Genomic DNA, 115,343 nt, shown 5'->3' on the forward strand with positions numbered 1-115,343 from the left:
AACTGCAGATTTACTGCGTTTTTACTGCAAATTACTGCACAAAACTGCATCTAACTGCTTAATAGCTAATCGTTTTACTGTGTAAAACTTGCGCTCCGTGTAGTACTTGCCAATACAATCGCTTGGGTATTCCGCAGAGATGTACGCTCTGATGATTAGCAAACGATACTCTGCATCTAACTGATCAATCACCTCAATAATCTCTTGCTTACGCTTTAAGAGCTTATCAATTTGCTCTCGGTTGTAATCAGAGGTATCAATAATGCTGATATTTTTATCCTCTTGCGACTTCCTCAGTCCACTTGACACACGCATATCGGACCATTGAGGGCTAGAAAGTAAAGAACTCTCTGTGCGCTCGATATCCAATTTTAATTCCGTGATGATTTTCGGGATTGTCTGCAATTCTTTCAGTAACTTTTCTGCTTCTGTAATTTCCTTTCTAGCCACACGCTTCTCCTTTATGGTAAAATATATATGTTATCATTTTTACCAAGGAGCTAGCGTGAGCTAGCTTTTTTACATACCCATCACCCTTTCGTTCCCTTTTACCGTCATCAGGGTTATTTTTTGTCATTTTTAAGAGAGTTTTTCCTTTTTATATTTGACGGAACGACTCAGTTAGGATTCGAACCCAACTAAGCCCGCAATCTTACCGCTATCAGACTGCTGTGTGATACTACGCTTTGGAAAGTTCTTTCTTTTTTTATTTTTAGCGGTTATACCTATCAGACCTTTGACAGTCTGGTAGGTTGGTTTATTTGCGCTCTATTTTATAAAAAGCATTATGCTTCCCATAGTCGATAGTCCAAGTATCATTAACACACCACATACGATAATAAGGACTAGCATGTGTGTCTCTTGATTTTATGTGTTTGCTTATTGCTTCTTGAGCCGCTTTTAAGGTGTCAAAACTACCAATTTCGTTTACTATTTTGCTGTTTTTGTCATAAATTTCCCAAGTCACTTTAAATTTTGTCATTCTTAACCTCTAAAATCTGGGTGTTCTAACAGTTCTGGGTTTTCAAAGATATTCCCAACTTTTTCAAAAACTTCGCTGACGTAAAGACAGACTGGCACAAACATACCATGATCAAGTACAACAAGTAAAAGCTCACCAGAATACATCTTGACAATATCACCTACAAAAATTTCTTGGTTATGTTTGTCCCTGATGCCTGTTGACATCTGGATATGTACATAGCTAAGTGGGAGGTCTTTTATTAGATAATCTGTGTCATTCGTGTATAGTCCAAGTTCTCTGTTCAAAACAATCTCGTTAGATTTTCTTATGAGCAAAGCACCACCGTGTCCACCAGAAGATACAAAGATGTTGTCAAATAAATTCCCTATCCAAACTTTTTTTCGTGAGTCCCACGCTCTAAACTTCGGAATCATTGTTTACCTCCTTTGGTAACTCTGGCAATGGCATCCAGTAAAGACCTAGAGCATCACTATCCATGAGATTGGCTCCATCTGTATCGCTATACCATTCATCTAACCAAATCGTGACGCCATCGCTTACCAATACCATTTCTTCGCTATCTGGTACTGGTTCAGACCAAATTTCATCTGTACCAAAATATTGTTTTTCTTCTTCGTCTGTTTTCCGCAGTGCAAATTTATTCCATTTCATCATTCCTCCTCCACAGGTTTAGCCCACTGCCAAGCCCAGTTGAACTTTTCTCTTATTTTTTCTTCTGTCAGTTTAGCGGGAAAACATTTATATCCGTGGTCAAGTTTTAGCCTTCCGTTAATTGACGTAAGCGCCAATGTTCCGCCATTGTTAGGTATCTCAACCGTGTACAACTTATCCTTCTCAATTTCGTAGCCGTCAAGCCAAGCTCGGGCGAACAAATCAAAGTTCGAAAAGTCCATAAACCATTTTCTCACCCTTTTGTCTTCGAACGGGTGCTGGTAAGCATCAAATAAATTTAATGCTTTATCTCGTAGTCCTTCAATCCACTCCGCCACAAATTTCGGTATCACAACTTTCTGCGGTTCGTCAATTTGGTTGATGATATTAAGTACAGATTTTTTTGAGATAGGTTCATCTACAAAAGGTTCGTACTCTCCCATTTTTTCAATAGTTTCAATCGCTTCTTGTTTGTTCATCTTAAACCTCCAAAACTGTCACTTTGAATTTCTTCCCGTCAACCCGTATAAAATTACTAGCCTTGTCCTGTGTGTCACTGTTTATCACAAACCTGCAAAGCTTCAGTATACCAGTACCAAGATCCATAGCTTGAGAAAATTCTTTGATTTCATCATTTGAAAAATTACTACTCATTTTCCCCTCCTTATTTATACTTGTTCAAAACCTCTACAACTTTCTACTATATACAAGAACTCCTTCGACTGTTAGCTCTGCATAGTCTGGCATATACTCTTCAAATTCATACGGTCCAACAACCATAGATTTGATACAAACGCTATTACCGTCTCTAAAAAGAAACACGTTTACATGTTCTGCTCTGTTGTACTTAAAACTCTCATCATATGCCTTGGAAAAAGCCTCAGTAAAAGCTTTGCTAAGCATCTTCTTACGTTGTCGTTTGTTCATTTTTTACTCCATGTAGTCATCTTTTATCCAAATATCATCATTGTCTCTTCTAGGAAAAACTAGGTCATATCCTACCGACTTAGCAACATTTTTGAGTTGTTCAATAGTCTTAACCTCAATCTCTAAAACTGGGTTACAATTCCGTTCAAGGTCTGTATAGAAACTGGTATGAACAACCCTTTTTAATTTCTCGCCGTAAATCTGCCATGTTCTCACATCATCTAAAAAATAACGAGCACTTACAATTCGAAACTTCATATCAGTTCCCCCTCTTTTTAAGATAATCAGGTATTGGGTCACCAACCTTGATAGCCTCGTACTGTTCTTTTGTGACCAAAAACTTACCGTACGCATGGGCTGTGACTATGTAGCGTCCCTCTATGATTTCCTTGTCTGTGATTTGCCCTACCATCACACCGCCTGCATTATCAACGGTGTAAATAATGATGGGGTGTTTTTTAGGCTGTTGGTTAAGTGGTGCCACGTTTCCTAGCACAGCACCAACGATAAAGCAAACAACACATAGAGAGATAAAAAATAACCTTTCTTTTATCTGTTCCATTCCATAACCTCAGTTTCTACCTCAATACGTGGATTGAGACTATAAAACTTACCGACATCATGCAGAGCTATTTGGCCGTCATCTTGGAAGACTAAGCCAGACATGCTATCATATAGCGCCTTTTCGTAGTTATCCACATCAGGCTTTTTACCTACTGGTATAATCTCATCAATGAGTGCCTGCTGGTTCTTTTTGACTTTGGCGATATATTGAGGGGGCTTGATGTAAAACCTCACCTTAGCCCTCAGAGCGCCCTCAAGGATAGGCTGCCCCATGTACTGATTAGCAATAAGTAGCCTGCATTGATTGCGCCAAGCTTTCATTTTCTTGTCTTCATAAGTCGTGGTAAAATTCCCACGCCTGGCAAACCGTGGCCGTGACTGGGGTTTGGGTTCGATATTCAGGACTAATTTCATTCAAGCGCCCCCCTGATACCTGCCATCTCAAAGATATTCTCCTTGTTCTCTTTGACAAACTCAAAGAACCTTTTGATTTCTTGTAGGTCCTTGATGTTGTCCTTAACCTTTGAGAGAGAGCCAAAGAAGACTTCTCGCTTAGGCTGGACCTGAACTCGGCACTTAAAGACTGGCTCAAACAAGTCTCCGTTTTCGTCAAGCGTAGGCTGCCTATCCTTGTTGTCAAAAGTGATACTCATGTCATAATCAAGAGTGGTATTGACTGATACCTTTTTCCTGGTAATAACAATAGCGATATTTTCTGTCACGTTGATTTTGCTGATCATGTAATTCTTCTCCTATGCTGTTTCTTTCAAAATTTTTACTTGTTTCATCCACTGCCTAGCTACATCCCAAACATCTTCAGGTACATCATGGTTATACTTGCCCCGGAACTGGGAAATTTTTCCATTCTTAACCTCAAGTGTATAGAGAGGTGTGTTAGGTTTATTTTCTAACCTGACGAAGACAATCATAGTCACGCCTTTTAGATGCCTTTCTGTGTAAGAGCTAACGCAGTGATGTAACTTCTTGCCTTCGTAAATCAGCTCTGCGACTCTAGTAGGGACGTGGAATGAGTAACCTGAAACAACCTTGTCAAAAGTAGGACGTGCTTTGAATTCAGCTTCCAGCTGTTTTTCGCGCTCTCGTTTTTCTCTATTTCTTGCTTCATTGGCTAATCGTCGCTCTTCTTCTCGGAATTGATTGTAGAGCTCTACAGTGTGTCTGTGCATGCCTCGAAAATCTTTCGGAACTATCATTGCATCTCCTTCAGGTTCAATACCCATTTCAGATAGCATCTTCAAATAGTCCTGGTATTCTCTGAAATCAATCTTGTACTTGATAACCCAATTTTGAAACTTGTTAATCCCGACACCTTTAGGGATTTTTTTGATATCTTGAAAGTGTAGGTAGCTTTCGATGCCTGGGACTAACTTCCCATTTCTTTCTTTCAATCGACGCTCTAACTCAAATTCCAAAAAACTACGATTTGAGTTTTTAAAAAATTGCTTATTCTTCTGCAGCCATTTGCGGTTCAGGGTACGCATATCAACAGACTTTCCGTATCCTAAGCCAGCCCTTTCGTACCGTGGTCTCATGATATCATTGGCCAGTTTCCAGGCATTTATTTTTTGAGCAAATTCAATCTCAAATTTGTATTTGTAAAACCGCTCAATCTCCCAGAAATAAATGTAGTTGAATTTTAGATATTTGAGTTCTGAGACTGTCTTCAGTCTATCTTGCCAATTATTTGGATAAAATTTGTTACCTGAATAAGGTCCACCTCCAAAGAAATTCTCAATCAGATATGGGAAGTACTGGTCTGTGTAAGAGCGACCTATTTTGATATGCTTATCATTTTCGAAGCGCTCGATATTGGCCAAGGCGTACTTAATTGATTGATGACCGTTGTCAACTCGTGAATTGAACTCATAGGACTGGATTTCAATCCGGCTAGAAGTACAAAGAATGATTGAGAAAAAATAGGTCTTGTCATAAAAGGTCAGTCGTGATGCTTTAGTCAGCTTTTTCTCAACACAGTAGCCTAGTTTCAAATCTGACGCTACAATTGTTTGCTTTTTGTTGGACCATTTGTAGGTTGTGATTTGAGAATAGCACCAGTCCCAAAATGACTTGGGAGGTTTCAACCTACGTTCAGCTTGCTTTCTCAATTCTTCAGATTTCATCAAACAAATCTGCAAACAGGTCAATCTGACCGTCCGCCACTCCTTTCTCTTTTTTAGTTTTTTTGGCCGGTTTTGTATAATCATCATTTGGACCAACACCTTTTTTGATTTTGGCCACATCGATTTCACGATCAACCTTCTTATCCGTCTTCTTGACTGGTTCAACAGGAACTTGTTTGATGTTCTCCAGTTTACTATTGGCCAAGAAATATTCCCGAACCCATCCAAAGACTATCTCATCATCAATGCAAGCAACTCCATTCTGTGCAAATTCTCTAGCTTTGTCTTTTGCATACTTCAAAGCCATTTTGATAGTGTAGCCATCCTTGAGGACACCTTGGAATAACTCGTCATCATCCTGCTCGCATAGCCAATTGTGAATAGCATCCTCAGCAGGACTGTGGTCCTTATTCATCTCTTCAAGCATTTTGGACAATGCTTTTTCTTTTAGTTCGTTCATGATTTACCTAAAAAACTGCGACTGCCAAAGATGTGAGTTTGACTAAATACGGGCAGTCGCTATCATTCGTCCAACTGTCTTCTGATCGTTTGCAGTTGACACGCTTTCTAGTTCGCTTTTTTCGTGGTTCACGGCACGTATTTTTTATTTATCTTTTCTCGCTTCACGTTCTCCTAGCAGAAAACCTAGACATAGCCACAAGAAAGTCCATGCTGCTAATAAAATAAATTCAAAAATTATCATTTCAATCTAACCCCTCATATAAACTTTTGCCGAGTTGTTCCTCGAAATCCTCTTGATTATCTGGGTCTAACATGGCCAAACTTGTAACTATCTTCACCTTTGTTTCTCTACAAGGCTGGTATCCATATTTTGCATATCTCATAAGCCTGTTAAAAGTGCTGACTGGATAAGGTAAGCCAGCGTCTACGACTAACCTTTTGGTGTGTAAATGCTCAAAAAAATCTTCGTGATAAATGATTTCAAAAACCGCCATGTAATTATCTTCGTCTACATTGTCATAGTTTTTGTAATAAGCAAACTTTGTTATTGTAAAATCAAAATTTTGAATAATCTGTTTTGGTTTGCCGTAAGTATTTCTAATCAGTTCAAGGCGGACTTTTTCTTTAATTGAATAGATTGACCAACAATTCTTGTTCTCATACGAAAATTTCCATTCAGCAGGATTTTCTTTCATTTGTTGCTTGTAGTAGCTCTTTGCCTCTAAAAAATCATTTTCACTTTCAAAGAAAATATCTAAGTCTTTAACACGCTCATTGTTAAAGATATTTTTAAAACACCCTCCGGCGATAAACCCCTTGTGGCCTATAAGAAACTTATCAAGCCACCATAACTGCCTATAATTTAGCAAGTCGCATATTTTGAATGTCATTACTCCCCTCCTGGATTTTGCCACCAATCAAGCAAGTCAGCCTGATAGTCGTTTACGTATTGCTCAAACTCCTGAAATTGGAGGATAGCCCACCGTAGGCGGTGCATATCCTCTCCACTTCTTGAGCAAAAACCACTAATCTTGAATACAGGTTCAATGGTATTTATTACTTCTAGCACCTGACCATCAATGTTAAAAGCGTCCTCTGCTACTACTTTCAGGTCTAAAATGAACTCATCACCCAAATTATGGATAACCTGCAAGCGTTGACCGTCTGAATAGATACTAATACTTTCTGATACTTGTCTAATTTCCATGATTACCACCCATTCTGTTCATTTAGTTCAGCCTGTGTCAGAGGCTCTATACGTTGATAGCCGCTAACTTGATAATTCTTTTTGAAATCAAATCCAAGTTGACTCAGACCACTCTTGAAACGGTCTTTTTCAGCCGTATCTGTAAAATAAACTTCCAAAGTCATTTTTTGGGTGTATCTCTTAGGTTCATTTTCAGCCCCTGTGAGCGTTTCTTGGTCAGGGTGGGATAATTGCCCTCCGTCTAAAATCTCTCCTGTTTCTTTGTCAATTTGGGGCATTTCCACTGATTTTTGAGCCAATTCTTGTTCTTTAGCTCGCTGAGCTGCTAAAAGTTGCTCTCTTTCAGCTTCGGCTTTCCTCATTTCCTGCTTTTGCTTTTCAAAGAGGTAGTCAGACTTAATCTGCTCTAAAACCTCTACAAGTGTCATAACTTCTAGCATGCGGATATAAGGCTGGTCTGTCATACCATACTCAGCACATTGTCCAGAGATTGTAGCTTTGGCCTTTTTGTACTCCTCCTGTTTTTGATACTCAAATGTGACTATGTCCTCAAGAGATTTCATAGTAACTTTTTTAAGTGTCACACCGTCGGCCATAAAGTCAGAGGCTTTGATATATTCTGTGGCTTTAGCGTCAAAAATACGAGGGTCTAGCATATACTCAGCAGCTTTGTTAGCTAGATAGCTCTTGACAGTGTCCAAGCGGACAGCTTTCTGATGGTCTTCAAATTCCTTAACATCAGCTGCAATCTTGTCAATCGTATCGTCAAGTGGTTTGCTTGCTTGTTTGATATATCCGTCAATCTCATCAGCTGGCTTTGAGAGTTCTTTTTTGACTTTGATACGCTCATCAGATAACTGTTTCTTGAGTTTGCGTAGGTCAGCTAGAACTTGCTTATCTTCTTTGATGGTTGCAGCTGTTACTGTATAATTTTTGTATTTCGCTACAACATCATTGATATTCTGCTCAAATTTTTCACGGTCAACGATTTCAACTTGTGCCTGTGTTACCTTTACTTGTAATTCTTGCATGTTGTCCTCCTAGTATTCTAGTTCTTCATCAAGTAGCTCACCTTGTACAGCCTCGCTATCGTCATTGTTTGTTCCGTATAATGGCACTTCCTCTGCGTTGATTTTTTCAGCTGGTTTATTCAGTTGTTCTTGTTTCATCTGCTCAATCTGAGCCATTTTGCGTGCCATAACATCCTCACGGGTTTCTTGTGGCGTGACATCTTTAGGTGTGTTATCTAACTGAATTTCATCAGCCTCATAACTCGCTCCAAGCTCAGCAGGAAATGCCTCACGGTAAGCTGACACTAGAGCTACTTTCCGTATCATGACACAAGGCATAGTATCCCAGTTATTCTCACCTATTGGCTTGCCGTATGAGTTCATCACTGGATAAGTAACATCTTTCCCTTGCTGTGTCAGTTCCTTAACTCTTGCACGGATTTTGGAATTGTCGTACTCTTCAAAAGATACTTCTGTTTCTGTCGGATAAGTACGGTCTTTGCGGTACACCTTAGCCCAACCGCCAAGGATTTCAGCGCCTTTAGGAATGAATGCCCCCTTAGAGTATTTAATCTCTCCGTCCATCAGATAGATTACACCCGCCTCTTTTCCGTCAAATTGAGGGTGACTATCAGCCTTTTTCTCAAAAGCTGATTTAGCAGTAACTACCTGAGCTGGCTGGTTTCCGTACTTGATAAAATAGATTTCCTTGGTGAATGGGTTTAGATTTTGTGCTTTAGCTTGGGCTATAAAATAGGCAAGCTCCTCATCACTAGCTTTTCCTTGTGGGTCAAGATATTTTCTGATGATACCGCTATTAAGTAGCTGAGGGTTAGTCAGAAAATCCCCTTTTGTTTCTACAAGTTGATTATTAGTCATCTTCTTCTCCTTTTGGTTTGTTTCATATTCCAATTTTCACGCTTTAAGCGTCTATTTTCATTTGTGAGTGAGATAATCTTGTCTTGCTGTTCGTTGATAATCTCTCCTAGTTCATAGCAAAGCTCTAGGTATCGTTTGCGCCAATAGGCATTATCTTCATAGCGTTCTCTGTCCATAGGCTAAACCTGCTCATCTTTCCACCTGTCATAAGCCTCATCTTCATCAACCTCAGGCTCTGAGTAGGGTTCAGGGGGCGTGCTAAGCCAAATATCATAGTCAAACCATGGGTAAGTACCGTCCATGTTGCACCTCCTATCCTGCCTGACTTTCATAGACATCAATTAGACGCTTTTGAGTCGCTACAGTATCAGCATAGCGTCTACGGTCACGGCCAAGTTCCATATTTTCCTCAGAGAGTTCTTGCAGTAGCGCACGCTGTTTCTTGATGATTTCCCTAAGCTCACGGTTTTCATCCTTTAAAGCCTTGACTTCAATCAAGTTATTTACTTGTACGGGTGGTTGAGTAGTTTCAAATTCATCTAGCCCAAAAAATGATTTCAATTTGTCTAGCATTATTCTTCCTCCTCATTGTCTTCGGTCATTTTGTTAATAGCCTCTTGTGCAGGCATACCGCTTAGAATATTTTTGATAGCATGGCTAATTTCATGTGTCAGTAAGGCTTTTTCCTTAACCATATCATCTTTAGGAACAATACCAATTTCCATCAATGCTATTGCTGCGACACTTGACATGTGGATTTTTTCTTGAAATTTTTTAAGTTCATCAATGACACTGCTGTTATCGTTAGTATATTGTTTTGAAAATTTTTTAATCATGATTTTTACCTGTGGATAACTTTAGTTATCCCTTTCTTTATTTAATAAGTATGACTTGTTTTAAGTTAATATTTGTTTAGTAGTTAATACTTGTTGTAGGTTAATATTTGTTAGTGCACAGATTTACACATCACATTTTTACACATCACATTTTCTAGGAACTGTAAAACACAAAGTTTGTGGAAACTGTGGATAACTATTGATTTGCAATCTTATCAAAAGGTATATCCCAAAATTCCTCATTTTCAGCAATCCTCTGCCTAATGATGGATAACTGAAAATCTGTAAATCTTACATCTGATACAAACCTCAAAATTTTGAACCCCTTACCTCTTCCACGACTAAACTTAAATGTTTTCATGTATCCCAATTTCTCTAACTGCTTAAAGTGCCTATCTACAGTAGTTCTACTAATGTTCATACGCCTTGCAATTTCCTCAGGATATATTTCCCAATCGCTTTTATTACTAAGTAAAACCGCTAGAATACCTATCGTGGCTGGCTCTAGTTCTCTATCCTGCAAAAAGGCGTTGTTAATTGCTGTATAATTTTCGTGAGGATTTCTGAAAGATATAGTCCACTGATTACGCTCCCTTCCGTTGTTCCTGCTTGTTCATTCCTAGGATAATGTCATAATAAGCATGTCCAGCTGGAATGACATAGCCCTCTGTTTCAAATTCCACCCATTGCTCCACACCGTCCACAATTACCTTGCGTAGGTTAGTAATTTTGGGTGTCCATTTCTTTTTTTCTGTTTTCATGGTAAAATTTCCTTATAATCTTTTTGATTTGTCCCTCAATGGAATGGCCGTTCCTGAGGGGCTTTTTTGTGTTCTCAGCCTGGTAGGTACTCCTGATTGAGAAATTTGTTGATAAAATACTGCTGACCTTTGCCAGTAACCTTAGTGGTTGTATTGACTGTGGTGTGACCGTCAGCATGGTTGATATTGGTCTTCTTGAGTTCAAACAGACCAAGTTGCATGCTCTTTTGTGTCGGTTGGTTCCAAGACTCGCCACGACGACTGATCAGATAACCATTAGCTCGTAACCACTGAAAGAGTTTATTTTGACCAATGTCAATACCGTTCTGTTTCAGGATTTTAGCTAGCTCACCAATCAGACAAGATGACTTGCTAGCACTCACAGCGTCAGCAAACAGTACCTTAGGACGGTCAGCTTTGATCTGTGCCTCTAACTTGTGGACTTTCTTATCTGCCATGAGTAAGGCTCTTGCCATGATTTTCTCAGGGCTGTTATAGTCTTTCTCAATTTGGATAAAGTAAGCTCTGACTTGCTTGCCTTTGTCGGTACGCTGTATCATAGCAATTTCTTTAGCCATATCTAGCTTGATGATATGGTCAACTTTATTATGTCCACCTCGTCCTGTTTGCTTCACAAAATTGTTAAGCAAAAAATCTTGATTTTCGGTAAAGCCGTACTCAATCATTCTGTCAAACCACATTGAGTATGGAGTCTTGACTCCTAAAGCCTCATGTAGTTGTCTTCCTGACACTACAGGCTCATGATTGTCATTCAGCGTTACGTTGATGAGTTCATTCATATTGTCTCCTTTCACATTTTTGCGGTTAAACCGCAACATTGTGCAAAAAAATAATATCGTCAATCGACACATTAAAAGTAGTAGCGATTTGATAGGCTTGAGTAACAGTAGGTTCTGTTTTACCTCGTTCCCAATTTCCCCAAGTATCTGTAGAAACTTCTAGAGCTCTGGCAGCATCTGCTTGTCGCCAATTTTTTAACGTACGCAACGTTTTCAAGGTCATCTTTGACATAGTTTATTACCTTTCTGTAGATTTTTGATAGTTGATTAGCTCAGCTATGTTTATAGTATAATGCGGTTAAACCGCAATGTCAAGGATTTTTTGCGTTTTTTACGCTTTTTTTTATTTTTTTCTTTACTTATTTGCGTTTTTGCCGTAATATATACTATATAAGGAGCGATAAAATGAATAATGACAAAAGTAAAGAAATCTTTGCCAGAAATCTTGAAATTCAAATGACACGCAAAGGCGTTGATAGAAATAAACTGTGTTCTGACCTAGATTTGAAATATACTACTGTAAGAGACTGGTTAAAAGGTATAACTTATCCTAGAATTGGTAAGATTGAGCTTCTAGCAGATTATTTTGGTATCAATAAATCTGACCTTATTGAGGATAAACATCAAGATATTAAAGAGCTTAAAATACCTACTTCTCCACTAGTTCAAAAAATTACTGAAAAAGTTGTTAAGTTGACAACGCCAAGAAAACAAAAAGTGCTGCGATATGCTGATGAACAACTCAATGAACAATCAAATAAAGTTATTACTTTAGAAGAACACCTATTCGAGTATAAGGTGTATGAAAAGCTATCAGCTGGTTCTGGTTTTTCATATTTTAATGACGGTAATTTTGATACTGTTTTCTATGATAAAGATTTAGAACATGATTTTGCTTCTTGGGTTTTTGGAGATTCCATGGAGCCTAAATATAAAAACGGTGAAGTCGTGCTAATCAGAGAAACTGGTTTTGACTATGACGGTGCTGTCTATGCTGTTGACTGGGACGGTCAAACCTATATCAAAAAGGTGTACCGAGAAGAAGACGGCCTCCGCTTAGTGTCGCTAAACCCTAAGTATAAGGATAAGTTTGCTCCTTATGACGAAGAACCCAGAATTATTGGTAAAATAGTTGGCAATTTTCAGCCATTTGAAAATTAGATAGGAGGTACAATGAGCTTTACACAGTCTATTTATAACTTTTTCAAAAAGACCCCACAATCTCCACCTCAGAAAAGACCCTTTTTGATTTTTGGTAGGCAACTAGACGACTGGGATGGTTTTTTATTTGATAATGTGTTACCTTGGGCTAATGATACAATACCAAATACAGAGCTTAGTATATCTGACTTAATATTTCTATGGGTAATTAGTAGATTTGGTCAAGACTTTCACTCATATCCTACTCATCTTTCCAGAAACTACGGCGTTACAAAACCTCTGGAACAAGTTCAAAAACTTATAAACTTAGGTTTAGTTGACCGTAATTTTATAGTCACTGAACTTGGTCTTAAAGCTATCAGTAAAAACCGTAAATATATTGACCTCCATAAAAACGGCTGGACTACGCCTGAGGAGAAAAAATACAACAAAGAAAGTGATAAACAGTTCACTAAAAAATACGCTGAATGGTTGCTAGAAATTGGTTTGTCAGAAAATGGAAACAAAGTACTTGCAAATCTTGAGAATGCTAATAAAAGAGATGAGTCTTTTCAAGTCTTTCAAAAAGGAGAAACGTTAGGTAAAAGTAAAAATTACATAGAGTCTAACTTAATCCTACTACCACTATTAGAAAATGACTCTGTAGACTTCTACGTTTCACTTTATGAACGGATTGCAAAAAATTACCGTGGACTCAAAGAATATCAAAATGAAATTGATATATGTCAAAAATTTTTGAATGATATTCAGCCTCTATACGGTGGTGATATGTGGATTGAAGATTTTACTAAGCGTATCAACTTTGCAACAAATCATATAAAATAAAAAAACCTTACGCTCCAAGATTGCCGTCTGGGGAGCATAAGGCTAAGTGACAAGAAATCAGGCATTAAAAAGCCCTTTTTCTTGTACCCATTTTATCATTTTTTAGGAAATTTTGAAAGAGGTACTACTATGATGACAACAAACAAAGTGGCAATTTACATCAGGGTCTCCACTACTTCGCAAGCAGAGGAGGGTTACTCTATTGAGGAGCAAAAAGACAAGCTCTCCAGCTATTGCAATATTAAAGACTGGAGCATTTACAACATCTACACGGATGGTGGATTTTCAGGGTCAAATACTGAGAGACCTGCTCTTGAAAAACTCATCAAGGACGCCAAAAAGAAAAAGTTTGATACCGTTCTTGTCTATAAACTGGACCGCCTGAGCCGTAGCCAAAAGGATACCCTCTACTTGATTGAGGATATTTTTTTAGAAAATAACATAGATTTTGTAAGCCTGCTTGAAAACTTTGACACCTCTACTCCTTTTGGTAAGGCCATGGTGGGGATTTTGTCCGTATTCGCCCAGTTAGAACGTGAGCAAATCAAAGAGCGTATGCAACTAGGCAAACTAGGCCGTGCAAAGTCTGGAAAATCTATGATGTGGGCAAAAACTTCCTACGGATATGATTACCACAAAGGAACTGGAGAAATGACCATAAATGAACTTGAGGCTATTGTAGTCAAAGACATTTTCCAGTCCTACCTTGAGGGGATGTCTATTACTAAACTCAGAGATAAAATAAATGAAAAATACCCTAAAACTCCAGCCTGGCATTACAGAATTATCAGAGGTATTCTAGCTAATCCTGTCTACTGTGGTTACAACCAATACAAGGGGCAGGTATTCCCAGGAAACCATGAACCTATTATCTCTGATGAAGTCTTTAACAAGACTCAAAAAGAACTAAAAATAAGACAGCATAAAGCAGCTGAAATAGGTAACCCTAGACCGTTTCAGGCTAAGTACATGCTTTCAGGCATTGCCCAATGTGGTTACTGCCACGCCCCTCTAAAATTGATACTGGGCGTGATAAGAAAAGACGGTACCAGGTTTATGAAATATGAGTGTTACCAAAGAATACCACGAAAGACTAAAGGCGTGACCGTATATAATAACAATGAAAAATGTCACTCTGGTTATTATTACAAAGAAGATATTGAAGCCTATGTCCTAAAAGAAATTAGTAACCTACAAAATGACAATGACTGCCTAGATGAGCTATTTTCTAACCCAGAAACTGATGCTATTGACCGTGACAACTATCAGAAACAGATAGAGGAGATTACTAAGAAACTTAGTAGACTAAATGACCTCTACATAGATGACCGTATCACACTGGAGGATCTGCAAAAGAAGTCTGCTGAGTTCATCACTATTAGAGCGTTTCTTGAGGCTGAGCTAGAAAACGACCCAACACTCAAACAACAAGAAAGAAAAGAAGACATGAGGAGCATACTTAGTGCTGAGGATATTTTTTCAATGGACTATGAGCGCCAAAAGGTAATGGTTAGAGCCCTTATTAACAAGGTTCAGGTCACGGCTGAGAATATTTCTATCAAGTGGAAGATATAAAGAATTTTACTATCCTACATTTCTGCCAGAGTGAAAGCTTGTACAGTCGTGCGTTTCAATTTTTGAAATACGTTTTTCATTAAAAATATCCTCCCATATTTTGATACATTGGTAATAGCATAGCTGCATAAATCATGACGATCATCAGCGCCACAAAAATAAAGATAAGCGGTTGAATGATTTGTGTGCTTTTATTTAGTTTGCTGAAAAATCTCGCCCAAGTTTCCTCGGCAAAGATGTCCAATTCACTTCCTAGTTTTGACTTGACCTCGCCGTATTCGATGATGAGAGACAGCTCTCTCAAGAAGAAGGGATAATCCAAAACTTTACTGTGAAAGTCCCGTCCTGATAAGAGGGCATCTTCCATATCCTTTCCAATTTCTTGAAATAGCAGAGACTTCTGTTCTTGCATGAGTTGGGTAATCTGTGCCAACTCCACACCTTGTCCTATAAGATTTCCCCATTCCCTGGCATAGTAGGCAGTCAAGTAGAGCTGCACCGCTTTTCCCAAAAAAGGAAGCCGTGATAACTGTGTCCAAACCTTGAGGTGACTTTGTCTTTTGGCTATGAAAAGAGTCACGAAAACAATAATCAACACCGCCAAAAATGTTCCTAGAAAAATGACAGGGAAATTACTAATAAGAGTCGTTGCCCAGTTGCCATTTTCCAGTTGAGGTAGAAGGTAGTTTTTCAAACCTAACATAATCAAAACGAGAAAACTAAGTAAAATCACTGGATAGGTAGCCACTTCTATCAATTTTTTCTTAACCTGAGTGAGATTAGCGAGGTAGCTGTCAATTTTTTGCAAACTGGCTAGGGTGTTACCGTGGATGTCTGCCAAGGAAAGTTGGGTCACTACCTCATCTGAGAAACCCAGTTCTGCCAACATATCCGCCATACCGCAGCCATTTAGCAAACTTTGCCTCATCTGCTGAGTTTGTTTGGTCGGTAGTAACTGACTTCGGTCCAAAAAACTAACCATTTCTGTCAGATTAAAGCCTGCACTCATCAGATTGGCAAAGAGCTGAATGACCTTACGCTGATCTTTAAGACGTAATTTTTTCGATTTTTCCTTCTTCAAAAGTGAGATGTCCATCTGCAACAAGCTGATCAATCTGTGCATTCCACTGGTCCGGCTGGTGGTTTTGGAAATGGTCTTGGGCATAATCAATAATTCCTCCTTTCCCGATAAGACGCTGATAAGCAATCCCTCGTAAACTATTGTGAAGTTCTTCTGGAGATACCCCTAATTCTAATAATCTAGCATAGACTCCTGGGATACTTTTAGCGTGAATGGTTGAAAAGACAACAGTTCCTGTTAGACTGGCTCTAATCACCGCACGCGCCGTCTCACTGTCACGAATTTCACCAATAATCAGAACATCTGGTCTATGGCGGAGCGACAGCTTTATCAAAGCATCATAAGTCATGCCAATACTGTCATTGAGTTGTAACTGAAGCATGGACGGGTCTTTTATCTCTACAGGATCTTCGATGGAAATGACTTGCTGACCTGCAAAGCGCTCAGCGACCAATTGATGCATCAAGGTTGTTTTGCCACTCCCAACTGGCCCCGAAAAAAGATAGAGCCCTCGACCAGATAATTTTTCCTTAAGCTTATTAAGCCCATCAAACCAGTATTTGAGCTCAATCCGCCCGCTGAAAAGAATCCGAATCACTAGACTTTCCTGGCCACGATAATCCCTAACGCTAGATAAGCGCAAGCTCACTTTTTCCTCATTATCCAGTTCGTAGTCACAAGACCCTAGCTGACTACGGCGTTTTTCACCAACATTCATACCAGATACAAACTTAAAGTGACTGATAAGACTAGCCATCTCCTCCTTGGCATACTCACCCATGAAACGGCGCTCATCTCCAATTCTCATAAAAAGTTCATAGTTGATTTCCCTCGGCAGCAGATAAATGTCTTGGACATCTAAGTCCACTGCTTTCTGAATAATTTCCTTTGCAAGTTCTTGTACCATAACGCCTCCTTACCTAACTATTCGTAAGGACACCAAAAAATCTTGCCACAAGGACAAGATTTTTTCTGTTTTAATTGATATTCTCCCACTTCCAATCACGGACTTCTGGGATGTCATCTCCGTTTTCACGGATGTAAGCTGTATGGTAAGCAACTTTGTCGTCCATTTCTTGGGCAAAGGCTGACGCTTTGTCTCCTAGTGCAGCTTGAGCCGCATCTTTGGCAATGTGGAAGCGGTCCATCTCTGACATCACTCGCATGTCAAATGGGGTTGTGATATCGCCATTTTCACGGTAACCATGGATATAAACGTTATGGTTAGCTCGGTCAAAGAAGAGGTCACGAATCATGCCTTCATAACCGTGGAATCCAAAGATAACTGGTTTATCCGTTGTGAAGAGTTTGTTAAAGACTTCATCTGACAAACCTCGTGGATCCACTTTTGGTGAACGGAGCTTGAGAATATCCACCACATTGATAAAGCGAATCTTAAGTTTTGGGAAAGCTTTATGTAGGATAGAAATACCTGCCAAAACTTCCAAGTTTGGTTCGGTACCTGCTGCCGCAAAGACAACATCTGGCTCTTCATCTGGTGAGACATTTGATGCCCAGTCAATGACTTTATAACCTTCACGAACCAATTCTTCTGCTTCTGCGATTGAGTAGAACTGTGGTCGTGGATGCTTAGAAGTGACAATCACATTAACCTTATCTTCGTCTGCGAGAGCTTTTTCCATAACCGCAAAAAGTGAGTTACTGTCTGCTGGCAAGTATTCACGGATGTACTCTGGTGTTTTCTCTGCCAAGTGTGTCAGAAGACCTGGATCTTGGTGAGTGTAACCATTATGGTCTTGTTGGAAAACGGTTGAAGTCGCAATCAAGTTAAGGGCTGGGTAATTTTTACGCCAGTCCGTATGTGTCTTAGACTTACGTAACCATTTAAAATGTTGCGTAATCATTGAATCAACGACACGGAGGAAGGATTCATACGATGCAAAGAAGCCATGGCGTCCTGTCAAGACATAGCCTTCTAGGAAACCTTCAGCTTGGTGTTCTGAAAGTTGTGAATCAATAACGCGTCCTACTGGAGAAATCCACTCATCGTAAGACTCATCACGACGACCAAGCCATTGACGATTCGTCACTTTAAAGACATTATTGAGACGATTTGACTTGGTTTCATCTGGACCAAAGACACGGAAGTTATCTGGGTTAGCCTCTACCAGGTCAGCCACATAATTCCCAAATTCAATCATGTCTTGTTTCATAAGGGCACCTGGAGTTGAGGTATCAATAGCATGTTTACGCCAGTCTGCTAAGTCAAGTTTTTTCACGACACCTGCATTGGTGATTGGGTTCATGGACATCCGACGATCACCTTTTGGTGAAATGGCACGAATCTCTTCTTTCACATAGCCTTTTTCATCAAATAATTCTTCTGGGCGATAAGAATGAAGCCAATCCGTTAAATGATCAATGTGCTCCATGTGACCTGCTTCGACTGGAATTGGTACTTGATGGGCACGGAAGCCGCCTTCAATTGGTTCACCATTCCATTCTTTTGGTCCTGTCCATCCATTTGGAATACGAACAATCAATACTGGCCAAGCTGGTTGGCTAGCTTCTTCTGCTGGATGCTTGCGAGCTTCTGTTTGAATGGCTTTGATTTATTCAATCACCTTGTCAAGGGTTTCTGCCATTTGAACATGAACAAGATCTGGATTTGTTCCTTCGACAAAGTAAGGTTTCCAGCCAAAACCATTGAAAAGGTGCGTGAGTTCCTCATCCGTCTTACGAGCCATAATGGTTGGATTGTGGATTTTACCACCATTGAGGTAAAGAATTGGAAGAACAGCACCATCATTTACTGGATTGATAAAGGTATTTGAGAACCAGCCAGCCGTTAAAGGTCCTGTTTCAGCTTCCCCATCACCAATAACTGTTGCCGCAATGACATCAGGGTTATCTAAGATTGCACCTGTGGCATGCGAGAGGGCATAACCCAACTCACCACCTTCGTGGATTGAGCCTGGTGTTTCAGGGGCAGCGTGCGAAGCGATTCCTCCTGGGAAAGAGAAGATTTTACAAAGTTGTTTCAAACCTTCTTCATCTTGAGTAATCTGTGGGTAACGCTCGGTGTAAGAACCATCAATGTATGAGTTTGACACCATAACTTGCCCACCATGTCCTGGACCTTCGATATAGAACATGTCAAGGTCATATTTATTGATGACACGGTTAAGATGGGCATAGATGAAATTTTGTCCTGAGATTGTGCCCCAGTGTCCAATTGGGTGTACCTTAACATCCTCTGCTGTGACTTCACGGCGAAGTAAAGGGTTATCTTTCAAGTACATTTGAGCAACTGAGATGTAGTTGGCTGCACGCCACCAGGCATCTACTTTTGAGAGGTAGTCTGTTGAATTAAAATCTGTCATGATGATTTTCCTTTTTGTCTTAATTTTGTGAGTTTTATCACGTTGAATGTTAAAGAGAATGGCTGATTTTGCTCAGCCAGTTCTCCAATTGTCTATAAATAAACTAATATAATCACTACTTAATCAACACATATTCTAGGCCAACTAATTTAGCCCAAGCAATGATTTGATCTGATGTCAAATTAAGTGAAACAACGGTATGGTGGCCTCCACCAGCTTCAATCCATGCTTTGACACCATCTTGGAAGTTTGGCATCACTTCCCATAGGACGCGTGCTACTGGTAAGTTTGGAGCAGGTTCAGTTGGTTCAAAAGCTTTTACTTCATTAATCAATAATTTATAATGCGTTCCAAAATCTGCCATTGACACAACAACACCGTCACCAGCTTTACCATCGAAAACGAGACGTGCTGGGTCTGCTTTACCACCAATTCCTAGTGGAGATACGACAATTTTAGGTTTATTAACAGCTAAGGATGGATCAACTTCAAGCATGTGTGATTGAAGCGCAGCCTCTTTACCAAGAGCTAATTCATAAGTGTAATCTTCCATAAATCCTGTATTTTGATTATGAGACATAACTTTCATGAAACGATCAAGAGCAGCTGTTTTCCAGTCTCCTTCACCAGCAAAGCCGTATCCTTGCGCCATCAAACGTTGAGTCGCTAAACCAGGTAATTGTTCCATACCGTGTAAATCTTCAAAGTTATCAGAGAATGCCGTGTAACCTCCGGCATCCAAGAAGCGTTTTAGAGCAATTTCATAGCGAGCTTGAACTTTCACATGATATTCCCAAGTGTCAACATCATAGTTACCATAATCGAAGTCATAAAGTTCCTTGTACTCAGCAAAGAGGGCATCTACTTCTTCATCAGTCACTTGATTAATCACTTCAACTAAATCACCAATGCCAAAGTAATCTACAGTCCAACCAAACTGGATTTGTGCCTCTACCTTATCCCCTTCAGTCACACCGACATTACGCATGTTATCTCCAAAGCGGGCAACTTTAATTTCAAAGCCAGCATTATAAGCTACTGCGACATCCATCCATTGACCAATTTGTTTTTGGATAGATTCATTTTTCCAGTAGCCGACAACAACCTTGTTATTTTTCTTAAGACGAGCATTGATGAAGCCGTATTCACGGTCCCCATGAGCTGCTTGATTCAAATTCATAAAGTCCATATCAATGGTTGCCCATGGAATAGATTCATTATATTGCGTTGCTAAGTGCAAGAGTGGTTTTTGGAGCAATTTTGTCCCACGAATCCACATTTTTGCAGGTGAGAAAGTGTGCATCCAAGTTACAACACCAGCCACTTCATCACGATAATTAATTTCTTTCATCAATTTTGTGATAGTATCAGCTGATACAGCTAATTCTTCTTGGAAAACAAGTGGATATGGCAAATGACCGCTAGCATTTAACGTTGCAACCATTTCACGCGCATGCTTTTTAACTTCTTCAAGAGCCTCTTCACCATACAAATGTTGTGACCCTACAACAAACCAAAATTCTTTTTTTGCTTCTAGCATAATAAACTCCTTTTCTCTTTTTAGATAATATTATTTTTGACCATAGTAAGCATTTTTCCCATGCTTTCTGAGATAGTGTTTATCTAACACATATTGTGGTAACTCAGGTGCAAATGGGTTCAAAAAGCGAGTGATGGCATTCATACGACAAACTTCTTCTAAAACAACAGCATGCATGACCGCATCATCAGCATCTTTCCCCCAAGTAAACGGACCGTGTCCTTGCAATAAAATTCCTGGTACAGCCACTGGATCTAAGCCACGTTTAGTAAATGTTTCAACAATGACATTACCTGTCTCATGCTCATAACCAGCATCTAATTCTTCCTTACTTAGGAAACGTGCACAAGGTACTGTCCCATAGAAAGTATCAGCGTGAGTTGTTCCCATCGCTGGAACATCCAATCCCGACTGTGCCCAACTAGCTGCCCAAGGCGAGTGGGTATGTACAATACCACCAATCTCAGGATATGTTTTATAAAGCACAGCATGAGTTGGCATATCAGATGATGGGCGCAAGTTTCCTTCTACAACGTTACCATCAAAGTCACAAACAACCATATCATCTGCTGTCATGACATCATAATCAACTCCAGATGGTTTAATCACAAAGAGACCCGATTCACGATCAACTTGGCTGACATTTCCCCAAGTGTATTTGATAAGATCTCGTTTAGGTAGTTCTAAGTTTGCTTGAAATACCTTTTCTTTTAATTCTTCTAGCATATAGCCTCCTATATTTTTTCAACTGCTAATTTTTCCACTGGCAAGCCATTTTTATAAGTCTCAAGATACGCTTTAAATCCTTCAACATCAGTTACTTCTGGTTGAACCGTTTGAACCGCAGCATTGGCAAATACGACGCCATCAAGATAATCTTCTAATGACGTTTCAGCCGCAGTTAGGTAATCTGCTAAAAGTGCAATTCCCCAAGCACCACCCTCTCCTGCTGTCTCCATCACAGAAACTGGACTTGACATTGCTCCTGCCAACAATTGTTGGGCAACCTGAGGGGTTTTGAAAATACCACCGTGACCTAACAGTTTATCAATTGCAACTGCCTCTTTGTCCACTAGAATCTCCATGCCAATCGCTAATGTTGTGAAAGCAGACAGGATATGGCTTCTCATAAGATTAGGCACTGTAAAACGACTTTCTGGAGTTCTCATAAGAAGCGGACGTCCTTCAGTCAATCCAGTAATACTTTCACCTGAATAATAACCATAACTTAATAGACCACCACAATCTTTTTCACCTGTTAAGGCTGCATTAAAGAGTAGTGGATACAATTCAGCATCTGAGATTTCTTGTCCTGATAGGGCTGAAAACTCTTTAAATAATTTAACCCAAGCATTGATATCTGAACTACAGTTATTCGCATGTACCATCGCTACGGCGTCACCAACTGGTGTCGTTACAATATCAATTTCTGAATAACGATTTTCTAGTTCTTTTTCAAGAACAATCATAGCAAAAATAGACGTTCCAGCAGACACATTTCCTGTACGCTGTCTGACACTATTTGTCGCTACCATTCCTGTCCCAGCATCACCTTCTGGGGGACACAACTGACTTCCTGCTTGGAGTTGACCTGTTGGGTCCAACAGTTTAGCACCTTGTTCAGTCAATGTTCCAGCTACGGTACCAGCGGATAACACTTTCGGTAAAATAGCTTTCAGGTCCCAAGGAAGTTGATATTGTTGCGTTAACTCAGCAAATTGGTTAAGAAAAACACTATTATAATCACCAGTGGTTGAATCAATAGGAAACATTCCAGAAGCATCTCCGACTCCCAAAACTTTTTCACCTGTTAATTGCCAATGGATGTAACCTGCTAAAGTAGTGACATATGCTATTTTAGAAACATGTTCCTCTTGATTTAAAATAGCTTGATATAGGTGAGCGATACTCCAACGCTCAGGAATGTTAAAGTCAAACAATTGACTGAGTTCGTGTGCTGCTTGACCAGTAATCGTATTTCGCCAAGTTCTAAACGGCACCAATAACTTATCTTCTTTATCGAACGCTAGATAACCGTGCATCATGGCACTAAAGCCAATTTGCCCAATCTTTGTTAAATCAACCTGATACGTCATTTTGACATCTTGAACAAGTTCACGGTAAGCAGATTGCAAACCTTGCCAAATACTGTCCAAAGAATAAGTCCAAATCCCATCGACTAGTTGATTTTCCCAATCATGACTACCAGAGGCAATCGGTTGTTTCTGACTATCAATCAAAACAGCTTTGATACGAGTTGAACCAAACTCAACTCCTAACGAGGTCCGACCGTTCGTCAAATCGTCAATGATATGTCTCATAGAATCCTCCTTTTGATTATCTCTTGTATTCATATATTCTTATAATCTTACATTTTTAATAAATGTATAAAATGAGCACCCTCTTCAGGAAGCTCATTTTTTATACTTTTTTGAAAATATATTTCGTATTTAAGTCACTTAAGATTTACTATTCTCTCTACTCTTTTTATATTCTCCAAATGAAGAATATGCAGTATAGAAAATAACTATTATTAAGGAACTGTAAAAAATGAGATTTAATACTGTTAATAAATTTTTACCCATCTGAATCGTTTCACACACTGTTTGAATTAGCCAAAATGAACAAACCATTGACGTCAGACCGTACAGACGAAATTTCGATTTAGCATCCAATTCATTTTTCATAATTGCTCCATTATAATTATTAACGTTTACGACGTTTTGAATAGATATCGATAGCCACAGCAAGAAGTAATACTAAACCTTTAATAGTTTGAATCAAGGCCGAGTCAACACCCATGATTGACAAGCCCTGATTAATCACACCAATCACTGCTGCACCGATAACAACACCTGGAACTGTACCAATACCACCGGTAACCGCTGTTCCTCCCACGAAACATGAGGCAATAGCATCCATCTCAAAAGAATTACCTGTCGCAGCTGATGCAGAACTTAGACGCGATAACATTGCAATTGCTGCTACAGATGATAAAAATCCCATATGAACATATAGTAAAAAGTCAACACGTTTTGTATTAATACCAGAAAGCATAGCTGCACGGCGGTTACCACCTACAGCATATACGTGACGACCAAAGACCGTTTTAGTCAAAATAAAATTATAAACAGCAACAAGAACACCAACAATTACAAGCATAATTGGAATACCGCCTTGCGTAGCATTACCAGATGTAGCAAATGGATAGGTTAGTGCCGCAATTACAACTGTAGTCGCACCAATTTTAGCATATGTAGTTGAAAGTGGTTCAACATCAAGTCCCACCATGAAAGCTTTTTTACGATTTCTAAATTGACCATAAGCAAATGCCAAAATTAATAATACTCCAACAACAACTGTCAAACCATCAAATGGTCCCCAAAATCCCAAAACATTTGGGAGATAGCTCGCAGCAATAGCGTTAAATGAAGAATCATTTACAGGAATTGAAGCATTAATCATTGTAGTTGCAAGACCACGAAACACCAGCATACCAGCAAGTGTTGTAATAAACCCAGGAATCCCCACATAGGCAACCCAAAATCCTTGCCAAACACCAATAATTAAACCAATGACAATGCCTACTAAAATCGCCATCAACCAATTAATATGCATATCTTGCATCAATAAGGCGATACAACCACCAATGAAACCGACTAGAGAACCTACGGATAAGTCAATATGAGTTGCAATAATAACCATTACCATACCAATAGCCAAAATAACAACATATGCATTTTGTTGAACCAACTGGACTACTGTATTTGGTTGAAGTAAAAGACCTCCTGTTAGAACTTGGAAAACTGCAATGATGACAATCAAAGCTCCAACAATACCATACTGACGGCTATTTGCTAAAAGTGATGCAAACAAGCCTTTATCTACTTTTTGTTCACCTGTATTTGTTTGTGCACTCATCTATAGTGTCTCCTTTACTTTTTCTTTTGTCATACCTTTCATCAAATACTCCTGAGAGAACTTTGCTTTAGGGACATCTTCTGTGATTACCCCTTGGCTAACTGTATAAATTCTATCGCAAATACCAATCAGCTCTGGTAACTCAGATGAAATGACAACTATCGCCTTACCTTCATCTGCTAGCTGATTAATAATTTCATATATTTCATACTTAGCACCCACATCAATGCCTCTAGTAGGCTCATCTAAGATTAAAATATCTGGATTTGAAATAACCCACTTAGCTAGTACTACTTTTTGCTGATTACCACCGGAAAGATTTGAAACACGTTCCTCAATTGAAGGTGTTTTTATATGGAAATCTTTACGATATCGCTCTGCTACAACACGTTCAATATTGTCATCCATAACACCGTTTTTGGAGTGTTCTTTAAGAGATGCCAATGAGGCATTTTCACGGATGCTCTGCAATAAATTTAAGCCGTAACCTTTCCGATCTTCCGTTGCATACGCAATACCTGCATTGATAGCCTTCTGTACTGTTGATGTATCTGTTTCTTTACCTTTAATAAAGACTTTACCAGATATATCTGACCCATAAGACCTACCAAAAATACTCATCGCCAGTTCCGTACGCCCTGCTCCCATTAAACCTGCAATACCAACAATTTCTCCAGAACGAACTGAAATATTAGCATTATCTACAACCACACGTTGTTGATCTAAAGGATGATGTACCGTCCAATTCTCAATTTTAAAAATTTCCTCACTAGGATGAGAATCATGCTCTGGATAAAGATTTGTCAACTCGCGTCCAACCATGGCAGCAATCAACTTATCTTTATTCAATGGACTTCCCTCATTATTTGGCATATAGCCAACAGTTGATCCATCTCGAATAATAGTAACATTATCTGTAATTTCCTCGATTTCATTCAATTTATGAGAAATAATAACTGATGTTACTCCTTGATTATCACGTAAATCACGTAAAATATTTAATAAATGTGCTGAATCTTCATCATTAAGAGCTGCAGTAGGCTCATCTAAAACTAGAAGTTTAACATTTTTAGATAGGGCTTTAGCAATCTCTACAAGTTGTTGCTTACCAACACCAATATCCATTATCTTAGTTTCTGGACTCTCCATCAATCCAACACGCCCCATTACTTTGATAGCATCTGAACGTGTCCGCATCCAATCTATAACACCATTTTTCTGTTTTTCATTTCCCATGAAAATATTTTCAGCAATAGATAGGAATGGAATCAAAGCAAGTTCTTGCTGAATAACAACGATACCTAATTCTTCAGAATCAGAAATGTTTTTAAAATTACATTCTTTACCATCATATAAAATCTTCCCTGAATAACTTCCATACGGATATACTCCGGAAAGAACATTCATCAATGTAGACTTCCCAGCCCCGTTTTCTCCACAGATACCATGGATTTCAGCTCTCTTAATATTTAAATTAACATTTGTCAAAGCTTTCACAGGACCGAATGTCTTGGTGATGTTTTGCATCTGCAATATCATGTCTGAATCGTGCATATTATCTCCCTTATCCAAAACATTTTCTTATTGTTATTAGGTTACAAGATGTAATGGTTTGTAAACAACAGCTATTCACAAACCATACCATCACTATGCCATCTATTCAATAATTGGTGCCTTTATATCTTTTTGATATTGGTCTTCCGTAATAAAGCCTGTTTCAACAACATAATCCAATCCTTTTTGATCACCTGTTGGATTTTTAACAAGTTCATCTGACTGCATGAGCCATGTAGGAACATCTTTATTTCCATTATTCATAGGCTCATTATCTGATTTCAGAGTCTCTCCTTTAGAAATACTTTCAATCAAATCAGTTGTTTGTTTAGACAATTTAGAAATATCTTTAAATACCGTTTGTTCCTGTGCACCAAAATGGATATTCGTAATCGCTATATCCATACCATCTTGACCTGTAATAATTGGCCAAGCAGACTTATTAGTAGGATTTTTTGAATCAAATGGAATAGTTGGAGTCATGTCAGGTCGTGCATTTTTAATAGATTTCATAACACCTAAAGAAATAGCATCATATGGAGACAACACAGCAGCCAACGGTTTATCTCCTAATTTTGTCATAATAGCATCCATTTGTTTTTGCGCCTGTGACTGATCCCATGCATGAACTGAAATTTTCTTCCAGTCTTCATTTTTAAAATCTTTTGTTACAATCCCTGAAGGATCAACAAGTTGACCAGATTCAAAGTAAGGTTTTAAAAGATCCCATGCTCCTTTAAAGAAATAAGGAGCGTTATTATCATCATCAGAACCCGCAAATAGAGCAATATTATATGGCGTATCTTTACCACCTCCATTTTCAAGATCCAAACGTTTAATAATCGTTTGTGCTTCAAGAATACCAGTACGCTCAAGATCAAACGTCACATAATAGTCCACTGCGTCAGTATTCATAATTAATCTATCGTAAGCAATCACCGTTGCACCACCATCTTTTGCTTGCTTAACAGCTGGACCAACTGCTGTCCCATCAACCGAAGCAACGACCACAGCTTTAGCTCCTGCAGAAACCAAATTATTGATATCTGTTGACTGCTGAGATGGTGAGTTATTAGCATAAGCTAGTTTTGTTTTAAATCCAGCATCTTCAAGTTCCCTAACAAGATTAGCTCCGTCAACATTCCAACGCTGATCGGCTTTTGTCGGCATTGAAATACCAATCAAATCCCCTTTTTGAAGATTAGTTGCCGCACTGTCTCCTCCTCGACTTGTAGTCGCACATGCTGCTAAACTTGATAACATCGCAAGGCTTGTTAGTGCTAACGTTGCTTTTTTTAGGAATTTGCTATTCATTTTAAATTCTCCTTTAATTATGAGCTATTAATTAGATTAAGATATTTATCATTATAAATAGTATCTAAAATACGTTTCCTCAAAAGTTACTTTAAGAAATATTTCTTGTTTAGTATGCGCTTACATTTCAATTATAAACTCTCGCTGATATTTGTCAATACTTTTTTTGCGAAAAATAAAAATTTGTATGTCCAAATTTTCCAGAAATAAATATGTTATAATATACCCAAAAAGGAGTGATTGTAAGTATGAAACCCAAGTATCAAATGATTGCTGATGATATCCGCGACAAAATTATACAAAAACAATTCCTAGAAGATTCACCCATACCAACAGAAATTGAATTTCAAAAAATTTATAATGTTAGTCGCCCAACGATTAGACAGGCATTAGCACTTTTAGTTAATGAGGACTATCTATTTAAAAAAAGGGGAGCAGGTACATTTATTAATAACAGACGTTTTTTTAAAAACAGTACAAAGACAATTGGTGTCATTACAACTTATATTTCTGAGTATATTTTTCCCTCAATTATCCGTGGAATCGAAGAGGAGTTAGCCTCTCTTGGATACTCCCTCATTTTGTCTAGTACTAACAATGATTTTAATCAAGAAAAAAAATGCATTGAAAAAATGATTGCATCTAATGTAGACGGTCTAATTATAGAACCAACGAAAAGTAATCTATTCAATCCCAATCTATCCTCCTATGTTACTTTACGTGAGCACAATATTCCTATTGTTATGATTAACTCCACTTACGAAGAACTCGATATTCCATATTACGGTATTGATGATATCGAAATGTGCTACTCCTCTACTTTAGAATTAATCAACAATGGTCACAAAAATCTTCTTTTAATCACTAAAATTGATGATTTACAAGGAAAATATCGTATGAAGGGATTCATCAAAGCCTGTGAAAAACATAACATCTCATTAACATCTAGTTCAATTATTACTTATACCACTGAAAATAGATATGATATCTCTGATATGGTTTTAAACAGTATTACAATTAATCCTAAAATATCTGGAATCATTTGTTACAACGACTTTGTAGCTAAAAAACTGATAACTTTTTTAACACAAAAAGGCTACTCTATACCTGACGATTACTCAGTAGTTGGACATGATAATTTTTATGACGACCAGCATGAAAAGATTAGTTTAACAACTTTTAATCATCCTAAAGAGAAGTTAGGAAAAGATGTTTCTAAAGCTATCATTGATGCAATTAAGACTGGAAAAATGCCCTCAAATAAACTTTACTCTCCTATTATCTCACGAGGTAACTCTGTCAAAAAAATATCAAGCTAATCATCCAGCTACTTTATTATCAAATAAACCTTATAATGAGTACAAAACAATATTATTTAAATATCTGTAAAAAGAGGAATTATCTTTTTCACACAGACCTTAGTCCGAATTCAATTACTCTCGTGATTTACGCACATCGGTTACGACTACCTTTTTGGACTTTAGAGTTTTGGGTCTCCTCATCCCCTATATACGCCTTGATATCACGTTTCTGTTCGTAGAGCCACGATTGCGCTATCCCTTCCTCTCCCCGCTATCTCACGATAGTCAGGCTTGGGAGTCGCTATTGGGTTCACCGGTAGCTAGTACCCTCAGAGGACTTTCACCTCAGATGTACAACATGCCCGTCGTACACAAAAACTCTTAGAATTCACAGATTCTAAGAGTTTTTCTTATCTAGGTTAAGCGCTCAATTCTTCTACGATTGCTAGAAGTTGTTGTTTAGTGTGGACACCTGCCACTTGTTTGACCACTTGTCCATCTTTTTTAAAGAGGAGAGTTGGGATTGACATGATGCCGAATTTTTGAGCTGTTGCTGGATTTTCATCCACATCAATTTTGACGATTTTAAGCTCATCTTCGCTCAATTCGTTTGATAATTGCTCCAAGATTGGTGCTTGCATCAAACATGGACCACACCAGGTTGCCCAAAAGTCAACCAAAACAAGACCTTCACTTGTTTCTGCCTCAAACGTTGCATCTGTAATATTTTTTGCCATTTTATTTGTTCCTTTCTTTCTCGGTTCATAGCAGAGCTACTCACCTAACATTGTGACTTTATCATAACTTAAAAAACTAAGAAAGACAAATTTCTGATACGGAAAATCGTTTTCTAGGAATCAAAGGTAAACCGTAAAATCATTTAGAAAAAGTAACACTACCACAGAGACTATTTAGTGATAAATAAGATTAAAAGAAGCGACAGGATTCAACGTCTATGTTTTACTCGCCTTTCACCGCAAAATAAATTCCACTTGGACTAGCAAAATTAAAGTTTGGAAAAGGTTCAGCATTGATTTGGCTACAGTTATCTGTCAGATTTGCAATTTTCGCTTGAAGCTCCTCGATATTGGCCGTCTCAAAGAGAAGGCTTGGGGTCAGTTCAGTTACCTCAGGCGAAACCTGACGGATAAACTCCTTAGCATAAACAGTAAAGAGTACACTACTATCACCAGCTGGTTTCATCTCAAAGGTTTCATATCCCATCATCTGGCTTTCAGAAATGATGCAAAAACCTGCTGCTGACCAAAATGCTTTTTCAACTGCCACATCATCCACATAAAGCTGAAGTCCTATATTTTTTGAAAACATATATCCCTCCTTAAAAGCTTACGGTTTCAGACACAAATTCTGGAATATCGGCATTAATTTGCCAGTTCATGCCAAATTTATCTGTCAAATTAGTGTAAGCTGGGTTCCAAGGCATTTCTTGAAGTTCTAAATCTATTTTTTGAGCATCTTTTGCCAATTTGTCATAAATCACCTTAGCCGATTCAGCTGAATCTAATTGCAGGCATGCAGTCATATTTGTCCCTTGAATGTAGTCATATTGCGGAGCATTGTCAGAAATTTGCATCCTAATGCCATTGATGTTCAAATTGGCATTTAATACCAAATTTTCATGCTCTTTTGGCGTATTAGGGATAGCCTGGCCAAAAGTTGTACATGACACAAGCTCCGCATTAAAAACATCCTTGTAAAATTCTACAGCCTCTAAGCCATTATTATTTGTGACCAAATAAAGTTCAATCGCTTTAATCATAAAAAAACCTCTTATCTTTAAAATAAGTCATTGTGATAACATAACAAAAAAACATTAACAACTAAAAAGACTTATACTTGCTCTACCAAAGCAAAGCGAGCTTCTCCCTCTTGAGAAACTCGTTTTGCATCTCCGTCATCATCTCGTTATAAGCCAAAATAAGAGACTTCCTAAAACAATTCCGATACCGTAGCCAACTAATACATCCTTAGGATAATGCACTCCTCCGATTACTCGACAACAGGCTAATAGTGCTGATAAAATCAGCAACAAGATGCCCAGCCATAGATTGACACTTAGCACACCCATACTGATGATAGTGGCCGAAAAAACGTGACGGCTGGGCATGGATTGACCCGAGCTATCTTTTTCAATTAGGGGTTCGATTGCCCACGTTTCATAAGGTCGAGGTTGATTAATCACTTTTCTGACCCAAGATAATAAAACAAATCCCATACCAGGTATTAAAATGTAAGAGTAGACAGCTCTGCCATTTTTCCAAAACACAAAAGCCAAAAGTAAAGGATAGACTGCATACATGACCTTTGTAATCGTATGATTGATGAAACGGAGTTTTTTAACGTAAGAATGAAAAGGACGGGAGATACGCTCATAAAAATCATCATAGTTTTCCATAAGGTTATTATAACGAAAAAGCTAGGTCTTGCCCAGCTTTTCCATTTTTATGAGTTATACTGGCTTAAGTCTTGCTTCATCATGTAGAAGAAGATGTCGCCATAAGTTCCTGAATAATCAAATTCATGCCCATTGTAGACTAATTTAACAACCTTGTAGTAATCAGCAACACCGATGAGACAAGCTTGTTGTGAACACTCAAATTCTGCATAGCTATCAAAAGTGATGGTTTGTTCTTGTTTGCTGGCATTTAGGTAGGTAATTTCTAGCATAGATTTCTCCTTCTTACTCATATTTATCTTTGATTTGCTCAAACGTCTTGCCTTTTGCCACCCAATCAACTAATTTATCTAGCCTACGAATTTCCTGCATCAGAGGATCTTCTAAGGTTTCGATTTGAACACCACAGATTTTACCTGTGATATTGATACGATTTGGATTATAGGCTGGTGCTTGACGGAAAAAATCACCGTAGGTTAAGTCTGATTTTAAAAGCGTAGCGATTGTTTCGGTCGAATAACCTGTCAACCAAGAAGTGACCTCATAGACGTCTCGGGCAGTTCTACCCTTTCGCTCTGCCTTTGCTACCAAGGCCTGATAAACGCTAGCAAATGTCATGCTATAAATACGATGTGTCATGGCCTTATTATAGCACTTATGCTATACTTGGGGTAACAATCTGCTTGAAAGGATTTTACTCTTGATTTCAACTCTTTTATCGTACCATAAGGAAAGTTCTAAAATGAAGTTAGCCACCTAAGGGTATCAAAAAACATCTCAGAGAGATATAATTGTAATCACCACAACAACAATTAGAAAGATTCTGAGATGCAAAACTATTATACACCAAAAAGTAAACATTTGACACTAACTGAACGTAGAATGATTGAACGTTGGCTTCAAGAAGGGCTCTCAAATCGTGAAATCGCTAGGAGATTAGCTAAAGCTCCTCAAACCATTCACAACGAAGTCAAACGTGGTCAGGTTAGACAACAAGTGCGTAAAGGAAAATTTGAAGTGATCTACTCAGCTGATTTCGCTCAAAAAGCCTATCAAAACAATCGTAAACGTTCTGTTAAACAGCTCTCCCTAACCAAGGGACTCAAAGAAAAGATAACTCACTACATCCAACAGAAATACTCTCCCGAGATGATGGTAAAGTCAAAAGAAATACCTGTTCCCATCTCCACCATTTACTACTGGATTCATCATGGACACTTAGGATTGACCAAGGCTGATATGCTTTATCCTCGACAAGAGAAAGCTAAGAAAAAGCATGCTAGTCCCAATTTTAAGCCAGCTGGAAAGTCTATTGAGGAACGACCAGAAAGCATTAATAAGCGTGAGAATATCGGTGATTTTGAAATTGATACGGTTATTCAAACACGGGCAAAAAACGAGTGTCTGTTGACTCTAACCGATAGAAAGAGTCGTTATCAAATCATTCGACTCATCCCCGATAAGTCCGCGTCTTCAGTCAATCAAGCTCTGAAAGCAATCCTCAAGGATTATCAAATGAACTCTATCACAGCTGATAACGGGGCTGAGTTCAGTCGTTTAGCAGAAGTTTTTGACCCTGATCATCTCTACTATGCCCACCCGTATTCTTCTTGGGAGCGTGGTACTAATGAGAATCATAATAGACTCATCCGGCGTTGGTTGCCTAAGGGAAGCAAAAATGCGACTCAACAACAAGTCGCATTTATTGAAAACTGGATTAACAACTATCCAAAGAAACTATTCAATTATAAATCTCCTATAGAGTTTTTACAGACTGCCTAACTTGAACTTGAAATTTGGCTTATCGTACCATAAAAACGTTTTTTTAAAAACTTGTTTTTTTTTGGGAAGTTGGGTATATAGTAAAAGTGATAAAATATAGAAATAACTTGTTAGAAAGGAGGAATTTAGATAAATCAAGTTATTTTATTAAAAAATGTGAAAATATGATAAGAGTATTTGCTATGAAAAAAATTAAATATTTAATTATTTTTGTAATTAGTAGTTATTTAATTCTTAATTTTATGGTTTCAGATGGGTATCGATATGAGAAAATATTTTATGGATTGATGATTTTAATTCTTATAGGAATACTAGCTGTATCAAAGAATGAAAAATAAAAATGCTGGTGCAACATGCTTCAGCATTTTTATACTTGTCAAAAATCAAAAATTACTTTTTTGCTTCTTTCTTAAAAGTGCGGACGCTCCAAAGGTCTGGGAGACCTTTTGAGGTGGGAAATGAAGCTGACGAAGTCAGTATCACAACCTCCTACGGAGTTTCATTGCTACTTTTTGACCCTCTTTTTCGCAGTAGATGATTGGCTGTACTTGTCGACTACTCGACAGTGTGCAACCTAATCATCCTTGCGGGGGAACTACTACGAAATTGACTTTCAATTTCTGTAGTTCTCCCAAAAATCCGTTTTTATCAAGCCAATTCCCCTCGCTCTTTTATTTCTGAGCTTGGGCTAAAACTGTCCACTGGACAGTTTTACTAATAAGAATATCACCATGGCGAAAGAAGCTCTGGTAAATCAAGCCATTTATTGGTTCTTGATTTTACTTAAACTGCTAATTTTGATTTTGGATGAGTATCAGTTGGGTTCGGCATTCGGCTGATTCCACCGGAGGGGTATCAACTTTGAGAATGAGGCGAACAAATCACGCAGTCGGTTAAATAAAGGAGAGAGAATACTTATTCGTTCGGACAGACTTTTATGATTTACCACGATTAAGATAAAGCAAATCGTAGGAATTTAAAGAAATATACGATGATTATTCCTACAAAAAACTCTGGCAAAAAATCGCAGGCACTTTTTACTCACTATATTTTTCAATAAAAGCCTTAATCTCATCAACGGTTGATTCGCTACCTTTTAACAGACTATCTACCATCTGTTTATCAGAAAAATAGCTAAAATGTGGAACGGTCTTAATACCAAAGTAAGCAATGAATTCATTCCAATCTTTAGCATCAGCCTCATCTGAATTTAGGTAATAAATCCTTGCCGATTTCTCCTGATGAGCCTCCGCTAACTTTGGAACAAAAACCTGACAATACCCACATGTTGGACGACCTAAGTAGATTAAAAACTCCTCTGAATTAGCAATCTTCTCATTGAGCTCTTGCAAGGTAATTTCTTCTAGATTTGCTACAGACTCTTGATAAGTCCCTGTCTTTTTTTCTTGGAGTTCAGAACTTGATTGACGACCACAGCTCATTAGAAGAATACTTATCATAAAAAACGAAACGGTCACTAATATTTTCTTTAACATGTTTTACTCTCCGAACTCTTACCCTAGTGTCGCAATGGTACAGCCACTTCCTCCAGCCGTTTGTGGGGCATATTCAAAGTATTTAACATGTTTGTTACGACGAAGATATTTAGTTACTGCCTCACGAATGACTCCTGTACCAATACCATGAATAATGTCCACTTGTCCCATATTATTCAAAAGTGCTTGGTCAATAAAGGCATCCAACTCCTGCATGGCTTCCTCATAGCGTTTACCACGAAGATCCAAACGAGCCCTTGGCCCAGACCCTGTTGCAACTTTCTTGACCACATTGATTTGACGTTTCTTAGGTTTCTGAGCTTCTTCCTGCACCTTAACCAAGCTAAACTCGTCCTCGATTAAAGTCATCTTGATGATACCAACCTGAGCCTCCCAAGTTTTGTCCTTGATTTTCTTCACCAAAGTACCACGCTGACCATAAGCCGTCACGATGATATCATCACCCACTTCAGGATTTTTTAACTTTTTCGCTTTTTTCAAGACTTTATTGTGGGAAAGCTGAGCTTCTGGAGCAAGTTTTTTCAGTTGACCTTTAGCTTCAATCACTTCATGTGGTTTCAGAGCCGCGCGATCGTGGAGATCTTTAAGGATTTTATCGGATTCAGCAATCGCCAATTCAACCACCTCACGCGCCTCTGCTGCCGCTTTTTCAACTTCCTTGTCCTTAGCATGGGCAAATTCATTATACAATTTCTTAACCGCACGGTTAAATTTGAGATTTTCTTGCTCAACATCACGGATATGATCCAATCGTTTACGGCTTTCCACAGTCTGTGCTTCCAACTGCTCAATGATACGATTGACATCACTATCACGGTCAGTCATCTGCTCTGCTTTTTCCACAATAGTAGCAGAAAGTCCTAAACGGCGAGCAATTTCAAAGGCATTTGAGCGTCCAGGGACACCTTGCATGAAGCGGTAAGTTGGACTTAAGGTTGCCACATCAAACTCCATGCTGGCATTTTCAACATGCGCTGTCTCAATACCATAAGCCTTGAGTTCTGGATAGTGAGTTGTCGCCATCGTCTTAATGCCATTAAGGCGAAGATAATCAAGAATAGCCATCGCAAGACTAGCTCCCTCTTGCGGGTCCGTACCTGCTCCCAACTCATCAAAAAGAATAAGGCTATCCTCATCAGCAGCTTGTAAGGTCGCAACAACTTGTGTCATGTGGCTTGAGAAGGTAGACAAGCTCTGCTCAATAGACTGCTCATCACCAATATCCGCAAAAATGTCTTTAAAGACAGCAACCTTTGAACCCACATCCGCCAAAACAGGAAGACCAGATTGAGCCATCAACTGTGTCAAACCAAGCGTCTTTAGCATGATGGTCTTACCACCCGTATTTGAACCTGTGATCACAATACCTATCAGCTCATTTGGAAAATACAAATCATTTGGAACGGGATTAATCAGTAGAGGGTGTCTAACATTAAAGAGCTGAATACTCTTATCTGCTGATAAGGTCGGTACAACTGTCTTTTTCTCTCTCATGAACAGATACTTGGCACGCACCAAATCAATATGCCCTAAAATCCAAGCATTATTTCTGATAATGTGGGCATGTGGACGAAGCATATTTGACAGCTCGTGGAGCACCCTTGCCATCTCGTGTCGCTCATCAGCACGCAACTGCGTGATTTCTTCATTTAGCTGTACCACAGCACGTGGCTCAATATAGACCGTATTTCCAGAAGATGAAATGTCATGCACCACACCAGCAATTTTATTACGGTGCGAATTCCGCACAGGAAGCACTGAGCGACCATTACGAGAAGCAATCAGATTTTCTGATAAATAATCGGCACTTTTCTTCAGAATTCCCTGTAAGGTCTCACGTACCTGGCCTTCACTAATGGCAATTTGACGGCGAATTTTTTCCAATTCTGGACTGGCAAAATTTTCAATAAAGCCACCATCGTTAATGGCTTGAAGGCTTCCTGATAAACTTGGAAACACCTCAAGCGTCTCAAAAAGACGACCCAAAGCTTTTAGCTCTGCATTTTCCAAAAGACTATAAAAACGACTCATTTCAGCCGATACTTGAAGAACTTTTTTTAGCTCAATCAATTCAGCAACGTTCAAGTCTGCGTCTAACTCGAGGCGACGAAGAGGTTCTGAGACATCGCGCAAACTTCCCATGGCAAAACCGTGGTGCTCGATAAAAATGGCTTCCATATCCGAAATTTCGGTAAAGGATTGTTCAATCTTATCAGGATTTACCATGGGCTCAAGGTCACGTAATTCTACTAGCCCTTGCTGGGTTTGTAAATAAGGTTCAAAAAGACTTCTAACCTTGTTAAATTCTAATTGTTCAATAATCTTGTTATTCATGGTTATATTATATCACAGTAATAGATAAGAGGAGAAAAAAGAGCAAGTCTCACCTTAAATACAGCAAAAAAATCCAGAACATCTGTTCCAGATTTTAAAAAATCTTTGTCACCCAAAAATATTTCCAAAGTTGCGCGAAAATTGGGAAATTAATCAATAGCTTTATCATGATATGACTAGCTAAAAAATTCTGAATAGTAGTAGCTGGAACCGTTGCTACCAGTGTTAGTCCCATGCTAAAAAAGAGAATAGTAACTAAAATAGCAAGCCCACCACTCACACAGTTTAATAAAACACTATCAAACTGATCCAAGTTAACCAAGTGAAGAAAAATACCAATCACTCGAAAAGCGACATAGCTCAGACCATAAATACCAATAAAAGCAACACCTGCGTAGAAAACCCTATCAAGGTCAAAAACAGTGACATCCTTAAAAAAATGAACCACCGTATCTTGTCCTGGATTAACAAATGGCACCCAGAGCGTCAGCCTTTCTGCTAGTCTTTGGTAAAAATGATTTGCAATAAACAATGACATCACACTTGCAAGCGCATAGTAACCTTGTAACAAAATGCCACGCATGTAACCAATATAAAATTGCCAAGCCAGAATGAGGATAAAGAGTAAACCAATCATCTCTCATCCTCACTTAATTCCAATTCTAACTGATTATTTTTTTCCTTTAAGGCCATGATTTTCTCAGTTCGCAATCGCTCAAGCTCACGCTCTGTCTCTTCAAATACAATCTCGCGACTAAGTTGCGTGGATAAGGTGTTAATCGCCATCAAAATAGCAATCGTCTCATTATCCGCTTCAGGAAGGCTACGTTTAATCGCATCGTATTTTTCACGCGCAACACGTTCCACTTCTTCCATAAAAAGATTATCTTTATCCGTAGTGAGGGTTAGCGGTTTATTACCAAAAACAAATTTGTAACGATTTTTCATGTTTTAATCTCAAAGAACGTAACGGCTATACCATTTTTCGCCAATCCGCTCCGTGTTTAGTCGTATCTCACAACCAAACAACCCTTTCCATTATTACTCTAACTCCTACCATTATAACGCAAAATTAGAAAATGGTAAAATATGACCTTTTCTTCTCTTTATGTTACAATATTTCTATGAACACTATCGTCATGAAGATGGGAGAAGGACGAACTAAGTCCCTAGCTCAAGAACTCGCTAACTACCAAATTACTAACAATAATCCTTATGTTTCCTTTGCTGCTAAGGTTTCTAGCACAACCGTACTCGTTTACACTTCGGGTAAGATTGTCTTTCAAGGCAGCGGCGCCCAAGGCTTAGCGGAGTCCTTTGGTTATGTTTTGGAAAATAGCAAAGCAGTATCACCTGCTGGGCAAAATCTCTCATTGATTGGTTCAGATGAGGTTGGTAACGGTTCTTACTTTGGTGGCATTGCTGTTGTTGCGAGCTTGGTAACACCAGACGATCATGCCTTTCTCAAATCACTTGGTGTCGATGATTCTAAAAATCTAACAGACCTCAAAATTCGTCAGATTGCGCCAATCTTAGAAGATAAAATCCCTCACAAAGCTCTGCTATTGTCTCCTAAAAAATATAACGAAGTCGTGGGGGAAGGCAAAAAGCATAATGCCGTCTCTGTTAAAGTGGCTCTGCATAACCAAGCGATTTTTCTGCTCCTACAGGAAGTCGCAACACCCGATAAAATCGTTATCGACGCCTTTACCAGTCAGAAAAATTATGAAAAGTATCTCAAAAACGAAGCCAATCACTTCAATAATCCTCTGACTTTTGAAGAAAAAGCTGAGGGGAAATACTTAGCCGTGGCGGTTAGCTCCATCATTGCCAGAAATCTCTTTCTTGAAAATCTGGAAAAGCTGAGCAGTGATCTTGGTTATAAACTCCCAAGCGGAGCAGGAGCAAACTCTGATAAGGTTGCCAGCAAAATCCTTTCTGCCTACGGGATGGAAGGACTTCATTATGCCGCAAAACTCCACTTTGCTAATACACAAAAAGCACTAAAACTCTCGAAATAAGAGAAAACTATTAACTACTTGAAAGGACAAAAAACGTTCGAACCTCTCGAACTAACACTATTTTTTAATCTATGAAACAATTTATCAAAGAATGGGGACTTTTTCTCCTCACAATGTCTGCTATCCTCCTCTCTTCTATCTTTGTTTGGTTCAGCGTTACTGTTGATGGTCACTCTATGGACCCAACCTTAGCCGATAAAGAATATCTCTTTGTCGTAAAAATCTCTAAAATTAATCGTTTTGACATTGTCGTCGCAGATGAGACTGATGAGAACGGTGAATCTAAAAAAATCGTAAAACGTGTCATCGGTATGCCTGGAGATACCATCACCTATGACAACGACACCCTCTATGTCAATGGTCAAAAAACTGAAGAACCTTATTTAGACGAATACCGTAAGCTGTTTGCTAAGGATAAATTGCAGAGCACCTACTCTTATAGCAAACTTTTCCAACAATTAGCGGAACAGTCACCCTCATTTACGGCTGATCGTACTGGTTCAAGCTCCTTTACAGTTACCGTTCCAGAAGGACAATACTACCTTCTCGGAGATGACCGTATCGTCTCAAAAGATAGCCGAGCAGTAGGAACCTTTAAAAAAGAAGCCATCATTGGTGAAATCAAATTCCGCTTCTGGCCATTTAACAAAATCGGAACCGTTGATTAAAAGTTGCCAAAATTTGTCATCACTATCTAGTGAAAAACTCACATTTCAAGGTTGAGCTACGCTCAACCTTTTTACTAAAAAACTATGAACGAAGTATATTTTTCAGGCGAGATTAATCGCATTATTTTTGAAAATGCTAGTAATTTTTTTAAAATTATCTTGCTAGACATTGAAGACACAGACAGTGACTTTAATGATTTTGAAGTCATCGTGACAGGAACGATTGCTGATGTTATCGAGGGGGAAAACTACACTTTTTGGGGAGAATTGACCCAGCACCCTAGGTATGGTGAGCAGCTCAAAGTCACTCGCTACGAGCGGGCTAAACCGACTTCCTCTGGTTTGGTCAAATATTTCTCCAGTGATCATTTCAAAGGCATCGGGAAAAAAACAGCTGAAAAAATTGTCCAGCTTTACGGTGATAATACCATTGATAAAATCTTGGAAGATCCATCAAAATTAGCTACCATTTCTGGCTTGTCCAAAGTGAACCGTGAAGGCTTTCTTGCCAAATTAAAGCTCAATTATGGAACTGAACAAATTCTCGCAAAACTTGCCGAATATGGATTGACCAACCGTGTTGCCTTTGAGATTTTCAATCAGTATAAGGACATGACCCTTGACATCATTCACGAAAATCCCTACCAGTTAGTAGAAGATATTCAAGGGGTTGGTTTTAAAAGTGCTGACCTTTTGGCAGAAAAGCTGGGCATCGAAGCTGATGCACCCCAGCGCTTCCGCGCAGCCCTTGTTCACAGCCTCCTAGAAGCCTCTTTGGAAAAGGGGGATACCTATGTCGAAGCTAAGGAATTATTGGAAAGGGCACTTTACATCCTAGAAGAGGCTCGCCAAATTGAGCTAGTTCCTGCGCAGGTCGCTCAGGAACTCCAAAACTTAATCGCCGAAGATAAGATTCAAAATGTTGAGACGCGTATCTTTGATAATACCCTCTATTATGCAGAAGAAGGGATAAAAAAACACCTATCTCGCATCATGGAAACCCCATTAGAAAAAAATCTTGACGACGATAAAATCTCCGAAGCAATTACTCGTATCGAAGCCAATTTCAAGTTGGCCTATGATGACATACAGAAAAAAGCCATTCACGATGCCTTAAAGAGCAAAGTTTTCATTTTAACCGGTGGACCTGGTACTGGAAAAACAACTGTTATCAACGGCATCATTGAAGCATACGGTAAACTCCACGGCATTGACACTCATAAAAACGAAGTTCCTATCACTCTAGCTGCCCCAACAGGACGTGCTGCCAGACGCATGAATGAGCTGACAGGATTGCCAGCAGCGACCATTCATCGTCACCTCGGACTAAATGGGGACAATAACAACGATTACCAATCCATTGATGATTATCTTGATTGCGAGCTTATCATCATTGATGAGTTCTCTATGGTAGACACTTGGCTGGCTAACCAACTTTTTGCCTCAATTGCCAGCCATACACAAGTTATTATTATCGGTGATAGCGACCAGCTTCCGTCTGTCGGCCCTGGGCAAGTTTTAGCTGATTTGTTAAAAATAGCAGAGCTTCCACAGGTTGCCTTAACCAAAATCTTTCGACAGTCTGAAGATTCGACCATTGTTACCCTAGCTAGTCAAATGCGTTCGGGACAGCTTCCTGATGATTTTACCCAGAAAAAAGCTGACCGCTCTTATTTTGAAGCTCAAGCACAATACATTCCAGATATGGTGGAAAAGATTGTTCGCTCTGCCTTGAAATCTGGTATCAAAGCACAAGATGTCCAAATTCTAGCACCCATGTACCGAGGACAAGCAGGTATTACCAACCTCAATACTCTCATGCAAAACCTCCTTAATCCTAAGGAAGAAAAACTCGAATTTCTATTCAACGATCAAATCTTTAGGAGCTCTGACAAGGTCTTACATCTGGTTAATGATGCAGAACTCAATGTGTTTAATGGAGATCTTGGCTACATTACCGAATTAATGCCCGCCAAATACACAGACAGCAAACAAGATGAAATCACCATTCAATTTGATGGGAACGAAGTCACCTATCCTCGCAATGAGTGGCACAAGATTACCCTTGCCTACGCCATGTCTATCCATAAATCTCAGGGCAGTGAGTTTCAGGTAGTTATCCTACCTATCACGCGCCAGAGCGGTCGCATGCTCCAGCGTAACCTCATTTATACAGCCATCACACGCTCTAAAAGCAAACTCATCATGTTGGGAGAACTCTCCGCCTTTGACTACGCTGTCAAAAATGAAGGAGCTAGTCGTAAAACGTATCTAGTGGAACGCTTTGGCAATCAAGTAGTTGCCAGTCAGACAGTCCCTGTTCTTGATGAATCAACTACAAGCCCCCTATCATCAAATGCAGAATCGCCTACCACAGACAGCCCTGCTTTATCTCCACAAAAGCCTGAAAATTATCGTCTCACCGAAGAAAACTTTCTAACGATTGATCCAATGATTGGTATAACAGAGGAAGATATCGCAACCTTTTTTAAGTCATAATAGCTAATTAGCAGGTTATCTTTATGAAACTTTTATCTTTTCTTAATGGTCAGTTTAGCAAGACATGATATGATGAAAGCAACAAATAAATAATGTAGACAGTGATAAGGAATAGAACAATGTCTTAAGAAATTTCTATCATCAAATAGACTTGACAATATCCTGACACTCACTACAGTACATAAGGAGACAAAATCATGACTACTACTCGTCAAAGTAAAAAACTCGCAAAATTGGCTATCCTTGGTGTAGGGTTCTTATTCAGCTCCCAAGCTATGTTTGGAACAGTCTCAAACAAACCTACAGCTAGCACAACACCAGCAGCGGATAACTCAACTATCTTCAAAGACACCCAAAAACTTGCTACTGATTCTAATCAAGCGACTGCTGAAAACTGGATGTCATTTGGCTTCTTATTCTAAAATGTGACATACGAGTTCTTTAATCCTCAAGTCAATTAGCTCCCTTTTGAAGATAGTAAGAAATCTACACATTAAAAAATGGCTTATACTTGATTAAAATTTAACACATAAAAATTCCCAACCATCAACGTTTTTAAAACATCATGGTAGGGAATTTTATGATTTATAGATATCTTTAATACTTGTCAAAAATCAAAAATTACTTTTTTGCTTCTTTCTTAAAAGGTGCGGACGCTCAAAAGATTTGGGGGGCATTTTGAGGTGGGAAATAGAGTTGACAAAGTCAACATCAAAACTTCCTTTGGAGTTTCATTGCTACTTTTTGAGCCTAGGTCTCAAAAAGTCCGTTATAATCAAGAGTTTACTCTTGATTATAATACCACCATGGCGAAAGAAGCGATGGGAAATTGATACCTTTATTGATTCTTAAGTTTGCTCAATATGCTAATTTTGATTTTGGTTGAGTATAAACTATCCGTGATTGAAAATAGAATAGAGCAAAGCAGATAATCACTACTAGACCACTATTTATTAAAATGACTTAACCGTAATAGGTTTTATATCAACTCATCTCGACTGACTTGCTCATAATTTTGCTGACCATCATTTAGCCTCTCCCAGATGACAACCTCTCCTTGTGCTAATGACTTTTGCACATCAATAATCCGTTGATTTGAAGAACCTCTGAATTGCAACATGAGGTTCTTTTTTGTACGATCAAAACGTCCATCCACCAAAATATCAATCAAATGGAGCAATTCCAATTTATCATCGGTCTCCAGCATCATTTCTTCCCAAGTGTAACCTGTCCAAGACCAAATATCTTTCTCTGGCAATTCCCTGCGAATGCGTTTGACAAGAGGCAGTAAAATCCCTGTATTTAGGAAAGGCTCGCCACCAAGAAGTGTCAGCCCTTGCACATAAGGCTGAGCCAAATCTGCCATAATTTGGTCTTCCAATTCTTTCGTGTAAGGAATGCCTGCGTTGAAGGACCAAGTCGCCACATTATAGCAGCCTTCACAATGAAACATACAACCAGCAACATAGAGACTACAACGAACGCCTTCACCATCAACAAAATTAAAGGCTTTATAATCAATAATCCGCCCCTGACTAAGTTCCTCACTCTTCCATTCTTGCGGTTGAGGATTATTCATCACCTACCTCCTTTCACACAGGTACCATCATGCCTATATACTTGCTTCCTCAATCCAGTAGCGCTCTGTCCCCTCACGGGTATCCTCTAGGACACCCCCATTCGCCACGATAACAGCACGACTAGCTGAATTGTCAACACTACAAGTCACTAGAATTTTCCTTATATTTTTAGAAATGGCTGCGCTGACGCCCTGTTTCAACATTTCCTTGGCGTATCCCTTGCCACGCTCAGATGGTCTGACAGAGTATCCAATATGACCACCTTTCTCACGTAAGTAATCATTTAATCGCAAGCGCAGATTGAGAAAACCAACAGCACGGTCCCCTTCAAAGCCGACAAATTGCACCGCAGGGACCCAGCCTTCTGGAATATTGAACCCCATCTCCGCATCCGCATTTCCAGCTAGCCATTCGTCATAATCAAAGTTTTCAGTAGTCCAAAAACCACCATCGTGAGCTGAACCCGTTTCTTCAAACTCCCGCATAAGGTTTAGCACTGCTTCTTTATCAGCTAAGGTCGGTCTGCGTATTTCCATAAAATGCCTCCAAATTCAATTCACCAAATGGCTCTTCTGAACGATTAATCTGATCACAAATCCAATGACTTAACAAACTGGATTCAGGTGACACAGGATTGATTCCAGTCTCAATAGCCTGTAAAAAAGCCTTAATAATGCTCTCAAACCCACGTTTGTAGAGTGTGGTATCCCAAGAACCAAAGTTTTTACGTGTCTGATGCGTTCCTGTAAAAATCGTCAACTCATCCAAATTTTCCAAGTGGTAAGTTAATTGTGGTGTTTGCACCTCCATGATTTCACGACGACTTCCAGACTGCAAGTTCATGCTGGCTACGATAGAGGCTTGAGCCGTCTGTAATTGAACAGATACCTGACTCAATAAACCGTCAACCAGATGATAATGGAAATGTCCCGCAATCGGTTTGTCATCAGCTAGATAAAGTGCGGTGTCCAACGGATGAATAAAGAAATCAAAGAGCTTGTATTGCAACTCACCCAGACGGTTCACATCATTTTTCTCCACCACAATGCGTTTCTTATCTGTCTGCTCTGCCATGTCCAAAACCCTAGGCGCAAAACGACGGTTAAAGCCTGCCATCAAAAAGGTACCGTTGGCTGCCGCTAGCTCATAAAGAGCCTTGGTCGTCTCGTAAACCTCCGTCAAAGGCTTATCCATGTAGACTGGAATTCCTTTTTCTAAAAACAGCTGCGCAAGGCTCACATGAGCCACTGTCGCTGCATGGATAAAGACCCCATCTAACAATGCCTCAGCTAAAGATTCGACTGTATCGTAAGTTGTGCAAGCTCCAAATAAACTTGCCACCTCTGCCAATACGGCTTGATTTCTGGTTGACACATGCCAATGAATGCCCGATAACTGTCTCATATAAGGCAAGTAAGCTTTCTGTGAGATTCCACCTAGTCCAACAATACCAATCTGTTTCATCTATTCTCCTATCCGATGTTCGTCAACTAAAAATATCTAGCCAACTCCCAAATTGCACTTATCAAAAGACCAAAAAAGCAGGTGATAGCTATTCACCACCTGCCTCCTACTTGTTCGCTTATTTTTTCTTAGTCGCTTTTTTCAAGAGCGCTTGCACGCGCGCCTTCTTATCGTTTTTTACAGTCGAATGTTTCTCGTGAAACCTTTCAACCTGCTGCATGCCCTTATAATCTAATTGATATTTTCCCATGACCTGCTCCTTTCTTTCATGCTTTTCCATTTTTTACAAAAAAGACTTTTCAAGCTCAAAAATATCTGCCATCGGTACTATTTTGGTTGAAAAACCGTCCTGACTTTCTTTAGACCAAAGAAACGGATAATAACTAACTCCTTCGTGAGGTTGGAGTTGTTCCAAATCCTGCTCCCAGCCCTCCCATCTAGCGTGACTGTAAAACATAGCCATCCTTTGAGGACTGGTACTAAATAAAATCAATTCATTGTAAGAAATGTCTAAATCTTCCCACTCTAAACCATCTGCTGAAAAATAACGAATTTTTCCATCTGATTGTTGCGCAAACAGTCCACCTGTGACATCTTCTGCTACTATGAGAGATGAGAACTCTGATAACTCTTCATTTTTGGTGGCAAAATCATACTGACCACTGCCATAAATTCGAAGCCAGTTTTCCACGACTATACCACCTGTATGAAGCAAGATATTACCCATAAAAGATTCTTCATCAATTTGATAAATTGACTTTAAATGGTCCACCGCCTGAGGATTTGGCTCACAAATCTTAACTGTCATATCTGTCTGACAATACTGTTTTTCTAACCAATCAATCATATCACTCATCAATTTCCCTCAACCTTAATCGTTGAGCCGTTCATGTGTTTCACACGTGCAGAGATTTCCTTGTGACGGCCATTGACCATCGGACGCGCCTGCGGATTTCCTAAATAGCCACAAGTACGCTTCACTACGTCCACCGTCTTAGGATCACTGTTTCCACAATTTGGACACTTAAAGCCACGTTCAGTTGGATCAAAATCACCTTCAAAATGGCAAGCGTAGCACTTATCAATTGGCGTATTGGTTCCCAAATAGCCGACACGATCATAAGCATAATCCCATACAGCTTCAAGCGCCTTCGGATTTTGTTGAAGGACTGGGTATTCGCAGTAATGAATAAAGCCTCCGCTGGCACCAGCTTCTGGGTAGATTTTTTCAAAATCTAATTTTTCAAATGGTGTTGGGTTCTTACGAACATCATAGTGGAATGAATTGGTGTAATACTCTTTATCCGTAATGTTTTCCACAATACCGAATTTCTCCGTATCCAAACGACAGAAGCGGTCTGTCAAACTCTCTGATGGTGTCGAATAAACTGAGAAATGGTAGCCGTACTCGTTTGACCAACTTTCACAGAATTCTTTCATCTGACGGACAATATCGACCGTAAAATCTTTAGCGGCAGCATTTTTCTCCCAATCGCCACCATAGAAAACCGTTGCCACCTCGTAAAGTCCAATGTAACCAAGAGATACCGTTGCACGACGATTTTTAAAGAGTTCATCAACCTTATCCGTCTTCTCCAAACGTTGTCCAAAAGCACCATATTGATAGAGGATTGGCGCATTAGCAGGCGTCGCCTCTTTGACACGCTCCACACGATAGACCAAAGCGTCCTTAGCAATAGTCATACGCTCTAGGAAAAGGTCCCAAAACTTGTCAATATCACCATCTGACTCTAGGGCAATGCGGGGCAGATTAACCGTAACAACCCCTAGATTCATACGTCCAGAAGTCACATCATTGCCATTGTCATCTTTCCATCCTTGCAAGAACGAGCGACACCCCATTGGCGCCTTGAAAGAACCTGTAAGCTCAATAATCTTATCATAGCTCAACATATCTGGGTACATGCGTTTCGTTGCACACTCCAAAGCCAATTGCTTAATATCATAGTTTGGTGTCCCTGGCTCCAAATTAAGCCCACGTTTCACCGTAAAGATTAATTTTGGAAAAATCGCGGTGCGACCTTCACGACCCAAACCTTTAATGCGGATATTAAGAATAGCCTTTTGAATTTCACGTTCAAACCAAGACGTTCCCAAACCAAAACCTAGGGACGTAAATGGTGTTTGCCCATTGGAAGTAAACAAGGTATTAATCTCATACTCCAAAGATTGCATGGCATCATAGATGTCTTTTTGTGTCTTTTGACGGGCATAATCTTCACGCTTCTCTTCGACCACCCACTCCGCAGCATCTTTCAAATGCTTTTGGTAATTAAGCTCTGCGTAAGGCGCTAAAAATTCATCAATGCGATCTGCCGTACAACCACCGTATTGACTAGAAGCCACATTGGCAATGATTTGAGAAATCTGAGCGGTCGCTGTCTGAATGGATTTCGGACTTTCCACCTCAGCATTTCCAATCTTGAAGCCATTTTTCAACATCCCTTCAAAATCAATCAAACAACAATTGGTCATTGGTGTATAGGGACTATAATCCAAGTCATGATAGTGAATGTCACCTTTTTGATGGGCATTCGCCACATGAGGTGGTAACATTTTGAGACCGATTGATTTACCGACAATACCAGCCGTCAAATCACGTTGGGTATTGAAAACATCACTGTCCTTATTGGCATTCTCATTAACCACCGTTTGGTCTTTATTAAGCAATTTATCAATTGAAAAATTAATATCCGTTGCCTTGGCACGGTCAAAATCACGTTTGGTACGGTAGTTGATGTATTCCTGAGCCAGAGCATATTCTCCAGCCTTCAAAAGCTCATGTTCAACAATATTTTGAATTTCATAAATTTTAATATTGTCATGAAAGCGATCATTGATTTCTGCAACAATACTTGCTGCAAGTCCCTCAAGTTTATTTTCAATCAGAGGTGTCAGCGATGTTATCTCATTACTTGCTCGCACTAGCGCCTGATAAATTTTATCCGTATCAAAAGCTACCTGTCTACCATCACGCTTAATTACTGTAATCGTTTTAATCACCATCACTGATACACTCTTTTCCTTTAAATGTTAACAAAGTCTATTATAGCATTACCACAAAAAAAATCAACATATTGTGCCAAAAAATATTTAAAACACAATATATTGATATCAAACCCTTATTTTAATTGGTAAACGGTAAAATGCTCTAGATTGTCTAAAGACAATTTCGTGTAATGTTTTGATAAACTTTCTGTGACCGATTGGCTCACCGTCAAGGCATTATTCACGACAACGATTTTTGATTGACTACCTAAAAAGTCATCTTCAAAGTCTCTGACACGACTGTCAGAAGCCTGATAAAGACTAGCCACCGGATAATGAGTTGCCGTACGACGCTTGCTTAACAAATAAATGTCTGCCCGATTATCAATGACAACCACAGGCTCATCAGCAGCCGTATTCTCCTTAAGATAGCTAGCAATCACCGCCCGTTCACTATCCAAACTCTCATGCGTCATCTTTTGGTAAAATGGCAGAGCTAATGCCACCACTACCAAGACCACTGGACCCATCAGATGGCTAACGAGGAAGCTTCCCCACAAGCTACGCTCATCCTCTGGACGACGGTGTGAATTGCGACGCATCTGACGTTGCTTGGCAAAACCATCAAGGCTAATAACCGTTAATATTAGGCCAAATGGCAGAGCTGGCAAGAGCTGATAGAAAGCCCAGCTTTTTGACAAGACCGCCCAAACCACATAAACCAAAAGACTAAGAAATAGTAAAACACGAGACAACTGATCTGTCTTAACTTTTCGAATGTGCTCAAAAAAGACCACTCCCCCTAAAAGTAAACCAGATAAGAAAGCAAGCCCAACTTGCAGAAGCACTGTCTGCCAAAGAGAACCATCCCCCCATGCCAAATGTGTGAAATTATAAATCAGAACCTGTCTCAAATAAGGAACCGTAAGCTCAAGGGTAAAAATGAAATACCCCACCGTATAAATGATGAGAATCAATCCAAAAAAGATAGCAAGATTCTGATAGAACCCACGTGCCAAACGCTTTTGAGACAAATTATATCCTGATAACAGCACAAAAGCAATCAGCCAAAATAACAAGGTCTTAGGCTCAAAAAACAAAGCCAAGGCAGCATTAAGCCCGTAAAGAATAAAACCCTCGTCCTTAGTCATTCCTGCAAAATAACGAATAAGGAACCAAAGCCCCATCAAAACAAATGGTGCCGCCCACTGCATAGGATAAAGCCCCCCAAAACCAAGAACAATATTAGCCAAATAAAAAGCTATTCCTCCAGTCATACTAGCATCATGGCTATCCGTATAAAACAGAATGATTTTTGAAAGCGTCACTCCTGATACATAAAGTGCTAACAATTGAATCCCAAGCAGATACAGTTGGCTTCCCCATGCCTGACTAAGACCAATGACAGCATAAAAAAGAAAACCGCCTGTTGTAAAAAGATCACTATAAGGTAATTGATTCTTCACCATCATCAATCCCGCATAAAGATTAAATTGCTGATAATCTGTCGCCAAAGAAGTCATATAAGGCAAGACAACAGTCAATGCAGTCACAATAACACTCAAAAGTAATAGTTGAAAGTGTTGTGTAAAGCCTAAATGAAAATGTCTTGGAGCTTTTGGTTCTGTCTCCTGTAGATATTGACTGTCTTCAAGAGACTCATAAATCTCTCTATCCTCACGATGTCTACGACTATACGTCCCTCGTTGAGTTATTTGCATTTCTTTAGTATCGTTCACGATAAGTCTCCTTGCTAGTTACCTTTCTAGTATAACCAAAAACTAGCATATCGTCAATTTTTCCAAGAGCTTGGCATAGCGTAACATTTCTTTAAAAGTATGCAAATACTTGGATTCATAACGTTCCATAAACGCTTTTTCTTCTTCTGTTAGTCCCATAAATAGTCTCCTTTCAAAAGAATATTCGTAACAAAAGAAAAATGTCTCCGACAAACTAAAAAAGTTGAGATAAGCACCTCAAGTACCTATCTCAACTTCTTGTCTTATTCATTTTCATCAAGGAAGCTATTGAAAACTTCTTCAATCATATCCCATTCAGCATCTGAATCTTCTGGGATTGGTTGTAAATCGCCTTCAGTACCATCTTCATTTTCAGTGAATGAGTAAGCTTGAATTTCAACTTCACCTTCTGCATCTTCTTCTGCCCCATGAGGTACAAGAAGAACATAGTTTTTACCAAATTCTTCACGCCCATCAATGGTCATCAAGATTTCAAAAAGTGTTTCGTTTCCTGCTTCATCAACAAGAGTGATCAATTCCACATCTTCGTGGTTATGGTTGTGTTCGTGTGACATAGTGTCTCCCCTTCTCTATAGGCTAAACTCAAAGATTTCTTGTTCTCTTTCTTTAGCCAAAATCCTTTATTATTAAAAATGTCTATCTAAGTAATTTTGCAAAATAAGCTGCGCTGCTAATTTATCAATGACCTTCTTACGTTTACCACGACTAATATCTGCCTGTTCAACCAACATACGTTCAGCCTGAACCGTTGTCAAACGCTCATCCTGATAATCCACTGGTAAACTGAAAAGCTCAGCAATTTTTTCGCCATATGAACGACTAGCCTCAACACGAGGTCCTTCAGTGTTGTTCATATTTTTAGGAAGTCCAACGACAAATTTGTCAACACGGTATTCCTTGACCAATTCACCTAAGCGATCAAATCCAAAGTTGCCAGCTTCTTCATCAATTTTAATGATTTCAACCCCTTGTGCAGTAAAACCGAGTGGATCACTAATCGCAACACCAACCGTCTTAGAGCCAACATCTAGTCCCATGATTCTCATTTGAGGTCAATCCCATTTCCTTTAAGATAGTAACGAACAAGCTCTTCAACAATTTCATCGCGCTCATACTTACGAATCTGATTGCGAGCGTCATTATAGCGTGGTACATAGGCAGGGTCACCACTCAATACATAACCAACAATCTGGTTAATTGGATTATAGCCCTTTTCATCCAAAGAACGATAAACACTCGTTAATGTCTCGCTAATCTCCTTGCGATTTAAATCGTTCAGATTAAAGCGGACAGTTTCTTCTGTAAATCCCATAAAAACACCCTCTTTCTGCTATGGTCATGGCTCTATTATAGCTTATTATAGAGGATTTCACAAGTTTTCTAGTGTTCTTTTAAATGACAGAATACGAAAAATTAGCCTTTTATCTAATCTCGTAACAATCACTAGTGATACTATCAGACTGCCTAACCAATAAATAAGAAAATTGAACTGTGATATAACTTTCCATACAACAAGCGTTCCTTTATTACTTTACGAGTCCGTGGCACCACAAAAACGCCAGATACTCTCTGGCGTCCCTTTTCATTTTTACAGTGCTGCACGCATGCGAGCTTGAGCGTTCTCGACATTACGAATCGAACGTGGTAAGAAGGTGCGAATATCATCTTCTTTATAACCAACTTGCAAGCGTTTATCATCAACTAAAATAGGGCTTTTTAAAATGCGAGGATTTTCTTGAATTAAGTTAATCACTTCATTAACACTCAATTCATCAAGATCAAAATTAAGGGCTTTAGCATAGCGATTTTTTGAAGAAATAATGCTTTCAACCCCTTCTTCAGTTTTGGTTAGAATATCCATGATTTCCTCTCTGGTGAGAGGCTCTTTACCAATATTTTGTTCTTTGTAAGGGAGTTTGTGGGCATTAAGCCAACTTTTGGCTTTTTTACAGCTAGTACAACTTGAAACTGTATAAATAGTAATCATGTTCCGTCTCCTTTCACATGATAGTATGATTATACCACAAACATCCTATGAATAACATAGGTCTTCGGACCTATTTGCTATTAAAATACAAGTTTTGAGGTTTTAAACACAGCGTCGTTATAAAATGTCCCACATTGATAACAACACTGACAGGCCGAACTTTCATTCACAGCAACTGACTTCTCTTTAAAAATCAGTTCCTATTCAGCCTTCTTAATCATCCAACTCAAGCTCAATAGCAATATCTTCAGTATCAATTTCCGGTGCTGAAGTAACTTCTTCGACAACTGGAGTTGCTTTAGCAGCTTTTTCTTCGTCGCTTTCTTCAAGCAAGCCATAGTGCAAACGAACCTTACGATCGATTTCTTCAAACACTTCAGGGTGTTCTTTCAGATACTCTTTAGCTTTTTCTGAACCTTGGCCAATTTTCTCATCGTTGTATGAGAACCAAGCGCCAGCTTTTTTGATAATATCCAACTCTGTCGCAATCTTAAGAAGCTCACCTGTTTGTGAAATGCCTTCACCATACATGATTTCAACTTCTGCCACTTGGAATGGCGGAGCAACTTTGTTTTTTACGACTTTAATCTTAGTTTCTTTACCAATACTTTGATCTTTTTGGTCGCCAGTCCCTTTGATTTGAGTGCTACCACGTACATCCAAACGTACAGAAGCATAGAATTTCAACGCACGGCCACCAGGAGTTGTCTCTGGATTACCAAACATTACGCCCACTTTTTCACGCAATTGGTTGATAAAGATGGCAATCGTCTTTGTTTTATTGATTGAGGCACCAAGTTTACGCATGGCTTGACTCATCATACGAGCTTGAAGACCAACATGGCTATCACCAATATCTCCATCAATCTCAGCACGTGGCACAAGAGCAGCAACTGAGTCAATAACGACCAAATCAACTGCACCTGAATCGATCAATTTACCAGCAATTTCTAGCCCTTGCTCACCTGAGTCAGGCTGAGAGAGAAGCAACTCATCAATATTAACCCCAAGAGCTGCTGCATAGGCTGGATCAAGGGCATGTTCCGCGTCGATAAAGGCAGCAATACCACCCTCTTTTTGTGCTTGAGCAACCGCATGAAGGGCAACTGTTGTTTTACCTGAACTTTCAGGACCGTAGATTTCAATAATACGTCCTTTAGGGTAGCCACCCGCACCAAGAGCGATGTCTAGCGCCAATGAACCTGAGCTCATCACTTGAACTTTCTGCTCCGCACGTTCACCCAATTTCATCACAGCGCCTTTACCAAAGTCTTTTTCAATGCCTTTTAAGGCTTCTTCCAAAGCTTTCTGACGCTCGTCACCAAATTTTTTGGTAATTTCTTCTGTCTTTTTGGTTTTCTTAGCCAATATTTTTACCTCTTCTTAGATATTCTCTCTATTATACTAAAATTTCATCAGATAATAAAGCCTGACGCACAAGATTGAAAGCATGAAGAGTGGCGATATAACGGACATCCGCACGACTACGCCCACCAATTACCACCTTAATACTTGTCACACTCTTTTCACTAGCAAGTCCTATGAAAACTGTTCCTACCGGTTGTCCCTCTAGTTCATCTGGCCCAGCGACACCTGTAAGAGAGATTGCAAAATCACTACCAACTAATAATCGTGCCTGCTCTGCCATTTTTTCAGCCGTAAAAGCCGAAACCACACCATGACCTTCCAAGTCTTCCTTAGCAATACCAAGCATTTTAGCCTTTTCTGACAAACTATAAGTCACAAAACCACCTGCAAATACTTGAGATGCTCCTGAAATATCAGCAATGCTTGATTGGAAAAGCCCAGCTGTTAAACTCTCAGCTGCTGTCAAGGTCTTCCCCTTTTCTTTCAGTAGGTTGACCACAGTTTGGGCTAGACTATTGTCATCGCCGTAACCATAGCAGAGCTCCTTGAGAGCTTTTCCTTCTAAGGTTTTAACAGACAAGATTTGACTTTCGAACCCCTCTAAACGAGCAATTGCCTCCGCCTCTGAAGTCGCCTTGGTCGAGAGACGCAAGGTCACCTCGCCCGTCTTAGCATAAGGAGCAATGGTTGGATCTGTCTGCTCATCAATCAGATCAGACAAAACCGTCACCAATTGGCTTTCCCCAATCCCAAAGAAACGGAGAACACGAGAATACAGGCGTTTATGGTCCTGACTTAGAAGTGGTACTAGGTTTTCATTAACCATCGGCTTTAGCTCACTCGGTGGACCAGGCAAGACGACATAACGAACCCCATCAGCCTCAATTAAGCCTCCTACAGCCAAACCAGTCACATTTTGGATGGGGATTGATCCTTCCACTAATTGTGCCTGACGTTCATTGTTTGGTGTTCGAGCATACTGTGGACGCGTAGAAAAGAAGTCATCTAATTTTTGACTGGCTTGAGAGTCAAAAACCAATTTTTTTCCAAGGTATTTCGCCAAAGTCTGCTTGGTTAAGTCATCCTCAGTCGGACCAAGACCCCCACACAAAATCACCAAATCGCTCCGCTTTGCCGCAATGTCAATCACAGATAAGAGACGCTCCTCATTGTCTCCAACGGCTGTCTGAAAATACACATCAATCCCCAGCTCCGCCATTTTCTCCGACAAAAATTGAGCATTCGTGTTGACAATCTGCCCTGTTAAAATTTCGGTCCCAACCGCAATAAGTTCAGCTTTCATATGACCTCCTATATGATTATTCGTTATTTATGAGGATATTTTATCATAAAAAAACTCACCTGTATAAAATACAAGTGAGGCTTTTGTAACTTATTGAACCAAATTTAATAAAGCTGGTCTTGCTTCACCAAGCATAGTTAGGTTCAACACAGGTCAGCATAGCATTTAATAATTCTTCTGGTGCTACTTTTTTCAATCCACCATAGACAGGATCACTAACTCCAGCAGATGGGTCAAGATAGTAGATATACGCTATATCTTTTCCATTTTCAGTAAGCTGAGAGCCATTTCCTATAACGTTATGTTCACCAACTTTACCAGGGTAAATTTTTGAACTATCAAAAATATAATAGACAGAGTAACATTCATCAACGAATGAAATTTCATTACAGAATTATCATTTGTAAAGCTTTTTCCTTTTTCAATCTGATTTTCTATTTTTTTGAAAGCTTTTGAAAAAATCATCTCATGATGCCTAAAGAGGCTGAGAAAAAAATTATCCCAACCTCTATATTATTTTAAATATTGAGTTAACCACCTAAAAATAAATAACCTAAAGCCATCGTTACAAAGAACGCAAACAAGAATAGTAAACCAAACCAAAAATATTTTATTTTTTTTGCATACTAATGATAATATCACTAAACATATTCCATATAATGGAAATACGTTAAGAAGTAAAGTATTACTAATAAAATAATTTTGACCTAGCCATCGATTTGGAACAAATGCTAATGATAGCCACACAAGGATAGGTATACCGACAATTAATACAAAATAATCATCAGCAATTTTTTTGATACTTTTTAACATCCTATCTATTTCCTCCTTTTTTGATATAATGATATCTTCATATTTTTTATATTTTCAAAATGTATAATATTTTCACACCTAAAGGAGGACTAATATGCGCTGGGATTATGGACAAATCTATAAAACAATCAGAACATCAAAAGGATATACGCAAAATGACGTCTGCGGAGACTTTATGAGTCGCTCCACACTTGCTAAAATCGAAAGTGGTGAAGTTATCCCTAGTTTTGAACGAATGGTATTTCTCCTCGAGCAAATAGATATGACTTTACCTGAGTTTAAATATATTTGTAACGAATATCATCCCAGTCAACGTCGAAAAATTATGACGACTATTCAAAATCAAAATTCATTCACGGAAATTCAGTCCCTGTCTAAACTACTCGAAGATTGCAAAACCTATCTTAAAACTCACCATGATGTACCAATCCAAAATCTCTACCACTCCTTACAAATTATTTTAGAAATTCGTAAAAATGGTATTGAAAATAATGAAACTTTACAAAGTATGACCCAATCTATTTGGAATTACCTAGAACCAATGGATACTTGGTATATTAGTGACTTGAAATTTCTAGGAACTATCCTCTATCATTTTGATATAGAACCCCTACCTCATATTGTTGAAAAGATTCTAAGTAGCCTTGAAAAATACAAAAACTACCGAGATATTAATCCTTTTCAACTCACATTACTCTCTAATCTGTCAACTATATATTTACAAAAGGGACTTATTAAAGATTGTGAACAGCTCACTCATAAAATCCTGACACTCTCAAAAGAACTAAAAGTTTATAACAGCTTAGGCTTTGCCCAAGTCCGTCTCGGTATCTGTCAAAGAGATGAATCTCTGATTGACAAGGGCTTGACACTGTTAAAACTCACTGAAGAAGAGGAATTAGTTGCTACGCTTGAAAAAGAAGTTGAGCAATTTTATAGACAAAAATAAGCCTACCGAAGTGATAGGCTTTTGGGATTATTTTAACCGAAATGATTTTTTCAATTGCGTTTCCCAGTCGCAAGTGAGAATCATTTTATATTCGATTTCTTATTGAGCAATTATTGAGCCTGTGCCTCTTTTACAGCCTCAATAATTTCTACTGGTGTTGCTGCATACTCGCTCTCAAAAGCTAAATCTGGATACACCAAACTTCCATCTTCTGCTCGTAACTCTCCAGCTGATTCTCCATGCCAATCGAATCCCTCGCACATTGCGCTGATTCCCCCCCCACTTCATCTGGGTAAGCAATAACTGGCACTTCATTTGGTATATGCGCTAAATAACTTTCCAACTCTTCAATTGGTCTATCTTTCCACACTTCTACTAGTGCATCGGTAGTTTTCATAGGAGCTACCTGAGGCGCTTCCTGAACAACCGCTGTTTCACTAGCTGATATTTGGAGAGTTGATAGTCCCCAGTAAGCTCCTAATGCTATAACCGTTGCTAATACAGTAAGCATTGTAAGTTGTTTTTTCATGTTTTTTCTCCTTATTCTTTATTGTAAACGATATAATAAGACCCCGGTTTTGGATTATAGGTGTAAAAATACTGCCACTTGTAATTGCCATCTATCAATAAAGACTGATTTTCCGAAACAAAAGTACCATGTGTCCCTTGACCGCTATATGTAGCAAAAGCCTGGTCATAATTCCCTACCATACCACTATCATTCACAGCTTTCCATTTCAAGTAAGTGCCTGAACCACTGGAAGGTTTGAATTTATAGCCTGAAAAACGCCATCCTCTACCAGAAAAATTTTCAGAAGTATAGTGCTTGCCATATTCTATCACCTTTTCTGTAGCACCTGATGGACTAGCCGCTCTAAATAGTGGAAACAACTCAAAAGCACCAATACTAGCATTTATTTTAGGTAGCGTCTTGTATTGCGCATACGTCATCAAAGTACCGCCATTTACTTTAATAATCTCAGGATCAAAGTCTGAACCGCCATCATTATCAGCAATATAACCACCTTCTGGGAGAGCCACCACCAGTTGATTGTCTGATGGCTCCAAAATGGTGAATGTCTCAGAACTACTATTTTGAGGATCTGCCGCCGAAACAGTAGTCACCGGAAGCATTAAACCAAGAGCGGTTACACAAGTCATTGATAACATTATATTTCTAATTTTCATTATTTTTTACCTCATAGTTAGATCATAATATATTGCCATAAAACTCTTTTGATCAAGTCATGCTATCTTATCCATCGAACTCACCTTCTTTCGATGTTTACTAACTAAAAGCTACGGAAGCCACGGCCACCATTGAATGTCCCCCTCACCTAATTTGTAAGTAAGGGTAACAACTGTTAGCAATAATAAAATTTTTAAAATTTGTTTTTTCATCTTCTCCCCCTCAATCTACTATTATGGTATAATAATTTTACGATAATTGTTCAAATTGAAGCATGCAGTAACATTTTATTTTTGGGAGGTAGCATATGTTACGCTGGGATTATGGAAAGTTATATAAAGAAATACGAAAATCAAAAGGGCTGACTCAAGAAGACATTTGTGCCAATGTTTTTGCACGATCTACCTTGACACGAATTGAGAGTGGAACAGTTATTCCTAAATTTGATACAATGATTTTTCTCTTGAATCAAATAGATATGACCTTAGAAGAATTTGAATACATCTGCAATTTATATTACCCTAATGAGAGGCAGAAAATCTTGAATAACGTCTCACATATTAATAGTATTGTTCCAATATCTCAGCTAGAAGCATTAGAATTGCAATGCTCTGATTACCTAAAAAATCACCATGACCTCCCCATCGAAAATCTTTCAAATAGCCTTCTGGCAAATATTTTATTGAGAAAATTTGGTGATTTTGGACAACATGCTGAACTGGATCATATAACAACTAAAGTTTGGAATTATCTAGAAAAACAAGACACTTGGTATTACGGTGATTTAAGACTTCTCAGCAATATTCTCTATTATTTCCCTTTAGAACAGGTCAAAAAAGTCACTCAAAGAATTTTAGATAGTTTAGAAAAATACTCCGACTATAAAAATATCAAATTACACCAATTCACTATTTTAATGAATTTATCAACTATTTTCCTATATCATAAGCACATCAAGGAATCACAAGCAATAGTACTATGGGCACTAGATACCGCAAAAGAAATAAAACGATTTGATTTCCTCGGTTGCGCCCAAGTCCGGCTCGGTATCTGTCAAAAGGATGAAGAACTGATTGACAAGGGATTGACACTGCTAAAACTTACTGAAGAAGATGACCTAGTAGCTATGTTGGAAAAAGAAGTTGAGCAATTTTATAGACAAAAATAGAGGTTGGGACATAAATATCTCAACCTTCTATTCTTAATGGTATTAACAGATTGACGCAGTAGTTGATTGGAAGTCCTAAACCCTTGCTACGCAATCGTTAGCGACCATCCTATACGAATGTGATGAACTTCGTTCATCTTATTTCCAACCTCCAAAGGTCTCCCAGACTTTTGGAGCTGTGCGGATGTGGGAGTGAAACTGTCCAGTGGACAGTTTCAGCCTGAGCTAAGAAACCAGAGAGTGAGGAAAATCGAAATCGTCATTTTTTGACGATTTAACGATTTTTGTCCCACTCTCTTTTTGGTTTATTTGAAGTCACAGGTTTCCTCATGATCATTGACAAGTCCTGCTGCCTGGAGATAGGAATAGACACAAACAGGTCCAACAAACTTAAACCCTCGTTTTTTCAAGTCTTTAGAGAGACTTTCTGAGAGTTCTGTCTTAGCAGGAGTATTTTGATAATTGTCAACCTTATTGACAAGAGGTGTAAAGTCCACCCAAGACCAGAGGTACTTATCAAAGGTTCCAAATGCTTTTTGAACGTTAAGAAAAGCTTGCGCATTAGCCCTTGTGGCGTAGAGCTTTGCCTTATGGCGAATGATGTCAGGATTGTCAAGCAGACTGTCAAGGTCACTATCAGTCATCTGTGCAACTTTTTCTATCTCATAATCATGGAATGCTTTGCGAAAGGCCGCGCGTTTATTTAGCACTGTCTCCCAAGACAGTCCAGCCTGATAAGACTCTAGACATAGTAATTCAAAAAGTGCTTGCTCATCATGGAGAGGCTTTCCCCACTCCTTATCATGATAATCAATGTATAAGGGATTGGTCAGTTTGACCCAACCACAACGTTTAGTCATTTGTTCTCCTTGGTATTTGGTATTTTTAACAGCTCTGTATTTTACTTAACTGAACTCCTATTTTCACTGGGTTTGTGACGCTCTCATATCTTATTTCATCAACATCTTCAGTGCTGATTTAATATAATTCTCTGCCGTGTCAGTTGTTCCTTCAAAGAAGGCTTTGATTTTCTTAAGCTCTGCTGCTTTGTAGCCGAGGGCTAAGAGGGCTTCCATAGCCTCATCCAAGGCTGGATTTCCTGCCTGAACGGTCTTAGTAGCTTTGCTATTGTCAACAGGCGCTTCGACAAATTTACCTGCCAAGTCCAGCACCATTTGTTGGGCTGTTTTTTTCCCAATCTTAGGGAATTTCATCAGGTACTTAATGTCGCTATTGTCAATCGCAGCAACCAGTCCTGCATTATCATCGACGGCAACAATAGCTAGCGCAGTCGTCGGACCAATGCCTGACACCGAAATCAGCTTGAGGAAAACCTCTTTTTCATCTTCGTTGTGAAAGCCAAAAAGCAGATGGGCATCCTCACGGATAACTTGGTGAAGGTAAATCTGACCCTCGGTACCAACCTTATCTGAAAAGCTGTAAGGATTGGCAACGTTGATGATATAACCCAGACCTGCGGTTTCCACCACAATATATTTAGCTGTAATTTTCGTTAATATTCCTTTGATGTAATCGTACATCTCTAACTCCTTTTTCTATTCTGATTTAATAACCACTCAAATCCTATCTTTAACTCTCTATACCAAACCATTCCAAAAGCGATTGCTTCGCTTTGCTTTCTGACCAGTCATGATAACTAGCAAAAATAGCTTGAACAGTTCCTAGTTTTTCAACTAACTGGTCTATGGCTAAAAAGCTGCGCCAATATTCATAAAAAATGGCAGCATAACTTCCTTCATAGGTTTTCTGTCCAAACTCTGACAGAGAGTGCCAACCATATTTTTCTTGATATAAAGCTACCAACTCTTGATTTACCGATTTTTCAGCCTCAAACTCTGTTTCCGTCAAAAAATAACGACGGCTGATGTACTCAACCATGCCCTCTTCAAACCAGATATCCTGCTCTAGATCATCATCAAAATCATCTAAGAAGAGTTCACTCCAGTGTGCTAATTCATGACCTACGATTTGTAGCAGGTAATTCTCAGAGATATTTTGATAATGCTGACGTAAAGTGGTTATTTGCTCAGTAGCTTCATAATCATCTAGTTGTTTTTCATAGAGTTCTTGCCAAACAGACAGCTCAGGTGTCATAACCATGCGGACATCATTCGTGTAGGCAGGAACAGCGATATCACGAATATATTTGGTAGCTATTATTTTATCAGACCATAAAATCACTTCTGGCAATTCGTCGACTTGAAAATTATTACTTAAATAAGCGACATAGTCTTGTAAAAGATTATCATATCGTTTCACAAACTGTTGATAAATTTCTAATTGCTCTTTCGTTTCAACGGCATATAAATGGTTCATTTTGATACCTCCTTCTCATGCATCTGCGCTGCTTTTACAATGAGAAACACCCCTGTAGTTGCGACAGTAACAAAGACAATTTGGACACCTAAAACACCTGTCAGACCACTCAAAGATACCATACCTCCTGCAAGGACAATCCCCAGCGGTTGGGCGATGGAAATAAAACCTGAATAAGACCCAATTTTATTGTCGTCCATCATCTGAGCACGTAAGACCTGGCTGGCGGGAACATTAATCATTTCACCGATGGTATAAACAACAGCTGACAGAAGGATTGGTACCAAAGTCTTAAAGGTAAAGGCTGCAAAGAGCCCGCTTGCAAAAATAGCAGAGCCCAAGACCAGTTGCGGTATCAATTTCATTTGTCGCGTCAGCCGATTGGCAGTCGTCATAAAGAGGACAATCATGATGGTATTGATTAAGACTGTGATGCTCAGCAATTTTGCCCCAGTCACCTCAAAACCCAATAAGGTGCTTGGCTGATAGATAGTCTTGTAATGAACGGCAATGTAATTGTCAATCTGAGCCCAAACACTAGCAAAGAGAATTGTTCCCGCTGTGTAAATCATGAAAATCTTGTCCTTGACCACATCACCGTAATTGGCAAAGGTTGATAGAATCCCCTTACCGTGGTTAAAAACTAGATTAACCGGTCTAGTTTCGGCAAATTTAAAGTACATCACCATAAAGGTAAATAAGGCAATTCCTGTCATGGCAATGAGCAGCTCGAAGAAATGATGATCGTAAAAGGCACCAGCAATTCCTGCTCCAAACATCACCGCAACATTGATTAACCAATAATTGATGGTGTAAACGTAACGACGGTTTTTCTCATCTGTTAGGTCAATAATCATGGCATCATAAGCAGGGTGATTAAAATTTGACATGATTTCAACAATGAAAATCCCAACAAAGGTCAAAAGTGGCATCACCCGTCCAGGAATATTGGCAAGCATGGTTAAAATATAGCCAAGTACAACACCAAAATTTCCGATATCTGCTACTTTTTTTCGTCCAATAGAATCCGATAAATGCCCTCCATAGAGGATAGCAACAAAGCTGAAAACCTGTGTAATGATGACCAACATTCCCGTGATAAAAGCACCAAAATACTCCACATAGTACATAGACATAAAAGGGAAAATAGCAGAGCCTAAAACCACAGATAGAAAACTCAACTCCAAACGCCACTGCAACTGCTTAGGTAAACTAAAAAATTCCTTCACTTCACAATCTCCTTAATCTCTACTAAGAGCGTTTCTTTCTCTCCAACACACTCTCTAAAACCCAATAGAAAAAGGTCGCTAAAGCAGAGATTCCAATCCCATCGTACCAGTCATAAGTACCACCAGAAAAGTTATTTTTATAAATAATAAAAAGTCCTGTCACAATCACGAAAAACACGAAAACAATCATTAAACGTTTTACCATTATTCATACTCTCCCTATCAATAATCTTACCTATTATAACATAAAAACCAAGGTCATTAGGTAACCTTGGTCTTCTAAGCAAGAGAATACGGTCTTCATTTTATCGTTTTTACTAATACTTCCCTAATTCTCTCAAACTGGTGTGATTTTCTTGAATACGGCGGAACATTTTTTCCATGTCAGCCTTTGTAAAGTTGACAAGAACTGGTCTGCCGTGTGGACAGTTATAGGGATTTTTCGTTTGTGATAACTGTACTAGCAAATTACGAGCCGAATAATCATCTAAGGTATGATTAGCCTTGATACTACGTTTACAGCTCATCATGATAGCAAGCTCTGCACGGTACTTCTTGATAGAAACTTCATTGGTTAAAAGTAGCATGTCACACATCTCGTAGACACCACTTTCAATCTCTTCTTCTTTCATCCAAATCGGATGCTCACGCAAGATAAAGGTATTCTCACCGTAAGGTTCTAAGTTAATCCCAACTTCATTTAACATTGGCATTTTTTCTTGTAAACTTAAAAAGTCAGAAGTTGAAAATTCAAACAAATAAGGCACTAGTAGCTGCTGTAAAGAACTGTCAACGTCTCCAATTTTATCACGATAGTATTCATATTTGACACGCTCCTGAGCCGCATGCTGGTCAATAATATAGAGTCCGCCTTTTCCTTGAGCAAAAAGATAAGTGCCGTGCATTTGCCCAAAGTAATCTAACTCGGGGAAAGTTGACTGTTCTTCATTTTCTAAATTTTCTAGAAGACGATTCAGCTTTGTCTTATTTTTAAAATCAAGACTGTCATGTTCATCATCTTCTTGAATGTACTGGCGTTCAGCAACTTTAACACTTGACGATACATTGACAACTGTGTCAACTTCTTTCAGCTCTGCTTTGTCCCTAGAAACTGGTAATTCTTCAACGAGCGTCGTCTCAGGCTTCACAAAGAAGTCTTGCTTCTCAGTATCATAATAAAGATTTGTTGATTTTAGTGGAAGACTGGTCTGTACTGGTTTCTCAACTTTTCTGACGCTAGATTTAGCTAAATTTTCCAAAGCATTCTGGAATTAAATCCTGTGCTCTTAAACTATCAGCAATAGCAGAGCTAATTAGCTGCATCAGTTCTTTTTCTTTAGAAATACGAACTTCCTGCTTGGTTGGATGGACATTGACATCTGCAAGATAGGGATCAATTTGAATATCAATCACAGCTAGAGGAAAACGACCGACCATCAGTTTAGAACCATAGCCATCTAAAATTGCTCGATTGAGCAAAAAGTTTTTAATGTAACGACCGTTAATGAGAAGGGTAATATAATTACGATTGGCCCTTGTCAACTCAGGTAAAGAGACATAGCCAGACACTTCAAAATCAAGGTCTGAAGCTGAAATCTCAACCATCTTTTTAGCTGTATTTAATCCATAAATACCAGCAATAGCTTGACGTAAATCACCCGTTCCAGAAGTTTTAGTTAGATCACGTCCATCTGCAATAAGGGTAAAAGCCACCTCTGGGTGTGCCAAACTCAAGCGATTGACCACATCAACGATATGGGCCAATTCCGACTGCAGGGTTTTCATGTATTTGAGACGAGCTGGAGTATTGAAAAAGAGACTTTCCACCGTAATTTTTGTTCCAATAGGAGTGGCAATCGGCTCAATACTTTCAATTTTACCGCCATTTGAAACTAAGATTGTCCCGTGCTCTTCACCCTCCGTAGCGGTAACAATAGTCATATGACTGATTGAAGCAATAGATGGCATGGCCTCACCACGAAATCCAAGCGTTCTGATACGAAAAAGATCTGCCTGTGTCTTTATCTTACTAGTGGCATGGCGGCTTAGAGCAAGTTCAACATCACTTGAGCTCATTCCCTCACCATTATCGGTAATTTGAATTTTTTTAAGACCAGATTCTTCAATTTCAATCGTTATTTGACTGCTTCCTGCATCGATAGCATTCTCAACTAATTCCTTTACCACACTTGCCGGGCGCTCAACCACTTCACCAGCAGCAATTTGGTTTGCCAAAACTTCAGGTAATTCAATAATTTTAGTCATAATTATCCTCGCTTTACTTGTCTTTTATTATACCATAAGAAAACAGAGGTAGGCTCAACAGAACCTACCTCTCTTCGTCTATTCTATTTTTAAGGTCACAAGAACCATTCACGTAGCAGATAACTACAGTAATTTTTTCAACTCATATAAAGCATTCATAGCTTCCATTGGTGTCAAATTCATGACATCAATCGTCTTTAATTTTTCAATCAGTGCTGAGTTTTCATTCTCTGAGAAAAGGCTGAGCTGTTCTACCTGAGAACTCTCTATCTCTTGATGCGCTTGCTTATCTACCGTATGTAATTGCGCTGCACTTGACTCTAGGTTGGTCAAAATATTATCTGCACGATTTAATAAGGACTCTGGCAGACCTGCAATTTTAGCGACATGAATACCATATGACTTATCCGCAGGGCCCTCTGCAATTTTATGAAGGAAAGTCACTTCCCCGTCTTTCTCCAAGGTCGCCACATGAACGTTGACAAGCTTTGTCAAGGATGTTGACAGATCTGTCAACTCATGATAATGAGTAGCAAACATCGTCTTAGCTCCAACTTTGTCATGAATGTACTCAATGATTGACTGAGCCAATGCCATTCCATCGTAGGTGGCCGTACCGCGTCCCAACTCATCAAACAAAATCAAAGAATGTTGTGTCGCTCTTTGAATGGCATGATTAGCTTCCATCATTTCCACCATAAAGGTAGATTGACCAGAAATCAAATCATCCGCCGCTCCAATTCTTGTAAAAATAGCATCAAAAACGGGTAAGGAAACAGACTCTGCTGGAACATATGACCCCATTTGAGCCATAATGACTGTCAAAGCTAACTGTCTCATGTAGGTTGATTTACCAGACATATTAGGACCAGTAATCAGCTGCATGGTTGTCTGACTATCAAAATGGATACTATTGGGAATGTAAACTTGAACTCCCATAACTTTTTCGACAACCGCATGGCGACCTTTTTCAATAGCAATCGTTTGATTATCATTAAATGCTGGGCGCACATAGTGATTAATCTCTGAAACCACCGCCAAACTTTGCAGAACATCAACCGTTGCGATTGCTTTAGCCAATCCCTGTAAACGATCAATGTAGCGCTCAACCTGTGCACGAATGCGCATAAAGATATCGTATTCTAGCGTTGCAGATTGCTCGCGCGCCTCAAGCATTTCACCTTCAATTTTTGCTAATTCTGCCGTTCCAAAACGCTCTGAATTTTTAAGAGTTGCCTTACGGAAAAAATAATCTGGGACTAAAGACAGGTTAGAGTTGGTCACGTGGAAATAGTAACCATCTTTTCGGTTGTAATCAATTTTGAGGTTATTGATTCCTGTCGCAGCACGTTCTCGTGCCTCAATATCAGCAATCCAAGTGGTTCCCTCTTTCATGACTTTACGATATTTGTCTAAGGTTTCGTCAAAGCCTGTTCGGATGATATTTCCCTCAGAAACCGTCGCTGGGGCATCTGGGTCAATAGCTGAGCGAATAAGATTTTCGAGTTCAGGTAAGGTGTCAATTTGATTGACAAGTTTGTCAACTGCTTGATGTCCAAATGATTCTAAAATCGCTTTGATATAAGGTACCTGAGCTAAGGTTTGTCCTAACTGTAACAAATCTTTAGGATTTGCCTTACCAAATGACACTCGGCTTGCTAGCCGTTCAATATCATAAACACCTTTAAGACTATCCGATAAATCACTACGCTCAATGAATTGCTCTAAAAAGACAGATATGATTTCCTGACGCTCTAAAATGCGCTCCAAGGAAACTAAAGGTCTGTCAATCCAGTTGCGTAACAAGCGCATGCCCATGGCTGTTTTAGTTTCATCTAACAACCAGTAAAGACTGCCATGCTTTTTAGTCGTCCTTGCATTTTCAAGTAAATCTAAACTTGACTTCGTTGCATAACTCATTTGAAGGTAATCCTTAACTTCATAATGAACCACCTTTTGCAAGTGAGATAATTCTCTCATTTGAGTGCGATGAATGTATTGCAATAATTTTCCAGCGGCAGCTTTTTCCAAATCTGTCAACGTATTGTCAATTAAATGACCATCGCTGTAAACCTCTAACTCCTGAGACAGCAAGATGTTCATCTGCTTGGCTAAAACGTGCTCATCTTCTTCAGACAACTGATAGCCGATAACCACTTCACGCGCCTTAAGGTTCTGCACTTCACTGCAGACACTCGAAAAATCAGATAAGTTAGTCACAAAAAACTCACCGGTTGAGACATCCATATAAGACAGGGCAAAGTCCTGTCCGTTACGGTCAACAGCAACAAGAAAATTATTGCCACTATCTGGTTTTGTAGAATCAACAGCTGTCCCTGGAGTAATCACCTGGACAACTTCACGTTTCACCACACCGACTGCAGTCTTAGGATCTTCCATCTGCTCCGCAATAGCAACCTTGTGTCCCAAATCCACTAGCACATCAATATAAGTCTGTGCCGAATGATGGGGAACACCCGCCATAGGAATGGGATTGTCTGCATTTTTATTACGACTCGTTAACCCAATCTCTAAAATCTGCGCAGCTTTTACCGCATCCTCGTAAAACAGTTCGTAGAAATCGCCCATGCGAAAAAGTAAAAAAGCATCTGGATATTGTGCTTTAATATCCAAATACTGTTGCATGCCTGGCGAAATTTTTTCATTTGCCATAATATTATTATAAAAGGGGCTACAGAGCATAAATTAGCCATTTCAGTAGTGAGCTTTGATCATCGTGTGTCAATCAACTACCGAAAAATCAGCTCTGTTGCTCTGCCTTTTCCCTTGTTTAGTTAGGGTCGCTAACCAAACACTCCTTTCCCAAGAGTATTGCTTTATTAAAGACTAGTGAGCAAGTCTTTTTCATACTCACTTGCAATGACCTCATCCTTGCAGACAACCAAAAGCGTATCTGCTCCAGCAACTGTCCCTAAAATATTGTCATTCGCATCTTTATCAATGATGTTCGCTAAAACATCCGCCTCACCTAGCTCTGTGTGAAAAACAAGCATAAAGCCCGCACGCGCCACTCGACGGATATAAGACCTAGCCGCTTGACTAAAGTGTAAACTAGCCGCTTCAGATAAGCTATAGTAAAGTTTGCCATTTTCATCGCGCAGTTTTAAGAGACCAAGCTCTCGTAAATCACGAGAAAGTGTTGCTTGTGTCACAGAAATGCCATACTCTTCAAGTATTACTTTTATCTCTTCCTGTGTGCCAACATGACGCTCTGAGATAATTGTTTTAATCAACTCATGTCTACTCTTTTTATTAACCATGTGTTACCCACTAAAATTGATAAGAAATAAGTAACCAGTCAGTCCTCTATCTTTAAAACTACTTATTTTCCTAACATTTTAGCCTGTTCAGTTTTACTTCTGACTGAACAATCCTTTCTCTGCTTTTATTTACCATCACATTTTCTTTGTCATTTTTCATTTCAATCTCTAAAATTATATCAAATACAATGAAAATATACAAACCAAAAATACTTTTATCCTTAAAAATATTTCTAAAAAATCAATTTGGAAAGTTCTAAAATGAAGTTAGCCACCTAAGGGTATCAAAAAACATCTCAGAGAGATATAATTGTAATCACCACAACAACAATTAGAAAGATTCTGAGATGCAAAACTATTATACACCAAAAAGTAAACATTTGACACTAACTGAACGTAGAATGATTGAACGTTGGCTTCAAGAAGGGCTCTCAAATCGTGAAATCGCTAGGAGATTAGCTAAAGCTCCTCAAACCATTCACAACGAAGTCAAACGTGGTCAGGTTAGACAACAAGTGCGTAAAGGAAAATTTGAAGTGATCTACTCAGCTGATTTCGCTCAAAAAGCCTATCAAAACAATCGTAAACGTTCTGTTAAACAGCTCTCCCTAACCAAGGGACTCAAAGAAAAGATAACTCACTACATCGAACAGAAATATTCTCCCGAGATGATGGTAAAGTCAAAAGAAATACCTGTTCCCATCTCCACCATTTACTACTGGATTCATCATGGACACTTAGGATTGACCAAGGCTGATATGCTTTATCCTCGACAAGAGAAAGCTAAGAAAAAGCATGCTAGTCCCAATTTTAAGCCAGCTGGAAAGTCTATTGAGGAACGACCAGAAAGCATTAATAAGCGTGAGAATATCGGTGATTTTGAAATTGATACGGTTATTCAAACACGGGCAAAAAACGAGTGTCTGTTGACCCTAACCGATAGAAAGAATCGTTATCAAATCATTCGACTCATTCCCGATAAGTCCGCGTCTTCAGTCAATCAAGCTCTGAAAGCAATCCTCAAGGATTATCAAATGAACTCTATCACAGCTGATAACGGGGCTGAGTTCAGTCGTTTAGCAGAAGTTTTTGACCCTGCTCATATCTACTATGCCCACCCGTATTCTTCTTGGGAGCGTGGTACTAATGAGAATCATAATAGACTCATCCGGCGTTGGTTGCCTAAGGGAAGCAAAAATGCGACTCAACAACAAGTCGCATTTATTGAAAACTGGATTAACAACTATCCAAAGAAACTATTCAATTATAAATCTCCTATAGAGTTTTTACAGACTGCCTAACTTGAACTTGAAATTTGGCTAAAAAATCAATTTTCTAATGAATTAATAAATTTTCGTCCTTTTAAATGGTGTTGTAGTCGTTTTCAAAGTATTTTTACGTGACATTTTTTCTAACCTAGCACCTTTTATGGTAAAATAGAGACAATGATTATTTTATATTGGAGAGATTATGGACACAAAATTAATGATTGCAACTGAGATTGCAAAAGCTGTTCCTGAGCTTGAATTGGAGACTATCTTAAATCTCCTTGAAAAACCTAAAAATGCAACTATGGGAGATCTCGCTTTCCCTGCCTTTTCTTTGGCAAAAAGCTGGCGCAAAGCACCTCATATGATTGCTAGCGAGATTGTCGAAAAGATTGATGCTACTAACTTTGAAAAAGTTGAAGCCGTAGGCCCTTACATCAATTTCTTCTTAGACAAGGGGCAAATTTCTGCTCAAGTATTATCTCAGGTAATCTCAGCAGGTTCTCACTATGCTGACCAAGAAATTGGACAAGGTCGCAATATCGCCTTTGATATGTCAAGCCCAAACATCGCAAAACCATTCTCAATCGGTCACTTACGTTCAACGGTTATCGCGGATGCTTTGGCCAATATCGTTGAAAAACAAGGCTACAAACCAGTTCGTATCAACCACTTGGGTGACTGGGGGAAACAGTTTGGTATGCTTATTGTTGCCTATAAAAAATGGGGAGACAAAGAAGCTGTCGAAGCTAATCCGATTAACGAGCTTCTCAAACTCTATGTCCGCATCAACGCTGAAGCTGAATCAGATTCGACGGTTGATGATGAAGCACGTGAGTGGTTCCGTAAATTAGAAGCTGGTGATGAAGAAGCCACTTCTCTATGGCAGTGGTTCCGTGATGAGAGCTTGGTAGAGTTTAACCGTCTTTATACTGAGTTGAATGTTTCCTTTGATAGTTATAACGGTGAAGCCTTCTACAATGACAAGATGGACGAGATTGTTGACCTTCTAACTGAAAAAGGGCTCCTCGAAGAATCTCAAGGCGCTCAAGTCGTAAATCTTGAAAAATATGGCATTGAGCACCCAGCCTTGATTAAAAAATCTGATGGTGCAACACTCTACATTACCCGTGACTTGGCAGCAGCCCTTTACCGTAAACGTACTTACGATTTTGCTAAGTCTATCTACGTTGTTGGTAACGAACAAGCGGCTCACTTCAAACAATTAAAAGCTGTTCTTAAAGAAATGGGCTATGAGTGGTCTGATGATATGACGCACGTACCATTTGGTTTAGTTACTAAAGAAGGTAAAAAACTATCAACGCGTAAAGGAAATGTCATCCTGCTTGAGCCAACTGTTGCTGAAGCAGTTAGCCGTGCTAAAGCTCAAATTGACGCTAAAAATCCAAACTTAGCTAATAAAGAAGCCGTTGCACATGCTGTCGGTGTCGGAGCAATCAAATTCTATGACCTTAAAACAGACCGCATGAATGGTTATGACTTTGACCTTGAGGCTATGGTTTCCTTCGAAGGTGAGACCGGCCCTTATGTGCAATACGCGCATGCTCGTATCCAGTCAATCTTACGCAAAGCTGACTTTGTGGCAAAAGCTGACGCAACCTACAGTTTAAACGATGTTGAAAGTTGGGAGATTATTAAACTCATTCAATCTTTCCCACAAGTTATCAACCGTGCCTCAGATAATTTTGAACCATCAATTGTTGCTAAATTTGCTATCAATTTAGCGCAAGCCTTTAACAAATATTACGCACACACACGCATTCTTGACGAAAGCCCAGAACGTGACAGCCGCCTAGCCCTCAGCTACGCAACAGCAACTGTCCTCAAAGAAGCTCTTCGCCTCCTCGGTGTTGAAGCACCAGATGAAATGTAAGATTCTAAAAAACACGCCCTCGCTTGAAGGCGTGTTTTAGTTATGGTAAAAGCCAGACATAAATCAGTGATACAAGCATTGCCAAAATAGCGAAAATGCCAGTAAAAATTAAAACAATCAGAGGTTTCTGATAAGGATATTTTGCATTTTCGGCAATGGTTTCTGTCTCACTCAGAGTTTCTCCTTGGCTAAAAGCCACAATTTGTCGATAGGTTTGAACCTGATTATCCTTCTTAATTTTCTCAATGCGATTAGCAAAATGAACTTCTAGCCCCGAGAGAGGTAAATAAATCAACAATCCCCACCAGCCTAGGCAGTAAAAGACAGGGAATACTAAAAGTAAAAGAGCAATCATACACCCTATCATATAGCGTGTTGCCTTATCCATATCCTGAATGTCCGTATCTTTAATCACTTGTTTCATCGTTTCTAGGTCTCCTTTTATCAATTGATCCAAGGTAAGCTTAAAACACTGACTCAGTAATATCAGAGATTGTAAATCTGGATAAGATTTTTCAGTTTCCCAATTGGATATCGTCTGCCTACTCACATAAAATTTTTCAGCTAATTCCTCTTGAGAAAGTTGTAATTGCTGACGCTGTTTTTTAATCTGTTGACCGACTTCCATAAATTCTCCTTTCTATCTTTTTCTTACACAGACTAGCCCTCCTTGGTCATCTGTATTAAAGTCAATTAGTTTTTATTTAGTATTTTTGTTAGCACTTCTCCTAATGTGGTGTGGGGCGGAAGCGACCTCCTACAGAGTTCCATTCCTTCTTGGCAAGCCTAGTTCTTGCCAACCCCTTCACACTAAAACTTATTAGTTTTAGTGTTATCACCACTGCGGAAAGTGCTAGTTGTGGCGACTTCGTCGCTCGTAATGATTGCAGAAAATACCAGCAATAAAATATTATAAAGCAACCATATATTGAAGAGGAATTCATTGTGACTGAGACATTTTATCTTAAACGAGTTTACTATTTTAAAGCTAAAACACTATATCTAGCATTTCTCTTTCTTATTCTATCAAATTTTCTTGACTAAGTATGAAAAACCCTTGTCAAAAGTTTTTGACAAGAGGTTTTCACTATTCTACACTCTTTAGTGCTTCTAACATGTCTACTTTTCTAAGCTTGTGATTGACAAACCAGCCCAAAATCCCCAAGATACCGATAATAGCAATAACAGGTATCAGATAAACATAATAAGCAACTTTAGGTTGGAACATAATCTGATTTGAACCAATCATATCCAAGATAACTTGGTGGAGTATGCGTCCACTGACAAGTCCCATCGCAATACCTATGATAGATAAAACAATTGTCTCTCGGTAGATATAAAGAGTAACCTCACGGTTGTGGAAACCTAATACTTTGATGGTAGATAGTTCTCGAATGCGCTCTGCTACATTGATATTCGTCAGATTATATAGAATAACCACACCAAGCAATACAGATAGGGTGATCAATATAATCATCACAGACTGTAATGAATCTGCTACGGTATGTAGGGTCTTTCTGAGCGCTGTATTTTGTGCCACGGCGGCAATCTCTTTCATTGCCAGAAAATCAGCTGCAACATTATTGATGTTTTTCACCGATTTATTCTTTAAGGAGACGAGGTAACTATTAGACTCATAGGTTTTTCCAGTGACACTCTCATAATAATCTGCGGTCATATAGAGATACTGACCGACATACATTTCTGTGATACCAGACACGACCACTGTCACTTCTTGGTCAGAAAGCGTAAGCGTTAGGCTATCTCCCTTAGAAATACCATATAGTTTTGCCAGTTTTTCGGTGATAATCGCTCCGCTTTGTCCCAAGGAAAGAACATTACCTGAATCTCTTTCACGAAGACTGATGTCTTTTGAAAAAGCAGGGCTGTCAGTTACGATAAGATTGATTGCAAGATCATCATCACTTCCTTTAATCTTCTCGGACAACGTTTCAAAATAAATGGCTTGAGACCTCTGTATCCGAGAAGTTTTCAGGGTCTCTTCAATCACTTTTTTATCCTTTTGTCTTTTTGAGGCAACAATCATATCGTAGTGAATAATCTCTCCGAACTGTGTATCAGCAACGCCTGAAATAGATGACTGGATGCCCAATCCAGCAAATAGCAGAGCAACCGAGCCTGCCACTCCAAAGATGGTCATCAACATCCGCTGTTTGTATCTAAAAATATTTCTAGCTGTTACTTTATGGGTAAAACTGAGACGTCGCCAGATAAAAGGGAGTTTTTCTAGTAAAATCTTCGAACCTGAGACTGGGGGCTTAGCTTGCAACAATTGCGCAGCCTTTTCCCCAAGCTCACGTCTAGCAACCAAGTAAGTTGGAACAACCGCCGAAAGAAGGGCAAGTCCGATGGCTAGCAAGGTCCAACTTGGGTAAAAATATGTCCTACTACTGCCAATCACCGTTCCCTCTGTTAAAATATTCCCAATAACAGGAGACAATAGGAAATGTCCTATAACAATACCCACCAGAGTCCCAAGTAAACTCGATACCAATCCATAAATGACAAATTTAGCAATAATCTGACCATCAGAATACCCCAATGCCTTAAAAATCCCAGCCTTTTGTCGCTCCTCATCAACAAAGCGTGTCATCGTCGTCAAAGTGACCATAGCCGCGACACCGTAGAGGACCACAGGAAAAATATCTCCAACAGCTGAAATCGAATCAGCTCCCATAGAATAGGTCGCATATCCCTCTCCTCCTGGAAGAGTTTTCCGAGTGTAAACGGTATAGGCTGGCTCTTTCAAACTTGCCACTTCTTCCTTAGCTTCTTCCAAATCATTTCTAGCTGTGGTGAGTTTTTGATCTGCTTCTAATTTTTGACTTTGATAGGCTTTCTCAGACTTATCCAGTTCAGACCTCGCCTGATTTAAGTTTTCCTGCTGAGCTGAAATTTCTTGTTGAGCAGCTTCTAGTTTCTCAGCATTAGCTTGGTAAGTTGCTTGACCAGTTTGATAATCTTCTAAACCAACTTGATAGACTTTCAATCCTGCCTCATAATCAGACATTCCCTTATGATAGTCATTAACACCAGATTCATACTGAGAGAGACCTGACTGATAGGCTTCTAGATTACTTTCATAAGTAGAAAGCCCCGTTTCGTATTGCGCTTGCCCGTCCCTAAAGGTAACCCTTGCTTTCTCTAATTCTACTTCTTTTTTAGCCAATTCTTCTTGCGCCAAGCTAATCTCGTCAACAGTCATAGGATCAATGCCAGCAGCAACTAAAGCATCTGTTTTAGCATAAATCTCTTCTTGTGCCTTTTGAAGCACCTGCTCACCACTAGCAATAGCTTGCTCACTCGCCTCTAGTTGCGCCTTGTTGCTATCCAAAGTAGCTTTAGCACGTGACAACTCTTCCTGAGCCTTATCTAACTGGAGCTTGGTAGTATCCAGCGCTTTCTTAGCATTATCGAGTTCTACCTTTGATTGCGCTAATTTATCAGCATTAGCATCCAATTCAGCTTTTGCATCAGCAAGACGCTCAACAGCACCAGCTAACCCTTCTTGACCAGAGGTCAACTCTTCTTGTGCGCTGTCAATTTGCTTCTGCCCATCTGCAATTTTATTTTTACCGTCAGAAATGGCCTGCGCTGCGTCAGTTAATGTCTTTTCGGAGTTATGAATATCATCGTAACCTTTAATAATATCAGCTTGCGCGGACGCTTGAAGCGTCGTTAGACGCTGTTTGCCATTATCCGCCAATAAATGTTTCAATTCCTCACGATACTTGGCTAGTCTTTGCTCATAAATGTCCTGATAATAGGTCAACTGATCCATATCTTGATAAGAAATACGAGCAATCATATAAACATCTGAATCAAAAGTTGTCTCCGGAACAATCCCATACCCCGTCAACTCTCCAGTCCCAGACTTGGTCTGCCCCATGGCATCATTGTCCCAAATCTCAGCTGAATTAACAAAAACAACAACTTTAAATCTAGTATCTGTCAAAATCCCATCTTCTAACAGTTTAAAAGTAATCGTATCACCTAACTGATAAGTCTCAGACATCTTCTCAGCCAGAGCGATTTCTCCGTTTCTTTTAGGAAAACGACCAGCTACCAATTGGTATTGCGAAATGCTCTTAGTTTGTGAAAATATCCTGACCGCATCATGGCTATCAGCTATCGTGACATCTGTTAGGTAACCAAATTCTACGTTCGCCTTGGGTAGAGATGATAATTCCTTAACATCTTCACGATCTAACCCATAGTCCGCCATAACTGACAAATCCATCAGATTAGTCTCATCAATAAATTCTTGAGCGGTCCGCCTCATATTAGGTGTTGTCACCTTTAGCGCAACCAAGGCAAGTGCACCAATTCCCATCAAAGAGAAAATCGAAAAGAGCCTTCCTTTGGAGCTAGAAAAAGATTGACCAATATCTTTCCAGTAAGTTCTCATACTCACTAACAATGCCTCCTAATATTCCAAAGTAGCAATATCCTGTGGATAATCATTCACCTTAATTGACTTGACTGTTGCATCACGCATATGGATAACTCTATCTGCAATAGGTGCCAAGGCTGCATTATGGGTTACAATAATGACAGTAGCTCCTTGATATCTAGACATATCTTGTAAAATTTTCAAAACTTGTTTACCTGTCTCATAATCTAGGGCACCTGTTGGTTCATCGCAGAGCAGAAGTTTAGGTTTTTTAGCTACCGCACGCGCAATGGACACTCGCTGTTGTTCACCTCCTGAAAGCTGGGCTGGAAAATTATCCAAACGATGAGCCAAGCCAACTTCTGTCAAAATTGCCACAGGATCCATAGCATCCCTCACAATTTCTGAAGCTAGTTCCACATTTTCTTTCGCCGTTAGATTAGCTACTAGATTATAAAACTGAAAAACAAAGCCTACATCATCTCTACGATAATTTGTCCTTTGATGGGAATTGAATTGAGAAATGTCAGTACCATCAATAAAAATATGGCCTTCATCATTAGTGTCCATCCCACCTAAGATATTGAGCAAAGTCGATTTTCCTGCTCCAGAAGATCCTAGAATAATAACCAACTCTCCTTTTTCAATCTCAAAACTAACATTGTTATTAGCAGGAATTACCGTGTCCCCCATATGATAATACTTAGAAACTCCCTGCACCTCAATATAAGACATCTTTCTCTCCTCACCAGTGCACTTATCTTGACACATTCTCTTACTTTATATATACTAATTTTATCACAAAATTATACATAGCGTTGATTTGAAATTCGTATGCCTTTCTATGCACTGATTGGCATAATGATAATTAAGAGTTTATTATGGAAAAGGAATTAAAAATTACGATGCCTAAACAAACCCGTCATACAGAAACTAAGAACCATATTAAGCGAGCTCTTTCAGAGCTACTAACCCAAAAACACCTTGAACAAATCTCTGTTACAGAAATTTGTAAAACTGCTAAGATTAACCGAGGCACCTTCTATCTCCACTATAAAGATAAATATGACATGATGGAGAAAATCAGAGAAGAGAAACTCTCTAATTTGTATAGGCTAATCACCCAGGAAAATCTATCCTTCAGTAAGGAAATCATCTGTGAAACACTCCAGTACATCCAGCAAGACATTGCATTTTTACGTGTGCTAGCTACTATCTCTTATGTTAACTTTTCGCCAGTCATGCGAGATTTCATTGGCTATATCTTAGACAATATCCCTGACTTTGACACTTATATCGTAGAAAAATTGGCAGTGCCACTCAACTATGCTAAAGCATCCTATATCGCTTCTATTGAGTCCTTACTACATGAATGGATTGTCTCAGGTGGTCAAGAAAGTCCAGAAGAGTTAACAGAAATCATCGTTCGAATTGCTCAATAATCATTACAAATCTGAAAAATAATAAAAAGCATAAAATCAAACTGTGAATAGTCCTGACTCAATGGCTTCACACTGATTTTATGCTTTTTTATTGGATTGTTATCTGTATCGTTTATTTATACTTAACAAAAATCAAAAATTACTTTTTTGCTTCTTTCTTAAAAGTGCGGACGCTCCAAAGGTCTGGGAGACCTTTGGAGGTGGGAAATAGAGTTGACGGAGTCAGTGTCCCAACCTCCTACGGAGTTTCATTGCTAGATTTGAGCTTATCTCTATCGCAGTAGATGATTGGCTGTACTTGTCGACTACTCGACAGCGTCCAACCTAATCATCCTTGCGGGGGAACTACTACGAAATTGACTTTCAATTTTGTAGTTCTCCCAAAAATCCGTTCTTATCAAGCCATTTACCCTCACTCTTTTATTTCTGAGCTTGGGCTAAAACTGTCCACTGGACAGTTTCACTAATAAGAATACCACCATGGTGAAAGAAGCTCTGATAAATCAAGCCATTTATTGGTTCTTGATTTGACTTAAACTGCTAATTTTGATTTTGGATGAGTATTATGGTGCGACAGCTGAACCTTGTGAGCTGGTTGTTGTATCAGGAGTGTTATTGGCTGGTGGAACAATGGTGCCTGAAAAATGTGCGCCATTACTGATACCAACTTCAACTGTGTAAGTCAAAGGTAACCATGTTTCTTTAACACTTTGTGCAACAACTGTTCCTTTTGGTTGGCTCGAATCCACATAGTAGCTTGTAAAGTAGATTTCGGCACCTTTCGAACGAAATTCATCATAGAAATATTGTTGGAGCTCTCCTTCATTTTTTCCTGATAAATCACGAATGTAAGGCGCTCCTGCTGAATAGACTACTTCAACATTCTTATCGTCTTTTTCGGTCAACTCTGTCCCAGCTGCTTTTGATTGAGAAATTAAAGCACCGTACGGAGCATCTCCATACACCTGACGTACAATAACAGTCAAGCCTGCAACAGACGACGCTTGCGTCATTGTTAAGGTAGAAAAGTCTGGCACCATGATTCCCTTACCTGCTGAAACCTGTACTGTCATTTTTGATTTCTTAGCCACTTTTTGATTAGCAGCAACTGATTGTCCCATAACAGTACCGACAGCAAGGCTTGCACTAGCTTTTTCTTCATAGGTCACTTCAATACTATTGGTCTTAGCCCAAGAATCCACATCCGTCTTGTTTTTTCCAACAAAATCTGGAACTTCGATATTGGCTTCAAGTACCTCTTTACCACGAGAGTAGGTCAATGTCGCCTTATCGCCACGCGTGTAATCACTTGCAGGGATAGAATTAGCAATTTCTAGTTTAATGAATTTTCCTTTAGCTGTGATGTCGCTATAAACTTGGGTGAGTTTAAGATTTTTAGCTTTGTTGTCGTCAATCCACTTTTGTGCATCGACATAAGTCATCCGAGAAAAATCTGGTAGAGGCAATACTTCTTCAGGGTCAGCTCCCAAGGAACCAACAACTGCCAATTTACTACCTTTGGCTACCTTTTGTCCCTTTTTAATCTTCTGAGACACGATAACATTTTCCTCAAACTTGATGCTATGTTCTTGAGTCAAATCAATCTCTACACCATTCTCATTTCCCCACTCACGCGCTTCTGTCACCGTTTTTCCGACAAAATTAGGGACTGTAACATGGGTCAATTGATAAAAGAGAAATAACCCAAGCGCTAAACAAGCAATGACACTTGCTCCAATCAGAATGACTTTTCGTTTTTTCTTTTTCTGATAATCTGGATCAATCTCAGTTTCCTCATGAGACTCCTCACGACGCCTACTTACAGAACTTTCTCGTTCTTGTCTTGTATAGGTTTGTCGCTCTGACAAGTCATCGTCTTCTTGAGCATGGAAGAACTGATCTATTCTTTCTTGTTTGACTTCTGGAATACTAGAGAAGACCTCTGAAGTTGTCTTAGGTGCCTTTTTTATCACCGTTTCAGACAATGGCTGCTCTGGTGTTTTTTCAAAAGAAAGCGGAGCCCTCGGACTTTTCTCTATTTCTTTCTCAGCTGACTTCAACTGATCTTCTTTGATTATTTTTCGTTTTTTATCCTCTTCTAAGAGTTCATCGTAATGATTACCAGAAAACTTTGACAAAAAATCACTCATACGGTTTTAGTTTTCCTTTCCTTAGATAATAAATCTCATCTGATAACGTTGCAATTTCTTGGGAGTGAGTTACCACGATGACACATTTTCCGTGTTCATGGGCTAATTTTTGGAAAATCTCAACAATTTCGCCTTCCATCTCTTCATCCAGATTTCCAGTCGGCTCATCTGCTAAAATCACATCCACATTTGTTGCCAAAGAACGTGCAATAGCAACACGTTGCTGTTCCCCACCTGAAAGACGATTGACCTGGCGGTCTGCTTTGCTTTTTACTATCCCAATATAGTCTAGCAAATTATAGGCAACATCCGCCTTATTGTCAGGTAAGTCATTTTCTGTAATCGCCATTGGTACCATGACATTTTCCACAGCTGTCATGTAAGGGATAAGATTATAATGTTGGAAAACAATGCCAATATTGTTACGACGAAACGTCTCATAACCAATATCTTTAATATCTTTTCCGTTGTAAAGAACTTTACCTTCTTTTGGACTTTCTAAGGCACTCAGAAGGGATAAAAGTGTGGTTTTCCCTGAACCAGATTGTCCTAGAATCGTGTAAAATTTTCCTTTCTCAAAGGCAATATCCGTCCCCTTCAAGATGTAACGACGATTTTCACCATCTTGATAAAAGTAGGATAAATTTTGTGCTTCTAAAATTGCCATAGCATACTCCTTATGTCAGTAACCTGAGGCTTGGAAAAATATTCCAGCCTTTATTTTTGCAGCAATGACCGCTGATACCGTGAGTGAGTGAGTGAACATCTATCATTGGATACATCTTCATTTTCAAGTGCCCACCTAGTCCACTGGACCACTTAGGACTACACAACCCGTTAGCAGACCCCATACAAGGATGATAAACTGCCAAGCTGAACTTAGAAATTAAAGAGTAAAGGGAAGTTCATGACTTCTGTCTCACTCTTTGGTATCTGATGTCATCACATCATAATGCGTTTAGGGTTAAGTCGTGTCACATAGGCCATCGGCACAATCGTTGCTAAAAGAACTGTTCCAAGACCAATACCATACATTAATAACATGTAGCCAGCAGACAACGTGACCTTATATTGACTGACCACATCATCAAGAGTTGTATTTGTATTTAACTCACTCAATCCACCAAACATCACACCACCAAAGTGGTCCGTCTGATTTAGCTGATGTTGTAATAGAGTATCTGACAGTGCTTGTGCAATCAGATTTCCTGTAAAGACAGCTAAAGTAATCGCCACAAAGGCAATCATAAAGACTTCAGCAAGTGTCTGCAAGACAACCTTACCGCGGCTCTCTCCTAATGATAGGTAAATACCAAGTTCGTGCTTACGGTCGCGTAAGAAGAGCAGCACAACTAAGGTAATGATTAACACTGTCGCACCAATTGCCACCATGAGAACATAGCCTGCTAATTTAGACATTGATTTGACTGGTCCTGCAATGCTATCGTAATTATCTGAATTGGCACGAACAATGTAAAATTGTGGTAAATAAGCTTTAGCTTCCTGCTTAAATTTTTCAAGATCATCAGGATTTTTAAGCACATAAACAGGCTGACCAATATCCCCTACTGCTGTAGAGATTTCCTCACCAGTTTGCTCTGCAAATATTTCCATATTCTCAGAAGCGATAGCTTCAGCTATCTGGTTAGGAACGTATACAGTATTCGCAGCGCTTTGCTCCTCATGAGCTTTTTGGTACTCATCTTGCTCAGAGCCACTCTTATCATTGCTTCCTTTTTTAGCTTGCAAGTGGTTTGAACGGAAGATACCAACAATTTCTAGAGGATAGTCCGTTTCCTTAGCCGTCTCATTATTTTCATAATTGATAATATAATTTTTAAAGGTTGCAGTATCCCCAACTTTTAAGTTATTCAGCTCTGCTAATTGCTCTGAGATTAGAACTACAGCTTTCCCTGAACTGATTTCTTCCTTTGTAAATTGCCGTCCTGATGTTAAGCTAATCAATCCTTCTTCTAAAGGAATTAACTTAGGGGTTTGAGTGCCACGCAATGTAAAGGCATAGGTTTTAGGGTCTGGGAAACCTCCACCACCCATATCTTGATTTGCAATAAATTCAGGAATATACTGTTGCAAGCCATCACTAGCTCCCAAAGTCCCCCCAACAGAATAATCAAAATACTTCACATAAGGAAGCTCAGAAACCTTGGTGACAACATCCTTTGTAAGAGGCTCTACTTTTTCCCAATCAGAGTCCTTCATGTTTTCATAATCGGTTTGAATAGTAGCAGTTGCCCCCATTTGAGACTTTATATTACGTTCTACATTTTGGGTTGCCTGCTGGATGGAAACAGCGCCAGCAATGACATTTCCCAAAATGAAAATAATAACAAAGAGTAAAAGGGATTTCACCTTACGACGAGTAACGCTTAGCCAAGCACGTTTTAGGTAGTTCATAAAAACCTCCTTCTGTTATAAACTATTTTTTGAACGACTTTTATATATATAAAATATATACCTATACGGAGAAAATGTCAATCATTTATAAAACGCTTCCAAAAAAATTATTAAGATAACACTTCACATTATCTTTATAGACACAATTATCAAAAGCGTTAATTTATTAAATTTTACTATTTTGTCCTTTTATTTTCAAGTTTTTTCTGTAATCCCTTTCATATTTTGCTGGTACTTCACGAAAAACGACCCCTAATAAGTCCAAAAGAAAAGCCATGACACTTCTCATCAAGAAACTGCCATGACTTGTTATAGCTTACACTTTATCATAATTTTTGCGTATGATTTTAAAATCTGAGCTGACGACTTCATCGACATTGATAATCGAGACGAAAGCGTCTTTATCAATATCTGCAATGATACGTTTCACATCCATAACTTCTGTTGGGTTAAGCACCACATAAAGAACGTTATGCTGATATCCCGAATAAGCACCTTCGCCTTTTAAATAAGTCACACCTCGGTTAATTTCACTTAAAATGGTCTGTGAAACTTTTTCAGATTCCTTAGTCACAATAATCATTCCACGTACGGTGTAACCACCATTTTGTACCATTGTCAAAACTTGACTATAGACAAAACTAGCAATCAAGGTATACATCATGTGCCGAATGTCAATATAAGTCAAGGAAGCTAAAAGCACCAAAGCATCAATAATCAGTAGGGTCTGCCCTAACTGTCTTCCTGTTTTAACCTCAATAATACGACCAACAATATCCGTCCCACCAGTTGTCGCACCGTATCGAAAAACTAGACCGCTACCTAAACCAGCAAAGATCCCTGCTAATAGGGCTGCAATCAAGAAATCCCCACCTAAATCTAAGTGGATAGGAACCTTCATCCATAAATCAATAAAAACAGACATCAGGACTGTTCCGTATATGGTTAAAAACAGAGCTTTTTTCCCAAAAACCTTCGCCCCTAAAATAAAGAGAGGAATATTGATTAAAAGGGTTGTATAAGCGGGGCTAATTCCTGTTAAAGCATGAATAATGAGGGTAATTCCAGCTACGCCTCCCTCAGCCAAATGATTAGCCATATTGAAATTGACAAAACCAAAGGTATAGGTTGCCACACCCAAGGCAATTAGGATAAGCCCTTTAGCAGTTATTTTAATATCATGATGATCTGTCATAAATCCTCCACCTGTAACAATTAACGCCCACGATTGCGGTATTTACTCTTACTCACAACAAATTCTGGACTGACAATTTCGTCAACACTTGAAATAGCAACAAACGCCTGTGGATCTATGTCCGCAAGATAGGTTTTTAACTCACGCGTCTCAGTTGGGTTAAGCGCTACATAAATCACTTCTTTATCTGCTTTAGTATAGGCTCCACCTGCTTTAAAATAGGTCACACCTCTCCCTAATTCTTTCATGATGTGGTTTGAGATAATATCATGTTTATCACTTATGATAAAGAGGCCTCTAAGGGCATAACCTCCATTTTCAACTAGCTTAACCACCTGGCTATACATAAAACTAGCAATGAGAGCATACATCATTTGATTAAGATTGATATAGGTTAGAGAAATGGTCATCACAAAAATATCAATAGCTAGAAGCACCTGATTTAAGTGGACACCCATTTTATTTTCAACAACTCGCGCAATAATATCCGAGCCACCAATCGTTCCGCCGTTGCGAAAAACCAAGCCACCTCCTAGCCCTGCTATTATCCCTGCAAAGAGAGAAACAACTAAAGCATCTTGATGAAGATCAATGGTCATTGGTAACCGCTGAAATAACCAGACAAAACCATACATGGAAAAAATGCCCCAAAGTGTGTACAGCATACTTTTACGACCAAATAGATAGGCTCCAATCACAATCAAGGGTAAATTGATAAGATAGCCAGTATAGGTTGGATCAATTCCTAAAAGTGCATGAAACACCATGGTAAGACCTGCTAAGCCACCAGCGGCAATATGATTAGGCAGGTTAAAATAAACAAAACCAAAAGCATAAATGGCAGCTCCCAGCGCAATGAACACCATATTTTTGAATTGTAACTGGTATTGTTTTTCCATTAATTTGTCCTTTATTCTGAATTTCTAGCTAAATCTTTGTAAAAAGAGAGTGGCCAAAAATCGGTCATCATCCTACGAATACGATTTTTCTTCACTCTCCAATCTCTAATTCTAGCTAAATCGTTTCTTCTTTTCAGCACTTTCGCTCTAAAATACTCTTCTAGATAGCTGCCGTTATAAATCTCAATCTAAATCTGCAAACCGCCCAATAATTTGGACATTTTCAGAAATCGAAACAAATGCTTTAGGGTCAGCTTTTTGCATATGGTATTTGAACTCATAGAATTCCGCACGAGTTATCACAGTGAGAAGCACCGCTTTTTTCTCATGATTATAAGTTCCTTCCGCATCATTGATACAGGTTACACCACGATGAAGACGTTTATGGACCATCTTAATAACACGCTCTGGATTGCTAGTGATAATCATCGCCTGCATCTTCTTCTGCTTGGTATAAATGGCATTTGTGACACGACTGGAGACAAAAATAGTCACCATTGAATAAAGAGCGTACTGCCATCCAAATAGAAATCCTGCAAAAATCATGATAATCCCATTAACAACGAGAGAAATATTACCAACATCACGCCCTGTCTTTTTTCGGATAGTTAGGCTGACAATGTCAGTTCCACCGCTTGAAATCTTAGATTTCAGACTATAACCAATCCCTGCACCCATAACCAAGCCACCAAAAATGGCATTAATCAGAGGATCTGTGGTCAAGGTTAATTCAGGGACAAATTGGATAAAAACAGAACTTACCGTAACTGTGATAAAGGTAAAAATCGTAAATTTATGCCCTATTTTCCGCCAAGCAAGCACTAATAGTGGTAAATTTATCGCATAGAAAGCCGCTGCGACTGGAATTTTAATGCCAAAACTGCGTAAGCTAATCGCCGAGATGACCTGTGCTAAACCTGTGGCACCACTAGAATAAACATGCCCTGGTTGAAAGAACCAATTGACAGCAATTGCCGATAATAAGCCATACAAAAGAGAAGCTGAAATTTTTTCATCATACTTCTCTTTTGAAATGCTTTTTAGTGTCCGCCAGACACCAAGTTTCTTTGCCCAACGACGAACAAAGAATTTCATTTTTTTCCAAAAAGTGGTTTTCTTAATCATTTTCCTTTACAAGAAGAGCTAATTCTTCTAGTTGTTTGTCAGCAACAATACTTGGTGCCTGTGTCATCGGATCAACTGCCTTATTGTTTTTAGGGAAGGCAATCACTTCACGAATGTTATCTTTTCCAGCTAAGATCATGACAAAGCGATCAAGACCGATAGCAAGACCACCGTGCGGTGGGAAACCATACTCCATAGCTTCTAACAAGAAACCAAATTGTTCATTTGCTTCTTCAGCTGAAAAACCAAGAGCCTTGAACATACGTTCTTGCATTGCTTTTTGATTGATACGTAGACTTCCACCACCAAGTTCGTAACCATTGAGAATAATATCGTAGGCTACTGCACGAACATTTGCTAACTCACCTTCAAGCTCATGAGCTGTTTCTTCTGTTGGTAAGGTGAATGGGTGGTGAGCAGACATGTAACGACCTTCTTCCTCAGACCATTCAAACATTGGCCAATCAACAACCCAAAGGAAATTGAATTTTGTACTGTCAATCAAGTTAAGGTCTTTAGCAATACGATTACGAAGAGCACCTAGGGTATTATTAGCAACTTCAAGCGTATCCGCAACAAAGAGGACAAGGTCATTTTCTTCAAGCTGTAAAGCTGTTGTCAAGTTTTGTTCGATACTTGTCAAGAATTTAGCAACAGGTCCTGCAATCGCACCATCTGTAACTTTGACCCAAGCAAGGCCTTTCGCACCAAATTGCTTTGCAAACTCTGTCAATTTATCGATGTCTTTACGAGAATACTTATCTGCATTTCCTTTAACAACAATCGCTTTAACCGCCTCAGCTTCTGAGAAGACTTTGAAGTCAACTCCCTTGACAACTTCTGTCAAGTCCTGTAAAAGCATTTCAAAACGTGTATCAGGTTTATCAGAACCGTATTGGTTCATTGCGATATCGTATGGCATACGTGGAAACGGTAGTGTCACTTCGATACCTTTGGTATCTTTCATGACTTTGGCAATCATTCCCTCTACAATATCCTGAATTTCTTGCTCTGATAGGAAAGAAGTTTCTAAGTCAACTTGTGTAAACTCAGGTTGACGGTCTCCACGTAAATCTTCGTCACGGAAACATTTCACGATTTGATAATAACGGTCAAAACCAGCATTCATCAAAAGCTGTTTTGTGATTTGTGGACTTTGAGGAAGAGCGTAAAATTGTCCTTGGTTGACACGAGATGGAACAAGATAGTCACGTGCCCCTTCTGGTGTTGACTTCGTCAACATTGGCGTTTCCACATCAATAAACTCTAAGCCATCGAGGTAGTTACGAATAGAATGCGTCACTTTCGCACGCAGCTTAAAGTTCTCTAACATCTCTGGACGGCGAAGATCAAGGTAACGGTAACGAAGACGGTTATCATCACTAACTTCTACACCATCTTTAATTTCAAATGGCGTTGTTTTAGCTTCATTAAGGATTGTCAATTGAGAAACTTTCAATTCAACCGCCCCTGTTGGTAAGTGATCATTAGCCTGTTCACGCGCTTCAACACTACCAGTTACTTCAATCACATATTCGCTACGTAGTTTCTCTGCTGTCGCAACCACTTCTGCGCTCGTATTTTCAGGATTGACAACCAGCTGCATAATGCCTTCACGGTCTCTTAAATCAATAAAAATAAGGCCCCCAAGGTCACGACGACGCGCAACCCAACCTTTCAATGTGATCTCAGAACCAATGTGCTCTGCACGAACACGACCTGCATACATCGAACGTTTAGTCATTATAACTTAGATACCAAGAGCATTCAACTAATCCAATTAACTAATTGCGGTTGGAGTACCTAGAGACCGTTTTTACCCCTCAACTAAAATAGACCAAGTCATGGCGCTTTCGCTAACAAGTCTGACTAAAATTTTAGCACTGGAAAACTGAATAGGATACTCCGTTGGGCTCTTTCCTTTCTCTTCTTTTAATTCATAATATTCATTCCCATCTATTATAGCAAAAAGCAAGCAAAAACCCCACCCCTAGAGGCAGAGTTTTTTTAACTTTTATCATCACATCTCTTTTTTGAGATATCAAAGTCACATTATTTCTTTGCAGGTTTTTTAGAAGCTTGTTCAATCGCTTTTTGGATGGTTTTAGCGTAAAGCTTTGCTCCTTTGGTTGTTGTATCTGAGAAATGAACACCATCTGTTCCGGCCCAAATATCTTGGTTATTAATTCCTGCTTGATACCAGTCTGCGACTGTCACATAATCATATTTTTGAGTCAAATCAAGCTCATAATTACGAACTTCTGATACACGTCCATCCGTAGAATTATATGGCGTCACGATAACTAAGCGGTGTCCTTTAGGAAGGGAAGTGATAAATTTCTCCAAATCCTCTTGATAATTATAAAGCGAATTAACACCTACTGCTAAAATTACTGTCAATGGCAGCGAGTCATTGGATATCTGATTTTGGAAAGTTTCATAAGCAGAATCAAAACCACGGCTAACAGAGGCATCAAGCTGTGCTTCTGGTAAAATTTCTTTAATCGCATCTGAAGCTCTCAGAGCCACACTATCACCAATAATCATAAGACTACTCATGGCACTAGCATCACCTGCAGCAAGAGTATGGGTACGGCTCATATTACTATTCGCCTGATCAAGGGAACTAGCTCTTAACTCCGTTTCAAATTGACCAACTTTAGGAGCCGTTAGAGAAATTCCAATCGCAAGGAGCGTTAAAACTGAAACACCACCTAAAAGATGTTTTTGATACGGTTTCCAATCCAAGGTCAATCCTAAAATGCTCGGCTGCTTTCCTAGTAAAATCGGCTCTAAAACATAATAAGAGAGACTTGCAAAAATCAGAGATAAGAGAGTCGTGAAGAAAATTGAAAACAGCATGGGCATAAACTGATTAAAAATAACCAAGAACGGCCAGTGAAATAAGTAAACACCGTAACTCGTATCTGAAAGAAAGGTCAAAATCTTTGGCTCTTCAACATTAGAAAGCTTCTCATGAAGAATACGAGTGCTGTAAATCATGACCCCACCTAATACACTTGCCAGAAGAAAACCTAGCAGATAGGTGAAAATATGATTAAAATCCAAGAAAAGTCCTAGCACAATCAAACCAATAAAACCGCCCACAGCTGCCAACAATACAGACCTTGTTTGCCACTCTATGATTTGCCTATTGAGCTTTTTAGTGGTATCCCTGATACCCGTCAAAGTTGCCAAAAAACTTCCGACGAAAAATGGAAAAGCATGGGCAAGACTTGAAAAATAAAGGTTTGAAAAATTATCAACCAAGAAAGCTCCAATAAACATGGTCAAAAAGCTCATAAGGAAAAAGAATCCTGAGCTTAAAAAAATCATACCACGTAACTGAGACGTTCGATGAACCCGCTTAGAAGCTAACCAAATCACCAATCCCCAAAGAAGATAGAAATGTACCTCTATCGCCAGACTCCATGTATGGAGAAAAAGATGAGGAATAAACTGATTTTCGTAGTTAGCACCAACAAAAAGCTCATAAAAATTAGTTGTAAAACCAAGGGTCGTCGCAATCTGACGCCCAATATCAGCCACAAAATCCCTTCTCACCAAAAAAGTAAAAGGCATAACCACTAAAATCATCAGTACCAGTGGTGGTACAATACGGTAAAAACGACGGCGTAAGAAGGAGATATAGTCAATCTTATGATTCTTAGAAAATTCATCTAAAAGCAAGGCTGTAATCAAATAGCCCGAAAAAGTGAAGAAAATATCCACTCCGACAAATCCACCAGGAAAAGCCGTTTTAAAATAGTGGTAAAGAAGAACCAAGAGAAGTCCTGTTACCCTGACAGCTGAAAACCACTTTATTCTCATTTTTGATAAATCCCCTGTTTAAATGTGCCCTTATACGTTTTTTTATTTTTAGTTTTTAAAACACCTTTACCATCAGCTAGACCATTGTTAAAAGAACCCTCATATGTCCAACCTTGATGTGACGTGAATTTCCCTTGGCCTTCAAAGACACCATTGTCAAAACCACCCACATAGGTATCGCCATTTTCATAGACCAATTTTCCTTTGCCATTCATCCGATAATTAACAATCGTCCCTTTGTAGGTTATTTTACCATCCTTATAAGTCAAAGTACCTTCACTCTTACTAGGTACTGTAAACACGATTAGACCTAGGAGTACTATCGCCACTAGCGCAAGCTTTTCAATTAAACTCCGCGTAAGCTCTATTTTTTTAAATCCTTGTATTAGTTTTTCCATTTTACTACCCATTTATTTGGCTCAGCCATTGTTCACATCCGTCTTTAACCAAGGCATAGGTCTCATCAAAATCACCCGTATACCAAGGATCTGGGACACCTCCCTCACAAAAAAGAACTATCTTATCGTCATACTGACCAGCGGACAAAGACTTCAAGTCTCGGACATTTTGCTCATCCATCCCAATTACCAAATCATATTGTTTGAAATCTTCAAACTTAAATTGCTGTGAGGTTTTCATTGGGTTAAAAGGCAGAGCATGTTTCTTCAAAATGTTCTGTGTCCCCCTGTGAACGGGATTGCCATGTTCCCAACTGGAAGTAGCTCTGCTGTCAATGACAAGGTCTGTCATTTTCGCCACGTCTTTCATCACAAATTCTGCCATGGGACTTCGACAAATATTTCCTAAGCAAACAAAACAAATTTTCTTCATCGGCTACTACTCCTTGACTATACTCAGTCTATTATATCAAATTTTTAACAGCTATAGTATAAAAAGAGGCTGAGAAAAAGTATCCCAGCCTTCTATTTTTTATAGCAATACAATGTGGCGCAGTGGTTGATTGGAGGTCTATAAAAGGACACTTTTCATTTTCAAGTGTCCAACTCAAATAGTCCAGTGGACTATTTGAGTATCACACAATCGTTAGCGGCCATCCTAATCAACTGTCCCACTCTCTAAATTTTGGCAAATATCGAACTAAAGTTAGTCATCAACTCATCTAATGTCGTTGTGAGCTCTTCACGCGTTGAGTTATTTTTAAGCGTTACTTGACCGCTTTCTACTTCACTTTCACCTAGAGTAACAATAGTCTTAGCGTTCAAGACATCTGCTGATTTGAACTGTGCTTTGAGCTTGCGATTGAGGTAATCACGTTCAGCTGAGAATCCTTGGTTACGGATAGCTTGAACCAATTCAAGCGCTTTGCGATTAGCTCCCTCTCCCAATACGGCAATGTAAACATCTAAGCTAGTTTCTACTGGCAAGGCGATGCCCTGCTTTTCCAAAATTAAAAGTAAGCGTTCAAGTCCAAGACCAAAGCCAAAACCAGGTGTCTCAGGCCCACCAAAATACTCAACCAATCCATCATAACGACCGCCCGCACAGATGGTCAACTCAGACTTATCTACTTTTGTGATAAACTCAAAAATCGTGTGGTTATAATAATCCAGACCGCGCACCATATTGGTATCAATCACATATGGAATGTCTAAATCTTCCAACATTTCACGAACAGCGTCAAAATAAGTCTGACTCTCTTCATCAAGATAATCCAAGATAGATGGCGCATTTTCGACAGCAACCTTATCTTCTTTTTCTTTTGAATCTAACACGCGCAGAGGATTTTCCTCTAAACGACGCTGACTGTCTTTGGATAAACTTTCACGAAGAGGAGTCAAATAATCAATTAAAGCCTGACGATAAGCTGCGCGGCTTTCTGGACTACCAAGAGTATTGAGGTGCAAGGTGATGTCTTGGATACCTAAAGTTTGGAAGAGTTGATAAGCCATAGCAATCGTCTCAACATCCGTCGCTGGATTTTTAGAACCAAAAGCCTCTACCCCAATCTGGTGAAACTCACGCAAACGACCTGCCTGCGGACGCTCATAGCGAAACATTGAACCGATATAATACAGTTTAACTGGTTTTTGTACTTCTGGCGCAAAGAGCTTATTTTCCACATAAGAACGCACCACCGGAGCAGTTCCTTCTGGACGAAGCGTAATGTGACGATCTCCTTTATCATAAAAATCATACATCTCTTTCGTCACGATATCAGTCGTATCACCAACAGAACGAGAAATCACCTCATAGTGCTCAAACATGGGCGTGCGAATTTCACCATAATTGTATTTTTTAAATGTTTCACGTGCAACATTTTCCACATACTGCCATTTAGCAGCTTCTACAGGCAAGATATCCTGCGTACCTTTAGGTTTTTGAAGTTTCATTTCTAAGATACAAAGAGCGTCAAAAAACGAGAAGAAAATAGGAGACCAACGCCGTGTCACCAGACACAAGGAGGTCTATCTTTTTCTCGACGTTTTTAGCTCGTGTTCAGTTTAGAACACAAACTCACTCTCTTCCTTCCTCTATTAGTCTATACTTCTTTCCATTTTATCATGTTTTTAAGGATTTTTGGGAAATGGCAGAGCAAAATTTTAAGACTCTGCTAAATTCCCAAACTAACTTCCACCGTCTGTTAAAGTGGAAGTTAATCTGATAAAACCTCTAACAACCAGTGGAAATCCGTGTCAGGGTAAGTTCCACTGGTTGTTATAATGGTTGATTTTATTGCATTTTTAGGCGAATTTAGGTGAAAAAAGGGTACACAAAATCCCCTCATCTGAAAGCGTTTCAGATTAAGTTCCGTTATGGTGGAAGTTAGTGTGAGACGTTTGAGTGGCTTATATTTAGATTAGTTTTTAGAATTTATGTTGGAGTAATTTTGGGGACTGACAGACGTCTTCTGCGGGAATTAAGGAAATGCCAAGAAGTTTAGCCAGTTCTTCGTCATAGGTAAAGGTAAAGAGCTCATAAGCTGATTTCCCATTCAAAGCAGCGCGTTTCACGCTATTGACATGAGAACAGACTAGGTTGATATCGTCCTGAGTTAAGTTATCAAAAGAAGTTCCCTTTGGTAGAATATCGCGAATAAGGGAGTGATTTTTCTCAATTTTTCCTTTCTGGTCAGAGCGATTAGGGTCACAAAAGAATAGTTTAATCTCACCTCTGATATCCATCTCGATGTCATCAACTCTGGCAAATTCTCCGCCATTATCTGTAAGAATGATAGGGAAAACATCGAAGAAATTTCTATCAGCCTCATAAAGTGTGTTCTTGATGACATAGAAGTGTTTAGCGACCTCAAGAGCGGTTTTATTGTCCAGAAGTCTAGCGAAGATAAAGTTACAGAAAGACAAATTGAAGGTGAGTAATACTTTTCCGCCAACCCGTCCAATAACGGTGTCCATTTCAAGCCAAGAGGTCAGTTGTCTATGTGTCAGGTAGTTTTGGAAGTCCTCATAAGAACGCCCTTTTTTAGCTTCTTTAGGGATAGAAGGCAGGATAGATTTGCGCCTTTCTTTGAATTTTACAGCTCTAGCCAGATCAATAGGAGCGATAGAAAGGTATCCTTTACGGATGTGTCGATAGACGGTTGAGGAACTGACATCAAGGTTATGCGTTTTAAGGATGTGATAGATGTGTTGTCCCTTTTTCACACCATCAGAAATGACTTTATCCATATCCCAGAACGTTTGAGAGTTGAGAGGTGTTCCTTCTCGAGCCTCAACGAGGGTTTGTTCGTATTGTTTTTGAGCCTGTTTAGCGAGGTAGAAGATTTTCTTGTAGCCACAATTTTGTCTTCTCTTAGGACATCCGTTACAGACAAATGGGGATTTATCAATGAGAGGGCAAGGAAGCCCATCACTGGTAGAGGTTCTGACCTGTCTGTTACGTTTGACCTCTTTGGAAACGGTAGTAGGATCTTTTAGGATAGTTTGTCCAATGGCTTTGAAGGTTTCTCCACGTTCTAAGCCAAGTTGGATGTCATTGCGGTCTGAGAGGGTAAGGTGTTTATATTTTGTCATAGTAAGGACTCATTTCTAACACAAACGTCTCAGACTTAATTCCACCATAAAAATCCGTTTTAGACTAATTTCCACTTCGAAAGCTAAAGTGGAAATTACTTTGGGAAATTACCATTTTAAGACTCTCATTAAATCTTTTTAATATCAGTTGATTTTGTAGCTAATTCATTATATAATAAACCAGTTAATTATTTTATTAACCGGTTAACTATGTTTAAAATATCATTTTTAAGGAGACTATCACATGAAACATAAAAAATGGCTTACTCTTGCAGGACTGACACTTATCAGTCATTTGACATTAGTAGCTTGCCAACAAGAACAAACAACCAGCCATCATAAGCCTAACACTCAGCATACTCAAAAAGATGAGAACATCTATGTCGTTGCCGAAATTACAGAAGATGGCTACATTTCTATCCACGGAGATCACAATCATCTCGAAAAAGGTTTTGTACCTTATCATGCTAAATTTTTAGCTGAAACCCTTGTGCCTAAAGATTATGTTTTTAAAGAAAAAGATTTACAATATAAGGTTGCCAATGGCGCTATAGTCAAAGTTAATGGCAAATATTATTTTTACCCCAAAACAAAAAATCAAGGCATTGTCACACTGGACGACGCTCGTCAATTAACGAAAAATAATAAAGAAGACCATCACCATGGACACAATCATGAGCATGGTCATGAAAAAAATAATAAAAAAGAGGTTGCAGGCATTGACCGCCCAACCAGTGACGGATTCCTCTTTACCTCTGAGAGTCAAATCAAAACAAAGACAGAGCTAGGACTCATCGTCTCCCATGGTGACCATGAGCATTTCATCTTCTATATTTAAAGGGTAGCAAGTGGGAATACCTTATCCCAGAAAATGCTAATCTAACAGCACCCGTCACTTCCAACGCTGTACCAACAAGTCACTCTGTTCACGACAATTATGTCTTTAACATTAACGACGTTGTTGCAGAAGATGCTAATGGCTATACCGTTCGTCATGGTGATCATTACCATTACATTCTTAAAAGTAGCCTGCCAACACAGCCTAGTCAACCAAAACAATATGTCCCAATGTCCCTCCCATCAAATCCATCATCAGAAAATCACATTCCTGGTATAACACATCCTACAAGTGATGGATTCCTTTTTGATGGTTCTGGAGTTGTCGGCCATAGTGAACTAGGTCTTTTGGTTCAGCACGGCAACCATACTCATGTGCTACGGTATGACGATTTAGCCAAAACACAATGGGCAAACCTCATTCCAAACAAAGTAGCCAAACCAACTCCTGCTGTACCTCAACCTAATACGCCAAATCATCCTGCAAAACCAAACGAAGAGCAGTCACTTCCTGAAACACCACAGCAAAAAGATCCAAGTGCTGATGAAATTGCTACCAAACGTGCTTATCTAGCTCATTTTTTAGAACTTCCAGAAGACAGTATTCGTTTTTTCACATCTGATAATGGCCCTGCCTTTCTTTACCCACATGGTGATCATGATCATGTGATTTACCTTGCTGATATTGACCTTGATAAACCTATTGAAGACCCGCATGCCCATGCTCACGATAAGGACAAAGTCGGCATAAACACCCTTAAAGAAATGGGCTTTGACGAAGATATTATCCACGATATTTTACATGCCAATGCTGACAAACCTTTCCCATCAAACGAAACAAATCCAGAAAAAATGAAGGAGTGGTTAAAGACCGTTCGCTACCTCAACATCGGTGAACGCCAAAATCCCTTAAAACGATTTGGCTTAGAGTTAATGCCAAATATAGAAGTTTTAGGACTTGGTTTCACAACCATTGACGACATTAGTCCTGTTTATAAATTTAAAAATTTAAAACAACTGTGGTTAACAAAAACAGGAATCAAAGACTATGCTTTCTTAAAACATATGCCACAACTAGAAGGTATTGATTTCTCACAAAATGGGGTTTCTGATTTATCGTTCTTAAAAGATTATCCAAATCTGAAAGTCGTATCAGCAGCTGGGAATGACATTACAGATATTAGTATCTTAGCTAAGTTAAACAGCTTAGAGTCCCTCAATCTTGATCTCAATAACATTTCTGACCTAACTGCCTTAAGCACTCTCCAACATCTCACAGCTGTCAGCTTAGATAATAATCAGATTACTAACCTCTCTGCTTTATCACATAAACCTTTATTACAACGATTGTTTATCTCTCATAATAAAGGACTCAATTTAAAAACACTCAAAGCACCTGCTTTGAAAGAATTAACTGCTACAGATAATGACACTCGTCAACTTAATTTCTTGGACAACCTTCCAAGTTTAGAAACCCTCAATCTAGACAACAATCACCTAACATCACTAGAAGGTCTCGAAGAGGCTAAAACACTTCAAAACCTATCTGTATCAAATAACGATATTACTAACTTATCATTGTCTCGCCCACAAGAAACTCTTGAAGAACTCACTATTAATAAAAACAAACTCACTGACTTAGAGGGAATCAATAACTTGACTGCACTTGACAGTCTCTATGCTTCACAAAATCAAATCAAAACACTCGCATTAGCAGAAAAAAATAATACTTTAACGTATATTGACGTCAGCAATAACCATATCCCAGCTGAGGAATTACAATTACAAAACGGTATTCCTAAAGCGATTCGTGAACATTTCCCAGCGGTTACAGGCGGAAAAATTGAAGAGAATAAACCAGAAGTTCCTACTAAACCTCAAGCTATATCCGAAGAATCACTCTCAAATACAACTGAGAAAGAGACTGTAAAACCCGACCAAGCTGATCAGACAGAAAGCACTCCTCAAGAAGTTACAGAACATCAAGAGAATGCTACAGATACAGCAGTAGAAGACAAATAATTAAATCAAAAAACTTCTCTCATACTCAGCCTTTGATAGCTTTGAAGTGAAGGAAAAGCTGACTTTTTACAAAAAATCGCAAATTTATCATAAAAAACTGTCAAGTAACTTTACTTTACAAAAATCTTTTGATATACTGTTAAAGTTGGCGAAAGCCGAAACACACACTTGAAAGGAAAATAAAGAAAATGGCAGTACCTGCACGTCACACTTCAAAAGCGAAGAAAAACAAACGTCGTACACACTACAAATTGACTGCTCCATCAGTACAATTTGACGAAACAACTGGAGATTACTCACGTTCACACCGTGTATCGCTTAAAGGATACTACAAAGGACGTAAAATCGCTAAAGCTAACGAAGCTAAATAATAGAAGGGAGATACCATGCGCGTAAATATTACACTTGAACACAAAGAATCTGGTGAACGCTTGTACCTTACTTCAAAAAACAAACGTAACACTCCAGACCGTCTTCAATTGAAAAAATACTCACCAAAATTGCGTAAACACGTAATCTTTACTGAGGTAAAATAATTGAGATAAGAAAAGCCTATGAAACCAACGTTTCAAAGGCTTTTTTTAAATACGACAGCATGTCGTATTTAAAAAAAGTCCAAAATCACAAATTTTGAACTTTTTCGATTAATTTTTATTCATTAAATGATACGTGCACGTGATCATAGTGATTAGCTGTTACGCCACCACGATCTGGCATTGGATTCCATGTATAAGCAGGTCCGTAGACACTTGGCCATGGTGAATAGAATTTTTGCTCCCAAATAATGTATGAGATATTACGAGCTCCCATCGTATCAATGGCATATTGAGCGACTTGATCACCTAAGTCAGAACCTACTGGAACCATAAAGTCAACAGCAAGCCCTTTTCCGTGATCTCCTGAATCACCTGGACGGTATAAACTAAATGACGTAATGCCATAAAGACCTGCAACTTCTTCTTTATAAGCAGCAACATGTGGTTTCAAACCAGCATTTTCTGGTTTTGATACGGCTGATGAAGACGGTGCTGCCGCAACTGTCGGTGCTTCGGTTGCTGTTTCAGTTGTTATTTCAACCGCTTCTGATACTACCGTGTAAACTTCTGGTGCTGGCGCTTGTGACGTTGTTGGAGTTGAAGTCTCTTCTGCTGTAACGGCTTCTGTGACAGTCTCAACAACTGGCGCAGCCGAAATTGTTGTCGCTTCAGTTGTTGTCTCCACTATAGGAACTTCTGTTGTTTCTTCTACTGCTGGAGCAGTCGGTTCTACCTCAGTTTCCTCTGAAACAGGTGCTTCAGAAATAGCTTGAGTGGGTTCTTCTGGTTTAACAGTCACTTCTTCAGTAATTGACGCTTCTGTGACTTCCGCTACAACTGGAGTGGCCTCAGTAGCACTACTTGTCTCTCCTTCTGTTGTTAGAGGAGCAGAAACAGTCGTTTCTTCTGTAACAACTGACTCTGTTGCTACTGCAGTAGTCTCAGATGTGTTAGGTGTAACTTCTGTCTCATTAGTCACTGTTACTGGGATTTCATCAACTACTTCTGATACAGACCCAGTAGATACTGGTGGTGTCTCTTCAACAGCTGTTAATTGATTATTAGCATCATAGCTAAGTTTCAAGACAGTATCTGGAAAAATCAAATCCAGATTAGAGATCTGATTGATTTGAGCCAAAATATACATGTCGACATCCGTTGCAGCTGCAATTGTGCTGAGCGTGTCACCGAATTTAATCGTATAAGTCTTACTATTGCTTGTTTTTGCTGCATCAGCTTGAATTTCAGCAATTGTACGTGGCGTCCAATTAAGCGTTGAGTTTTCTTGAGCACTCACTTCCATACCAGATACTGCAAAAAGAGTAGCTACTGTCGTCGAAGCAACCAACGTTTTTTTAGTTAATTTCATGTGAATATTTCCTTTTTCATTTAATAACTATACTCATCATATCATAAAGCAAGCATGAAAAGTTTAAAATAGTCTCCCATTTTTGACATTTAATCTTGCTGTCTCAAAATTGTAACACTCTGACTTTTTTTGTAAAAATCAGCACAGCCATTCCGACCTACCTCTCATAGCATAACTGCCCATAACTATTACTTACCTTGTAAAATTTCCACAAAGCGATGGGTAAACTGTGCCGTCATTCCCCAAAGGTTTTCGCCCACATTTTCATAAAAGGGAATCTTACGATTTTGATGACCAAAACGATAATTTTCCCCCTGATTGATTCGCTCAAAAGGAAAATCAGAATCCTTACGAAAATCTGCTTTCAATTTGTAATAAGTAGGGGTTGTTTCCAAAAGCTGGCGCAAAGGAATGGTAAACAGTCTGTCAACTTCATTATTAGGCGTGATGTCACGCCAATTTTCAATCATTAGTTGCCCTACAAAACAATGAATCTCCCTATCTTGATAAACAAAATAATCAATTTCGCCAACAAGCTCAATCACATCAGCAGACAAATTAAGTTCTTCAATCGTTTCACGAATCGCAGCCTGAGAAAAGGCTTCACCAGCCTCCACGCGCCCACCTGGAAAAGCTACCTCACCCGGCTGAGAAATAGTATGACTCCTAATTTGATACAATACCTGCCACTCGTCATTTTCCCAAATCAAAGGAAGTAGCACTGCATAGTGTTTAGTCACACCAAGAGGCTTTGCCGTATAGCCTTCTAACTTTTCTTTTATCTTATCCATCATGTCTTTTATTATAAAAGTTTTAGTCGCAAATGTCAGAAAAATAACTTGTTCAAAATTATATAAAATTTTTACACATAAATCATTGACTTTTTTTCTTTATAGGTATATATTTTATATATAAAGAAATCACATATCAGAAGGAGGGGCCTTATGTATTTTCCAACTTCAGCTATTCTGATTGAGTTTCTCATTTTGGCCATCGTCGAAAAGGAAGATTCCTATGGATACGAGATTAGCCAAACCGTCAAACTCATCGCAAACATAAAAGAGTCCACGCTCTATCCGATCCTCAAAAAACTAGAAAGTGCACACTTTGTCACGACCTATACCCAGGAGCACCAAGGACGTAAACGCAAATACTATGCCATTACCGATTTAGGGCGAGCTCAAGTGTCTTTTCTAAAAGGAGAATGGCTGAGCTACACCACAGCAGTCAACGATATTATCGAAGGGAGATTAAGACATGACAAGGACTGAGTACCTAGCGGAGCTAGAAAAAGAATTACGGCAGCTCCCCAAAAAAGATTTTCAAGAAGCCATGGATTACTTCACCGAATACTTTGACGAAGCTGGTCCAGAAAACGAAGCCGACCTTATAGCTGAATTAGGCACACCACAAGAAGCAGCCAGCGATATCCTAGCAAATGTTATCGGCAAAGAAGACTTCCAATCCAATAAATTCTTCAAGCGCCCACGTAGTGGTAAAGAAATTGCTCTTTTGGTTGGTCTAATCCTGATGGCATCACCTGTATTATTTCTTGTAGCTGGTGTTCTTCTAGGGCTTCTCTTAGCAGCCATAGCCTTACTCATTGGACTAGCTGGATTTGTGATTGCCATGATTATCTTGATCGCCTGCCTCTTACTAACAGGTTTCCTTCTCTCTGTAGCAGCCATTATCATCGCCTTTGTGACACTCGGAGAAAGCCTAACTATCTTTAATAGCTCTTGGCCAGCCATGACCATGGGCTTCGGTGGATTCTTTGCAGCAATCGGTGGCGGCGTCCTCATTTTCCTACTCAGCCTCTATTTAACAAAACTCTACGGCAGAGGTCTTATGGCTTTTGGAAAATGGCTGAGCAACTCACTTAAAAACCTCTGGAACAAGCGCAAATGGAGGAAATCTCATGAATACTAAATCAAATACCAAATGGAAATACTTACTTTTCTTTGGCCTAGGAAGTGTCGTTGTCGGACTTTCTCTCCTAGCCTTCGGAGCAGCTACAGGCGGTATCGAAGGAATCAAAAACAACACCAAGGCAACCAAAGAAGTCAAAACGTTTGATAAGGTGAAAAATTTAGACATCAATAGTTTTTACAATGTCACTGTCAAATCTGGTGATGTTGATAAAGTCACTGTAACTTACTACGCACATAAAAAATTTAGACCAAAGACCTCACTTCAACAAGATAAAGAGACCCTTATTATCAACCAAACCGAACGTGGTTCCTTTGTCACTGGCTTTATGGAGACCGGGGGCTATCTTCTCAATGAACGTACTGGTAATGAAGATTACAATGAAACCATTATCACTGTTCCTAAAAACCTAGTTCTCGAAAACTTAAATGGTCAATTCAATTTTCATCATTCACAGTTAATCGATTTAAAAATTAAGAATATCAATGCACGTGGCATAAGCTATCTTGACAATGTGACAATTAACAATGGGACAATAAGTGCTTACAGTTCTCAAATTGATAACAGTCGCCTCAGCAATGTCACTTTTGATACTGATATTAATCATTTATCCTTTGATAACAGCACCGTTGAAAATAGCACTTTTGACAACTTCCACGCCAGTCTATCTTTAGAAAACTCTCACTTCAAAAATGTTACCTTCAAAGCAACACAGGTTGACGACCCAGAAACAGAAGAGCAAGACGAATTTGGAAGTGACTATTGGTATGATCAGTACGGCAACGCTCTTTATGGACATCTTGATATCAATAGTGGAACACTAGAAAATGTTACTTATACGGGGGCAGGTGAGTTAACAGGACGCAATGTCAACTTAATTGGTAACATCAATCTCTCAGGCACTTTCCTATCAACTGATTTCCAATTAACCTCAGAAAGCCTAAAATCAACGTCTATGGATTTCTTTGCAAGCCATGGCACGATTAGTATTGACAACAAGATGATAAAGAATACCAATACTGACAGTAGCTATCAGAAAAAAATAGATAAAGCTAAAGCAGATTTGATTATTAAGAGTAAAGGTGGCTACATTTCCATTCAATAGCAAAAAGAGAGGCTGGGCAAATTTGCCCAGCCTTCCTATTTTATCAATCTTTTGACGAAGTGGTTGATTGGAGATTTATAGTGGATTGAGAAAGGAATAGGACAAGGCAAGGAGCTACTGATAGAACTTAGCGTTCGTCAAAGCTACTTAACGATGTCCTAACCTTTATTCAATTCACTATACAATTAGACACTTCTTCATTTTCAAGTATCCACCTAGAACAGTCTTTCAACCAAAGCTTAGAAAACAAAAACAATGAGAAGCCAAAACATCGATATTTTGGCTTCTTGTTACTCATTTTCTCTATCAATTAAAACCATAGATACGTCTGACAACACGGTAAACTCCATTAGCCACCTTACGACTTGGAAACACAGACGGTTTTACTAACTGTCCAAGAAGACCATTACGGATTTCACGATAGAGTTTTGGATTCGTTTCTTTGATGTAAGCCCAGAGTTCTTGTTTTTTAGCTAAATGCTCAGGTTTTCCAGCTCGGTTAAGAAGAGCCGATGAAATCACCGTCGTAATTTCTAAATGATTGAGCAAATAAGTTCTTAGCTTCGGATGATCAATCTTCTCATCATCAAACTGATCAACCAAGAGCTTATTAACCTTAAGTTGCTGATCAATCCGTTTAATCATGACCTTTTCATTGACAGATTGGTCTTCACGACCAATAAAGTAACGGTAAAAATCAACTGGCAGATAATACATGTTTTTCACTGCCTGTAGCGGTGTAAAGACAAACAAATTATCCACATAAAAGGTATGTTCTGGTAGTTCAAAATTGACCTCACGCAAGAGTTCTGTTCGATAAATGAGAGAGTGCATCATCATGTATTGACCTTTTGAAAAATCGCCAACCTCATCCCATCCAAAAACACGTCCTTCTGGTAAGATACCATCATAGCGCATGCTTTTTTTACGAGAAAGCCCCTCTTTTTCATAAACAAAATTAGAAACAAAAGCGTCTACAGGTGTCTGTTCTTCATTCAAATGATTAAGAGTCTCTAAAATCTTGAGATAGGCCCTGCTATCAACCCAGTCGTCACTATCAACAACTTTAAAATACTGACCTTTTGCTTCACGAAGCCCCGTATTAACGGCTCCGCCATGCCCTTTATTTTCCTGATTAACCAAACGAACATTAGAAAATTGCGCCTCAAGCCTAGTCCCCACAGTAGCAGTTTCATCACTTGAACCATCATTAATAATCAAAATTTCAACTTGATTGCCCCCAATAACCAAGGAATTTACACAATAGTGTAAATACTCACTTGCATTATAAGATGGAATAGCAATAGTTAACAACGTCATACGATACTCCTTTGTAACCCTTATTATACTCAATGAACATCAAAAGATACCTAGCAAGCCAAAAAACACACTTTTCAGAAAAGACGTCCACCAGCATATCATCCTAAATTTCAAAGAGCCTTAAAAGGTTAAACATACGCTTTTTATCTTATCATATTTAGCTATTTTTCGCTACTTGATACCTGCTTCTAAATAGCACATCTAATGTTTTTTTAATAATGTCATACAGAAAATTTTACCAATTCGCCTGATATAATTAAGACAAACAGGGATAGTATTGTCTTACCCTGTTAATCACCAATTTATCTACCATCAAACTAAGAACTATAATCATTTGAATTAACTTTACTACATCGTCGATTTCGATTTGCTATACTTTTTGAGTTGTCTGCGTCTCAGCTCCTTATTTTAATGCTAATTCATTCGATTGTATAATTCTGATAACATTATAAAAAGCCAGCCTTAGAGCTGACTTTAAAAATACTAATCTTAAAATTAAAGCATTTTGTTGTAGAATTCAACGACAAGAGCTTCGTTGATTTCTGGGTTGATTTCATCACGCTCTGGAAGACGAGTCAATGAACCTTCAAGTTTCTCAGCATCGAATGATACGAATGCTGGGCGTCCAAGAGTAGCTTCAACTGCTTCAAGGATAGCAGGCACTTTAGCTGATTTCTCACGAACTGAGATTACTTGACCAACTTCAACACGGTATGATGGGATATCAACACGTTTACCGTCAACAAGGATGTGACCGTGGTTTACGAATTGACGAGCTTGACGACGAGTAGTTGCAAGACCAAGACGGTAAACAACGTTATCAAGACGACGCTCAAGAAGTACCATGAAGTTGAAACCAAGAGTTCCACCTTTTACTTTAGTAGCTTGTACGAAGAGGTTACGGAATTGTTTTTCACCCATACCGTATGAGAAACGAAGTTTTTGTTTCTCAGCCAATTGCAAACCGTATTCAGAAAGTTTTGAACGGTTGTTTGGACCGTGTTGACCTGGAACGTAGTTACGACGTGCCAACTCTTTACCAGTACCTGTAAGTGACAAACCAAGACGGCGTGCTTGTTTCCATGATGGACCTGTATAACGTGACATTTGCATGTCCTCCTAATAAAATAATTTTTTAGGAAATAACGTCTTAGACAAACCTAATTCGTGCAGATACCCTTCGCCTAAACAGCCAAGGTTACTTATATTTCAAGATATCTGTTGACGAGCTTTATTTTGCCCTGCTGTTATTTCACACAATTTATAGTATATCATGAAAAAAAGGCTCTGTAAAGCCTTTTTCTTACTTATTCTCCAATTCTGCTTGTTCAGCAGCATCTAAATAACGGATGAGAGTCTTTTCTGTCAAAATGTCAGAGTAAGTATATGACTCTACAGTCGTATTATTAATAGCACCTGGAACATTGCTATCATCTGTAAATTCAACGATGAACAATGATTGATAGACCTCAGTTAAACGACCGATACGGTTACACTCACGTTTACGGCCATTTTCCAGCGTCAATTCAACTAGCTGTCCTTCATGATTTTTAATATCTTCTTTAATTTTTTTCATTTTTGCTACATCAGCAAATGCATCACTCATTAGTAACTCTCTCTTTCATTTAATCAAAGCTTGCGCATTTCAACTTAAAATTCATTAAAATGTGCAATTGTTGAAAATTTATTATATTCCTTTTGGAATAGTAATTTTACAGTCCCACGTGCCCCAGCACGGTTTTTCTCAAGAATAACTTCGATAGTGTTATCCTCAATAGCTTCTTCTTGGTCATCACCCTCACGGCGATAATAATCATCACGATACAAGAAAGCAACAATATCAGCATCCTGCTCAATAGAACCCGATTCACGAATATCAGACAAAACTGGTCGTTTGTCTTGACGCTGTTCAACACCACGTGACAACTGACTAAGGGCAATTACTGGCACACGCAACTCTTTTGCCAGAATTTTAAGCTGACGAGAAATGTCTGAAACCTCTTGTTGTCGATTTTCAGGGCGAGTACCTGTAATCAGCTGTAAATAGTCAATAACTATTAGACCTAATCCACCAGTTTCTTGCGCAAGTTTACGAGAACGCGCACGAATTTCTGTAATCTTAATACCGGGTGTATCATCAATAAAGATAGGTGCCTCTGCTAGAACCCCTTGGGCCATCGTCACATTTTGCCAATCCTGATCCGTTAGCTGACCAGTCCTCAGTGAATGAGAATCAACCATTCCTTCTGCAGCCAACATACGGTCAACCAAGCTCTCTGCTCCCATTTCGAGGGAAAATACTGCAACCGGCTTTTGTTGCTTCGTTCCAACATTTTGTGCAATATTTAAAACAAAAGCAGTTTTTCCGACAGCGGGACGTGCTGCCAAGATAACAAGTTGATCGGGGTGTAAACCTGTTGTCAACTTATCTAAATCGCGGAAACCAGTCGGTAAACCAGTAACATCCGAAGTCTGATGAGAACGAGATTCCAGGCTCTCATAGTTGACTTTCAAAACATCTGAAATTTTACGAAAGCCATTGCTATTACTACGTTCATTAATATCAATTAACGCACGTTCTGCTCCAGCAATAATATTCTCAGATGGTTCACTACCGCTGTAAGCTTGGTTGACAGTTTCTGTCAACCTATTGATGATATTACGCAACATTGCCTTTTCAGAAACAATCTTAGCATAATACTCAGCATTTGCAGAGGTAGGTACACTATTTACCAACTCTACTAAGTACGAAATACCACCAATATTTTGAAGATCGCCCTGACTATCTAATATCGCTCGAACAGTCGTAGCATTTATAGCATCATTACGATCATTTAAAGCTACCATTGCCTTAAATATAACTTTATGAGCATACTTATAAAAATCTTCTGGCTCAATATATTCACGAACTGAAATTAACTTATCAGGTGTGATAAAAATTGAACCTAGAACAGACTGTTCTGCCAGCAAATCTTGTGGCTGAACTCTCAATTCTTGGACTTCTGACAAAATCTGCCTCCTTTACACGTTGTCAATTCGATGTAAACTTAAGACTCTTTGACCTGCAACTTAATTTGCCCCTGAACCTCTTTATGAAGTTTTACAGGAACCTCAATCAAACCAATAGAACGAATTGGATGATCTAAATCAATGTGTCGTTTGTCAACTTTAAGTCCAAATTGTTTTTGCAACTCTTCTGCTATTTTCTTAGCTGTAATAGAGCCAAAAGTACGACCGTCTGGACCAACTTTCTCTGTAAAGATAACGCGATGTGCCTCGTTCTCTAGTTCCTCTTTCAATCTTTTAGCCTCTGCTAAAATTTCAGCTGCATGCTTAGCCTCAGATTTTTGTTTACCAGCTAATTCTCCAATTGCCTGACTTGTGGCTTCCTTAGCTAGATTTTTCTTGATTAAAAAGTTCTGAGCATAACCCGTAGGAACTTCCTTAATCTCGCCTTTTTTTCCTTTTCCTTTGACATCTTGTAAAAAAATAACTTTCATCTTAACTTACCTCTAATTCCTCTTTAATTTTTTCCTTGAGTAATAGCAAAGCATCCGAAACTGACTGGTTTTCTAGTTGGCAAGCTGCTAGATTAAAGTGACCTCCGCCACCGAGTTCTTCCATGATGCGTTGCACATTGATTTTGCTACGACTTCGTGCTGATATAGCAATATTACCTTGAGCATTTTTGGCAACTACAAATGCTGCCTCTATACCTGACATGTCCAGTAAAGAATCTGCTGCCTTACTAGCAACCACATTACTATAAAACGTGTCCTCAGAACCACTTGCGATAATAATCGACTCCCATGACTTTTCTCCTCGTAAAATCAACTCATTAATAATACGGTATTCATCAAAGTCTGTAGCGGAGATATTGTGAATTTCAACACTGTCACTTCCCAATGTTCTCAAGTAAGAACCTACATCAAAAGTTCTGCTGGTAACACGAGTCGAAAAGTTTTTCGTATCTAGCATGATACCTGCCATAACAACACTTGCTTGAAGTTTACTCAACTTGGCAGAAGCATTTTGAAATTGTATCAACTCAGTCACCAGCTCACTAGCGGAACTTGCACCACTTTCAATGAAGGTCAGAACTGCATTTTTAGGAAAATCTTCATCACGACGATGATGGTCGACAACAACAACCTCTGTAAATCTATCGTAAACTTCCCTTGACAACGTTAAGGATATCTTGGAATGGTCAACCATGATCAATAGAGACTGATTAGTGATTTTTTCCAAAGCTTCTTCAATCGTAATCAGATTGCTATTTCCATCACTTTTGAGGCGATCAACGGCACGCGCAATATCTGGTGCCATTTTCTTGTCATCATAAACCGTATAACTGTTTGAAATAATATTGGAAGAAAAGAACTCCATTCCAACGGCAGCACCCAAGGCATCCATATCAAGATTACGGTGCCCCATGACAAAAACCTGATCAACCGTCTTAATTTTATCAGAAATAGCAGTCATCATAGCTCTCGTTCTTGTACGCGAACGCTTAACAGTAGAAATCGTACCACCGCCAAAATAAATGAAGTCCTTATGTTCATCATTTTCTTTGACGACAACCTGATCACCACCACGTACCAAGGCCATATTCAAATTTTTCTGAGCAATCTCACCAATCTCATCGTGTTTACTATCACCATAAGAAACCCCCATACTCATTGTCAAGGGTAAATTAAACGCCTTTGCTTCTTGTCTAAACTCCTCTAAAATAGCAAATTTAGATTCCATTAATTGGCTCAACACCGCATAATCTGTGAAGAAATAAAAACGGTCCATGTCAACACGACGGTAAAAGATACGATATTTTTGCGTGAAATCAGCCACAAATTTCACAATTAAGCTATTAAGACGAGAGACTTCCGCGTCAGCTAAATTTTCTGTCGTATCATCATAATTATCAATAGAGATAATACCGATAACAGGACTTGCAGCAGAAATAGATTCACCAGTCCGATAATCTGACAGATTATCATAAAAATAAAGAATACCAGTCGTAAAATCAACAGTTAAACTATACTTTTTACTGTTGATATTGGCTACAGTCATTGGGCTTTCTTTTTGATTAGCCAAGATATCAAGAACTAACGAACTATTAAAATTCCCTTCCTGATCTGCAAAAATTAATTCCGCATAAGGATTGAACCATTCAATAGACCACAAACTAGGATTAAATTTAATAACTCCGACAGGCATTGTGTCCAAGAGTTGTTTTAGGCTCTGCTCTGTATCAGCATTTAATCGTTCAATACGCTCTAAATCTGACTCTTCATATCCCTTTTTCTGATAGAAAAGCAGGGCAGATATCATAATAGAAACCACTAAAAAAAACACTATTTTTTCTGTATCACTAACTACTATACGTAGACTAGCAGTCAAAATTCCAAAAATAATTAAACCAATCAAAACTAAGTGAATGGTGGCGAAACGAAATTTTTTCATCTTAAACCTCTTAATGCCCCATTATAACACAAACCAGCCCTAAAATAAAGGCTGGTCCTCAAGCTATTCACTTTTTCTGCGTGCCTTGTTATTCCCTTCAAGGTAAACCATTAAGATAGAAATGTCTGCTGGGTTTACACCAGATATTCGACTAGCTTGTCCAATGGTTTCAGGATTAATCTTCTTAAATTTTTGGCGGGCCTCTGTCGCAATAGAATCAATCGCATCCCAGTCAATATTTGCTGGAATACGTTTTTCTTCCATACGCTTCATCTTGTCAACCTGATCTAGGGCCTTATTGATGTATCCTTCGTACTTAATTTCTGTTTCTAATAGCTCAATCAATTTGTCGTCTAAATCCTCTGCCGCAGGTCCAATAAAGCTAACTGCTGTTTGATAAGAAATTTCAGGACGGCGCATAAATTCTTTAGCTGTCATCGCGTCTGTCAAAGCTTTAAAGCCAAGAGATTCAATTTTTTCATTTGTTTCCTTGACAGGTTTTAACTTAATAGTTGACAACCTTGTCAACTCGTTGTCAAATTGATTTTTCTTGATTTCAAAAGCTTGCCAACGTTCATCATCAACTAGACCTATCTCACGACCAATTGATGTCAAGCGCATATCTGCATTATCATGACGTAAAATCAAACGATACTCTGCACGACTTGTCAAAAGGCGATAAGGTTCCAAAGTTCCCTTAGTAACAAGGTCATCAATCATAACTCCAATATAAGCATCGCTTCGTTTCAAGATAAGTTCTGGCTTGCCTTGGACTTTGAGAGCAGCATTGATTCCTGCAACAAGACCTTGACCTGCCGCTTCCTCATAGCCTGATGTTCCATTGGTCTGACCAGCTGTAAAGAGTCCAGAAATCAATTTCGTTTCAAGGGTCGCACGCAACTGATGCGGCAAAACAATATCATACTCGATTGCATACCCAGTACGCATCAACTCAGCTTTTTCCAATCCCTTAATTGAATGAAGAAGTTCACGTTGGACATCTTCTGGAAGTGATGTTGATAACCCTTGAACGTAGACTTCCTCAGTCTCACGACCTTCTGGTTCTAAGAAGAGTTGATGGCGCTCTTTATCCGCAAATCGGACAATTTTATCTTCAATCGATGGACAGTATCGAGGGCCCACTCCTTTGACAACACCTGAAAACATTGGGGAACGGTGCAAATTCTTGTTAATAATGTCATGACTCGTTTGATTGGTATAGGTTAGCCAACAAGGGATTTGATTTTTTAAATAATCCTCATCTTTTGACATAAAAGAGAAATGATTAGGCTTCTCGTCACCGGGCTGGATTTCAGTAACTGAATAATCAATTGACGATGCCTTGACACGAGGTGGGGTTCCTGTTTTAAAACGTCCAATTTCTAAACCAAGTTTTTTCAAATTATCTGCAAGAGTGATTGATGCCAAACTATTATTGGGACCCGATGAATACTTAAGATCACCCAAAATAATCTCTCCACGCAAGGCTGTCCCTGTCGTTACGACAACCGATTTAGCCCCATACTTTTGTCCAGTTGCTGTCAAGACACCGACAACTTGACCATCCTCAACTAGAATATCATCAATCATACTTTGACGAAGGGTCAAATTTTCTTGCTGCTCAACTGTATGCTTCATTTCACGAGAATAAAGAACCTTGTCAGCTTGTGCACGAAGTGCGCGGACAGCAGGCCCTTTACCAGTATTGAGCATTTTCATTTGGATGTAAGTCTTGTCAATGTTTTTCCCCATCTCTCCGCCAAGAGCATCAATCTCACGGACAACGATTCCTTTAGCAGAACCACCAATTGATGGGTTACATGGCATAAAAGCCAACATGTCAAGGTTGATGGTAGCTAGTAAAGTCTTACATCCCATTCGAGCTGCTGCAAGACTGGCTTCAACCCCAGCATGACCAGCTCCAACGACAATAACGTCATAAGTTTCAATAAATTCGTGCGTCATAATTACTTCCATTCATTAATTTAAATTAGTTCATAACACAAAAATAGCCAAAACTCTAGAAAACTGTACGCCAAAAAGACGTACAATTCTCATGAGCTTTGACCATCATGATAGTTGTTAAGGTAAGTGTAACAAAAATGATCTTATTTTGCAATCAGCCGATGCTGTAAAATGACTTTTTTCATCATTTTTGGACGTAATAAGAATAAGGTTACACCTCCAAAAATAATAATTGCAACTGGAATTTGCCACCAATTAATAGTCTGTTGCACAGTTTCTTCAAATCCTTTAATCACAATTACAGTAAAATCTTGTAAAAAATGAACTAGTATTACCCAAACTAGAGATTGAGTGCGTAGGTATAACGCTCCAAAGAGCATTCCCATAATACCACTAGTTATTATCTGATAGACAGTAAATGCGACAGGCTGTACTAGAAAATTAGCAGCATGAGTGAGACCGAAAAGGGAGGAGGATAATACTAATGCAAACCAAAGTTTTCTTGAATTACCTTGACTGTATTTGACAAGACAGCCTAGAAATAAACCTCTAAAAATATATTCCTCCATAATACCTGCTACTAAGCCTATAAGTAGTGCAGATACAAAAAACTGCGATTGGAACTCTAAGACAATATTAGGAATAAGGGAAACTAAAATATAAATAAATATTGGAATTAAAGATATCAATTGTTCCTTTATAGATACATGTTTCGAATAAAAATTAACATCCACTCTTAATAAACGTCTATTTAAATACATATATAGTGCAATTAAAATAAAACCTTGAAGTAAACTCCTCACAGTTGGTTGTGACGGTAACACTACTTTTAGAATAGTCAGTATTCCAATTAAAAAGAATTCCAATAAAATGACTTGTAAATAGATATTTTTAACTTTTTTCATACATTCTCCCACTCTAATAGATTATTAAATATACTGACAAGCTTCCCCATTTTTATAAGCCATGTCAATGATACCACCACCAAGGCATTCGTCACCGTCGTAGAAAACAACAGCTTGACCTGGTGTAATAGCACGTTGGGGCTCGTCAAAGATAACTTCTGCCTTGTCCCCTATCACTTTTACAGTTACTTTACTGTCTGGTTGACGGTAACGGAATTTGGCAGTACATTCTAATGTAAATTCTTTAGGCATTTCACGTGTAAAGTGAATTGATGATGCGTCAAGTGAGGTTGACATTAGGTGTTCGTGGTAGAAACCTTGACCTACATAAAGAATATTTTGCGACAAGTCTTTTCCAACAACAAACCAAGGTTCATTATCGCCACCTTGTTGACCACCAATACCAAGGCCACCACGTTGACCAATAGTATAATACATTAGCCCAGCATGTTCACCCATATCACGACCATCAATGGTCATCATACGCCCTTTTTGAGCTGGTAGATACTGACTTAGAAATTCTTTAAAGTTTTTCTCCCCGATGAAGCAAATGCCTGTAGAATCTTTTTTCTTAGCTGTCGCAAGACCTGAACGCTCTGCAATTTCACGAACTTGAGGTTTCTCAAGATGCCCCAAAGGGAACATGGTTTTTTGTAATTGTTCTTGCGATAATTGGCTCAGGAAGTAGGTTTGGTCTTTCCCGTTATCTGCTCCACGTAGCATGTGGACTGTGCCATTTTCATCTCGTGTTACTTGAGCGTAGTGACCAGTAGCTACATAGTCAGCACCAAGTGTCATCGCATAGTCAAGAAAGGCTTTAAATTTAATCTCCTTGTTACACATGACATCTGGATTTGGTGTACGTCCTGCACGATATTCTGCCAAGAAATATTCAAATACACGATCCCAATACTCCTTTTCAAAGTTGACAGAGTAATAAGGAATCCCAATTTGGTCAGCAACTGCGGCAACATCTTTATAATCCTCTGTTGCTGTACAAAAGCCATTTTCATCTGTGTCATCCCAGTTCTTCATGAAGACGCCGATAACATCATAGCCTTGCTCTTTCAATAGCAAAGCTGTTACTGATGAATCAACACCGCCACTCATACCAACGACAACACGTGTCTTAGAGTTATCACTCATAATATGTTCTCCCATCTTTTCGTAGAAATAACGATTTGAAGGTCGTATTTCAAAATTTGATTTTCAAAAAACGATTTGAAGGTCGATTTTGAAGCGCCAAGCGCCTAACTATTATACCATTAAACATTCACTTGTCATACTTTTTATGATTACTGATGACGCTTTCTTAATAACTATTTTAATATCCATGTTTTTTGATATAATATTAGTCATAAATGAAACGAGGAAATACTTATGAAACATTTAAAATTTCAATCGGTTTTTGATATTATCGGACCTGTTATGATTGGTCCTTCATCTAGCCACACGGCCGGGGCTGTTAGAATTGGTAAAGTTATCCATTCAATCTTTGGTGAAATCCCAGAAAGTGTCACTTTTGCCCTGTATAATTCTTTTGCAAAAACCTATCAGGGACACGGTACTGACAAAGCTCTTGTGGCAGGTATCATGGGAATGGACACTGATAATCCTGACATTAAGAATTCACTTGAAATTGCTCATCAGCGTGGAATAAAAATCTACTGGGAAATTTTAAAAGACAGCAATGCACCGCATCCTAACACGGCAAAAATTACCGTGAAAAAAGGGGAGAAAAGCATGAGTATCACAGGAATTTCAATCGGTGGAGGCAATATTCAGGTAACCGAATTAAACGGGTTCTCTGTCTCCTTGTCAATGAATACACCTACTATCATTGTCGTTCATAAAGATATTCCAGGTATGATTGCCAAAGTTACGGATATTCTTTCAAAATATGATATCAATATTGCTCAAATGACGGTAACACGTGAAAGCCAGGGACAAAAAGCCATCATGATTATCGAAGTTGATTCAAGAGATTGTCAAGATTGTGTCAATGAAATTGAAAAAATTCCTAATCTTTACAATGCCAATTTCTTTAATTAAGGGGAGATAAAAATGTTTTACACGATAAAAGAATTAGTAGAACAAGCTGAACAGAACTATCAGGGAAATGTTGCTGATTTGATGATTTCTACAGAAGTAGAACTAACTGGTCGTAGTCGCGAAGAAATTTTGTCTATCATGTCTCGTAATTTACAAGTTATGAAAGACTCTGTCAAGGAAGGATTGACACCAACTAAATCGATTTCTGGATTAACGGGTGGAGATGCTGTCAAGATGGATACCTATATCCAATCTGGAAAGACTCTGTCAGATACCACCATTCTATCAGCTGTAAGAAATGCTATGGCTGTTAATGAATTAAATGCTAAAATGGGATTAGTCTGTGCGACTCCAACAGCTGGTAGTGCTGGCTGTCTCCCAGCAGTTCTGTCAACCGCTATTAATAAGTTACATCTATCTGATAAGGAGCAACTTGACTTTCTCTTTACAGCTGGTGCCTTTGGTCTTGTCATCGGCAATAATGCGTCAATTTCTGGAGCAGAAGGTGGTTGTCAAGCTGAGGTCGGTTCAGCGTCTGCCATGGCTGCTGCAGCTGTTGTAATGGCTGCTGGCGGAACAGCTTTTCAAGCTAGCCAAGCCATTGCCTTTGTTATCAAAAATATGCTTGGGCTTATCTGTGACCCTGTTGCTGGTCTCGTAGAAGTTCCGTGTGTCAAGCGCAATGCACTTGGGTCTAGTTTTGCCCTAATTGCAGCAGATATGGCTCTAGCTGGTATCAACTCACAAATTCCAGTAGATGAAGTCATAGACGCCATGTACCAAGTTGGCTCAAGCTTACCAACTGCTTTCCGAGAAACTGCAGAAGGTGGTCTTGCAGCTACTCCTACAGGTCGTCAATACAGTAAAGAAATTTTTGGAGAAATCTAATGACGACATCCGTTTTCTTGGTTAGACATTGTGAACCCAACTATGATAATCACGACGATTTTTCCCGTGAACTTTCTAAAAAAGGTTTACAAGATCGTCAATTTATTTTAGATTTTTTTAATGGGAAAATTATTGACGGTATCTATTCAAGTCCTTACAAAAGGTCTTTTGATACTGTTCTTCCTTTAGCACAAAAATTGACGCTTGATATTATGACCATTGATGATTTTAAAGAACGTAAAATTGATAACGTCTGGATAGAGGATTTTGACACCTTTGCACAGAATCAATGGTCCGATTTTACCTATAAGTTATCTGATGGTGAAAGTTTACAAGAAGTTCAAGATAGAAACATCACTGCACTCAAGAGCATACTGGAAGACTCTCAGGAAAAATCAATTGTTATTGGATCTCATGGTACTGCGATTTCAACCATTGTAAACTACTTTAATCCTTCTTTTGGCTATGAGGAATTCAATCATATAAAATCTCTCATGCCTTTTGTTATCGAATTACAGTTTGAACGTTTGAAGTGCTTGTCAATTTCTCTTTACAATATATTTACAGGAGAGTCTTATGAAATCTATTCTCTTTGATTTAGATGGTACACTGGTTGATTCTAGTATCGGCATAAAAAATGCATTTGCTTACACTTTTGAAAAACTAGCTCTGCCATGTCCCGAGCCAGAAATCCTAAGAACTTTTATTGGACCTCCTTTAGAAGATAGTTTTACCCTCTATGTTGAGGATGTCAATTCAGCTGTAAGGATTTATCGAGAATACTATCAAAAATTCGGAGTTTTTGAAGTTGAATTATACCCCAATATTGAACAATTACTAAAGGATTTAGTCGCTAATAACTACAAATTATACATCACTAGTAGTAAAAATGAACCTATGATTCATGTCATGCTAAAGCACTTAAAGATTGACAAGTATTTTACAAGAATTTACGGTCATACTCCCAAACAGTTAAATAAGACTGAGGTGATTAAAGCCTGTCTCTCATCTGAGCCTATGGCAGCTAATGATGCAATGATTATAGGTGATACTAAATTCGATATCATTGGTGGTAAAAATAATAACATTAAAACAATCGGGGTCACATGGGGATTTGGATTAGAAAGTGAACTTTTATTAGCAGGTGCTGATAACATCTGCTTTAGTCCTTCAGAAATTATAAAAGCCATTGAAACAGTTTAGTTTCAATGGCTTTTATCTTATTGCATTCCCCAAGCTGAAAGCCCTTGGGCATTATAGGCATTGAGAGCAGAATTGATTTGATCATCAACTGTTGCAGTTGAGCCCCATCCTGGCATTGTTTGAAACAGACCAGATGCACCTGAAGCATTTGCAACATTTGGATTTCCATTTGATTCTCGAGCAATGATATATTCCCAAGTTGATTGTGGTACCCCTGTTGCCGCTGCCATTCTAGCTGCAGCCTCAGACCCAATCACACCTGCTGTATTACCATTAGCAAGAGCACCTGAATAAGCTGTTGGAGAAACTAAAGCCGTTTGTGATGTGTGGCTAGGAGTTACTCCGTTTACCTGTGAAGAACTTTCAGTATCAACTACATGATTAGTGTTAACTGAAGAAAATATTTCATAATTAACAGATTTTAGCAAATTTTCTGTTGCAAAAGCTACAGAATTAGCATCGGTTGGAACAGCAGTTGTCGCTTTAATCGTAAGTGGGACACTTGTTTCCAAACTAGATACTTCGAAATTTTCAATTGTCTTTTCTTGATTAGAGGTTGTTACGTATGATTCTGTATTAACAGACTGAGTTGTCAATCCAACTGTCAATCCTGTAAATAACAAACCTAAGGTAACTTTTCTATGTTTCTCTTTTTTTAGCGCACGTCGTTTGACTCTGCTATATGACATAAATTTATTTTCCTTTTTTAATTTTAGCCTCAATTAGTTTAACATATAATTATTACCATTAGTTTACACCTATGTTTAAAAAATAGGCATTATATAAGGTGTCCTGTAATAAAAACAATACTCTGTAACAGTGTTTCTAGTTATTGTTAGAAAATACTTGTCGTCAATTATAACAAAAAACATTGACACACTTGTCAACATTTTTTACTATTTTCATTAAATATTTTAAACTCAATTGACTAGCCCTATCTATTTGGGAAGCTATTAAATACTGTCAACCAGATTTTAAAGTTTGAAAAACATCTCTAATTTTTTTTCAACACAAATAATAGAACAGATAGGACTAAAATTACCAATAAAGCAAGAGTATCTCTTGTTTTCCATTTTAGAAAACGATACTTGGTACGACCGTTCCCACCTTGATAGCCACGAGATTCCATAGCAACAGCAAGGGCGTCAGCTCTTTTAAAACTGGAGGCAAAAAGAGGAATCAAGATTGGAATAATAGATTTAATTTTTTGAATAATATTTCCTTCTCCAAAATCTACTCCACGCGCCTTCTGAGCATTCATAATACGAATGGTATCATCCATTAAGGTTGGAACAAAACGTAGACTGAGCGATAGCATTAGACCGATTTCGTGGGCAGGAACCTTCAAT

At 38.9% G+C, this 115,343-nt stretch carries 118 protein-coding genes and 3 pseudogenes (1 of these 121 running past the window's edge); 25 read left to right on the forward strand and 96 right to left on the reverse strand.

What is annotated here, in order from left to right; genetic code table 11:
* Nucleotides 1–21: 21 nt before the first annotated feature.
* The 25 genes from AB6M99_RS10330 to AB6M99_RS10450 all read right to left on the reverse strand — a co-directional run bounded on the left by AB6M99_RS10330 (nucleotide 22) and on the right by AB6M99_RS10450 (nucleotide 11,455).
* Nucleotides 22–450, reverse strand: coding sequence for a DUF1492 domain-containing protein (locus AB6M99_RS10330; RefSeq protein ID WP_121835646.1), 429 nt, complete (start codon nucleotides 448–450; stop codon nucleotides 22–24).
* 307 nt (nucleotides 451–757) lie between these two features.
* Nucleotides 758–982, reverse strand: coding sequence for a hypothetical protein (locus AB6M99_RS10335; RefSeq protein WP_121835648.1), 225 nt, complete (start codon nucleotides 980–982; stop codon nucleotides 758–760).
* A gap of 2 nt (nucleotides 983–984) precedes the next feature.
* Entirely contained in the window at nucleotides 985–1,398 is a 414-nt protein-coding gene (locus AB6M99_RS10340; protein ID WP_121835650.1) for a YopX family protein, read from the reverse strand.
* Nucleotides 1,382–1,636 carry a hypothetical protein gene (locus AB6M99_RS10345; RefSeq protein WP_121835652.1) on the reverse strand — a complete coding sequence of 85 codons (255 nt, stop codon included), beginning with the start codon at nucleotides 1,634–1,636 and terminating at the stop codon, nucleotides 1,382–1,384. The genes AB6M99_RS10340 and AB6M99_RS10345 overlap by 17 nt, the downstream gene beginning before the upstream one ends.
* Nucleotides 1,636–2,115 (reverse strand): DUF1642 domain-containing protein, encoded by a 480-nt coding sequence (locus AB6M99_RS10350; RefSeq protein WP_121835653.1) that lies wholly within the window; start codon nucleotides 2,113–2,115, stop codon nucleotides 1,636–1,638. The genes AB6M99_RS10345 and AB6M99_RS10350 overlap by 1 nt, the downstream gene beginning before the upstream one ends.
* Nucleotide 2,116: 1 nt before the next feature.
* On the reverse strand, nucleotides 2,117–2,290 hold the full coding sequence (locus AB6M99_RS10355; protein ID WP_183121666.1) for a hypothetical protein: 174 nt from the start codon (nucleotides 2,288–2,290) through the stop codon (nucleotides 2,117–2,119).
* Nucleotides 2,291–2,323: 33 nt separating this feature from the next.
* The gene (locus tag AB6M99_RS10360) at nucleotides 2,324–2,563 is read right to left on the reverse strand and encodes a hypothetical protein (protein ID WP_121835655.1); all 240 of its coding nucleotides are present in this window, start codon (nucleotides 2,561–2,563) and stop codon (nucleotides 2,324–2,326) included.
* Nucleotides 2,564–2,566: 3 nt separating this feature from the next.
* Nucleotides 2,567–2,821 carry a hypothetical protein gene (locus AB6M99_RS10365; RefSeq protein WP_121835657.1) on the reverse strand — a complete coding sequence of 85 codons (255 nt, stop codon included), beginning with the start codon at nucleotides 2,819–2,821 and terminating at the stop codon, nucleotides 2,567–2,569.
* Between the two features lies 1 nt (nucleotide 2,822).
* A complete protein-coding gene (locus AB6M99_RS10370; RefSeq protein ID WP_121835659.1) occupies nucleotides 2,823–3,125 on the reverse strand; it encodes a DUF1372 family protein in 303 nt (100 codons plus the stop codon).
* Nucleotides 3,113–3,541, reverse strand: a complete 429-nt coding sequence (locus tag AB6M99_RS10375) for a RusA family crossover junction endodeoxyribonuclease (protein ID WP_121835661.1) — start codon at nucleotides 3,539–3,541, stop codon at nucleotides 3,113–3,115. The genes AB6M99_RS10370 and AB6M99_RS10375 overlap by 13 nt, the downstream gene beginning before the upstream one ends.
* A complete protein-coding gene (locus tag AB6M99_RS10380; protein WP_121835662.1) occupies nucleotides 3,538–3,867 on the reverse strand; it encodes a hypothetical protein in 330 nt (109 codons plus the stop codon). The genes AB6M99_RS10375 and AB6M99_RS10380 overlap by 4 nt, the downstream gene beginning before the upstream one ends.
* 12 nt (nucleotides 3,868–3,879) lie before the next feature.
* Entirely contained in the window at nucleotides 3,880–5,268 is a 1,389-nt protein-coding gene (locus tag AB6M99_RS10385; RefSeq protein ID WP_121835664.1) for a PcfJ domain-containing protein, read from the reverse strand.
* On the reverse strand, nucleotides 5,258–5,728 hold the full coding sequence (locus tag AB6M99_RS10390; RefSeq protein WP_121835666.1) for a Cas9 inhibitor AcrIIA9 family protein: 471 nt from the start codon (nucleotides 5,726–5,728) through the stop codon (nucleotides 5,258–5,260). Before AB6M99_RS10390 ends, AB6M99_RS10385 begins: the two co-directional genes overlap by 11 nt.
* Before the next feature lie 244 nt (nucleotides 5,729–5,972).
* Nucleotides 5,973–6,620, reverse strand: a complete 648-nt coding sequence (locus AB6M99_RS10395) for a hypothetical protein (RefSeq protein WP_121835668.1) — start codon at nucleotides 6,618–6,620, stop codon at nucleotides 5,973–5,975.
* On the reverse strand, nucleotides 6,620–6,937 hold the full coding sequence (locus AB6M99_RS10400; protein ID WP_121835670.1) for a hypothetical protein: 318 nt from the start codon (nucleotides 6,935–6,937) through the stop codon (nucleotides 6,620–6,622). The genes AB6M99_RS10395 and AB6M99_RS10400 overlap by 1 nt, the downstream gene beginning before the upstream one ends.
* A 2-nt stretch (nucleotides 6,938–6,939) precedes the next feature.
* A complete protein-coding gene (locus AB6M99_RS10405) occupies nucleotides 6,940–7,968 on the reverse strand; it encodes a DUF1351 domain-containing protein (protein ID WP_121835672.1) in 1,029 nt (342 codons plus the stop codon).
* 9 nt (nucleotides 7,969–7,977) lie between these two features.
* Complete coding sequence (gene bet / locus AB6M99_RS10410; RefSeq protein WP_369350738.1) at nucleotides 7,978–8,826, reverse strand: phage recombination protein Bet; 849 nt, start codon at nucleotides 8,824–8,826, stop codon at nucleotides 7,978–7,980.
* The gene (locus AB6M99_RS10415; RefSeq protein ID WP_000373551.1) at nucleotides 8,823–9,002 is read right to left on the reverse strand and encodes a hypothetical protein; all 180 of its coding nucleotides are present in this window, start codon (nucleotides 9,000–9,002) and stop codon (nucleotides 8,823–8,825) included. The genes bet and AB6M99_RS10415 overlap by 4 nt, the downstream gene beginning before the upstream one ends.
* Before the next feature lie 3 nt (nucleotides 9,003–9,005).
* Nucleotides 9,006–9,128, reverse strand: a complete 123-nt coding sequence (locus tag AB6M99_RS10420; RefSeq protein ID WP_281272441.1) for a hypothetical protein — start codon at nucleotides 9,126–9,128, stop codon at nucleotides 9,006–9,008.
* A 10-nt stretch (nucleotides 9,129–9,138) separates the two neighbouring features.
* Nucleotides 9,139–9,399, reverse strand: coding sequence for a hypothetical protein (locus AB6M99_RS10425; RefSeq protein ID WP_121835675.1), 261 nt, complete (start codon nucleotides 9,397–9,399; stop codon nucleotides 9,139–9,141).
* A complete protein-coding gene (locus AB6M99_RS10430) occupies nucleotides 9,399–9,662 on the reverse strand; it encodes a hypothetical protein (RefSeq protein ID WP_121835677.1) in 264 nt (87 codons plus the stop codon). Before AB6M99_RS10430 ends, AB6M99_RS10425 begins: the two co-directional genes overlap by 1 nt.
* A gap of 196 nt (nucleotides 9,663–9,858) precedes the next feature.
* Nucleotides 9,859–10,185 carry an HTH domain-containing protein gene (locus AB6M99_RS10435; RefSeq protein ID WP_245962702.1) on the reverse strand — a complete coding sequence of 109 codons (327 nt, stop codon included), beginning with the start codon at nucleotides 10,183–10,185 and terminating at the stop codon, nucleotides 9,859–9,861.
* A 61-nt stretch (nucleotides 10,186–10,246) separates the two neighbouring features.
* Complete coding sequence (locus AB6M99_RS10440) at nucleotides 10,247–10,423, reverse strand: hypothetical protein (protein WP_183121667.1); 177 nt, start codon at nucleotides 10,421–10,423, stop codon at nucleotides 10,247–10,249.
* Between the two features lie 74 nt (nucleotides 10,424–10,497).
* Nucleotides 10,498–11,223: a phage antirepressor KilAC domain-containing protein gene (locus AB6M99_RS10445; protein ID WP_121835681.1), complete on the reverse strand. Its 726-nt coding sequence runs from the start codon at nucleotides 11,221–11,223 to the stop codon at nucleotides 10,498–10,500.
* 25 nt (nucleotides 11,224–11,248) lie between these two features.
* Entirely contained in the window at nucleotides 11,249–11,455 is a 207-nt protein-coding gene (locus AB6M99_RS10450) for a helix-turn-helix transcriptional regulator (RefSeq protein ID WP_121835684.1), read from the reverse strand.
* Nucleotides 11,456–11,628: 173 nt separating this feature from the next.
* Here AB6M99_RS10450 and AB6M99_RS10455 point away from each other — a divergent pair, with 173 nt between their 5' ends.
* From AB6M99_RS10455 to AB6M99_RS10465, 3 genes are all read left to right on the forward strand, one after another.
* On the forward strand, nucleotides 11,629–12,384 hold the full coding sequence (locus AB6M99_RS10455; RefSeq protein WP_121835686.1) for an XRE family transcriptional regulator: 756 nt from the start codon (nucleotides 11,629–11,631) through the stop codon (nucleotides 12,382–12,384).
* A 12-nt stretch (nucleotides 12,385–12,396) separates the two neighbouring features.
* Nucleotides 12,397–13,209: a hypothetical protein gene (locus AB6M99_RS10460; RefSeq protein ID WP_121835688.1), complete on the forward strand. Its 813-nt coding sequence runs from the start codon at nucleotides 12,397–12,399 to the stop codon at nucleotides 13,207–13,209.
* Between the two features lie 129 nt (nucleotides 13,210–13,338).
* Nucleotides 13,339–14,784, forward strand: a complete 1,446-nt coding sequence (locus AB6M99_RS10465; protein ID WP_121835690.1) for a recombinase family protein — start codon at nucleotides 13,339–13,341, stop codon at nucleotides 14,782–14,784.
* 79 nt (nucleotides 14,785–14,863) lie between these two features.
* Here AB6M99_RS10465 and comGB read toward each other — a convergent pair whose 3' ends face one another.
* The 9 genes and pseudogenes from comGB to AB6M99_RS10510 form a co-directional block, all read right to left on the reverse strand.
* Nucleotides 14,864–15,949 (reverse strand): competence type IV pilus assembly protein ComGB, encoded by a 1,086-nt coding sequence (gene comGB, locus AB6M99_RS10470; RefSeq protein ID WP_281272442.1) that lies wholly within the window; start codon nucleotides 15,947–15,949, stop codon nucleotides 14,864–14,866.
* A complete protein-coding gene (comGA, locus tag AB6M99_RS10475; RefSeq protein ID WP_121835694.1) occupies nucleotides 15,831–16,772 on the reverse strand; it encodes a competence type IV pilus ATPase ComGA in 942 nt (313 codons plus the stop codon). Before comGA ends, comGB begins: the two co-directional genes overlap by 119 nt.
* 70 nt (nucleotides 16,773–16,842) lie before the next feature.
* Nucleotides 16,843–19,209, reverse strand: a pseudogene (locus AB6M99_RS10480) (phosphoketolase).
* Between the two features lie 115 nt (nucleotides 19,210–19,324).
* Nucleotides 19,325–20,749 (reverse strand): L-arabinose isomerase, encoded by a 1,425-nt coding sequence (araA, locus tag AB6M99_RS10485; protein ID WP_369350746.1) that lies wholly within the window; start codon nucleotides 20,747–20,749, stop codon nucleotides 19,325–19,327.
* 30 nt (nucleotides 20,750–20,779) lie between these two features.
* Complete coding sequence (locus AB6M99_RS10490; RefSeq protein WP_027973185.1) at nucleotides 20,780–21,475, reverse strand: L-ribulose-5-phosphate 4-epimerase; 696 nt, start codon at nucleotides 21,473–21,475, stop codon at nucleotides 20,780–20,782.
* Nucleotides 21,476–21,483: 8 nt separating this feature from the next.
* Nucleotides 21,484–23,070, reverse strand: a complete 1,587-nt coding sequence (locus AB6M99_RS10495) for a xylulokinase (protein ID WP_121835700.1) — start codon at nucleotides 23,068–23,070, stop codon at nucleotides 21,484–21,486.
* Nucleotides 23,071–23,455: 385 nt separating this feature from the next.
* Complete coding sequence (mmsB, locus tag AB6M99_RS10500; protein ID WP_369350749.1) at nucleotides 23,456–24,670, reverse strand: multiple monosaccharide ABC transporter permease; 1,215 nt, start codon at nucleotides 24,668–24,670, stop codon at nucleotides 23,456–23,458.
* Nucleotides 24,671–26,224 (reverse strand): sugar ABC transporter ATP-binding protein, encoded by a 1,554-nt coding sequence (locus AB6M99_RS10505; protein ID WP_121835704.1) that lies wholly within the window; start codon nucleotides 26,222–26,224, stop codon nucleotides 24,671–24,673.
* A 102-nt stretch (nucleotides 26,225–26,326) separates the two neighbouring features.
* Nucleotides 26,327–27,538 carry a sugar-binding protein gene (locus AB6M99_RS10510; RefSeq protein ID WP_121835706.1) on the reverse strand — a complete coding sequence of 404 codons (1,212 nt, stop codon included), beginning with the start codon at nucleotides 27,536–27,538 and terminating at the stop codon, nucleotides 26,327–26,329.
* Nucleotides 27,539–27,786: 248 nt separating this feature from the next.
* Here AB6M99_RS10510 and AB6M99_RS10515 point away from each other — a divergent pair, with 248 nt between their 5' ends.
* The gene (locus tag AB6M99_RS10515; protein WP_121835708.1) at nucleotides 27,787–28,857 is read left to right on the forward strand and encodes a GntR family transcriptional regulator; all 1,071 of its coding nucleotides are present in this window, start codon (nucleotides 27,787–27,789) and stop codon (nucleotides 28,855–28,857) included.
* Nucleotides 28,858–29,258: 401 nt separating this feature from the next.
* On the opposite strand, the gene trxA is transcribed toward AB6M99_RS10515, so the two are convergent.
* The 6 genes from trxA to AB6M99_RS10545 form a co-directional block, all read right to left on the reverse strand.
* A complete protein-coding gene (gene trxA / locus AB6M99_RS10520; RefSeq protein WP_121835710.1) occupies nucleotides 29,259–29,576 on the reverse strand; it encodes a thioredoxin in 318 nt (105 codons plus the stop codon).
* Nucleotides 29,577–29,799: 223 nt separating this feature from the next.
* The gene (locus AB6M99_RS10525; RefSeq protein ID WP_121835712.1) at nucleotides 29,800–30,168 is read right to left on the reverse strand and encodes a glyoxalase; all 369 of its coding nucleotides are present in this window, start codon (nucleotides 30,166–30,168) and stop codon (nucleotides 29,800–29,802) included.
* Between the two features lie 10 nt (nucleotides 30,169–30,178).
* On the reverse strand, nucleotides 30,179–30,619 hold the full coding sequence (locus tag AB6M99_RS10530) for a VOC family protein (RefSeq protein ID WP_121835714.1): 441 nt from the start codon (nucleotides 30,617–30,619) through the stop codon (nucleotides 30,179–30,181).
* Between the two features lie 138 nt (nucleotides 30,620–30,757).
* Complete coding sequence (locus tag AB6M99_RS10535; RefSeq protein WP_121835716.1) at nucleotides 30,758–31,255, reverse strand: phosphatase PAP2 family protein; 498 nt, start codon at nucleotides 31,253–31,255, stop codon at nucleotides 30,758–30,760.
* Between the two features lie 47 nt (nucleotides 31,256–31,302).
* Entirely contained in the window at nucleotides 31,303–31,527 is a 225-nt protein-coding gene (locus tag AB6M99_RS10540) for a DUF4649 family protein (protein WP_121835718.1), read from the reverse strand.
* A gap of 13 nt (nucleotides 31,528–31,540) precedes the next feature.
* Nucleotides 31,541–31,894, reverse strand: coding sequence for a DUF2200 domain-containing protein (locus tag AB6M99_RS10545; protein WP_121835720.1), 354 nt, complete (start codon nucleotides 31,892–31,894; stop codon nucleotides 31,541–31,543).
* A gap of 189 nt (nucleotides 31,895–32,083) precedes the next feature.
* Between AB6M99_RS10545 and AB6M99_RS10550 the strand changes: the two genes are divergently transcribed.
* On the forward strand, nucleotides 32,084–33,037 hold the full coding sequence (locus AB6M99_RS10550; RefSeq protein ID WP_369350523.1) for an IS30 family transposase: 954 nt from the start codon (nucleotides 32,084–32,086) through the stop codon (nucleotides 33,035–33,037).
* 1,037 nt (nucleotides 33,038–34,074) lie between these two features.
* On the opposite strand, the gene AB6M99_RS10555 is transcribed toward AB6M99_RS10550, so the two are convergent.
* The 4 genes from AB6M99_RS10555 to AB6M99_RS10570 form a co-directional block, all read right to left on the reverse strand.
* Entirely contained in the window at nucleotides 34,075–34,533 is a 459-nt protein-coding gene (locus AB6M99_RS10555) for a thioredoxin domain-containing protein (RefSeq protein WP_121836443.1), read from the reverse strand.
* An 18-nt stretch (nucleotides 34,534–34,551) separates the two neighbouring features.
* Nucleotides 34,552–36,888 carry an endonuclease MutS2 gene (locus AB6M99_RS10560; RefSeq protein ID WP_369350754.1) on the reverse strand — a complete coding sequence of 779 codons (2,337 nt, stop codon included), beginning with the start codon at nucleotides 36,886–36,888 and terminating at the stop codon, nucleotides 34,552–34,554.
* Between the two features lie 94 nt (nucleotides 36,889–36,982).
* A complete protein-coding gene (locus AB6M99_RS10565; RefSeq protein ID WP_121836445.1) occupies nucleotides 36,983–37,525 on the reverse strand; it encodes a CvpA family protein in 543 nt (180 codons plus the stop codon).
* The gene (locus tag AB6M99_RS10570) at nucleotides 37,522–37,836 is read right to left on the reverse strand and encodes a hypothetical protein (RefSeq protein WP_121836446.1); all 315 of its coding nucleotides are present in this window, start codon (nucleotides 37,834–37,836) and stop codon (nucleotides 37,522–37,524) included. Before AB6M99_RS10570 ends, AB6M99_RS10565 begins: the two co-directional genes overlap by 4 nt.
* 176 nt (nucleotides 37,837–38,012) lie before the next feature.
* On the opposite strand from AB6M99_RS10570, the gene rnhC reads away from it, so the two are divergent.
* From rnhC to AB6M99_RS10590, 4 genes are all read left to right on the forward strand, one after another.
* Entirely contained in the window at nucleotides 38,013–38,909 is an 897-nt protein-coding gene (gene rnhC / locus AB6M99_RS10575) for a ribonuclease HIII (RefSeq protein WP_121836447.1), read from the forward strand.
* A gap of 71 nt (nucleotides 38,910–38,980) precedes the next feature.
* Entirely contained in the window at nucleotides 38,981–39,577 is a 597-nt protein-coding gene (lepB, locus tag AB6M99_RS10580; RefSeq protein WP_121836448.1) for a signal peptidase I, read from the forward strand.
* A gap of 84 nt (nucleotides 39,578–39,661) precedes the next feature.
* Entirely contained in the window at nucleotides 39,662–42,076 is a 2,415-nt protein-coding gene (locus AB6M99_RS10585) for an ATP-dependent RecD-like DNA helicase (RefSeq protein WP_121836449.1), read from the forward strand.
* A 197-nt stretch (nucleotides 42,077–42,273) separates the two neighbouring features.
* The gene (locus AB6M99_RS10590; protein ID WP_121836235.1) at nucleotides 42,274–42,498 is read left to right on the forward strand and encodes a hypothetical protein; all 225 of its coding nucleotides are present in this window, start codon (nucleotides 42,274–42,276) and stop codon (nucleotides 42,496–42,498) included.
* A gap of 557 nt (nucleotides 42,499–43,055) precedes the next feature.
* Here the strand turns inward: AB6M99_RS10590 and nrdG are convergent.
* The 14 genes and pseudogenes from nrdG to AB6M99_RS10660 form a co-directional block, all read right to left on the reverse strand.
* On the reverse strand, nucleotides 43,056–43,655 hold the full coding sequence (gene nrdG, locus AB6M99_RS10595) for an anaerobic ribonucleoside-triphosphate reductase activating protein (protein WP_121836236.1): 600 nt from the start codon (nucleotides 43,653–43,655) through the stop codon (nucleotides 43,056–43,058).
* A 33-nt stretch (nucleotides 43,656–43,688) separates the two neighbouring features.
* Complete coding sequence (locus AB6M99_RS10600) at nucleotides 43,689–44,192, reverse strand: GNAT family N-acetyltransferase (RefSeq protein WP_369350759.1); 504 nt, start codon at nucleotides 44,190–44,192, stop codon at nucleotides 43,689–43,691.
* Nucleotides 44,164–45,120 (reverse strand): Gfo/Idh/MocA family protein, encoded by a 957-nt coding sequence (locus AB6M99_RS10605; protein WP_369350761.1) that lies wholly within the window; start codon nucleotides 45,118–45,120, stop codon nucleotides 44,164–44,166. The genes AB6M99_RS10600 and AB6M99_RS10605 overlap by 29 nt, the downstream gene beginning before the upstream one ends.
* 118 nt (nucleotides 45,121–45,238) lie before the next feature.
* Nucleotides 45,239–45,370 (reverse strand): hypothetical protein, encoded by a 132-nt coding sequence (locus tag AB6M99_RS10610; RefSeq protein WP_121836239.1) that lies wholly within the window; start codon nucleotides 45,368–45,370, stop codon nucleotides 45,239–45,241.
* 33 nt (nucleotides 45,371–45,403) lie between these two features.
* Nucleotides 45,404–45,976: a DUF2625 family protein gene (locus AB6M99_RS10615; RefSeq protein ID WP_121836240.1), complete on the reverse strand. Its 573-nt coding sequence runs from the start codon at nucleotides 45,974–45,976 to the stop codon at nucleotides 45,404–45,406.
* The gene (nrdD, locus tag AB6M99_RS10620; RefSeq protein WP_121836241.1) at nucleotides 45,976–48,147 is read right to left on the reverse strand and encodes an anaerobic ribonucleoside-triphosphate reductase; all 2,172 of its coding nucleotides are present in this window, start codon (nucleotides 48,145–48,147) and stop codon (nucleotides 45,976–45,978) included. Before nrdD ends, AB6M99_RS10615 begins: the two co-directional genes overlap by 1 nt.
* Nucleotides 48,148–48,263: 116 nt before the next feature.
* Nucleotides 48,264–49,868, reverse strand: coding sequence for a DUF2079 domain-containing protein (locus tag AB6M99_RS10625; RefSeq protein WP_369350764.1), 1,605 nt, complete (start codon nucleotides 49,866–49,868; stop codon nucleotides 48,264–48,266).
* 263 nt (nucleotides 49,869–50,131) lie between these two features.
* On the reverse strand, nucleotides 50,132–50,443 hold the full coding sequence (locus AB6M99_RS10630) for a DUF1292 domain-containing protein (RefSeq protein WP_121836243.1): 312 nt from the start codon (nucleotides 50,441–50,443) through the stop codon (nucleotides 50,132–50,134).
* A 72-nt stretch (nucleotides 50,444–50,515) separates the two neighbouring features.
* Nucleotides 50,516–50,935 carry a Holliday junction resolvase RuvX gene (ruvX, locus tag AB6M99_RS10635; RefSeq protein ID WP_121836244.1) on the reverse strand — a complete coding sequence of 140 codons (420 nt, stop codon included), beginning with the start codon at nucleotides 50,933–50,935 and terminating at the stop codon, nucleotides 50,516–50,518.
* Nucleotides 50,932–51,201 carry an IreB family regulatory phosphoprotein gene (locus AB6M99_RS10640; RefSeq protein WP_027974214.1) on the reverse strand — a complete coding sequence of 90 codons (270 nt, stop codon included), beginning with the start codon at nucleotides 51,199–51,201 and terminating at the stop codon, nucleotides 50,932–50,934. The genes ruvX and AB6M99_RS10640 overlap by 4 nt, the downstream gene beginning before the upstream one ends.
* Before the next feature lie 276 nt (nucleotides 51,202–51,477).
* Complete coding sequence (spx, locus tag AB6M99_RS10645) at nucleotides 51,478–51,876, reverse strand: transcriptional regulator Spx (RefSeq protein ID WP_121836245.1); 399 nt, start codon at nucleotides 51,874–51,876, stop codon at nucleotides 51,478–51,480.
* Nucleotides 51,877–52,089: 213 nt separating this feature from the next.
* On the reverse strand, nucleotides 52,090–53,244 hold the full coding sequence (gene recA, locus AB6M99_RS10650) for a recombinase RecA (protein ID WP_121836246.1): 1,155 nt from the start codon (nucleotides 53,242–53,244) through the stop codon (nucleotides 52,090–52,092).
* A gap of 31 nt (nucleotides 53,245–53,275) precedes the next feature.
* Nucleotides 53,276–54,547: a competence/damage-inducible protein A gene (locus AB6M99_RS10655; RefSeq protein ID WP_121836247.1), complete on the reverse strand. Its 1,272-nt coding sequence runs from the start codon at nucleotides 54,545–54,547 to the stop codon at nucleotides 53,276–53,278.
* A 124-nt stretch (nucleotides 54,548–54,671) separates the two neighbouring features.
* A pseudogene (locus AB6M99_RS10660) lies at nucleotides 54,672–54,920 on the reverse strand (hypothetical protein); the annotation flags it as partial.
* A 534-nt stretch (nucleotides 54,921–55,454) separates the two neighbouring features.
* Here AB6M99_RS10660 and AB6M99_RS10665 point away from each other — a divergent pair.
* The gene (locus AB6M99_RS10665) at nucleotides 55,455–56,309 is read left to right on the forward strand and encodes a helix-turn-helix domain-containing protein (RefSeq protein WP_369350768.1); all 855 of its coding nucleotides are present in this window, start codon (nucleotides 55,455–55,457) and stop codon (nucleotides 56,307–56,309) included.
* Nucleotides 56,310–56,490: 181 nt separating this feature from the next.
* Here AB6M99_RS10665 and AB6M99_RS10670 read toward each other — a convergent pair whose 3' ends face one another.
* A complete protein-coding gene (locus AB6M99_RS10670) occupies nucleotides 56,491–56,838 on the reverse strand; it encodes a hypothetical protein (RefSeq protein ID WP_369351236.1) in 348 nt (115 codons plus the stop codon).
* Between the two features lie 11 nt (nucleotides 56,839–56,849).
* A complete protein-coding gene (locus AB6M99_RS10675) occupies nucleotides 56,850–57,497 on the reverse strand; it encodes a hypothetical protein (RefSeq protein ID WP_183121691.1) in 648 nt (215 codons plus the stop codon).
* Between the two features lie 308 nt (nucleotides 57,498–57,805).
* Here AB6M99_RS10675 and AB6M99_RS10680 point away from each other — a divergent pair, with 308 nt between their 5' ends.
* Complete coding sequence (locus AB6M99_RS10680) at nucleotides 57,806–58,666, forward strand: Rgg/GadR/MutR family transcriptional regulator (protein ID WP_121836252.1); 861 nt, start codon at nucleotides 57,806–57,808, stop codon at nucleotides 58,664–58,666.
* A gap of 305 nt (nucleotides 58,667–58,971) precedes the next feature.
* Here AB6M99_RS10680 and AB6M99_RS10685 read toward each other — a convergent pair whose 3' ends face one another.
* The 8 genes and pseudogenes from AB6M99_RS10685 to argR all read right to left on the reverse strand — a co-directional run bounded on the left by AB6M99_RS10685 (nucleotide 58,972) and on the right by argR (nucleotide 67,778).
* Nucleotides 58,972–59,526 carry a DNA-3-methyladenine glycosylase I gene (locus tag AB6M99_RS10685; RefSeq protein ID WP_121836253.1) on the reverse strand — a complete coding sequence of 185 codons (555 nt, stop codon included), beginning with the start codon at nucleotides 59,524–59,526 and terminating at the stop codon, nucleotides 58,972–58,974.
* A gap of 90 nt (nucleotides 59,527–59,616) precedes the next feature.
* Complete coding sequence (gene ruvA / locus AB6M99_RS10690) at nucleotides 59,617–60,207, reverse strand: Holliday junction branch migration protein RuvA (protein WP_369350772.1); 591 nt, start codon at nucleotides 60,205–60,207, stop codon at nucleotides 59,617–59,619.
* Nucleotides 60,208–60,256: 49 nt separating this feature from the next.
* Nucleotides 60,257–61,003: an elongation factor Tu gene (locus tag AB6M99_RS10695; RefSeq protein WP_369350774.1), complete on the reverse strand. Its 747-nt coding sequence runs from the start codon at nucleotides 61,001–61,003 to the stop codon at nucleotides 60,257–60,259.
* Nucleotides 61,000–62,232 carry an MFS transporter gene (locus tag AB6M99_RS10700; RefSeq protein WP_369350776.1) on the reverse strand — a complete coding sequence of 411 codons (1,233 nt, stop codon included), beginning with the start codon at nucleotides 62,230–62,232 and terminating at the stop codon, nucleotides 61,000–61,002. The genes AB6M99_RS10695 and AB6M99_RS10700 overlap by 4 nt, the downstream gene beginning before the upstream one ends.
* Nucleotides 62,233–62,254: 22 nt before the next feature.
* Nucleotides 62,255–62,437, reverse strand: a complete 183-nt coding sequence (locus AB6M99_RS10705; protein WP_121836256.1) for a hypothetical protein — start codon at nucleotides 62,435–62,437, stop codon at nucleotides 62,255–62,257.
* A gap of 112 nt (nucleotides 62,438–62,549) precedes the next feature.
* Nucleotides 62,550–64,497 (reverse strand): annotated as a pseudogene (gene mutL / locus AB6M99_RS10710) (DNA mismatch repair endonuclease MutL).
* A 123-nt stretch (nucleotides 64,498–64,620) separates the two neighbouring features.
* Nucleotides 64,621–67,170, reverse strand: a complete 2,550-nt coding sequence (mutS, locus tag AB6M99_RS10715; RefSeq protein WP_121836259.1) for a DNA mismatch repair protein MutS — start codon at nucleotides 67,168–67,170, stop codon at nucleotides 64,621–64,623.
* Between the two features lie 167 nt (nucleotides 67,171–67,337).
* A complete protein-coding gene (gene argR / locus AB6M99_RS10720) occupies nucleotides 67,338–67,778 on the reverse strand; it encodes an arginine repressor (RefSeq protein ID WP_121836258.1) in 441 nt (146 codons plus the stop codon).
* A 347-nt stretch (nucleotides 67,779–68,125) separates the two neighbouring features.
* Here argR and AB6M99_RS10725 point away from each other — a divergent pair, with 347 nt between their 5' ends.
* The gene (locus tag AB6M99_RS10725; protein ID WP_369350781.1) at nucleotides 68,126–69,079 is read left to right on the forward strand and encodes an IS30 family transposase; all 954 of its coding nucleotides are present in this window, start codon (nucleotides 68,126–68,128) and stop codon (nucleotides 69,077–69,079) included.
* 169 nt (nucleotides 69,080–69,248) lie between these two features.
* Complete coding sequence (gene argS, locus AB6M99_RS10730) at nucleotides 69,249–70,940, forward strand: arginine--tRNA ligase (RefSeq protein ID WP_121836260.1); 1,692 nt, start codon at nucleotides 69,249–69,251, stop codon at nucleotides 70,938–70,940.
* A gap of 40 nt (nucleotides 70,941–70,980) precedes the next feature.
* On the opposite strand, the gene AB6M99_RS10735 is transcribed toward argS, so the two are convergent.
* The 3 genes from AB6M99_RS10735 to AB6M99_RS10745 form a co-directional block, all read right to left on the reverse strand.
* Nucleotides 70,981–71,568, reverse strand: a complete 588-nt coding sequence (locus tag AB6M99_RS10735; protein WP_121836261.1) for a helix-turn-helix domain-containing protein — start codon at nucleotides 71,566–71,568, stop codon at nucleotides 70,981–70,983.
* A gap of 459 nt (nucleotides 71,569–72,027) precedes the next feature.
* On the reverse strand, nucleotides 72,028–75,369 hold the full coding sequence (locus tag AB6M99_RS10740; protein WP_369351237.1) for an FtsX-like permease family protein: 3,342 nt from the start codon (nucleotides 75,367–75,369) through the stop codon (nucleotides 72,028–72,030).
* 18 nt (nucleotides 75,370–75,387) lie between these two features.
* Complete coding sequence (locus AB6M99_RS10745; RefSeq protein ID WP_121836263.1) at nucleotides 75,388–76,089, reverse strand: ABC transporter ATP-binding protein; 702 nt, start codon at nucleotides 76,087–76,089, stop codon at nucleotides 75,388–75,390.
* Nucleotides 76,090–76,235: 146 nt separating this feature from the next.
* Here AB6M99_RS10745 and AB6M99_RS10750 point away from each other — a divergent pair, with 146 nt between their 5' ends.
* Nucleotides 76,236–76,796 (forward strand): TetR/AcrR family transcriptional regulator, encoded by a 561-nt coding sequence (locus tag AB6M99_RS10750; RefSeq protein ID WP_245962722.1) that lies wholly within the window; start codon nucleotides 76,236–76,238, stop codon nucleotides 76,794–76,796.
* A gap of 563 nt (nucleotides 76,797–77,359) precedes the next feature.
* On the opposite strand, the gene AB6M99_RS10755 is transcribed toward AB6M99_RS10750, so the two are convergent.
* From AB6M99_RS10755 to AB6M99_RS10810, 12 genes are all read right to left on the reverse strand, one after another.
* Nucleotides 77,360–78,946: a PASTA domain-containing protein gene (locus tag AB6M99_RS10755; protein ID WP_121836264.1), complete on the reverse strand. Its 1,587-nt coding sequence runs from the start codon at nucleotides 78,944–78,946 to the stop codon at nucleotides 77,360–77,362.
* Nucleotides 78,939–79,613, reverse strand: coding sequence for an ABC transporter ATP-binding protein (locus AB6M99_RS10760; RefSeq protein ID WP_121836265.1), 675 nt, complete (start codon nucleotides 79,611–79,613; stop codon nucleotides 78,939–78,941). The genes AB6M99_RS10755 and AB6M99_RS10760 overlap by 8 nt, the downstream gene beginning before the upstream one ends.
* Nucleotides 79,614–79,888: 275 nt before the next feature.
* Nucleotides 79,889–81,361, reverse strand: a complete 1,473-nt coding sequence (locus tag AB6M99_RS10765; protein WP_121836266.1) for an ABC transporter permease — start codon at nucleotides 81,359–81,361, stop codon at nucleotides 79,889–79,891.
* Between the two features lie 316 nt (nucleotides 81,362–81,677).
* On the reverse strand, nucleotides 81,678–82,556 hold the full coding sequence (locus AB6M99_RS10770; protein WP_121836267.1) for a YitT family protein: 879 nt from the start codon (nucleotides 82,554–82,556) through the stop codon (nucleotides 81,678–81,680).
* Between the two features lie 20 nt (nucleotides 82,557–82,576).
* A complete protein-coding gene (locus AB6M99_RS10775) occupies nucleotides 82,577–83,455 on the reverse strand; it encodes a YitT family protein (RefSeq protein WP_121836268.1) in 879 nt (292 codons plus the stop codon).
* 183 nt (nucleotides 83,456–83,638) lie between these two features.
* The gene (locus AB6M99_RS10780) at nucleotides 83,639–84,580 is read right to left on the reverse strand and encodes a YitT family protein (protein ID WP_121836269.1); all 942 of its coding nucleotides are present in this window, start codon (nucleotides 84,578–84,580) and stop codon (nucleotides 83,639–83,641) included.
* Nucleotides 84,573–86,324, reverse strand: coding sequence for an aspartate--tRNA ligase (aspS, locus tag AB6M99_RS10785; RefSeq protein ID WP_121836270.1), 1,752 nt, complete (start codon nucleotides 86,322–86,324; stop codon nucleotides 84,573–84,575). The genes AB6M99_RS10780 and aspS overlap by 8 nt, the downstream gene beginning before the upstream one ends.
* Nucleotides 86,325–86,632: 308 nt before the next feature.
* Nucleotides 86,633–88,411 (reverse strand): acyltransferase family protein, encoded by a 1,779-nt coding sequence (locus AB6M99_RS10790; protein ID WP_121836271.1) that lies wholly within the window; start codon nucleotides 88,409–88,411, stop codon nucleotides 86,633–86,635.
* Nucleotides 88,408–88,809 carry a hypothetical protein gene (locus AB6M99_RS10795; protein ID WP_121836272.1) on the reverse strand — a complete coding sequence of 134 codons (402 nt, stop codon included), beginning with the start codon at nucleotides 88,807–88,809 and terminating at the stop codon, nucleotides 88,408–88,410. Before AB6M99_RS10795 ends, AB6M99_RS10790 begins: the two co-directional genes overlap by 4 nt.
* A gap of 4 nt (nucleotides 88,810–88,813) precedes the next feature.
* Nucleotides 88,814–89,242 carry a low molecular weight protein-tyrosine-phosphatase gene (locus tag AB6M99_RS10800; protein WP_121836273.1) on the reverse strand — a complete coding sequence of 143 codons (429 nt, stop codon included), beginning with the start codon at nucleotides 89,240–89,242 and terminating at the stop codon, nucleotides 88,814–88,816.
* Between the two features lie 245 nt (nucleotides 89,243–89,487).
* A complete protein-coding gene (gene hisS, locus AB6M99_RS10805) occupies nucleotides 89,488–90,762 on the reverse strand; it encodes a histidine--tRNA ligase (protein ID WP_121836274.1) in 1,275 nt (424 codons plus the stop codon).
* Nucleotides 90,763–91,236: 474 nt separating this feature from the next.
* Nucleotides 91,237–92,403 (reverse strand): IS30 family transposase, encoded by a 1,167-nt coding sequence (locus tag AB6M99_RS10810; RefSeq protein ID WP_369350352.1) that lies wholly within the window; start codon nucleotides 92,401–92,403, stop codon nucleotides 91,237–91,239.
* A 244-nt stretch (nucleotides 92,404–92,647) separates the two neighbouring features.
* Between AB6M99_RS10810 and AB6M99_RS10815 the strand changes: the two genes are divergently transcribed.
* The 4 genes from AB6M99_RS10815 (at nucleotide 92,648) to rpmG (ending at nucleotide 95,798) form a co-directional block, all read left to right on the forward strand.
* Nucleotides 92,648–93,241: a pneumococcal-type histidine triad protein gene (locus AB6M99_RS10815; RefSeq protein ID WP_245962731.1), complete on the forward strand. Its 594-nt coding sequence runs from the start codon at nucleotides 92,648–92,650 to the stop codon at nucleotides 93,239–93,241.
* A gap of 230 nt (nucleotides 93,242–93,471) precedes the next feature.
* On the forward strand, nucleotides 93,472–95,262 hold the full coding sequence (locus AB6M99_RS10820; protein WP_245962730.1) for a leucine-rich repeat domain-containing protein: 1,791 nt from the start codon (nucleotides 93,472–93,474) through the stop codon (nucleotides 95,260–95,262).
* Nucleotides 95,263–95,450: 188 nt separating this feature from the next.
* Nucleotides 95,451–95,633, forward strand: coding sequence for a 50S ribosomal protein L32 (gene rpmF / locus AB6M99_RS10825; RefSeq protein ID WP_000290414.1), 183 nt, complete (start codon nucleotides 95,451–95,453; stop codon nucleotides 95,631–95,633).
* 15 nt (nucleotides 95,634–95,648) lie between these two features.
* Entirely contained in the window at nucleotides 95,649–95,798 is a 150-nt protein-coding gene (gene rpmG, locus AB6M99_RS10830) for a 50S ribosomal protein L33 (RefSeq protein ID WP_002262412.1), read from the forward strand.
* Between the two features lie 115 nt (nucleotides 95,799–95,913).
* Here the strand turns inward: rpmG and AB6M99_RS10835 are convergent, their stop codons facing one another.
* Nucleotides 95,914–97,167, reverse strand: coding sequence for a LysM peptidoglycan-binding domain-containing protein (locus AB6M99_RS10835; RefSeq protein WP_369350797.1), 1,254 nt, complete (start codon nucleotides 97,165–97,167; stop codon nucleotides 95,914–95,916).
* A 188-nt stretch (nucleotides 97,168–97,355) separates the two neighbouring features.
* Nucleotides 97,356–97,961, reverse strand: coding sequence for a CoA pyrophosphatase (locus tag AB6M99_RS10840; protein ID WP_121835283.1), 606 nt, complete (start codon nucleotides 97,959–97,961; stop codon nucleotides 97,356–97,358).
* Nucleotides 97,962–98,111: 150 nt separating this feature from the next.
* Here AB6M99_RS10840 and AB6M99_RS10845 point away from each other — a divergent pair, with 150 nt between their 5' ends.
* The 3 genes from AB6M99_RS10845 to AB6M99_RS10855 are packed head-to-tail and all read left to right on the forward strand — an operon-like array spanning nucleotide 98,112 to nucleotide 100,201.
* Complete coding sequence (locus AB6M99_RS10845) at nucleotides 98,112–98,438, forward strand: PadR family transcriptional regulator (protein WP_121835285.1); 327 nt, start codon at nucleotides 98,112–98,114, stop codon at nucleotides 98,436–98,438.
* Nucleotides 98,425–99,096, forward strand: a complete 672-nt coding sequence (locus AB6M99_RS10850) for a DUF1700 domain-containing protein (protein ID WP_121835287.1) — start codon at nucleotides 98,425–98,427, stop codon at nucleotides 99,094–99,096. The genes AB6M99_RS10845 and AB6M99_RS10850 overlap by 14 nt, the downstream gene beginning before the upstream one ends.
* Nucleotides 99,086–100,201, forward strand: a complete 1,116-nt coding sequence (locus AB6M99_RS10855; RefSeq protein WP_121835289.1) for a DUF4097 family beta strand repeat-containing protein — start codon at nucleotides 99,086–99,088, stop codon at nucleotides 100,199–100,201. The genes AB6M99_RS10850 and AB6M99_RS10855 overlap by 11 nt, the downstream gene beginning before the upstream one ends.
* A gap of 306 nt (nucleotides 100,202–100,507) precedes the next feature.
* Here AB6M99_RS10855 and AB6M99_RS10860 read toward each other — a convergent pair whose 3' ends face one another.
* From AB6M99_RS10860 to mnmA, 9 genes are all read right to left on the reverse strand, one after another.
* Nucleotides 100,508–101,521 carry a glycosyltransferase family A protein gene (locus tag AB6M99_RS10860; RefSeq protein ID WP_121835291.1) on the reverse strand — a complete coding sequence of 338 codons (1,014 nt, stop codon included), beginning with the start codon at nucleotides 101,519–101,521 and terminating at the stop codon, nucleotides 100,508–100,510.
* Nucleotides 101,522–102,016: 495 nt separating this feature from the next.
* The gene (gene rpsD / locus AB6M99_RS10865) at nucleotides 102,017–102,628 is read right to left on the reverse strand and encodes a 30S ribosomal protein S4 (RefSeq protein ID WP_121835319.1); all 612 of its coding nucleotides are present in this window, start codon (nucleotides 102,626–102,628) and stop codon (nucleotides 102,017–102,019) included.
* A 196-nt stretch (nucleotides 102,629–102,824) separates the two neighbouring features.
* Entirely contained in the window at nucleotides 102,825–103,127 is a 303-nt protein-coding gene (locus tag AB6M99_RS10870) for a Veg family protein (RefSeq protein WP_369350801.1), read from the reverse strand.
* A 44-nt stretch (nucleotides 103,128–103,171) separates the two neighbouring features.
* Complete coding sequence (gene dnaB, locus AB6M99_RS10875) at nucleotides 103,172–104,530, reverse strand: replicative DNA helicase (RefSeq protein WP_369351238.1); 1,359 nt, start codon at nucleotides 104,528–104,530, stop codon at nucleotides 103,172–103,174.
* Nucleotides 104,531–104,568: 38 nt separating this feature from the next.
* Nucleotides 104,569–105,021 (reverse strand): 50S ribosomal protein L9, encoded by a 453-nt coding sequence (gene rplI / locus AB6M99_RS10880; protein ID WP_121835325.1) that lies wholly within the window; start codon nucleotides 105,019–105,021, stop codon nucleotides 104,569–104,571.
* A 1-nt stretch (nucleotide 105,022) separates the two neighbouring features.
* Complete coding sequence (locus AB6M99_RS10885; protein ID WP_369350804.1) at nucleotides 105,023–106,981, reverse strand: DHH family phosphoesterase; 1,959 nt, start codon at nucleotides 106,979–106,981, stop codon at nucleotides 105,023–105,025.
* 63 nt (nucleotides 106,982–107,044) lie between these two features.
* Nucleotides 107,045–108,946: a tRNA uridine-5-carboxymethylaminomethyl(34) synthesis enzyme MnmG gene (gene mnmG / locus AB6M99_RS10890; protein WP_121835329.1), complete on the reverse strand. Its 1,902-nt coding sequence runs from the start codon at nucleotides 108,944–108,946 to the stop codon at nucleotides 107,045–107,047.
* A gap of 143 nt (nucleotides 108,947–109,089) precedes the next feature.
* Nucleotides 109,090–109,851 carry a CPBP family intramembrane glutamic endopeptidase gene (locus AB6M99_RS10895; RefSeq protein WP_121835331.1) on the reverse strand — a complete coding sequence of 254 codons (762 nt, stop codon included), beginning with the start codon at nucleotides 109,849–109,851 and terminating at the stop codon, nucleotides 109,090–109,092.
* Nucleotides 109,852–109,875: 24 nt separating this feature from the next.
* A complete protein-coding gene (gene mnmA, locus AB6M99_RS10900) occupies nucleotides 109,876–110,997 on the reverse strand; it encodes a tRNA 2-thiouridine(34) synthase MnmA (protein ID WP_183121656.1) in 1,122 nt (373 codons plus the stop codon).
* Nucleotides 110,998–111,231: 234 nt separating this feature from the next.
* Here mnmA and sdaAB point away from each other — a divergent pair, with 234 nt between their 5' ends.
* Genes sdaAB through AB6M99_RS10920 form a run of 4 tightly spaced genes read left to right on the forward strand, consistent with a single transcriptional unit; the run spans nucleotide 111,232 to nucleotide 113,994 of the window.
* Nucleotides 111,232–111,903 carry an L-serine ammonia-lyase, iron-sulfur-dependent subunit beta gene (sdaAB, locus tag AB6M99_RS10905; protein WP_121835333.1) on the forward strand — a complete coding sequence of 224 codons (672 nt, stop codon included), beginning with the start codon at nucleotides 111,232–111,234 and terminating at the stop codon, nucleotides 111,901–111,903.
* A gap of 12 nt (nucleotides 111,904–111,915) precedes the next feature.
* Nucleotides 111,916–112,791 carry an L-serine ammonia-lyase, iron-sulfur-dependent, subunit alpha gene (sdaAA, locus tag AB6M99_RS10910; protein WP_121835335.1) on the forward strand — a complete coding sequence of 292 codons (876 nt, stop codon included), beginning with the start codon at nucleotides 111,916–111,918 and terminating at the stop codon, nucleotides 112,789–112,791.
* A complete protein-coding gene (locus tag AB6M99_RS10915) occupies nucleotides 112,791–113,387 on the forward strand; it encodes a histidine phosphatase family protein (protein ID WP_121835337.1) in 597 nt (198 codons plus the stop codon). Before sdaAA ends, AB6M99_RS10915 begins: the two co-directional genes overlap by 1 nt.
* Nucleotides 113,368–113,994, forward strand: a complete 627-nt coding sequence (locus AB6M99_RS10920; RefSeq protein WP_121835339.1) for an HAD-IA family hydrolase — start codon at nucleotides 113,368–113,370, stop codon at nucleotides 113,992–113,994. Before AB6M99_RS10915 ends, AB6M99_RS10920 begins: the two co-directional genes overlap by 20 nt.
* A 17-nt stretch (nucleotides 113,995–114,011) precedes the next feature.
* Here the strand turns inward: AB6M99_RS10920 and AB6M99_RS10925 are convergent, their stop codons facing one another.
* Together AB6M99_RS10925 and AB6M99_RS10930 are read right to left on the reverse strand one after the other, a co-directional pair.
* A complete protein-coding gene (locus AB6M99_RS10925; RefSeq protein WP_369351239.1) occupies nucleotides 114,012–114,683 on the reverse strand; it encodes a transglycosylase SLT domain-containing protein in 672 nt (223 codons plus the stop codon).
* Nucleotides 114,684–114,988: 305 nt separating this feature from the next.
* Nucleotides 114,989–115,343, reverse strand: partial view of an energy-coupling factor transporter transmembrane protein EcfT gene (locus AB6M99_RS10930; protein WP_121835343.1) — the end only. 443 nt of this gene lie beyond the right edge of the window; the window shows 355 of its 798 coding nt (coding positions 444–798); its start codon lies beyond the right edge, outside the window; it ends in the stop codon at nucleotides 114,989–114,991.

The organism is Streptococcus hillyeri (assembly GCF_041081565.1).
In the GTDB taxonomy this organism is placed as follows: Bacteria; Bacillota; Bacilli; order Lactobacillales; family Streptococcaceae; genus Streptococcus; species Streptococcus hillyeri.

Excerpts from the sequence above, each read along its gene's own strand:
- AB6M99_RS10335 (WP_121835648.1), bottom strand. The coding sequence starts at position 982 with ATGACAAAATTTAAAGTGACTTGGGAAATTTATGACAAAAACAGCAAA.
- AB6M99_RS10340 (WP_121835650.1), bottom strand. The coding sequence starts at position 1,398 with ATGATTCCGAAGTTTAGAGCGTGGGACTCACGAAAAAAAGTTTGGATA.
- AB6M99_RS10345 (WP_121835652.1), bottom strand. The coding sequence starts at position 1,636 with ATGAAATGGAATAAATTTGCACTGCGGAAAACAGACGAAGAAGAAAAA.
- AB6M99_RS10350 (WP_121835653.1), bottom strand. The coding sequence starts at position 2,115 with ATGAACAAACAAGAAGCGATTGAAACTATTGAAAAAATGGGAGAGTAC.
- AB6M99_RS10355 (WP_183121666.1), bottom strand. The coding sequence starts at position 2,290 with ATGAGTAGTAATTTTTCAAATGATGAAATCAAAGAATTTTCTCAAGCT.
- AB6M99_RS10360 (WP_121835655.1), bottom strand. The coding sequence starts at position 2,563 with ATGAACAAACGACAACGTAAGAAGATGCTTAGCAAAGCTTTTACTGAG.
- AB6M99_RS10365 (WP_121835657.1), bottom strand. The coding sequence starts at position 2,821 with ATGAAGTTTCGAATTGTAAGTGCTCGTTATTTTTTAGATGATGTGAGA.
- AB6M99_RS10370 (WP_121835659.1), bottom strand. The coding sequence starts at position 3,125 with ATGGAACAGATAAAAGAAAGGTTATTTTTTATCTCTCTATGTGTTGTT.
- AB6M99_RS10375 (WP_121835661.1), bottom strand. The coding sequence starts at position 3,541 with ATGAAATTAGTCCTGAATATCGAACCCAAACCCCAGTCACGGCCACGG.
- AB6M99_RS10380 (WP_121835662.1), bottom strand. The coding sequence starts at position 3,867 with ATGATCAGCAAAATCAACGTGACAGAAAATATCGCTATTGTTATTACC.
- AB6M99_RS10385 (WP_121835664.1), bottom strand. The coding sequence starts at position 5,268 with ATGAAATCTGAAGAATTGAGAAAGCAAGCTGAACGTAGGTTGAAACCT.
- AB6M99_RS10390 (WP_121835666.1), bottom strand. The coding sequence starts at position 5,728 with ATGAACGAACTAAAAGAAAAAGCATTGTCCAAAATGCTTGAAGAGATG.
- AB6M99_RS10395 (WP_121835668.1), bottom strand. The coding sequence starts at position 6,620 with ATGACATTCAAAATATGCGACTTGCTAAATTATAGGCAGTTATGGTGG.
- AB6M99_RS10400 (WP_121835670.1), bottom strand. The coding sequence starts at position 6,937 with ATGGAAATTAGACAAGTATCAGAAAGTATTAGTATCTATTCAGACGGT.
- AB6M99_RS10405 (WP_121835672.1), bottom strand. The coding sequence starts at position 7,968 with ATGCAAGAATTACAAGTAAAGGTAACACAGGCACAAGTTGAAATCGTT.
- bet (WP_369350738.1), bottom strand. The coding sequence starts at position 8,826 with ATGACTAATAATCAACTTGTAGAAACAAAAGGGGATTTTCTGACTAAC.
- AB6M99_RS10415 (WP_000373551.1), bottom strand. The coding sequence starts at position 9,002 with ATGGACAGAGAACGCTATGAAGATAATGCCTATTGGCGCAAACGATAC.
- AB6M99_RS10420 (WP_281272441.1), bottom strand. The coding sequence starts at position 9,128 with ATGGACGGTACTTACCCATGGTTTGACTATGATATTTGGCTTAGCACG.
- AB6M99_RS10425 (WP_121835675.1), bottom strand. The coding sequence starts at position 9,399 with ATGCTAGACAAATTGAAATCATTTTTTGGGCTAGATGAATTTGAAACT.
- AB6M99_RS10430 (WP_121835677.1), bottom strand. The coding sequence starts at position 9,662 with ATGATTAAAAAATTTTCAAAACAATATACTAACGATAACAGCAGTGTC.
- AB6M99_RS10440 (WP_183121667.1), bottom strand. The coding sequence starts at position 10,423 with ATGAAAACAGAAAAAAAGAAATGGACACCCAAAATTACTAACCTACGC.
- AB6M99_RS10445 (WP_121835681.1), bottom strand. The coding sequence starts at position 11,223 with ATGAATGAACTCATCAACGTAACGCTGAATGACAATCATGAGCCTGTA.
- AB6M99_RS10450 (WP_121835684.1), bottom strand. The coding sequence starts at position 11,455 with ATGTCAAAGATGACCTTGAAAACGTTGCGTACGTTAAAAAATTGGCGA.
- AB6M99_RS10455 (WP_121835686.1), top strand. The coding sequence starts at position 11,629 with ATGAATAATGACAAAAGTAAAGAAATCTTTGCCAGAAATCTTGAAATT.
- AB6M99_RS10460 (WP_121835688.1), top strand. The coding sequence starts at position 12,397 with ATGAGCTTTACACAGTCTATTTATAACTTTTTCAAAAAGACCCCACAA.
- AB6M99_RS10465 (WP_121835690.1), top strand. The coding sequence starts at position 13,339 with ATGATGACAACAAACAAAGTGGCAATTTACATCAGGGTCTCCACTACT.
- comGB (WP_281272442.1), bottom strand. The coding sequence starts at position 15,949 with ATGCCCAAGACCATTTCCAAAACCACCAGCCGGACCAGTGGAATGCAC.
- comGA (WP_121835694.1), bottom strand. The coding sequence starts at position 16,772 with ATGGTACAAGAACTTGCAAAGGAAATTATTCAGAAAGCAGTGGACTTA.
- araA (WP_369350746.1), bottom strand. The coding sequence starts at position 20,749 with ATGCTAGAAGCAAAAAAAGAATTTTGGTTTGTTGTAGGGTCACAACAT.
- AB6M99_RS10490 (WP_027973185.1), bottom strand. The coding sequence starts at position 21,475 with ATGCTAGAAGAATTAAAAGAAAAGGTATTTCAAGCAAACTTAGAACTA.
- AB6M99_RS10495 (WP_121835700.1), bottom strand. The coding sequence starts at position 23,070 with ATGAGACATATCATTGACGATTTGACGAACGGTCGGACCTCGTTAGGA.
- mmsB (WP_369350749.1), bottom strand. The coding sequence starts at position 24,670 with ATGAGTGCACAAACAAATACAGGTGAACAAAAAGTAGATAAAGGCTTG.
- AB6M99_RS10505 (WP_121835704.1), bottom strand. The coding sequence starts at position 26,224 with ATGCACGATTCAGACATGATATTGCAGATGCAAAACATCACCAAGACA.
- AB6M99_RS10510 (WP_121835706.1), bottom strand. The coding sequence starts at position 27,538 with ATGAATAGCAAATTCCTAAAAAAAGCAACGTTAGCACTAACAAGCCTT.
- AB6M99_RS10515 (WP_121835708.1), top strand. The coding sequence starts at position 27,787 with ATGAAACCCAAGTATCAAATGATTGCTGATGATATCCGCGACAAAATT.
- trxA (WP_121835710.1), bottom strand. The coding sequence starts at position 29,576 with ATGGCAAAAAATATTACAGATGCAACGTTTGAGGCAGAAACAAGTGAA.
- AB6M99_RS10525 (WP_121835712.1), bottom strand. The coding sequence starts at position 30,168 with ATGTTTTCAAAAAATATAGGACTTCAGCTTTATGTGGATGATGTGGCA.
- AB6M99_RS10530 (WP_121835714.1), bottom strand. The coding sequence starts at position 30,619 with ATGATTAAAGCGATTGAACTTTATTTGGTCACAAATAATAATGGCTTA.
- AB6M99_RS10535 (WP_121835716.1), bottom strand. The coding sequence starts at position 31,255 with ATGGAAAACTATGATGATTTTTATGAGCGTATCTCCCGTCCTTTTCAT.
- AB6M99_RS10540 (WP_121835718.1), bottom strand. The coding sequence starts at position 31,527 with ATGCTAGAAATTACCTACCTAAATGCCAGCAAACAAGAACAAACCATC.
- AB6M99_RS10545 (WP_121835720.1), bottom strand. The coding sequence starts at position 31,894 with ATGACACATCGTATTTATAGCATGACATTTGCTAGCGTTTATCAGGCC.
- AB6M99_RS10550 (WP_369350523.1), top strand. The coding sequence starts at position 32,084 with ATGCAAAACTATTATACACCAAAAAGTAAACATTTGACACTAACTGAA.
- AB6M99_RS10555 (WP_121836443.1), bottom strand. The coding sequence starts at position 34,533 with ATGTTAAAGAAAATATTAGTGACCGTTTCGTTTTTTATGATAAGTATT.
- AB6M99_RS10560 (WP_369350754.1), bottom strand. The coding sequence starts at position 36,888 with ATGAATAACAAGATTATTGAACAATTAGAATTTAACAAGGTTAGAAGT.
- AB6M99_RS10565 (WP_121836445.1), bottom strand. The coding sequence starts at position 37,525 with ATGATTGGTTTACTCTTTATCCTCATTCTGGCTTGGCAATTTTATATT.
- AB6M99_RS10570 (WP_121836446.1), bottom strand. The coding sequence starts at position 37,836 with ATGAAAAATCGTTACAAATTTGTTTTTGGTAATAAACCGCTAACCCTC.
- rnhC (WP_121836447.1), top strand. The coding sequence starts at position 38,013 with ATGAACACTATCGTCATGAAGATGGGAGAAGGACGAACTAAGTCCCTA.
- lepB (WP_121836448.1), top strand. The coding sequence starts at position 38,981 with ATGAAACAATTTATCAAAGAATGGGGACTTTTTCTCCTCACAATGTCT.
- AB6M99_RS10585 (WP_121836449.1), top strand. The coding sequence starts at position 39,662 with ATGAACGAAGTATATTTTTCAGGCGAGATTAATCGCATTATTTTTGAA.
- AB6M99_RS10590 (WP_121836235.1), top strand. The coding sequence starts at position 42,274 with ATGACTACTACTCGTCAAAGTAAAAAACTCGCAAAATTGGCTATCCTT.
- nrdG (WP_121836236.1), bottom strand. The coding sequence starts at position 43,655 with ATGAATAATCCTCAACCGCAAGAATGGAAGAGTGAGGAACTTAGTCAG.
- AB6M99_RS10600 (WP_369350759.1), bottom strand. The coding sequence starts at position 44,192 with ATGGAAATACGCAGACCGACCTTAGCTGATAAAGAAGCAGTGCTAAAC.
- AB6M99_RS10605 (WP_369350761.1), bottom strand. The coding sequence starts at position 45,120 with ATGAAACAGATTGGTATTGTTGGACTAGGTGGAATCTCACAGAAAGCT.
- AB6M99_RS10610 (WP_121836239.1), bottom strand. The coding sequence starts at position 45,370 with ATGGGAAAATATCAATTAGATTATAAGGGCATGCAGCAGGTTGAAAGG.
- AB6M99_RS10615 (WP_121836240.1), bottom strand. The coding sequence starts at position 45,976 with ATGAGTGATATGATTGATTGGTTAGAAAAACAGTATTGTCAGACAGAT.
- nrdD (WP_121836241.1), bottom strand. The coding sequence starts at position 48,147 with ATGGTGATTAAAACGATTACAGTAATTAAGCGTGATGGTAGACAGGTA.
- AB6M99_RS10630 (WP_121836243.1), bottom strand. The coding sequence starts at position 50,443 with ATGTCACACGAACACAACCATAACCACGAAGATGTGGAATTGATCACT.
- ruvX (WP_121836244.1), bottom strand. The coding sequence starts at position 50,935 with ATGAGAATCATGGGACTAGATGTTGGCTCTAAGACGGTTGGTGTTGCG.
- AB6M99_RS10640 (WP_027974214.1), bottom strand. The coding sequence starts at position 51,201 with ATGGGATTTACAGAAGAAACTGTCCGCTTTAATCTGAACGATTTAAAT.
- spx (WP_121836245.1), bottom strand. The coding sequence starts at position 51,876 with ATGATTACTATTTATACAGTTTCAAGTTGTACTAGCTGTAAAAAAGCC.
- AB6M99_RS10655 (WP_121836247.1), bottom strand. The coding sequence starts at position 54,547 with ATGAAAGCTGAACTTATTGCGGTTGGGACCGAAATTTTAACAGGGCAG.
- AB6M99_RS10665 (WP_369350768.1), top strand. The coding sequence starts at position 55,455 with ATGCGCTGGGATTATGGACAAATCTATAAAACAATCAGAACATCAAAA.
- AB6M99_RS10670 (WP_369351236.1), bottom strand. The coding sequence starts at position 56,838 with ATGAAAAAACAACTTACAATGCTTACTGTATTAGCAACGGTTATAGCA.
- AB6M99_RS10675 (WP_183121691.1), bottom strand. The coding sequence starts at position 57,497 with ATGAAAATTAGAAATATAATGTTATCAATGACTTGTGTAACCGCTCTT.
- AB6M99_RS10680 (WP_121836252.1), top strand. The coding sequence starts at position 57,806 with ATGTTACGCTGGGATTATGGAAAGTTATATAAAGAAATACGAAAATCA.
- AB6M99_RS10685 (WP_121836253.1), bottom strand. The coding sequence starts at position 59,526 with ATGACTAAACGTTGTGGTTGGGTCAAACTGACCAATCCCTTATACATT.
- ruvA (WP_369350772.1), bottom strand. The coding sequence starts at position 60,207 with ATGTACGATTACATCAAAGGAATATTAACGAAAATTACAGCTAAATAT.
- AB6M99_RS10695 (WP_369350774.1), bottom strand. The coding sequence starts at position 61,003 with ATGAACCATTTATATGCCGTTGAAACGAAAGAGCAATTAGAAATTTAT.
- AB6M99_RS10705 (WP_121836256.1), bottom strand. The coding sequence starts at position 62,437 with ATGGTAAAACGTTTAATGATTGTTTTCGTGTTTTTCGTGATTGTGACA.
- mutS (WP_121836259.1), bottom strand. The coding sequence starts at position 67,170 with ATGGCAAATGAAAAAATTTCGCCAGGCATGCAACAGTATTTGGATATT.
- argR (WP_121836258.1), bottom strand. The coding sequence starts at position 67,778 with ATGGTTAATAAAAAGAGTAGACATGAGTTGATTAAAACAATTATCTCA.
- AB6M99_RS10725 (WP_369350781.1), top strand. The coding sequence starts at position 68,126 with ATGCAAAACTATTATACACCAAAAAGTAAACATTTGACACTAACTGAA.
- argS (WP_121836260.1), top strand. The coding sequence starts at position 69,249 with ATGGACACAAAATTAATGATTGCAACTGAGATTGCAAAAGCTGTTCCT.
- AB6M99_RS10735 (WP_121836261.1), bottom strand. The coding sequence starts at position 71,568 with ATGGAAGTCGGTCAACAGATTAAAAAACAGCGTCAGCAATTACAACTT.
- AB6M99_RS10740 (WP_369351237.1), bottom strand. The coding sequence starts at position 75,369 with ATGAGAACTTACTGGAAAGATATTGGTCAATCTTTTTCTAGCTCCAAA.
- AB6M99_RS10745 (WP_121836263.1), bottom strand. The coding sequence starts at position 76,089 with ATGTCTTATATTGAGGTGCAGGGAGTTTCTAAGTATTATCATATGGGG.
- AB6M99_RS10750 (WP_245962722.1), top strand. The coding sequence starts at position 76,236 with ATGGAAAAGGAATTAAAAATTACGATGCCTAAACAAACCCGTCATACA.
- AB6M99_RS10755 (WP_121836264.1), bottom strand. The coding sequence starts at position 78,946 with ATGAGTGATTTTTTGTCAAAGTTTTCTGGTAATCATTACGATGAACTC.
- AB6M99_RS10760 (WP_121836265.1), bottom strand. The coding sequence starts at position 79,613 with ATGGCAATTTTAGAAGCACAAAATTTATCCTACTTTTATCAAGATGGT.
- AB6M99_RS10765 (WP_121836266.1), bottom strand. The coding sequence starts at position 81,361 with ATGAACTACCTAAAACGTGCTTGGCTAAGCGTTACTCGTCGTAAGGTG.
- AB6M99_RS10770 (WP_121836267.1), bottom strand. The coding sequence starts at position 82,556 with ATGACAGATCATCATGATATTAAAATAACTGCTAAAGGGCTTATCCTA.
- AB6M99_RS10775 (WP_121836268.1), bottom strand. The coding sequence starts at position 83,455 with ATGGAAAAACAATACCAGTTACAATTCAAAAATATGGTGTTCATTGCG.
- AB6M99_RS10780 (WP_121836269.1), bottom strand. The coding sequence starts at position 84,580 with ATGATTAAGAAAACCACTTTTTGGAAAAAAATGAAATTCTTTGTTCGT.
- aspS (WP_121836270.1), bottom strand. The coding sequence starts at position 86,324 with ATGACTAAACGTTCGATGTATGCAGGTCGTGTTCGTGCAGAGCACATT.
- AB6M99_RS10790 (WP_121836271.1), bottom strand. The coding sequence starts at position 88,411 with ATGAGAATAAAGTGGTTTTCAGCTGTCAGGGTAACAGGACTTCTCTTG.
- AB6M99_RS10795 (WP_121836272.1), bottom strand. The coding sequence starts at position 88,809 with ATGGAAAAACTAATACAAGGATTTAAAAAAATAGAGCTTACGCGGAGT.
- AB6M99_RS10800 (WP_121836273.1), bottom strand. The coding sequence starts at position 89,242 with ATGAAGAAAATTTGTTTTGTTTGCTTAGGAAATATTTGTCGAAGTCCC.
- hisS (WP_121836274.1), bottom strand. The coding sequence starts at position 90,762 with ATGAAACTTCAAAAACCTAAAGGTACGCAGGATATCTTGCCTGTAGAA.
- AB6M99_RS10810 (WP_369350352.1), bottom strand. The coding sequence starts at position 92,403 with ATGACAAAATATAAACACCTTACCCTCTCAGACCGCAATGACATCCAA.
- AB6M99_RS10815 (WP_245962731.1), top strand. The coding sequence starts at position 92,648 with ATGAAACATAAAAAATGGCTTACTCTTGCAGGACTGACACTTATCAGT.
- AB6M99_RS10820 (WP_245962730.1), top strand. The coding sequence starts at position 93,472 with ATGTCCCTCCCATCAAATCCATCATCAGAAAATCACATTCCTGGTATA.
- rpmF (WP_000290414.1), top strand. The coding sequence starts at position 95,451 with ATGGCAGTACCTGCACGTCACACTTCAAAAGCGAAGAAAAACAAACGT.
- rpmG (WP_002262412.1), top strand. The coding sequence starts at position 95,649 with ATGCGCGTAAATATTACACTTGAACACAAAGAATCTGGTGAACGCTTG.
- AB6M99_RS10835 (WP_369350797.1), bottom strand. The coding sequence starts at position 97,167 with ATGAAATTAACTAAAAAAACGTTGGTTGCTTCGACGACAGTAGCTACT.
- AB6M99_RS10840 (WP_121835283.1), bottom strand. The coding sequence starts at position 97,961 with ATGATGGATAAGATAAAAGAAAAGTTAGAAGGCTATACGGCAAAGCCT.
- AB6M99_RS10845 (WP_121835285.1), top strand. The coding sequence starts at position 98,112 with ATGTATTTTCCAACTTCAGCTATTCTGATTGAGTTTCTCATTTTGGCC.
- AB6M99_RS10850 (WP_121835287.1), top strand. The coding sequence starts at position 98,425 with ATGACAAGGACTGAGTACCTAGCGGAGCTAGAAAAAGAATTACGGCAG.
- AB6M99_RS10855 (WP_121835289.1), top strand. The coding sequence starts at position 99,086 with ATGAATACTAAATCAAATACCAAATGGAAATACTTACTTTTCTTTGGC.
- AB6M99_RS10860 (WP_121835291.1), bottom strand. The coding sequence starts at position 101,521 with ATGACGTTGTTAACTATTGCTATTCCATCTTATAATGCAAGTGAGTAT.
- rpsD (WP_121835319.1), bottom strand. The coding sequence starts at position 102,628 with ATGTCACGTTATACAGGTCCATCATGGAAACAAGCACGCCGTCTTGGT.
- AB6M99_RS10870 (WP_369350801.1), bottom strand. The coding sequence starts at position 103,127 with ATGAGTGATGCATTTGCTGATGTAGCAAAAATGAAAAAAATTAAAGAA.
- rplI (WP_121835325.1), bottom strand. The coding sequence starts at position 105,021 with ATGAAAGTTATTTTTTTACAAGATGTCAAAGGAAAAGGAAAAAAAGGC.
- AB6M99_RS10885 (WP_369350804.1), bottom strand. The coding sequence starts at position 106,981 with ATGAAAAAATTTCGTTTCGCCACCATTCACTTAGTTTTGATTGGTTTA.
- mnmG (WP_121835329.1), bottom strand. The coding sequence starts at position 108,946 with ATGACGCACGAATTTATTGAAACTTATGACGTTATTGTCGTTGGAGCT.
- AB6M99_RS10895 (WP_121835331.1), bottom strand. The coding sequence starts at position 109,851 with ATGAAAAAAGTTAAAAATATCTATTTACAAGTCATTTTATTGGAATTC.
- mnmA (WP_183121656.1), bottom strand. The coding sequence starts at position 110,997 with ATGAGTGATAACTCTAAGACACGTGTTGTCGTTGGTATGAGTGGCGGT.
- sdaAB (WP_121835333.1), top strand. The coding sequence starts at position 111,232 with ATGAAACATTTAAAATTTCAATCGGTTTTTGATATTATCGGACCTGTT.
- sdaAA (WP_121835335.1), top strand. The coding sequence starts at position 111,916 with ATGTTTTACACGATAAAAGAATTAGTAGAACAAGCTGAACAGAACTAT.
- AB6M99_RS10915 (WP_121835337.1), top strand. The coding sequence starts at position 112,791 with ATGACGACATCCGTTTTCTTGGTTAGACATTGTGAACCCAACTATGAT.
- AB6M99_RS10920 (WP_121835339.1), top strand. The coding sequence starts at position 113,368 with ATGAAATCTATTCTCTTTGATTTAGATGGTACACTGGTTGATTCTAGT.
- AB6M99_RS10925 (WP_369351239.1), bottom strand. The coding sequence starts at position 114,683 with ATGTCATATAGCAGAGTCAAACGACGTGCGCTAAAAAAAGAGAAACAT.